Consider the following 111918-nt stretch of genomic DNA (forward strand, 5'->3'; position numbering starts at 1 on the left):
CCGGAGTGGACGAACCTCTGGTGTTCCGGTTGTCACGCCAGTGGCATTGCCGGGTAGCTATGTTCGGAATAGATAACCGCTGAAAGCATCTAAGCGGGAAACTAGCCTCAAGATGAGATCTCACTGGGACCTTGAGTCCCCTGAAGGGCCGTCGAAGACTACGACGTTGATAGGTTGGGTGTGTAAGCGCTGTGAGGCGTTGAGCTAACCAATACTAATTGCCCGTGAGGCTTGACCATATAACACCCAAGCAATTTGAGTCGAAAGGCCAGATTGCGGTGTGTGAAGACGAGATGAACCGAAAGTTCGACGCTCACAAAACACCGAAAGCTGTCACATACCCAATTTGCTGAAGCGAAGCCAACTGGCTACGACTCAGTACCCGAATTTCTTGACGACCATAGAGCATTGGAACCACCTGATCCCATCCCGAACTCAGTAGTGAAACGATGCATCGCCGATGGTAGTGTGGGGTTTCCCCATGTGAGAGTAGGTCATCGTCAAGATTAAATTCCGAAACCCCTGATTGCTAACGCAATCAGGGGTTTTGTTTTGGGCGGTCGAAAACCCAAACCGGTCCAAAGCTGCCGACAAATTTGCACAGTTATTTCTGAACCAGACCATTAGAATAGGCACCTAACCTTTTTTAGAGTTCGAGCCCTATCTATGCCCGATCCGGTTGATACCGTCGAGGTGTCGCAGTTACCACTTGAGGATCTGGTGGCATGCCATGAGTGCGACTTGCTGATGCGCAAACCCGCACTCGCCCTCGGTGAAAAAGCCCAATGCCCACGTTGCGGTTACGAGCTTTACGCTCACCGCCACAACGTGGTTGAGCGAAGCCTCGCTTTGGTGCTGGCTGCACTGTTGCTGTACATCCCCGCGAACTTTTTACCCATCATGCAGCTCAATCTTCTCGGGCAGTCTTCGCAGGACACCGTATGGAGCGGCGTGGTAGGTCTGTTCGATACCTGCATGCAAGGTGTCGCAGCCGTGGTGTTCCTGTGCAGCATGGGCATTCCCCTGCTCAAGCTGCTCTGCCAATTGGCGGTGTTGCTCAGTATCCGTTGGAACATCGGCCGCAGTTATGGGCTGTTGCTTTACCGCATTTACCATCACCTGAAGGATTGGGGAATGTTGGAGGTTTACCTGATGGGCGTGCTGGTCGCGATCGTCAAGCTCGCGGACATGGCCTCCATCACCATTGGCCTGGGGCTTGTCTGCTTCGTCAGCCTATTAGTGGTTCAAGTACTGCTGGAGGTGGTGATGTCGCCCCACCAGATCTGGCAAGCGCTTTCAGGAGAGGATGATCATGCGGGCGATTGATGCGGGCATTCTGATTTGTACCGAATGCCACGAGCTGAACAAGCAAGAGGCGGATACCGATGAGCAACTGTGCACCCGTTGCGGTGCGCTGATCCATGCGCGTCGCCCCAACAGCCTTGTGCGTACCTGGGCGTTGCTGATCACTGCAGCGATCCTGTATATCCCGGCCAATCTTTTGCCAATCATGACCATCAACTCTCTCGGCCAGGGTGATCCCAGTACGATCATGGCGGGCGTGATTCAGCTGGTGCAGCACGGAATGTTCCCCATCGCTGCGGTGGTGTTTATCGCCAGTATTCTGGTGCCGACGTTCAAGCTGGTGGGCATTGGCCTGTTGCTGTTCTCGGTGCAACGTCACCAACCGTTGTCCGCACAACAACGCATTATCATGTACCGCTTTATCGAATTCATTGGCCGCTGGTCCATGCTGGATATCTTCGTGATCGCCATCCTGGTGGCGGTTGTTAACTTTGGGCGACTTGCCAGTGTCGAGGCCAACCTTGGTGCTGCAGCGTTCGCCAGTGTGGTGATCTTGACGATGCTTGCCGCAGTAACTTTTGATCCCCGACTGATTTGGGATAACACGGAGTCGGACGACGACCATGAGTGATTTGCCTAAAGCTAAAACCCGCCCGGCCTCTAACTGGTCGGCCATTTGGGTGCTTCCCCTGATTGCGCTGATCATCGGCGGCTGGCTGGGATGGCGTGCCTATTCCCAACAGGGCATCGAGATCCAGGTGCGCTTTGAAAGTGGCGAGGGCATCCAGGTCAACAAAACCGAAGTGGTCTACAAAGGCATGACGGTGGGCAAGGTCAAAGCCTTGGCCCTGGATGACGAAGGCAGCAATCGCGGGGTGATCGCCACCATCGAGATGAACAAGGACGTCGAGCAATACCTCAAGACCAACACACGCTTCTGGCTGGTAAAGCCCAGCGTCAGCCTCGCCGGTATCACCGGCCTGGAAACCCTGGTCTCGGGTAACTACATTGCCGCCAGCCCTGGCGATGGCGAGCCCACGCGCAAATTCAAGGCGCTCTCCGAAGAGCCGCCGTTATCTGACGCCAAGCCTGGCCTGCACCTGACCCTTAAAGCCGATCGCCTCGGCTCACTGAACCGCGGCAGCCCGGTGTTCTACAAACAGATCCAGGTTGGCCAGGTCAAAAGCTACTTGCTGTCCGAGGACCAGAGCACCGTCGAGATCAAGGTCTACATCGAGCCGACTTACGCCAGCCTGGTGCGCAAACACACGCGTTTCTGGAACGCCAGCGGCATCAGCATCGACGCTAACCTGTCCGGCGTAAAAGTGCGTAGCGAATCGCTGTCCAGCATCGTCGCCGGCGGTATCGCGTTCGCCACCCCAGAAAATCGCAAGGACAGCCCGCCGACCGATCCGAGCCTGCCTTTCCGTCTTTATGAGGATTTCGACGCCGCCGCCGCCGGCATCAAGGTCAAGGTCAAGCTCACCGACTTCGAAGGCCTGCAGGCTGGGCGCACCCCGGTCATGTACAAGGGCATCCAGGTTGGTAGCCTGAAAACCCTGAAGATTGACCCGGACCTGTCCAGCGCCCATGCCGAGCTGACCCTCGACCCACTCGCCGAAGACTACCTGGTGCAAGACACGCAGTTCTGGGTGGTCAAGCCGTCCATCTCCCTGGCCGGCATCACCGGTCTGGAGGCGTTGGTAAAAGGTAACTACATTGCCATCCGTCCCGGTGACAAAGGTAGCGCACCGCAACGTGAGTACGTTGCCCGGGCCAAAGCACCTCCACTGGACTTACGCTCCCCCGGCCTGCACATGGTGCTCTTCACCGACAACCTAGGCTCCCTGGATGTGGGCAGCCCGATTCTCTACAAACAGGTCAAGGTCGGTTCGGTGCAGAGCTACCAGTTCTCGCGCAAGAACAAGCAACTGGTGATCGGCGTCCACATCGAGAAGGAATACGAAAACCTGGTCAACGGTTCAACGCGTTTCTGGAACGCCAGCGGCGTCACCTTGACTGGCGGCCTTACCGGCGGCATCCAGGTGAAGAGTGAATCCCTGGCCAGTCTGATGGCTGGCGGTATCGCCTTCGAAACCCCGGAACAGAATGTACCGTTGAAAAAACGTATCCCGCGTTTCCGCCTGTTTGCCGATCGCGACGCGGCCAACCAGCACGGGACCCTGGTGACCATCAAGGTTGATCGCGCCGACGGCCTGCGCCCCGGCACGCCCGTACGCTTCAAAGGCCTCGACGTGGGCAAGATCGAGAACGTCGACCTCAGCGCCGACATGCAGTCGGTACTGCTCAGCGCCCGGATCACCCAAGTGGCTGATCGCATCGCGCGCAGCGGCAGCCAGTTCTGGGTGGTCAAGCCTGAGCTGGGCCTGATGAAAACCGCAAACCTGGAGACTCTGGTCACCGGCCAATACATCGAAGTGCAGCCCGCCGTGAAAAACGCCGGGCCGCAAAAGAGCTTCGTCGCGTTGGACAAGCCACCAGAGGCTGTTCACCAGCAAGAAGGCCTGAGCCTGGTCCTCAGCGCCGCACGCCGTGGTTCGTTGAAGGAAGGCGTGCCCGTCACTTACCGTGAAGTCACTGTAGGCAAAGTCACCGGCTACGAATTGGGCCAGACCGCCGACCGGGTGCTGATCCACATTTTGATCGAACCTAAATACGCACCACTGGTGCGCAGTGGCAGCCGCTTCTGGAATAGCAGTGGGTTTGGTTTGGACTTCGGCTTGTTCAAGGGGGCGACGGTGCGCACGGAATCTCTGGAGACGTTGGTGGCCGGTGGTATCGCCTTTGCCACGCCGGATGGCGAGCGCATGGGCAATGCGGCGCGACCGCAGCAGACGTTCCCGTTGTTTGATAAGTTTGAGGATGAGTGGCTGACCTGGGCGCCTAAGATTCCATTGGGCAAGTAGACCGCGGCGCGGCCATCGCGGGCAAGCCCGGCTCCCACATTGGAATGCATAACTCCTGTGGGAGCCGGGCTTGCCCGCGATGAGGCCCCCACCATGACTGCAAAACCCCAGCCCATAAAAAAGGCCGCGATCCAAACAGATCGCGGCCTTTTGCATTTCAGCGTCTCCGATTAAACCTCATCCAACTCCGGCTCATCCGCCTGCACATTCACCGTCGCCTTCACCACATCATGACGACGGATGTACTTCCAGTCCGCCTCATCAATGTAGATACCATTCGGCCCGCTGCCGCCTTCCAGGTCGATCGCCACTTGGGCGGACACCTGCGGCTTCACACTGGCCAAAATCGGCACAAAGCCCAGCTGCAAACTGGTTTCCAGCAACGCCGCCTGGTTCTTCTCATCGATGTCCGCTGCCTCATCGAGGTAGTACGGTAAACGCACGCGCCCGGCCTGGTCACGGTCCATCAAGTGCAGCAACAAGTACATGTTGGTCAGCGCCTTGATGGTCATGGTGGTGCCGTTGGACGCCGCGCCGTCGATGTCGGTGTGAATCACCGGCTGGCCATGCACCTTGGTGATTTCAAATGCCAGCTCGAACAAGTCCTTGAGGCCCAACTGGTTATGGTTGGCGGCCACAAGACGGGCCAGGTATTCCTTGGCCTCTTCGTTCTTGTTGTCCTGTTCGGCGCTCTGGCTCAGGTCGAACACCGACAGGGTTTCGCCTTCTTCATACTGACCGGCACTGTGGATGATCTGGTCGATATGCTTGAGGGCTTCCTTGTTCGGTGCAAGCACGATACGGAAGCTTTGCAGGTTGGACACCTGACGCTTGTTGATCTCGCGGTTAAACAAGGCCAACTGGTGCTCAAGGCTGTCGTAGTCGCTGCGGATATTGCGCAAGGTCCGCGCAATATCGGTGACGGCTGCACGGCGCGCCTTGCCTAGGGTCAGGGCTTCATCGGTGCGGTGCGCATAAGCGTTGATCAGCAATTGCAGACGACGCTCTACGTCATCCTCGCTGTCGAACTTGGCCACGCCCTTGAGGCGCACCTGTGCATACAGCGCCTCAATCTGGCCATCAGCGCGCAGCAAACCTTGCCAGCTGTCCTGATAGTCATTGAGCAATGGCAACAGGTTGTCCATCGAGTCGTCGACCGGGTCCATGAACGGTGTGCCGAACGGCAAGTCGGCCGGCAACAACTGACGGCGGCGCAGGGCGTCATCCAGCGTGCGTTGCTTGGCTTCCATATCGCCGATCTGACGGCCGACCAGTTGCAGCTTGGCCGACAACTGCTGGACACGCTCGGTGAAGGCATCACTGGAGCGCTTCAACTCATCTTGCGCGGCTTCCATCTGCGCCAGGTTTTCGAGCTTCTCGCCTTCTTCCGCGCTCAGGGTTTGCGCGCGACGGAAGTCTTCCAGCGCCTTCTGCGCATCCAGCACTTGCTGGTACAGGGCTTCGGTCTGGGTCTTGCTCGCCGCACGGTCAGAGGCTACGGCCTGCTGCGTCTTGAGCTGCTTGAGTTCTTTTTCCAGGCGCTCTTTCTGGTCGCGCAACGCCGCGCGATCGGCCAGCGCCTGCAAGGCCGGTGGCTCAATATGGGAGATGTCGATCGACAGCCCCGGCACTTCAAATTTTTCACCCTTGAAGCCATCAAGGATCTGCTCCAGGGATTTAACCCACTGGCCATCCTCATCCAGCGTGATGCCATGCTCGCCCAGCGGCAAACTGAACAACGAACTGTTGAACAGGCGCATCAGACGCTCGACGTCCTGTTGTGAGAATTCTTCACGCAGTTTGGCGTAACTGTTGTTGTCGGCATGGTCGAGCTGTTGCTTGACCGACTTCAGGCGTTTCTCCAGGTCACGCAAGCGCTCATCCAGGTCCTCAGCGCTGAACTGACGGGATTGCGCCAGGGCGCCCGCCAATTCATCGTGGGCATCCTTGGCCGCCAACAGTTGCTGCTCCAGCACCTTGACGTCATCCACCAGCGCAAAGCGATGCTTAAGCACCGACAGCTCGCCCAACCAACGCTGGATGCCACTGATCTCGCGCTCCAGGCGCATCAGCTCCTGGGTACCGCCACGCTGATCGTTTTGCAGCGCGTCCTGCTCGTTACGGTAGTGCTCGGCCTGGATGGTCAGCTCTTCCTTGCGCGCACTGGCGTAGTCTGACCAGGTGCCGAGCAACGAATCCAGCAAGGGCGACAGGCGATGCAATTTGCCGCGCAATACATCGCGCAAGCGCACGCCATTGGCGAGCGCTTCAACCAACGGCCCGGCAGCCACCAGCGAGTTGTAGTCCTGCTCCATGCGCCTTACATCACGGAAGGCTTCTTCGCACGCAGCGATGTAGTCCACGCTGCCGGAACGCAGGCTGTGTTCGAACGCATCCAGGAACAATTGCTTGAGCTTGGCCGCGGTGATTTCGCGCATGTGCAGCAGGTTGATAAACAGCGCGCGGAAGGTCTTCAGGCTCTGTTCGCTGGTGGAACGCAGCGGAATCAGGGTCAGGTCCAGTGGGATTGACGTGTGGCCACCGACCAGCAAACGGCGCAGTTCATCCGGTTTGAGTTCGTAGGCTTTAAGGCCTTCGCGCTCAAGGTTGGTGAACAGCTCTTTTTGACGCAGGCAGGTGTCGTTCTTCTGGTAGTGGGCCAAGTCCAGCTTGCCGGCATAGGCAAAGAACTGGTGACCGAAACCACCGCCCGGGCCGCGCCCGACCACGCCGATTACGTGCGGGCCGTGGGGCAGCGAGACTTCCACGAGGATGTAGCTGGTGTCGGTGGCAAAGTAGAAGCGCCGCGATTGTTCCAGGGTGTACTTGCCGAAACTCATGTCCGACATACGCGCCAGGATCGGGAACTGCAAGGCGTTGATCGACGCAGATTTACCCAGGTTATTCGCGCCGTACACCGACAACGGTTCCTCCAGCGGGAACAAGCCCAGGCTGTAACCCGCGGTGTTCAATAGGGCGAAGCGGCGGATGCCGTAACGTTCCTTACTCATGCGTCGGTCTCCTGTTCTTCGGCAATGGCGCGGGCCAGGGCGTCTTCTTCGCTTTCTTCTGCGAAGTCGCTGAGGTCCAGCGGGTCATCGGTTTTCAGCAGTTTTTCATCGCTGTCTTCATCGATGATTACCGGCGCCGGCAATGGCAACACACTGTGCACGCTGGCGGCCAGGTCACGGTCCTGCTGCACGGACAGGCACACATCAAGGAAGCGGTGCATCGGCGGCAGGAAGCGATAGATGCCGTTGTCTTCGCTGGCAAAACCCAGTTGGGTCATGCGGCGCATGATCTTTTCTTCGAGCTCTTCCTGGGTCTGCACTTCGGCCTGGATAAACAGGTCGCGGTACTTTTCCAGCAACGACGGCAACTCATCGCGGCCCAGGCTGCCGCCATCGAGCACGGCGACCGGGTCGCGGCCCTGGTCGGCCAGGTGCTCGACGATGATGAAGGTGAACAGCGCCAGACGTTGCGCGGTCTTGTTGACCTGCGCCGCAGCCACGGCAGTGTCCGGCACGAAGTAATAGAAACCGCGTGTGTCACACACCAGCTCAAAGCCCAGGGCCTTGAACAGTGTGCGGTACTGGTCCTGGAAGTTCGACAGTTGTGCGTACAGCTCCGGGTCGCGGCGGCTGACGTGGTAACCCTTGAACAGCTCGCGAAAGATCGGTGCCAGTTGGGACAGTTCGGATAGATCAAGATGCATAAGGCGTGCTCGCAGAATTCTCGGTGGCATCGGTGCCAGCCGGGAGCAGGGCGAATGAGCGCAGGCTGACCTGGTGCTCGTGTGTGTGGTAGTCGCGGCGTTCCAGGCGTTCGCGCTTGAAGCGTTTTTCCCGCGAGAGCCGTGAGAACCAGTACAGCAATTCATCGGTGGCGCCGTCCGGTTCCTGCTCCAGCAGCCAGGTCATCAGGTCCGGCATCGGTAGCGCGTCTTCGCAGCGCTCGAGCATTTCCTTGACCGTGCGCGGCGCACGCTGGGCTTCGCCCTTGTGGGATTTGTGCGCCTTGGGGAAACGCGCCGGTTTCGGCTCGAAATTGGCCAGGGCATACACGTACGCTTCGACCTGGCTGGCACTGCCCAGGAAGGTACTTTGAGGCCGGGTAAACATCGGCATCGCCGCTTGCGGCACCGCGTCCAGGCCTTTACGGCGAATGGCCGACAAGGCCAGCGCCGCGCCACGCGTCACGGCGTTGTGGCGGCGCGCTTCTTCGCGCAGCGGCAGCAGCAGTTCGCGGGCATGGCGCAAGGTGAGCTGGGCGCTGGTTTGCATTTCGAGGATGCGCGCGTGAGTACGCAGCAGCATATCGTCGTCGACCAGATGGCCGAGGCGTTGCTGCTCGGTGAGCATGCGCAGCAGCACATTCTCGACCTTGCGCACGCCTTGCTCGAAGGCGCCGTCGGCGTTCACCAGTTGGATCATGGGTTCGACGTATTCGTCCCAGGTCGCCAGTACCTCGGCGTAACGCTGGCGCAACGGGATTTGCCGGTCGCTGGTCTTGGCGCGGTCGGCCACGGCCGCCAGGGCTTGTTCGTCGTTGGCGAGTTTTTTCAGCACGTCCCGCACACGCATATCCAGCAAGCGCAGTTGGCGGGCCAGGTCGTGGCCATCACGGATGTCAAAGGCGTCCTGGATGTAACCGGCCAGACGCTCAAGGTGGCGCAGGTAGGCTTCGATTTCCAGGCACAGGCCAAGCCGGTGCTCCTTGCGAAGATAGGCGAGGAAGTCGTGGATCTGTGCATTGAGCTCGAAACGGTTCGGGCTCTTGGCGACAGGCACCAGGATATCCAGGCGAATCCACACGTCCAACAGGCTGGTGATGTCCTGTGGCGTGCTGTCCAGTTGTTGGGCCGCCAGTTGTGCGCGCAGCTCGCCCAGGCTCAAGGTGCCTTGGTCGAAGTGTTCGCACAGTGGCTCAAGCAGGGCCCAGTGTTCGGCGAGGGCGCGCAAGACGCGCTTGGGTTCGATCATCGGAATGGCCGGCTGGTTGGCGAATAAAAGTCGCGATTGTACTGCATCAGGCGCGGGATTTATCCACAGCCGGTCAGTGCGCAGTGGGCGATTGTTACCGAACAGCGGTAGAATCCCCGCTCTTTAGTTATCCACAAGTGGCCGAGCTGTGCTTATCGAGTCCCGACGTCGCGCTTACTTGACTGCCATGCAGGTGGTCAACTGGCTGCCCCGCACCGAACTGCCGTTTGCCGCCCCATCGCGGCCCGAGCTGCTGCAGGCGCTTGAGCCTTATGAGGCGTTCGAGGTGTCGGGCGAGGAGGCTGCTGCGCCGGTGGCGGTGGTCAAACCCACGCCAGAGGCTCGCCCCGCTGTCGAACGCGTGAAAGTTGAAGTGCCGCGCCCGTCACCCGTGGCCAAGCCCGTGGCGGCCGAAACGCCAGCGCCGGTGGCCAAGGCAGCAGTGGTGCCACCGCCACGTTTCGCCCTGCAATTACTGCGGGCCGGGCGTTGCCTGCTGTTGGTGGAACTGCCCACCGGCGAACGTTTTCAGACCCGCGACCCGGCCTACATGCTGCTAAAAGACATGCTGCGCGCCGCCGGCCTGCCCGACAGCCCGCAAATCGTCGGCGACCCCGTGCGCTGGCCGCTGCTGGTGCGCGGCAACATGGACCAGGGCCCGGACGCTGCACGGGATTTTGTCCAGGGTTTTGTCTCGGCGCGCCTGGAAGACGAACCCTGCGTGTGCCTGTGGCTGATCGGCCTGCCCGCCGTGCGTTTTGCCGGTGAGGCGAATGCCGAAGCCTGGTATCGCGAGCTGCAGGTCGAAGGCCTGGGCTCGGTATGGGCCTTGCCGGGCCTGGAATTATTAATGGAAGAGCCACAGCGTAAGGCTGATGTCTGGCAAGCCATGCGCCGGCTGATGGCGCGCTGGAAAAGTACCGATGAGTGAAGCTTTATCGTTCCGCCCGATGACCGAGGCGGACCTCGACGCCGTACTGAAGATTGAATACGCGGCGTTCAGCCATCCCTGGACCCGTGGGATTTTTCTTGATGGGCTGGGCAAGTACCAGATCTGGCTGATGTTTGAAGGTGAGCAGCAGGTGGGCCACGGTGTGGTGCAGATCATCCTCGATGAAGCGCACTTGCTGAATATCACCGTCAAACCGGAAAACCAGGGCCGTGGCCTGGGGTTGGCGCTGCTGGAACACCTGATGTCGCGCGCTTATGCCGCCAGTGCGCGGGAGTGCTTCCTGGAAGTGCGCGACAGCAATACTGGCGCGTTTCGCTTGTATGAGCGCTACGGCTTCAACGAAATCGGCCGTCGCCGCGATTACTACCCGGCCGTGGGTGGGCGCGAGGATGCCGTCGTAATGGCTTGTACGCTGGTCGACTAAGGCATAAACCCGATGTGCAAGCCGGCCCCTGTGGGAGCTGGCTTGCCTGCGATAGCATCACCTCGGTCTGGCTGAAACACCGAGGCGCCTGCATCGCGGGCAAGCCCGGCTCCCACAGGGGAAGTATTCACAGGCTCAACTGTGTTGTGTCAGCGGTTACCGTCTATCGGGTCAATATCTGCCAATTCCGCCTCGTCCAGGCCATTGCCACCGCCAATCTCGTCCTCATCCACAATGCTCAGGTCATAATCCGCCGGATTATCCTCACCGGCCTCACGAGCATCCCGGGCGCCATCCTCATGGATCAGCGTTTCCGGGCTCATGTCATCATCCGTGGGCTCATGATCATCGGTCGAAGCCCCGGTCATGCCGGCTTCACGTACCCGTTCGTCGGGCATCAGGTGTTCGCGCTCGCGGCGCGGCAGCTCATCACCGATTTCTGCGGTCGGCTCTTGCTCGTCAAAATCCAGCTCGCGCATCTCGCCCATGCGGTCTTCGTTGTCATCAATCGGTTCGGGTTGGGTAGCGCCGTAGGGACGTCGTGATTCAGTCATGGCCAATCCTCATACTGTGGGGCTTATAGTGTGTGGACAGGCACGGCGCCCCAAAGATTCAAGCTAATTGCGCCCGGGCGTGACCCGGACGAGCGGTTGTCTGTCACAAAGCTGCGCATCATTCCTGAGGCTTTCCCTGATGAACGAACTACAAGACCTGCTTGATAACAACGAACGCTGGGCGGATGCGATCAAACAGGAAGATCCCGAATTCTTCGCCAAGCTCGCCCGCCAGCAAACCCCGGAATACCTGTGGATCGGCTGCTCCGACGCCCGTGTACCGGCCAACGAAATCGTCGGCATGCTGCCCGGCGACCTGTTTGTGCACCGCAACGTGGCCAACGTGGTGCTGCACACCGACCTCAATTGCCTGTCGGTGATCCAGTACGCGGTGGACGTGCTCAAGGTCAAACACATCCTCGTCACCGGCCACTACGGCTGCGGCGGCGTGCGCGCTTCGATGCAGGACCGCCAGTTCGGCCTGATCGACGGCTGGCTGCGCACTATTCGCGACCTTTATTACGAAAACCGCGAGGTGCTGGCCCAACTGTCCACCGAGGAGGAGCGGGTGGACCGCATGTGCGAGCTGAACGTGATTCAGCAAGTCGCCAACGTCGGCCACACCAGCATTGTGCAAAACGCCTGGCACCGCGGGCAGAGCCTGTCGATTCACGGCTGCATCTACGGCATCAAGGATGGCCGCTGGAAGAGCTTGAACACCACCATCAGTGGATTCGAGCAACTGCCGCCGCAATATCGCCTGCGCCCACTGGGCGAAGCCTAAGGCCGTTTGCGCACGCGCCAGTGGGTCATGAACGCCTGGCCTTCGGCGCTCAATGGCTCCTTGGCGCCGGTGATCCAGCCCCGGCAGTTCAGCTCGCCGCATTGGCAAGCGAACTGCCGGAACAGCGCATCTTCGGTGGTGGCGTAATCCATCGTCAGCAAGGTGCCGGGCGCAATGGGTTGCACGGTCCAGACTTCCAGGTACGTGGCATCGAAAAACACGTTCGGATTGCAGGAGTGCAACATCAGGCGACTGAACCACGGGTCATAGAGGTGGATGCGTGACGAGAGCTGCAAGGTGTGGGCACGTCGTTCGCTCAACGCATAGCCGGACACTCTGGCAATGCGCACGCGGCTGTCAAAGGCGACGCATGCTTTGAGCGCGGCGCCAATGCCATTGGCATCGTGTACGACCTGGAAGTGTTCACTCGAAGGGTAACCCTGTTCAACGAGCACCGTTTTGAAGGGGTAAAGGCAGTCACTCACAGCAGTTTTAGCCTTATCCATGGCTTGAGTTTTCATAACTCTCCTGGGCTAGGCTGCATCGACCTGCGATGGGGTCTGACTTCCAGTCTTGCAGCGGATGGGTGCCGTTCAAGACTCGCTGAAGTTGTAGGCGATTTCTACTGTCAGATCTGACAGTAGAAACCGGTTATATTTTGTACGATTTACAGTGCAGGGGCAGTAACAGCAGGGATTGGGGCGGCGTCTTTCAGCTGTTTCAACTGCGCCTTGATGGGCGGGGTGGCGCATTTGGCGTTGGCTTGCTCCGGGGTCAGGTTGCGCACCGAGGTGTAGAACAGCTCACAGGTCTGCTCCTTGCGCGTGACTTGCCAGGTGTTCATGCACGCCTTGAGCAACACATTCGGGTCACTGGCGGGTTTCTGGCCCATGCCGGCTTGCCAGCAGGCGGCGCTCAAATCTTGCCCCATCACTTTCAAACCGGCCTCATCGGCTTTTTGTTCATTGCCGTCATAGCTGGCCGGATCTGCCGCATACCAGATGTAACTCGGGTGGTTGGAGCCCAGTACCGACACGGTTTTACCGGCAACCGGGCTGATCTGCGCCAGCCCCAGCACGGCGACGGTTTGGCCGTACTGTTGTTTGATCCAGTTACGCACCGGTGCGCCGAATGCCACCATCGGCAATGAGCCGTTGGCGTGCAGGCTCAGCTCCTTGACCATGCGCGTCTGGTAGTCGGCAAAGTAGCTGTAGACGTTTTCCAGGTCCTTGCCCGCATTGGACGGCGCGGCGATCGGCGCAATATCGATGATGGTCTGGTAGGCCGGTGTTTCCGTGGCCGGGATGCCATTGTCCGTGAGCAAAGTGGCCCAGCGGTCAGTGGTAGCCGATTCCAGGTAATCCTGGGCCTGGGTCAGCGAGTAGTCGGGCGGGAAGTGCAGCAGTTCGATGCTCTTGCGGTTTTCCAGGGCCATGCCCAGCGGCAGGAACAAGTACCAGTTGTAGGCCCACTTGCCGTCGCTGTTAAGTTTGCTGGCGCCCTGGTAGGCCAGGTCGGCGGTGTTGAGCAGCGTGGTCAGGGGCTGGCCGTAATGCTCGGGCACGCCGCTGAAGGTGGCTGAAACCTGGCCGTCGTGGGTTTTCACACTGACCTTGGCACGGCTGTACCCGTCGCGCTGCAAGCTCTGGTTCAAATAGTGCTCGGCGGTCTGCTCCAGCGTCCATGGCCGAAAGCAGATTACGTTGCAGTTATTGGGGAAAGCGAACAGTTGGGTGACGCGTTGCGTGCTGCCCAGTGGTACTTCGATGTCGGCCTGTACGACCGCACTGGTCAGCAGTGCGGCCAGGGTGAAGGACAGCCTGGTCGGTTTAAACATAGTTGGTTCCTTGTCAGCGAAAGCCCGTCTGCGCGGGGTGAAAGCCCACTTGCACACAGTAGCGGTTGACCAGGAAAACCGCGTGCTAAATCGCCAGGCATGTCGCTATTGGATAAGAAAACCTACCGGTTGAACTGCAAGGCGTTGCTCAAATCGCCCATGGGCTTCTGGCCGCGGGCGATCATCGCGTCATCGCGCTGCTTGAGGCCGTCCAGTGTCTCCAGCTGGAACACGCGGGTGATCAGACGCAGGATCGACGCGGTGTCGTAAACCGTATGGTCCACCGTGCCTTTGCGTGCAAACGGCGACACCACCAGCGCCGGAACCCGCGTGCCCGGGCCCCAGCGATCGCCTTTGGGCGGTGCCACGTGGTCCCACCAGCCGCCGTTTTCATCGACAGTGACCACCACCACCATGTTTTTCCACTGCGGGCTTTCTTGCAGCACTTTCAAGGCGCGGGCGATATGGCGGTCGCCCGAGGCCACATCGGCGTAGCCGGCGTGCATGTTCAGGTTGCCCTGGGGCTTGTAGAACGTCACGGCGGGCAGCTTGCCGGCCTGGGCATCGGCGAAGAACTTGTTGGTGCCGGAATCATCGCCCAAACCGCCGTCACGCAAGCGTTTGTCGCGCTCAGCACGGTTTTGCGGGCCTTGTTGCTTGAAGTAGTTGAACGGCTGGTGGTGGTACTGGAAGTTCGGAATCTTCGGGATACCGCCCGAGTCCTTGAACTGGTCCAGCGTCGCTTGCCAGGCCCCGGCGTACCAGGCCCAATCGACGTTCTTTTTCGACAGTTTGTCGCCAATGTGTTCGTGGGTTTGCGGCACCAGCACGTTGGGCAGATCGGGCTTGGAATAGTCCGGGTTTTGAGGGTCGCGGATCCAGGTCGGCCAGTATGGCGGTGCCAGGGTGTTCACGCCGTAACCGTCCGGCGTCAAGGCGCTGGGGCCGAACTGCGGCGGGCCGGTCATGGCGCTGGCCGGCGACTTGTCCAGCGGCTTGAGGCGCGGGTCGGTGGGGTCATCGCTTTGCAGCGTGGCTATTTGCGCCTTGGCCACCGATTGTGCGGCATTCGGATAAAACGGCGCGGTGGCGCTGATCAGGTACTGGTGGTTGAGGAACGAGCCACCGAAAGCGCCCTGGAAGAAGTTGTCGCACAGCACAAACTCCTTGGCCACGTCCCACAGACGCAGGGAATATCGACTCTGGGCGTAGTACCCCATCACCAAGCCACCGGAATCGGCCCAGGCGACAAAGTTGTCGTTCTTGCCGCCGTTGATCTGCATCTGGTTCTGGTAGAACACATGCCACAAATCACGAGTGACCAGGCTCAAAGGCAGGTCCTCGGCATTCGGGCCTTTGAGGGCGAATGGCGCGTTGGGCAGGTTTTCCTGGAATTGCACTTCGCTGGGGTAAGTCACCCCGTCCACACTTTGCGGGCCGACTTGCAACACGCCGCCCCAGGCCGGTGGCAGGGTGCTAAGCAGGCTGCCATCACGGTCACGTTGCTGCACGTCGGCTGCGGAGAGCGCCGACAGTGGTTTCTCCACGCCAGGGAAGTCTGCGAACAGGTTATTGAAACTGCGGTTCTCGGCGTAGATCACCACGACTGTCTTCACCTGCTCGTGCAAGGCCTTGTCCAGCTCTTGCGGTGTAAGCGGCCGCACCTCTGGCTTGCCCGCAGGCTCGCTGGTATTGCCGCAAGCACTCAAGGTCGCACCAACCCCCAGCACCGCCGCGCCCCCGAGGAAACGCCGACGGCTGGTGTCCACGGCCGGTTGGGTTACGGAATCGGGAGAAGGGCGGTCTTCGTGCTCGTCACTCATTGTTGGGCGTTCCTGCTGGCTGATTGTTGCAAGATATTTCGCAGGACGGTAGCAATGCAATGTGACGGAACGAAGACAGCGGTTAGAAAGCTAAAGGGTGGTCACAGCAAGTGCAGTGCCAGTTGGCTGCCCGCGCGCAAGTACTCCACTTGAGCCGTCAGCGCATCCTTGACGATTGCCTCACCCGTGTCGGTCAGCTTGGCTTTTTTTGCATCGATGACCGTGGTTTGCAAAAGCTGCATGGCCACGTCCATCACTTTTTGGAAGGCTGTGACGTTATTGTGCAGGCCAAACTCATTGACGACGGCAGCCATACGCCGATCGGCATCGTCTCGCAGAGCCGTGTACTCGACGAACGACACGTGGTCGTCCTTGTAAATATCATTGATCAACTCTTCCAGTGATTTGGACAGGGGCGTCATCGGATTTTCCTTGGTGTTTGTGGGTGGTAATCCAAGGCAGGTTAATCAAAGGCGCGAGGGAGGGAAGTCAGAGGCTGTCACTGCAATAAGTGGGAAAGCCCGATACATCTGGCCAGGGAATTAGCAATGCAATGTGACGCAATGACGAGGTTGATGTAAGAAATCGGGCATGTATACACACACCCTGGCACTGCTAAACTGCGTCAATAATGGATGCCACCGAGGTGAACCGTGAAACCTTCAATCGCCCTTGATCTAAAACGGGCCGCCGTCAGAGAGGTGGTGGGGCGTTTCCGTATCTCAAATCCAAGGGTGTTTGGGTCTGTCTTGCTGGGTACCGATCAAGAAGGTAGCGACCTTGATCTGCTGGTAGATGCTCCGCCGGGGACCACGCTTTTTGATCTTGGTGGATTGCAGGTAGAGCTGGAGGATCTGCTCGGGGTCAATGTGGACCTGCTGACGCCTGGCGATTTACCACTGAAGTTTCGCGCAAAAGTGTTGGCTGAGGCACGCCCGGTATGACAGTAAATCGCCTCGGGGACTACTTGGATCACATAAGGCAAGCCACCGCTGATGCGATCACATTTGTTGACGGCTTGAACAAAGAAGAGTTTCTGGAAGACAGACGTACTCAACAAGCAGTTGTCATGAGTCTGATCATCATTGGTGAGGCATCAACAAAAATCATGGATCAGCATCCAGATTTCGCTGCGAGTCACCCGCAGATCCCTTGGCGTAGCATGCGCGGGATGCGCAACCGGATTGCCCACGGTTATTTCGATATCAACCTCGATGTGGTTTGGGACACGATCCAGGATGCGTTGCCTGATCTATTGCATCGCCTTCCTGTGGTTCCAGCCTGACTGCGCCTGTGCAACAAGCGCAGTCAGGGGCGTTTAAGGCATCACCGGCGGCAAATACTTCAACGTCGTCCCCAGCGCCCACAACAGAAACAACACCAGCGGCGTGTGCACCAGCAACTGCACAAATGAAAACCCGATCAGATCCCGTGCCTTCAGCCCCAGCACGCCCAGCAGCGGCAGCATATAAAACGGGTTGATCAAGTTCGGCAGTGCCTCAGCCGCGTTATAGATCTGCACCGCCCAGCCCAGGTGGTATTGCAGGTCATTGGCCACTTGCATCACGTAAGGCGCTTCAATAATCCACTTGCCACCGCCCGACGGGATAAAGAAGCCCAGCACCGCCGAGTACACGCCCATCAACAGCGCGTAAGTGTCGTGGGAGGCGATGGAGGTGAAGAACAACGAGATATGGTGCGCCAGGGTCTGGCCGTCACCGCCTTTCACCACGGTCATCAACGCGGCGATCGAGCCATACAACGGAAACTGGATCAGCACGCCCGTGGTGGTCGGCACGGCACGCGCCACCGCATCCAGGAAGCTGCGCGGACGCCAGTGCAGCAGCGCACCGACCATGATGAACAGGAAGTTATAGGTGTTAAGCCCCGAAATCGCGCTGATCGCAGGTTTGGTCGAGAACTCATGGAACAACCAGCCAGCCGCCAGCAAGGCCAGCAGGATGGTCAGCAGCGGGCTGTGTTCCAGCCATTCGCCCGGACGCGTCGGCGGTTGTGGTTTGGGCATATTGAAGGCCGGGTCGACACCACAGGCCTTGGCATCACGCGCACTATTGGGGCCGGGTGCGGTGGCATAGGCGATGATCAGCGACACCACGATCAGCGCCAGTAACAACACGCCCGATTGCCACAGGAAGATGGTCTCGGTGAACGGGATCATCCCGGTGATCGACAGGATCGACGGCGGCAAACTGGCCGGGTTGGCCTGCAACTGCGCCGCCGACGACGACAGCCCCAATGCCCACACGGCGCCCAAACCCAAATAAGCCGCAGCCCCGGCGGCGCGGTAATCCATGCGCAAATCCGTGCGACGGGCCAGGGCGCGTACCAGCAAACCGCCAAACACCAGGGACAAGCCCCAGTTGAGCAAAGAGGCGACCATGGAAATCAACGCGACCCACGCCACGGCCGAGCGGCCATTCTTGGGGATACGTGCCAGACGGTCGATCAGCTTCACGGCGGGCGGCGAACTGGCCACCACATACCCGCCGATCACCACAAAGGCCATCTGCATGGTGAACGGGATCAGGCTCCAGAACCCGTCACCAAAGGCCTTGGCGGCTTCGGTCGGCGCGGCACCCATGCCCAGGGTCGCCACGGCAACAATGATCACCGCCAGGGCGGCAAACACCCAGGAATCCGGAAACCAGCGTTCGGCGAAGTTGGAACAGCGCAGGGCAAATCGGGCATAGCGGCTTTCTTCGATAGCATCGGCCACGAGTCTTTCCTCTTGTATTTATTATGGGTGTTGGCAGTTTTACGGCATGTTCCGCTACGGGCATTGATATGGGAATGCAGTTATCTTCATCGATCCATGAGGAAAACAAATATATCTGTCGCGATTGCCATCACTGGGCGCAGCTCATAACCTGCACGCCATTTTGTTTGTCTGCCGAGCCTTTACATGACTGCCACCTTTTCCCCACGGGCGCAGCGTTTTTCCCCTTCCGACTACAAAACCCTGGGCCTGGCCGCCCTCGGCGGCGCGCTGGAAATCTACGACTTCATTATCTTCGTGTTCTTTGCGCTGACCCTCAGCCAATTGTTCTTCCCGCCGGAAATGCCCGAATGGCTGCGCCTGCTGCAAAGCTTCGGCATCTTCGTCACCGGTTACCTGGCGCGCCCGCTGGGCGGCATTCTGATGGCGCACTTCGCCGATCACCTGGGGCGCAAACGCGTGTTCAGCCTGAGCATTCTGATGATGGCCTTGCCGTGCCTGCTGATCGGGATCATGCCCACCTACGTGCAAATCGGTTATTTCGCCCCGCTGATTCTGTTGGCCCTGCGCGTGCTGCAAGGCGCCGCAGTGGGCGGCGAAGTGCCGAGTGCCTGGACCTTCGTCGCCGAACACGCACCGCGCCACCACCGAGGCTACGCGCTGGGCTTCCTGCAAGCGGGACTGACCTTCGGCTACCTGCTCGGCGCACTCACGGCCACCTTGCTGGCGCAAATCTTCACCCCCGCTGAAATCCTCGACTACGCCTGGCGCTTCCCGTTCCTGCTCGGCGGCGTGTTCGGTGTGATCGGCGTGTGGCTGCGCCGCTGGCTCAGCGAAACCCCGGTGTTCCTCGAAATGCAGGCTCGCCGCCAGGCCGCCGCTGAAATGCCGTTGCGCACCGTCCTGCGCGACCATCGCGCTGTATTGCTGCCGGCAATGATCCTCACCTGTGTCCTGACCTCGGCAGTCGTGGTGTTGGTGGTCATCACGCCCACCATGATGCAAAAAACCTTTGGCATGAGCCCCAGCCACACCTTCGCCCTAAGTGCGCTGGGGATCGTCTTCCTCAATATCGGCTGCGTACTCGCCGGTTTGCTGGTCGACCGCATCGGCGCCTGGCGCGCAGTGCTGGTCTACAGCCTGTTGCTGCCGGTGGGCATTGCGGTGCTGTATGCCAGCCTGATCAGTGGCGGCGTGTGGCTGGGCGCGGCGTATGCCGTGGCGGGCTTGAGTTGCGGCGTGGTGGGCGCGGTGCCGTCGGTGATGGTCGGCCTGTTCCCGGCGCAGGTGCGGGTGTCGGGGATTTCGTTTACCTACAACATTGCCTATGCGTTGTGGGCGAGTACAACGCCACTGTTGCTGATCGCGTTGATGCCGACCAGCCCGTGGATTTGCGTGGGGTATTGCGTGGTGATGGGCGCGGTGGGCGTGGCGAGTGTGGCGCTGTTTGGCAAGCGCCACCCAGTAAACGTTGTTACAAATGGCACCTGGGGCCATTAATTGACGGGTAGGGGAGGCGCTCCTATAGTCACGTCCATTCCTGACGAGCACATCTACCCCCCATGACTCAGACCGCCTATATCAACCCTGCAATCCTGTTCTGGTCTCGCCAGCGGGCGGGGCTGTCTGAGGCGCAGGTTGCAAAAGGCCTCATGGTCAAATTGGAAAGGCTGAAGGAGTGGGAAGGCGGCCAGAGCCTTCCCTCTTTTCACCAGGCACAAAAGTGGGCCGCCATTGTGCACGTCCCTTTCGGCTATCTTTTTCTCCGGGCTCCTCCTCCCGAGCATCTCCCTCTTCCAGACCTGCGGACCCTTGGTGGCGTTTTACCAGACAAGCCCAGCTTGAACCTGATGGACACAGTGAAAGACGTGCTCCGCAAGCAAGACTGGTACTTGGAATACTTGCAGGATCATGAGCGTTCACCTTTGCCCTTCGTGGGAAGCTTCACTAGCCGTTCGGCCATCAAAGATGTGGTTGCAGATATTCGTCGCGTACTTGGCGTCACGGATGCTTTTGCTCGAATGGGTTATGAAGACTATGTCAGAGCTTTGGTGAGTGGTGCAGAAGAGGCCGGGATTCTCGTCATGCGCAGTGGTGTTGCTTTGGGCAATACCCACAGGAAACTTGATGTCAGTGAGTTTCGAGGATTTGCGATCAGCAATCCTATGGCGCCTGTGGTTTTCATCAACAGCGCGGACGCGCCAACGGCACGCCTTTTTACTTTAATGCATGAACTGGCTCACATCTGGATTGGCAGCACGGGCGTGTCTGATGGCAGCAATCAAAGTGCCCGTCAGGAGGAAGCATTTTGCAACGCCGTGGCGGGAGAGTTTCTGGCGCCGGAAAATGTTTTTCGAGCGCATTGGGATTCGGATGTCCACTGGGAAGAAAACTTGGGGCCATTGGCTGGACGTTTTCGCGTCAGTACATTGGTGATTGCCCGTCGTGCCCGTGACCTTGGCTACATCAGTAATGATCAATACGGCACTTACTACCGTCGGATCTTGCAGGAGTATCGAGATAAAGAGGGTAGTGGAGGGGATTACTACCGCACAGCGGCTATCAGGAACAGTGCTCGGTTGAGCAAGGCCGTTCTCGCAGAAGCGCAGAGCGGGCGGATTTTGTTGCGAGACGCAGGAAAACTGTTGGGTGTGCAGCCAGCCAAGTTGAAAACTTATGGGATGAAGCTATCGGCATGAAGCATCTATTGGATTCGAATACGTTGATCGAGGCCAAGAACCGTTATTACGCGATGACCATTTGCCCAGGCTATTGGGCCTGGATACTGCAGCAGCATCAGGCGTTGGAAATTGCCAGTATTGTTCCGGTTCGTGACGAGTTAGCCAAAGGCAATGACGAGTTGACGCAGTGGGTAAAGGGCAATTCCAGCTTGTTTGAAGACTCGAACGATCAACAGACCCAAGCAGCCTTTGGGAATATCGTCTCAAGAATTGCTGAACAGGTATCGGTAATGAAGACTGGTGCGCTGGAGGAGTTTCTTGAGGGCGCAGATGCCTGGCTGATAGCCAAGGCTATGACGACAGGGGCGGTAGTTGTCACGCATGAGGTCTATAACCCTGACATCAAGCGCAAGTACACCATTCCTAATGTCTGCTCGCTGTTTGGCGTCCCCTATATGAACACCTTTGAATTGCTCGATAAACTCGACGCTCGTTTCGTGTTACATCACTGACAAAGTGAGGGGAAGAAGGCTTCCCCTCGATGTGGCGTCTTCAGGTCAAAAAGTGCCAGAGCAGCAGCGTACCGACCAGCCCGACCACCGAAACAATCGTCTGCAACACCGACCACACCCAAATCGTCTGCTTCAGCTGCAAACCAAAATACTCACGCACCATCCAGAACCCAGCATCGTTTACGTGGCAAAAGAACACCGAGCCCGCGCCAATCGCCAGTGCAACCAAGGAACTCTGGGTCGCGGCCAGCCCGGCCATCATCGGCGCGAGGATGCCCGCCGTAGTGGTGGTAGCAACTGTCGCCGAGCCGGTGGCCTGGCGCAGGGCCACGGCGATCAGCCAGGCCAGCAGCAGATACGGCATGTGCGCGCCTTCGGCGACCTTGCTGATGGTCTGGCTGACGCCGGCGTCCAGCAGGGTTTGCTTGAGGCCGCCGCCGGCGCCGATGGTCAGTAGTAACACGGCGATGGGCGCGAGGGCTTTGCGCAGGGTGTTGCCGACTTCGGCACGCGGCATGCCGGCGGCCCAGCCCAGGCAGATGACGGCAGCGATCACGGCCAGGCCGAGGGCAATCAGCGGTTCACCGAGGAACTTCAAGGTCAGGCCGACGGTGCTTTCGGGTGGCAACGCGACTTTGGCCAAGGTGCTGCCGAGCATTAAAATCACCGGCAACAAAATGATCAGCAGCGACACACCGAAGCTCGGCTGGCGTGGCGCCTTGGGCGGTGCGCTGAACAGCGCGCCGATGTCGGCCGGCTCATCCACGTGCAGGCGCTTGGACAGCCAGTTGCCATAGAGCGGGCCAGCGAGAATCACTGCCGGCACCGCCAGGCAGAAGCCCAGCAGCATGGTCAGGCCCAGGTCGGCGTGCAACGCGCCCACCGCAATCAACGGCCCCGGATGCGGTGGCATCAGGGCGTGCAGGGTGGTCATGCCCGCCAGCGCCGGGATGGCGATTTTCAGCAGTGGCTGGTTCGAACGCTTGGCCATCACGAAGATGATCGGCACCATCATCACCAGGCCGACTTCGAAGAACAGCGGCAACCCAATCACCATGGCCACCAGCGCCATCACCCACGGCAGTGACTTGCCTTTGCCCAACCCAAGCAAGGTGGTGGCGATGCGGTCGGCCGCGCCGGATTCGGCCATCAGCGCGCCGAGCATCGAGCCCAGGGCGATGATGATCCCGGCTTCACCGAGGATCGCCCCGGCGCCTTTGCTGAAGGCTTTGGCGACTTCTTCCGGCGGCAGCCCGGCGCCCACACCGGCGATGAACGTACCGATCAGGATCGACAGGAACGGCGGCAGTTTTGTGGCGCTGATCAACACAATGATGCTGGCGATGGCCAGCAGAACACAAAACATGAGGCGGGTGTCGTGAACCATCCACGCGGCAGTCGATAACTCCAAAACGGGACTCCTTATCGAACAGGTTGGCTAATTTGTTTCTTTTTGTTTCCTGCTCGAAAAGCATACCTGATAGAACTGCCGCAGCGCATGCATGGGCGATTTTGGTGCGCTCAATCTAACGATGAGCTGGCGGGCGAGTGACAAGTTTGCAAGGTATGCGCGGGAATTTGGCCTATAGCTCTATGATCAACGGACTACACACCACGAGGACATGCCATGAGCGCAGGACACAGCCACGCCCAAGTACGCGCCGGCCACGAACGCAAGTTATGGATGGCCCTGGGGCTGACCGGCAGCTTCATGATTGCCGAGGTTATTGGCGCTTTTGTCACCGGCAGCCTGGCGTTGTTGTCCGACGCCGCGCACATGATGACCGACGCCCTGGCCCTGGCGATTTCCCTGGTGGCCATTCAGGTCGCCAAGCGTGCGGCCGACCGCAAGCGCACTTTTGGTTATGCGCGTTTCGAAATCCTGGCGGCGGCCTTTAATGCGCTGCTGCTGTTCGCCGTGGCGTTTTACATCCTTTACGAGGCTTATCAACGACTGCAGGCGCCAGCCGAAATCCAGTCCACCGGCATGCTGGTGATTGCGGTGCTGGGGCTGATCGTCAACCTGATCTCCATGCGCCTGCTCAGTGCTGCCAGCGGTGAAAGCCTGAATGTGAAGGGCGCTTACCTGGAAGTCTGGAGCGACATGCTCGGTTCTATCGGCGTGATCATCGCGGCGGTGGTCATCATGTTTACCGGCTGGGGCTGGGTCGACTCCGTGGTGGCGGCGGCGATTGGTTTCTGGGTGTTGCCACGCACCTGGACGCTGCTCAAGGAAAGCATGAACGTACTGCTGCAAGGCGTGCCGGACGGCATGGATATCGATCAGGTTGAGCAGGCCATTCGCAGCGTGCCTGGAGTCAAGGACGTACACGACCTGCATATCTGGGCGCTGACCAGCGGCAAGAATGTGCTCAGCACGCATTTGGTCGCGGATCCGTCCCAAGGCACTGAGCAACAAATCCTCACAAGGGTGACGGAATTGCTGCACGAACAGTTCGATATTTCCCACGTCACCTTGCAGGTCGAAGGCGAAGGTTTTCATCACGACGACCCTGACGAGGTGCACGCTTGAGGCTGTGCCTTTCGGATTTGTAATCTTTGCTCCACCGCTCTGATAAGTCGCGAAAGCTACATTGCCCCCGCTGGTAAACCTCAGCGAATTCATGGGCGTGGAACTCTCGTTATGGCACTTTCGTTTAGAACATTTTTGGGGGGCGCAGCGTTGTGGGTAGCGGCGAACGCTGCCCAGGCGCAAACCCTGACTCTTGATTCAGCCCTGCAAACCGCCTTCGCCAACAACCCCGACCTGGCCGCCGCGCAATGGGAAATCGACATTGCCCAAGGCGGCCGCCAGCAGGCGGGCTTGATCCCCAACCCAGTGGCTTCCTGGGATGCCGAAGACACCCGCCGCAACTCGCGCACCACCACCATCAAACTCAGCCAGACCTTGGAGCTGGGCGGCAAACGCGGTGCGCGCATTGATGTGGCAACACGCGCTCAGGATGCCGCCGCGTTGACCCTTGAGCAGCGGCGCAATGGCCTGCGCGCCGATGTGATCGACAGCTACTACGGCGCCCTGCGTGCCCAGGAGCGCCTCGACCTGGCGCAACGCTCAATGGCCTTGGCCGAGCGCGGCCTGATGGTCGCCAATGGCCGCGTCAAAGCCGGCAAATCGTCGCCGGTAGAAGCCACTCGCGCCCAGGTGCAGTTGTCGGAGATCCGCCTGGAGCTCAACCGCGCACAGATCGGCCTCACGGATGCCTACCGCCGCCTCGCCGCCAGCACCGGCAGCGCCACCCCTGACTTCCAGGCGGTCGCCACGCAAAGCCAATCCGCACCACCGTTGCCGCCCTCGGCACAACTGCTGGCGCGCCTTGAGCAAACCACCGAGTTACGCCTGGCTGAACTGCAAATTCAGCAAAACGAGGCCAGCGTGGGCCTGGAAAAAGCCCAGCGAATTCCCGACCTCGACGTGTCGATCGGCAGCCAGTACGACGCCAGCGTGCGTGAACGTGTGAACGTGGTGGGTGTGTCCATGCCGATCCCGTTGTTCAACCGTAACCAGGGCAATGTGCTTGCCGCCAGCCGCCGCGCCGACCAGGCCCGCGACCTGCGTAACGCTGTCGAACTGCGCCTGCGCACCGAGACCCGCCAGGCCCTGGACCTGTGGCAAACCGCCGATACCGAAGTGCGCGCCTTCAACCAACAGATCCTGCCCGCCGCCCAAAGCGCGGTGGACAGCGCCACCCGTGGCTTCGAGATGGGCAAGTTCAACTTCCTCGACGTGCTCGACGCCCAGCGCACCTTGATCGCCGCACGCACCCAATACCTCACGGCGACCGCCCAGGCCACCGATGCCTGGGTGCGCATCGAACGAATTTACGGCGACCTCGCCCGGTTTTGATTTTTTCTGGAGTCCTCTATGAAACATAAACATGGCGTGGCGCTGGCCGTCGCCCTGGGCCTGATGCTGTCTGGCTTTGCCGTCGCCGATGAAGAAGAAGGCGCGCTTGAACTCACTGAACAGCAGATCCAGGCCGCCGGTATCCAACTCGCCCAGGCGCAACCGCGCTCGATCAGTACAGTGCTGACGCTGCCGGGGGAAGTGCGTTTCGACGAGGACCGTACCTCGCACATCGTCCCGCGTGCGGCCGGTGTGGTGGAGGCGGTGAAGGTCAACCTTGGCCAGTCGGTGAAGAAAGGCGAGCTGTTGGCGGTCATCTCCAGTCAGCAGATTTCCGACCAGCGCAGCGAGCTGGCGGCCAGCGAGCGCCGGGTCGAATTGGCGCGCACTACGTTCCAACGCGAGCGCCAATTGTGGAAAGACGAAATCTCCGCCGAACAGGATTACCTGCTGGCGCGTCAGACCTTGCAAGAGGCCGAAATCGCCCTGAACAATGCGCGCCAGAAGATGACTGCCCTCAGCGGCAGCGCGGTCCTGGTCGGCGGCAATCGTTATGAACTGCGTGCGCCGTTCGCCGGCGTAGTGGTGGAAAAACACCTCGGCGTCGGCGAGGTGGTCGGCGAGACCAGCAACGCCTTCACGCTCTCGGACCTGTCCCAGGTGTGGATCACCTTCGGTGTGTTTCCCAAGGATTTGAACAAGGTCCGGGTCGGCAAACCGGTGAAGGTCACCTCCACGGAAATGGGCACGCAGGTGCAGGGCGCCGTGGCCTATGTGGGCAACCTGCTTGGCGAGCAGACGCGTACCGCCACCGTGCGCGTGACCGTGCCCAACCCCGATGACGCCTGGCGCCCGGGCCTGTTTGTGACGGTGCAATTGGCCACCGATACCTACCAGGCCAAGGTCACCGTGCCAGAAACCGCGATCCAGACCGTCGAGGACAAACCCTCAGTGTTTGTGCGCACTGCGCAAGGCTTTATCACCCGTCACCTCGAACTCGGTGTGAGCGAAAACGGCTACGTCGAAGTGCGCCAGGGCCTTGAGGCCGGGGCGCAGGTGGCCACTGTCGGCAGCTTCATCCTCAAGTCCGAACTGGGTAAAGGCTCGGCCGAGCACGCCCATTGATCCTGCGAGTGATTCCCCATGTTTGAGCGCCTTATCCAATTCGCCATCGAGCAGCGCATCATTGTGCTGCTGGCGGTGCTGTTGATGGCCGGTGTCGGCATCGCCAGCTATCAGAAGTTGCCCATCGACGCGGTGCCTGACATTACCAACGTGCAGGTACAGATCAACTCGGCGGCGGCCGGTTTTTCGCCGCAGGAAACCGAGCAGCGCATTACCTTTCCGATTGAAACCGCCATGGCCGGGCTGCCGGGTTTGCAGCAGACGCGTTCGCTGTCGCGTTCGGGGTTGTCCCAGGTGACGGTGATTTTCAAAGACGGCACCGACCTGTTTTTCGCCCGGCAATTGGTCAATGAGCGCCTGCAAGTGGCACGCGGGCAACTGCCGTTGGGCATCGAAACCGCGATGGGGCCGATTTCCACCGGCCTTGGCGAAATTTTCCTGTGGACCGTCGAGGCCGAAGACGGCGCGCGCAAGGACGACGGCACGCCCTACACGCCGACCGACCTGCGCGTGATCCAGGACTGGATCATCAAGCCGCAACTGCGCAATGTGCCGGGCGTGGCCGAGATCAACACCATCGGTGGTTTCGCCAAGGAATACCAGATAGCCCCGGACCCCAAGCGCCTGGCGGCCTACAACCTGACCTTGGGTGATCTGGTCACGGCGCTGGAGCGCAACAATGCCAACGTCGGCGCCGGTTACATCGAGCGCAGTGGCGAGCAATTGCTGATCCGTGCGCCGGGTCAGGTGGCGTCGATTGATGATATAGCCAACATTGTGATCACCAGCTCGGATGGCACGCCGATCCGCGTGCGCAATGTGGCGCAAGTCGAAATCGGCCGCGAGCTGCGCACCGGCGCGGCCACCGAAAACGGCCGTGAAGTGGTGCTGGGCACGGTGTTCATGTTGATCGGCGAAAACAGCCGCACCGTGTCCCAGGCGGTGGCGAAGAAACTCGAGGAAATCAACCGTTCGCTGCCCGCCGGTGTGGTCGCCGTGACGGTCTACGACCGCACCAACCTGGTGGAAAAAGCCATCGCCACGGTGAAGAAAAACCTCTTCGAAGGCGCGCTGTTGGTGGTCGCGGTGTTGTTTCTGTTCCTGGGCAATATCCGCGCGGCGCTGATCACGGCGATGGTGATTCCGCTGGCAATGTTGTTCACCTTTACCGGCATGTTCACCAACAAAGTCAGCGCCAACCTGATGAGCCTCGGCGCGCTGGACTTCGGCATTATCGTCGACGGCGCGGTGGTGATCGTCGAAAACGCGATCCGCCGTCTGGCCCATGCGCAGCAGCGACATGGGCGGTTATTGACGCGCAGCGAGCGCCTGCATGAAGTGTTCGCGGCGGCCAAGGAAGCACGGCGTGCGCTGATCTTCGGGCAGTTGATCATCATGGTGGTTTACCTGCCGATTTTCGCCCTCACTGGCGTGGCCGGGAAGATGTTCCATCCCATGGCGTTTACCGTGGTGATTGCGCTGCTGGGCGCGATGATTCTGTCGGTGACGTTCGTGCCCGCCGCGATTGCGCTGTTCGTGACCGGCAAGGTCAAGGAAGAAGAAAACCTGGTGATGCGCACTGCGCGTCGGGTCTATGCGCCGGTGCTGGATTGGGTCATGACGCGCCGTTCATTGGTGTTCGGTTTGGCGGTGTTGACCATCGTCGCCTCGGGCGCGGTAGCGAGTCGCATGGGCAGCGAGTTTATCCCCAGCCTCAGTGAAGGCGACTTCGCCCAACAGGCTTTGCGCGTACCCGGCACCAGCCTGTCGCAATCGGTGCAGATGCAGCAGCAGCTGGAAAAAATACTGATCGCCCAAGTGCCGGAAATCGAGCGCGTGTTTGCGCGCACGGGCACGGCGGAAATCGCTTCCGACCCGATGCCGCCGAACATTTCCGACAGCTACGTGATGCTTAAACCGAAGGACCAATGGCCAGACCCGAAGAAGTCCCGCGAGGCGCTGATTGCCGATATCCAGCGCGCCAGTGCGATTGTGCCGGGCAGTGCGTATGAACTGTCGCAACCGATTCAGCTGCGGTTCAACGAGCTGATTTCCGGGGTGCGCAGCGATGTGGCGGTGAAAGTATTTGGCGATGACATGGCGGTGCTCAACAAGACCGCCGGGGAAATCGCCGAGACCTTGCAAAAGCTTGATGGTGCCTCGGAGGTGAAGGTGGAGCAGACCTCCGGCCTGCCGGTGCTGACGATCAATATCGACCGTGACAAGGCCGCACGTTTTGGCCTGAACGTGGGTGATGTGCAGGACACCATTGCCGTGGCCGTGGGTGGACGCCAGGCCGGTACGTTGTACGAAGGCGACCGGCGTTTTGACATGGTGGTGCGGTTATCCGACGCGTTGCGCACCGATATCGAAGGCTTGTCGCGGCTGTTGATTCCGGTGCCGGCGTTGGCCGGGAGTGCGGCGGGGCAGTTGGGATTTATTGCGTTGTCTCAGGTCGCCAGCCTGGACCTGGTGCTCGGCCCGAACCAGATCAGCCGCGAGAATGGCAAGCGTCTGGTAATTGTCAGCGCCAACGTGCGCGGGCGTGATATCGGCTCGTTTGTCGAAGAGGCCGAGACGGCCATCAGCACCCAGGTGAAGGTGCCCGCCGGTTACTGGACCACCTGGGGCGGCCAGTTCGAACAGTTGAAGGAAGCCTCCGAGCGTTTGCGCATCGTGGTGCCGGTGGCGTTGCTGCTGGTGTTCGGGTTGCTGTTTATGATGTTCAACAACCTCAAGGACGGCTTACTGGTGTTTACCGGGATTCCGTTCGCCTTGACCGGTGGCATCATGGCGTTGTGGCTGCGCGATATTCCGCTATCGATCTCGGCAGGCGTGGGCTTTATCGCGTTGTCCGGTGTGGCGGTGCTGAACGGCCTGGTGATGATTGCCTTTATCCGCAACCTGCGTGAAGAAGGCCGCTCGTTAGCGCTGGCGGTCAACGAAGGCGCGCTGACGCGCTTGCGCCCAGTGTTGATGACGGCGCTGGTAGCGTCACTTGGATTTATCCCCATGGCACTCGCCACCGGCACCGGCGCCGAAGTGCAGCGGCCGCTGGCGACGGTGGTGATCGGCGGAATTATTTCCTCTACGTTGCTGACCTTGCTGGTGCTGCCGGCGCTGTACCAATGGGCGCATCGCAAGGAGGAATGATGCGTATGAGCTGAGCGGGCTTGGTAATGAAATCACCAAAGCTCCCACAGGGGATCGGCTTTGTTGCTGCGGTTTCGGTTTGCAGGGCCATCGTGTCGAACGCAGATTCCACCAGCAACAAAGCTCAACTGTGGGAGCTGTCGAGCCCCAGCGAGGCTGCGAAGGCGGCGGTACAGGCGAGATATAAGGTGCCTGACCCACCGCTTTCGCAGCCTCGCTAAAGCTCGACAGCTCCCACAGGGGATCGGCTTTGTTGCTTGGGTCTTGGTCAGCAGGGCCATCGTGTCGAACGCAGATTTTGCCAGCGACAAAGCTCAAATGTGGGAGCTGTCGAGCCCCAGCGAGGCTGCGAAGACGGCGGCATAGGCGACATATAAGTTGCCTGACCCACCGCTTTCGCAGCCTCCCTAAAGCTCGACAGCTCCCACAGGGGATCGGCTTTGTTGCTTGGGTCTTGGTCAGCAGGGCCATCGTGTCGAACGCAGATTCCACCAGCAACAAAGTTCAAATGTGGGAGCTGTCGAGCCCCAGCGAGGCTGCGAAGGCGGCGGCACAGGCGATATATAAGGTGCCTGACCCACCGCTTTCGCAGCCTCGCTAAAGCTCGACAGCTCCCACAGTGGATCGGCTTTGTTGCTTAGGTCTTGGTCAGCAGGGCCATCGCGTCGAACACAGATTTTGCCAGCGACAAAGTTCAAATGTGTGAGCTGTCGAGCCCCAGCGAGGCTGCGAAGGCGGCGGCACAGGCGATATATAGGGTGCCTGACCCACCGCGTTCGCAGCCTTGCTAAAGCTCGACAGCTCCCACAGGGGATCGGCTTTGGTTTGAAGTCCGCATTCCCTATTCAGGCAATACCCGAGGAAACACCAGGCGAAACAAGGTAAAGCCACCGGGCAGGCTGCGCACATCAACCTGCCCCTGGTGCAGGGCCATGATTGATTGCACGATGGCCAGGCCCAGCCCGGTGCCGCCTTCGGTACGGGCGCGGCTGCTGTCGACGCGGTAGAAACGTTCGAACAGGTGCGGCAGGTGCTGCGCCTCAATCCCCGGGCCGGGGTTGCTGACCGACAGCGCAACCTGATTGCCATAGGCCTCCACCAGCATTGAAATATGCGACTGCGCCGGGCTGTGGCGAATGGCATTGGACAGCAGGTTGGACAGGGCACGTTGAATCATCAGGCGATCGCCCTGTACCTGGGCATCGCCGCTGAGGGTCAGGGTCAGTTGTTTGTCTTCGGCACTCAAGGCGAATAAATCCATCACTCGATGGGCCTCTTCTGCCAGCGACACTTGGGTAAATGAGCCTCGCGCGGCTGGATGGCTGACCTGGGCCAGAAACAGCATGTCGGAGACGATGCGCGCCAGGCGTTCGAGCTCTTCGGTGTTGGACTCCAGCACTGCTTTGTATTCCTCCGGTGGCCGCTGGCGGGACAGCGTCACCTGGGCCTTGCCCATCAGGTTGGTCAGTGGCGCGCGCATTTCGTGGGCAAGGTCATCGGAGAACTGCGACAGCTGTTGCACGCCCGCGTCCAGGCGGTCGAGCATCACGTTGAAGCCATGGGCCAGTTCGCCCAGTTCCTGGGGCAGGTTGTCGATGGATAAACGGTGGGTCAGGTCCTGGGTGGTGACCTTGGCCGCCACATGACTGAACTGCTTCAGTGGAGCGAGCCCGCGTTGCACCAGCCACCAGGCGCCCATGCCGATCAGGATCAGCAGCATCGGCAAGGCAATCAACGTGGCGCGCAGGTAGGCACTGAGCAACGCCTGGTCGTCCATGCGGTCCAGCGACAGCAGTACGCGCACCCGTTCGCCATTGGCCAGACGCATCAGGCTGGAGGCGCTGAGCACCTGGTTGCCATTGCTGTCGGCCCAATTGAGGTAGCCGAGGGTTTCCCTGGGCGTGAAGTCCGTCAACAAAGGCTCCTGGGGCTTGGCGCCGATGCTCAGCAAGACGCTTTCATCCGGTGCGGTGCCGACGATGGTCAGGTAGAAGTTGTCGTGGCCGATCACCAGGTCCATCAATGAGTGCGGGCGGGCGCGGATGCGGTTGGCATCCAGGCCTTGGGCCAGGCTGTGCTGGATCTGCTCCATCTTGCTTTCCAGGTTCTTGCGCGCCAGCTTTTCCAACTCGTGGGTCAGGGCCACGTACGCCAGGGTCGCCAGCAACAACACCAGGCCTGCGCCCATCAGGCTGACCGTCAAGCCGAGGCGCATCGACAAACTCCCGGTTCTCATCCACGTGCCTCCAGCACATAACCCACGCCGCGAATGGTGTGGATCAGTTTCACTTCGCTCTGGTCATCGACCTTGGCCCGCAGGCGGCTGATGGAGACTTCCACCACATTGGTGTCGCAGTCGAAATTCATGTCCCACACCAGCGAAATAATCTGCGTGCGGGTCAGTACTTCGCCGGTCTGGCGCATCAGCACCTGCAGCAGCGCAAACTCCTTGGTGGTCAGGTCGATACGCCGGGTGCCGCGATAGGCGCGATGGCGACGCGGGTCCAGTTCCAGGTCCAAAACGCGGAACACGTCCGGCTGGGGGATATGCTCACTGCGCCGCAACAGGGTACGCACCCGCGCCAGCAGCTCGGGAAACTCGAAGGGTTTGACCAGGTAATCATCGGCGCCCATGTCCAGGCCCTTGATCTTGTCGGCCAGGCGGCCACGGGCAGTCAGCATCATCACCCGTTGTGTGCCATTGCGGCGCAATTGCTCCAGCACTTCCCAGCCATCCTTGCCCGGCAGGTTGACGTCGAGGATGACCAGCTCATAGGCGTGCTGCCCGGCCAGGTGCAGGCCGTCGATGCCATTGGACGCGCAGTCCACCACATAGCCGCTTTCATTCAGGCCCTGTTGCAGGTAGTCGGCGGTTTTTTGCTCGTCCTCAACCACAAGGATACGCATGGGGGGTTACCTTTTACTGAGGGATAAGGGCTCCATTTCCTTATGGAATCAGGTGTTTTTGGAGTAGGAAAAGTCTGAACCGTGAAGTAGCTTCAGGGTCAACTGCGACCATTGGTCGCTGCTAAACCTGCCCGCAAAAAAAAACGCCCCGAGGGGCGTTAAAAATTCATCTCTTTCCAAAGGAGCTACAAAAAAGCTTCTAGAGACGAATGTTGCTCGGTGCAAATAAGTTGATGCGAGTATAGGAACTTCAACTTAACGGGAAGCTGAGCTCAATATTACAGTTTTGATACCTGGCTATTTGTGAACAGATGTTAGTTAACGGCAAACGAATGTAAGGGCTCACAGTGCAACCAGTGGATACTCGGCAATCAAGCGAACTTCCTCCAGGTCTGACTCGAACGCACTGGAGCGCACCGTGGCCTGGCGTAAACGCAAGGACAAATCCTTGAGGCTGCCACTTTGCACCACGTACTTGGCCTCGATATCCCGCTCCCATCGGCGTTGATCGGTCAGCGGGTTACCGGCTGCATCGCGGCGCATGTACACCGCGTTGGCATTGCTGTAGTCGGCGCCAGTGCCTTTGGCGTAGCGGGTCATGAATGAGAGGCCGGGAATGCCGAAGGCCTGCATGTCGAGGTCGTAGCGGGCCATCCATGAGCGCTCCTTGGGCGAGTTGAAGTCGCTGTACTGGATCGAGTTATTGAGGAAGATCGAGTCCGACTGGCGCAGGTAGTCGAAGTCGTCATTGCCATTGTTGCGCTGGTGCGAGAGGGCCAGGCTGTGGGCGCCGACCTTGACCCCGAGCCTGGCGCTCCAGATGTTGTTGTTGAATTCGCCCAGCAGTTTTTTGCCTTCGTCCACGGCCTTGTAATAGTTCACGTCACCGAACAAGGACACGTTTTCACTCAATGGGTAACTGGCGTTGGTGCCGACGTAGTACTGGTCCCAGGCGTCCTTCAGGCGGCTGCTGTACGCACTGACACTGAGGTGTTTGTTCACCGCGTATTCGCCGCCGAAATAGCCGATCCAGGGCGAGTCGACCTTACCTGCATAGAAGGTCGCAAAGCCCTTGTTCATGCCGCTTTCACTCGGCTGGCTCATGCCGCTCAAGCGCCCGCCTTGCAGGCTCAGGCCCTCAAAGCTGGTGTTGTGAGCGGTGACGCCGCGAAAGCTTTCCGGCAACAGGCGCGAATCGCCAGCGGCCACCACCGGCGTGGCGGGGAACACATCGCCAGCTTTTATCACCGTATCCAGCACCCGTAGTTTCGCCGCGCCGCCGAATTTGCTGTAGCTGCTTTCGGGGTGGTTGTCGCTGTCTACCGGCAGCACGCCGAACGACCCCTTGCCGCCGCTGCGACCGGTGCCCGAGTCGAGCTTGAGGCCGTACATGACGAACGCATCCAGGCCGAAGCCAACGGTGCCTTGGGTAAACCCGGATTCGAATTTGCCGATCAAGCCCTGCGCCAGGGCTTCAGAGTAACCGTTGCCGGTAGGGCTGGACTGGCCCTTGCGGTCATCGCGGTTGAAGTAAAACGTGCGCGCCAGCACGTTCACGCTGCTGCCTTCGATAAAACCGTCGGGCTTGTCCTCTAAGGCCACGGCCGCCAGGGGCAGTGCGGCGAGCAAGGAAAAGGGAAGGATATGGTTAGTAATGCGCATGGTTCGCTCCTGGGTAGTGGCAGTTTTCAGCTTCTTATAGAGGCGGGCGTTCTTATTGATCTGGCCCGGGCCGATAGTTGCAAACCGTGGATAACGAACTCATGGCGTGAACATTACAATTCTGGAAACTCACGGCCACCTAACAAATAAGTAATGTTTTGGTGAACATTGCGTCAGGGTTGGTTGATTAATCTCGTCACTGAACTTTTCTGACGAGGAACTAATGATGAACGCTTATAAAGTTGCCCTGGGTGTATTGGTCGCGGTCCTGTCTTTTGGCGCGTTGGCCGAAGGCGGCGGGGACCGCACCTTTGCCCTGATGATGGAGCGCAATGAAAAAGCCATGGCTGCTTACGCCGAAAAGAAGGGCAAGCCCGCACCCGAGGTGCAGGCCTACCGCTATGGCATGAAGCTGGACATTGAGAGGGTGGTCAACGTAACGCCGCCGATCCGCTCCTGCGAAGCGGTGCCGTCACGCATGACCTATGAAGACTCCACCGGCAAGCTCAATACCCTGGAATACCAAGTGATGGGTGTGTGTCGAAACAACGGCGGTTAATGGATCCAAAAAAAGACAGCTGGCTGCGGCGAAAAAAACGCTTCAGAAAACGCCCGCAGCGCCGATGCAGGTCAGATACACCTCACCCAATGCCATCGGTGCCTCATGTTCAATACCCGCCTGAAGCAAGAGCTGTCTGCTCTTCGCGAAGAATTGTCGAGCTTGCAGCAGGTCAAGGAGAGCCTGGAAAGTGAAATGCTGTGCCTGACGCTGGATGCCGACGGCCGGGTGGAGTGGGCCAATGCCAACTTCCTGCAAGAACTGATTTACCAGGCCAGCAACATCGTGGGGCGTCTCATTGATGAGCTGGTGCCGCCGCATGTGCGCCAGGACGAATTCCAGCTGCGCTTTAAAAATGCCCTGGTGCGCGGCGAACACTTCGCCGGCACCGTGCGCCTGATGCGTGGCAACGGCAAGGAAGCGTGGCTGCGCTCGATTGTGCAGCCGGTGCGCAACTCGGAGGGGCGCATCAAGCATTTTTCGATTTACTCAAGCGACCTCACCCGCACCATCGAGGCGTCGCGCGAGCATGAAAACCTGATTACCGCGCTGGTGCGTTCCACGGCGGTGATCGAATTCGACCTCGACGGGCATGTACTTACGGCCAACGATCGCTTTCTCGCCGGCATGGGTTACAGCCTGGCGCAGATCCAGGGCAAACATCACCGCATGTTCTGCGAACCGCAGGAGTACAACAGTGGCGAATACCAACAGTTCTGGAAGCGCCTGAACGCCGGTGAATTTGTTGCGGCACGCTTCAAACGGGTCGACAGTCATGGCCGCACGGTTTGGCTGGAAGCCACGTACAACCCGGTGCTGGACGCCAATGACCGCCTGTACAAAGTGGTCAAGTTCGCCACGGTGATTACCGATCAGGTCAATCAGGAACAAGCCGTGGCCGAGGCTGCCAATATCGCCTACAGCACCTCGCTGCAAACCGACAACAGCGCCCAGCGCGGCACCACCGTGGTAACCCAGGCGGTGGATGTGATGCGTGATCTGGCCAAGCATATGCAACAGGCCGGTGACGGCATCGAGGCGCTGAATGCCCAATCCCAAGTGATCGGCACTATCGTCAAGACCATCAGCGGTATCGCCGAACAGACCAACCTGCTGGCGCTCAACGCAGCCATTGAAGCGGCACGTGCCGGTGAACAGGGCCGTGGCTTTGCGGTGGTGGCCGATGAGGTACGTCAGTTGGCCTCGCGTACCAGCAAAGCCACGGAAGAGATTGTCGGCGTAGTCCGCCAGAACCAGGACATGGCCCGCGATGCAGTGACCTTGATGAACGATGGCCGCCTGCAGGCCGAACAAGGCCTGGCCCTGGCGGCCGAGGCGGGCACGGTGATCGTGGAGATCCAGGACGGTGCGCAAAAAGTCGTCAGCGCGGTGGGCCAGTTCGCCAATCAGCTGTCGAGCTGACCCGTAGGGCGTGTGCTTGAGGTATCGTAGGTTTTTTCTTGCTTGAAGAGCCGACCCTCCATGAGCCCGACCCACCGTCGCCCCGTTCCGCTGTCCAAGGCCTACCGCTTGCTCAACCACGGCCCGACTGTGCTGGTCAGCGCAGCCCACGATGGCAAACGCAACATCATGGCCGCCGCCTGGGCGATGCCGCTGGATTTTGAACCGCCCAAAGTCGCCGTGGTGTTGGACAAGTCCACCTGGACCCGGCAACTGCTGGAAGGCGCCGGCACGTTTGTGTTGCAAGTACCCTGTGTGGCGCAGGCCGATCTGGTGCAGACGGTCGGCAATACCAGCGGTTCCGAGACCGACAAGTTCGCCGCCTACGGCCTGCACACCTTCAGTGGCGAGCACACCCAGGCGCCGCTGCTGGAAGGCTGCGTGGCCTGGCTGGAGTGCCGCTTGCTGCCCGAGCCGCACAACCAGCAGACCTACGACCTGTTCCTCGGCGAAGTGATCGGCGCCTATGCCGACGAGCGCGTGTTCAGCGACGGGCATTGGCACTTCGAAGGGCATGACGAATTGCGCACCTTGCACCATATCGCCGGCGGAAATTTCCTCAGCATCGGTGCGCCGGTTGTCGGGCGCGAGCTGTAAGCCACGGCTGCAGCGTGCTGCAGGCCGGGTGAGTGTTTTTGCCGGCGACCCCGCATTGTGGGAGCTGGCTTGCCTGCGATAGCGTGTGTCAGGCACTCAATATATTGACTGATGCACCGCAATCGCAGGCAAGCCAGCTCCCACAGGTTTAATCGCATTTCAGGTGGGCCAATCAGCGCCCTAGCATCTTCACCCATCGCGACGGCGGCATGCCGTAGGTGCTGCGAAATTGCCGGGTCATATGGCTCTGGTCGGTGAAACCTGCGGTCAGCGCCGCGTCCACCAGCGATTGGCCCTGGGCCAGCAAGCTGCGCACCAAGTCCAGCCGGCGCATGGTCAGGTAGCGGTAGGGGCTGGTGCCGAACAACAAACGAAAATCTCGCGACAGCGCCCAGCGATCGCGACCGCAGTGGTCGGCCATTTCATCCAGGGTGATGCTGCGGCCCAGGGCGCTGTGGATAAACTCGCGGGCGCGCTCGGCAGCCACATAATCGAACGACTTGCGGCTGATGATCGCGCCGGATGCCGCGTTCAGCGCGTGTGCCAGGTCGAACAGGGCGTCCTGTTCCTGCATCGGGTCAACCGGGCAGTCGAGGTTTTGCAGCAACACTTCGCTGGCGCGGAAAAGGCGTGGGTCAGTCGACAAACCGTTGTGGATAAACGGCAGTGGCCGACCACCGAGAATCTGCTGGATCAGCGCCGGCTCCACATAAATCATCCGGTACTTGAACCCCTCCACGCTGCTGGCGCGGCCGTCATGGGATTCATCGGGGTGAATCACCATGGTCCTGCCCGGCAGGCTATGGGTCATGCAGCCACGGTAGTGGTAGCTTTGCACGCCAAACAAGGTGCGGCCGATGGCGTAGGTGTCGTGGCGATGCGGGTCAAACGCAAAGCCTGCAAAGTACGCCTCGATACGGTCCAGGCCGCTGGCGTGCGGGGCGCGGTGCAGCCAGTCGAGGGTGGAAGTGGGTTGGCCCATGATGACTTGTCACATGTAGAGGTGGAAACACGTTAACCGAGTCTGCATCGGTTGTCTGCCGAGGTCTTGTACGATTGTGCAGGCGTTGGGCGAGGCCTATGATCCGGGTTCGTGTACTGCGCTGACGGAGCTGCCCATGGACGTTATCAACCCTGCCTATGTGGCCCCGCTGGTCTCGCTGGCGCTGCTGTGGACAGTCGCTGTCGTAACGCCTGGGCCGAACTTTTTCAACACCGCGCAGTTGGCTGCCAGCTGCTCCAGGCGCCATGGCGTTGTGGCGTCGGCGGGTGTAGCCAGCGGCACGATCATTTGGGGCTTGGCGGGCGGCTTGGGCATCAAGTCGCTGTTTACCGCCGCGCCGATGCTCTACCTGGCATTCAAGATCATCGGCGGTTGCTACCTGATCTACCTTGGGCTCAAGTTGTTCAAACGCTCGGCTCCGGCTGCGGGCCAGACGGTTCTGCCCGACGCACCGCGCCGCTCATTGTTCTCTGCCTGGCGGTTCGGGTTACTGGGCAACTTGTCCAACCCCAAGGCTGCGCTGTTCGTCGCGACGGCCTTTGCCTCGACCATGCCGCCATCTCCTTCGCCCGCGCTGCTTACCCTGGCCGTCATCACCATGGCCACCTTGTCGTTCAGTTGGTATTCCAGTGTTGCCCTGGTGTTTTCCAGCGAGCGCATGGCCAGCCTTTACGCGCGTTCACGCAAATGGCTCGACCGCTTCGCCGGTGGTTGCTACCTGCTGTTCGGCGCACATCTGGTAGCGAATCGCTGACCGCTCATGGTAAGAAGCCTTACTTTCAACAGTGAGGCCGGGTCATGAGCAAGGTGCGTGTAGGTATTATTTTTGGTGGCCGTTCGGCCGAGCACGAAGTCTCGTTGCAGTCGGCGCGCAATATCGTCGATGCGCTGGACCGTTCGCGCTTTGAGCCGGTCTTGATCGGCATCGACAAGGCCGGCCACTGGCACCTCAACGACACGTCGAACTTTCTGATCAACCAGGAAAACCCGGCGCTCATCGCTCTTAACCAATCCAACCGTGAACTTGCAGTGGTGCCGGGCAAGGCCAACCAGCAAGTGGTGGAAACCTCCGGTCAGGGCCTGCTGGAACATATCGACGTGATCTTCCCCATCGTCCACGGCACCCTCGGCGAAGACGGCTGCCTGCAAGGCCTGCTGCGCATGGCCGACCTGCCTTTCGTCGGCTCCGACGTGCTGGGTTCGGCGGTCTGCATGGACAAAGACATCAGCAAGCGTCTGCTGCGCGATGCCGGTATTGCTGTCACACCGTTTATCACCCTGACTCGCCGCAACGCGGCGCGTACCTCGTTTGAAGCGGCTGTGAACAAGCTCGGTTTGCCGATGTTCGTCAAACCCGCCAACCAGGGTTCTTCGGTGGGTGTGAGTAAGGTTGGCAACGAGGCCGAGTACCACGCCGCTGTTGAACTGGCCTTGGGCTTCGATGAAAAAGTGCTGGTGGAGTCCGCGGTCCAGGGCCGTGAAATCGAATGCGCCGTATTGGGCAACGACAACCCCATCGCCAGTGGCTGTGGCGAGATTGTGGTGAGCAACGGCTTCTATTCCTACGACAGCAAATACATCGACGGCCAGGCGGCCCAAGTGGTGGTGCCGGCCGATATCAGCGTCGAAGCCCGCGAGCGTATTCGCCACCTCGCCATTGAGGCGTTTGAGGTGCTGGGCTGCGCCGGCCTGGCGCGGGTTGATGTGTTCCTCACCGATGACGGTGAAGTGCTGATCAACGAGATCAACTCACTGCCAGGCTTCACACGTATCAGCATGTACCCGAAGCTGTGGCAGGCGGCGGGGATGAGTTACAGCGAGCTGGTGAGCCGGTTGATCGAGCTGGCGCTGGAGCGGCATGCCGGGCGTAAGGGGCTTAAGATCAGCCGATGAAATGACTCGAGTAACATGTGGCCTCTGTGGCGAGGGAGCTTGCTCCCGTTGGGGCGCGAAGCGGCCCCAAAACCAGACAGCATGGTTCTACCCTGAAATAACGTAGTGGCTAAATCGGGGCTGCTGCGCAGCCCAACGCGGGGCAAGCCCGCTCGCCACAAAAGCGCCCTTGGCACTGATCAGGGGTTGCGAGCAATCCACGAATAGATCAACGTCTTCGCTTCTTCAGGGTGATGCGTGCGCCTGCGATAGCTGGCGAAAGTGGAGGATGTGCAATACGTACACACTTCACTGACTTCGATCTGCTCACGCTTAAGCCCTGCTGCTAACAGCAACATTACCCCGAAGCCGCTCAAATCAAACCAGGCACTTCCCGTTTGCCTGGCATAGGGCGGGGCAATTTCGGGGGGCAGCAATGGCGCCGGTTGTACGAAGCTCCACGGTGCCCGGTCGTCAGGCCACAGATGGCCTTGATCCGCCTGAAACTGCGCAATAAAGTCCTCGCTCACTTCATAGCAGCACGGTTTGATTGACGGCCCGATTGCCACCTGCAACTGCTCCACGGCGATGCCTTTGTCGGCAAATTGCTGCACGGCATTGGCGATGATCCCGCCTTGCAACCCCTTCCAACCGCCATGCACCGCTGCGACCGTCGCACCGTCTTCAGCCGCGATAAGAATGGGCAGGCAATCGGCTGTGATCACCGCAATCGGCTGATGCTCGCGCGTGAACACGCCATCCGCCGCCACGCTGTTGGTTGCCAACTGCGCCTGCCATTCAATCACCGTCGCGCTGTGTACCTGCTTGCAGATGAACACTGCGTCCGGGCGCTGCGGGTCATTGATCGAGCAAAAACCATGGTCGACGCCGCCAAGGGCGCCGAGGTTATCGGCCTGTTGCACAGCACGCTCTCCGTTCGTAGAACATTCAGTCACCGACCGCTTCGCCTTCACGCCGAGGGTCGGCGCCGCCGCTCAGGGTTACCTTGCCTTGAGCATCGCGCGTGCGAACAATGGCCTGGATGCCGCTGGTCATATCGATTTCGCTCAACGCGTGGCCCTTGTCACGCAGCGCTTGTTTCAACGCAGGGCTGAACAGGCCGGCCTCCAACTCGGTCGCGCCGTTGCGGCTACCAAAGTTGGGCAGGCTGATGGCGGCTTGCGGGTCGAGGTTCCAGTCGAGCATTGCCACCAGGGATTTGCTCACGTATTCGATGATTTGCGAACCGCCCGGTGAACCCACCGTCGCCAGCAGCTCGCCGCTCTTGCGGTCGAACACCAGGGTAGGCGCCATGGCTGAGCGAGGGCGCTTGCCGGGTTCGACGCGGTTGGCCACGGGCTGGCCGTTTTCTTCAGGGAGAAACGAAAAGTCGGTCATCTGGTTGTTGAGCAAAAAGCCCTGAACCATCACGTGGGAGCCGAACGCCGCTTCTACCGTGGTGGTCATCGACACCGCGCCGCCCTGGTCATCCACTGCCACCACTTGCGAGGTGGAGATGCGCAGCGGCGAGCGGTCCGGCGCGTAGGCCACCTGGATGCCCGCTGGTGTGCCCGGCTTGGCAATGCCCATGCTGCGTTCGCCAATCAATGTGGCGCGCTGTGCCAGGTAGTTGGGGGCGACAAGGCCCGCGACCGGTACTGGGGTGAAGTCCGAGTCGGCCACATACAGCGCACGGTCGGCAAACGCCAGGCGGCCGGCTTCGGCGATCAGGTGTACGGCTTCGGGCACAGGCTCAAGGCCGGCAGGCGATGCACTCTTCACCGGTTTCATCGGCGCGATGGCCAGGCGCGGGTCACGGGCCTCCACTGCCTGCAAGGTGCCGAGGATCTGTGCGACGGCTATCCCGCCCGACGACGGCGGCGGCATGCCGCACACCCGGTATTGCTTGTAGTCGGTGCACAACGGCGTGCGTTCCTTGGCGGTGTAGCCCTTAAGGTCAGCCTGCGAGAGGCTGCCCGCATTGCGATTGCCCTGGACCTTGCGCGCGATTTCATCGGCAATCGGCCCGTGGTACAGCGCGTCTGGGCCTTCCTTGGCGATGCGCTTGAACACAGCAGCCAGCGCCGGGTTTTTCAACAGTGTGCCGGTGGCTTTAGGCGAGCCATCGGCGTTCAGAAAGTAAGCCGCCATTTCCGGCGACTGGGGAATGTAGCGGTCGGCCGCAATCAGTGCGTGCAAGCGTGGGGAAATCGCGAAGCCTTGCTCCGACAGCCTGATCGCCGGTTCAAACAACTTGGACCATTGCAGGTGCCCGGTCTTTTGATGCGCCATCTGCAGTGCCCGCAAGACGCCCGGAGTGCCGACCGAACGCCCGCCAATCTGCGCTTCGGGAAACGCCATCGGCGTGCCGTCGGCCTTCAGGAACAAGCGCTCAGTCGCGCCGGCGGGTGCCGTTTCACGGCCGTCATAGGCGTGTACGTTCTTGCCGTCCCACAGCATGATGAACGCGCCGCCGCCGATGCCGGAAGACTGCGGTTCCACCAGGGTCAGCACCGCCTGCATCGCTATCGCGGCGTCAATCGCCGAACCTCCCTGGCGCAACATCTCCCGCCCGGCTTCGGCCGCCAGCGGGTTGGCGGCGGCGGCCATATGGCGTTCGGCGTGGCGGGTGGTGAGGTCGGTGCGGTAACCCGAGCCCAGTTCCGGTGCCGGAGGCTGTTCGTTGACAGGTGTGTGGCAGCCGGCCAGCACCAGGGCTGCGGCAACCATCGACAGTTGACGGCGGGAAATCGTGAACACGCGCTGAACTCCGTTCATTTTGAGAATGATCTGTTGTCCTTGGGCAATCCCTTTTACAGGTAAATCGTGCCTTGCAGGTAGAGTGCTGCATGGCCTGAGATGATCACGCGGTCACCTTTGAGTTCACACCGCAGTTGCCCACGGCGCCTGCCGCCCTGTTCGGCGCTCAACTGCGACTTGCCCAGGCGCTCGGCCCAGAACGGTGCCAGCGAGGTGTGTGCCGAGCCGGTGACCGGGTCTTCATTGACGCCCACATTCGGGCCAAACCAACGGGAAACAAAATCAAAGCGCGTGCTTTTGGCCGTCACTGCTATCCCGCGTTTGGGCAGGCCCTTGAGGCGTGCAAAATCTGGCGTGAGTGCCGCGACCTGGGCTTCGTCATCAACGACAACGATATAGTCATCAGTGGCATACACCTCGGCGTGTTCGAGCCCCAGCGCGCTCAACATGCCGGCTGGCGGCTCGCAACGCTCGGGCTGTTTGGTCGGAAAGTCCATTGCCAGTTCGTCGCCATTGCGCGTCACGCGAAGCTCACCGCTGCGGGTGGCAAAACGCAAGATCTCAGGGGGATTCGGGAGTTTGTGAATCAGCACCCAGGCAGCGGCCAACGTCGCATGGCCACACAGGTCCACTTCGACTTCGGGGGTGAGCCAGCGCAGCTCATACACCTCGCCACGAGGCACGAAAAATGCGGTTTCGGAAAGGTTGTTTTCGGCGGCGATGTGGTGCAGCTGCTCTGTGGGCAACCACTCGGTCAGCGGGCAGACGGCCGCCGGATTACCACCGAAGACCTGTTGGCTGAACGCGTCGACTTGATAGATATCCAGTTTCATCACAGGTGCTCCATGTAGGGAGGCAGGACACTAGCAGTGGGTTGCGTGGAGCGTCAAAGTACAGATCCTCAGTTTTTTTGCGCGCATGTGTCCTGGTCAGCCCAGGCGCAACACCATCGCCCCGACGGCAATAATGCCGGCGGCAATGATGCGAGCCTGCGTTAGATGCTCTTTGAGCACCCACGCCGAAATCACTACGCCGAACAGGATCGAGGTCTCACGCAAGGCCGAAACCGTCGCTATGGGCGCGTGTGTCATCGCCCACAACGCCAGGCCGTATGACGCCACAGTGCCTGCGCCCCCGACGGCGCCAAGCTGCCAGTTACGGGCGACGTAGCGACAGAACGCTGCACGCCGCGCGGCTAAGGCCCACGCGGCGAGCGGGATGCCGGTCAGCAAAAATATCCACAGTGTGTAAGCCGTCGGTGCGCCGGATTTGCGCACGCCAAGGCCATCAATCAGCGTATAGCCGGCTATCACCAAGGCGTTTATCAGCGCGAGCACCAGCCCTTTTTTATGACCGGCCGAGGGCGCTGCGGCCATGCTCAAGATACCCAGGCAGATCACCCCAATGCCAAGCCAGGCAAACGCCGAGAGTGGCTCGTGCAACACCAGCACACTCACCAACGCCACCAGCAGCGGCGCAGTGCCACGCATGATCGGATAGGTCTGGCTCATGTCGGCAATGCGGTAGGTCGAGGCCACCAGTACGAAATACAACACCTGCAAAACCACCGATGCGCCGATGAAGGGCCAGCTTTCTCTGGCCGGTAGCGCCAGAAACGGGATGGCCGCCAGCGCAATCAATGAAGCGGCGGATGCAATCATGCAGGTGGTCAGCAGCTTGTCGACGCCGCCTTTGACCACCGCATTCCACGTGGCGTGAAGGGCGGCGCCCAGCAGGATGATTGCGAATACGCTCAGGCTCATGCGTCACCGTTCGTGGGGTTGATCAGCGACGTCAATACATGGTCCACCCACACGCCATTGATCTTCAGGTAGGCCCGCGCGTGCCCCTCACGCTCAAAGCCCAACCGCTCAAGCAGGCGTGCGCTGCGTTGGTTTTCTGGCCTGTAGTTGGCCATGATACGGTGCAGTTTCATCTCTGCGAACACATAGTCAATCGCGGCGCTCAGCGCTTGGCGCATCAACCCTTGGCCTTGGGCCGTCTCATCAAGGGCGTAGCCCAGATGGCAGGCCTCGAATGCGCCGCGCACGATGTTGCTGAAGTTGCAGCTGCCGATTATCCGGTCGTCGCGCAGTATCAGCAGATGCAAGGCTTCGCCGCTGGTGGTTTTCTCGGCCATGGCTTCGAGGCGCTGGGTAATGGCGCCGAGTTCGAAGAAGTCATCATCGCGAGTCGGTTCCCAGGGTTGAAGGTAGGCGCGGTTTTGCACCAGGTGCGTTTGCAAGTCTTGAGCGTGACGAGGGTGAGCTGCGTGCAGTGTCAGCCGTTCGGTGGTGATGCCATGGGTGGGGAAGAGGGGGTTCACGTATCGCCTCCTTGTGGTTGGGGGCGAGTATGCCTGAGGGCTTTTCTGCAGGCATAAAAAAACGGCCTACCTTTCGGTAAGCCGTTTTTAGTACTTGGTGGCTACGCAGGGACTTGAACCCCGGACCCCAGCATTATGAATGCTATGCTCTAACCAACTGAGCTACGTAGCCAAGTGGCGCGCATTATTCGCGTAGAACGCATATGCGTCAAGCGTTTATTTTAAAAATTTATCTACGCTTTCAACTGTTTAAACAGAATAAGGCCAAACGGCGACGAGTGGTGTGGCGGATACGGGTATTTCAGCCACGAAGATCCCACATGGGTTTTGCGGTGTTCTGCTGACGGTATTCAACGCGTGGTCGCAAGGGTGTGGCGCTGTAAACACTTTGACGATGATCCCCAAGGTGCCATTCGGCGCGGCTTGTGATCCTGTTCTGCGCACGGTAAAGCGTCATTCGGTTGGGCAGATATCCCTGCCGCCCAACGCTTGCCCCCCAGGGCTTGCTTACGGATGCTGCGGTGTGTGGGTGACGCGCTTCAGGTGTTCGCGCGCCCGTGACAGACGTGAGCGAACGGTACCGATGGGGATGTCCAGCACGTCGGCGGTGTCCTGGTAACTGCCATCGGTTTCCAGGGAGGCATATAACGTCTTGCGCATCTCAGCCGGCAAATGATCGATGGCGTTCAAGGTTTTTTCCAGCCGGCGGTTGACCTCGAATTCCCAATCCAGATTCTTGTTTTCTTCCTGGCCGTGCCACAGCGATTCATCGAACTCGCAATGCACCGGTTTGGCATACAGGCGCCGGAAATGGTTGCGGACCAGGTTCTGCGCAATGCCGCACATCCAGGTACTGAGGGTAGCCTGGCCACTGAACCGCTCTCTGTTACGCCATGCCTCCAGGTAGGTCAGTTGCAGGATGTCGTCGGCGTCTTCGGGATTGAGTACGCGTTTATGAATAAAACGCCGGAGTTTTTTTTGCTGGTCGTCCGTCAGTTGGAGCATGAATTGAGGCGAGTCGCCAACGAGCTGCGCTAAAGCTTCAATAGGAATATTCACGATTTTTTCCTCAGGGTAGACGCTATCGAAATAATTTCGACGGGAACCCCTTTAGCACTGGCTGTGCCAAACAAAAAAATCTTATAACTTGCTGATTTATATATATAAATAAATTGAAATAGTGTGATTTTGCGCAGGTACTTGCAAAACGATTGGCGGCTTTGTGCAGGTATTTTCAAAGCGGGGAGTGTGGGTGGTTTTTATGGAACCGTATGGCACCGGGTTGCCACATAGAGACACAAACTCCCTGTCCTGGCATGCCCATGAAAGTCGAATTCAACCCCGATCTGCACAGAATCCAGCGCTTGGACCCATCCGTTTCAGAGAAGGTCGCCACGACCCCATCGCAGGATGCCGCGCCAGGTTTTGATGCGCTCGCGGGCATCTTCAGCCAGGAAGCTGCGGCCCATGGCACTGCGTTGACCCGACGTGCCATTGGGGGGCCTGTCACGCCGGTCGAGCAGCTCGCGCAGTTGTATGATCGACTGGGCCATCCCGCCCAGAAAAGCCTGGCAAAGATGGTCATCGTGGCCAGGCAGTATCTGGAGCGCCAGCTTAGTCTCGAAAAATTGGTGGACCTCACGGGTGGAGACCCTGCACGTACCTATGTCGTGCTTCGTCAGCTTACGGCGCAGGCCGAGGCGCAGGTGCGCCAGACCCAATCCGCGTTGACGCGTGATGCGCAAGTCAAGAGCGAGGCAGCGCTGGCTCGGGCAGCGCTGGCGAGGCTGGAGATTCAGTACAAGAGGGAAATACAGGCGGGCCTTAATATTGCCCTGGCGTTGCAGTCAGGCAGTGACGATCCGGCGCAATGCCAGGCGATACGTACGCTCTACTACGCCAATGTGGTCGTGCGCCAATCCCTGGCCAGCATGATGCAGGCGCTTTTGAAAGAGTACGGTGGCGAGCAGTTTACGGTCGGGCTCAACCTCATGCGCCGGGCCCTGGCGGATGATATTGCGGCGTACGTCTCATCGATTCCCACCGCCAAATTGCGCACGCTTTTGTTGGGGTTACAGAGCTGCGGTCAATTGGGCGGGGTACTGTCCAATTGCCAGGACCTGGTTCAGCGTCTGAACGTTGAGCACGACGCCGTTGACCTGTTGCAGCGTCTGTTGGGTTATGCCGGCAATGGCATAGCCCCCTCCGAGGTTCAACTGCTGGCGGATGAATTGGCTGGGGATGCGGCGGCCCGCCAACTGGCCTCTCTCAATGCGCTCTATCCCGTGATCAAAGGTTTGCCTGCGGCCTTATGGCGCGACTCGCGGGGGCGCGAGGAGGCTTTGCATAACTTCCTGCTGGTGATGGATGAGTTCACGCGCCTGGAGAAGGGCCAGATTGAGCCGAGGGCGTTGATGTGACGGTGCTGGCGTTTATCAACCACTGGCTGCTCAAGGTTGCGCAACGTGCTGAAGTCCTTGGTGCTGTGGTGGTACTGGCCATCGTCTTTATTTTCATCGTGCCGCTGCCGACCTGGCTGGTGGACATCCTCATTGCGCTCAATATCTGTATTGCCTGCTTGTTGATCGTGCTGGCGTTGTACTTGCCCGGGCCTTTGGCGTTTTCGTCATTCCCCTCGATTCTGCTGTTGACCACGATGTTTCGCCTGGCACTGTCTATCGCGACCACGCGTCTGATCCTGCTGGAGCAGGACGCCGGCGACATCGTCGAGGCGTTCGGCAACTTTGTGGTCGGTGGCAACCTGGCGGTAGGGTTGGTGATCTTCATGATCCTCACCCTGGTCAACTTCCTGGTCATCACCAAGGGCTCGGAGCGGGTTGCCGAAGTGGCCGCACGCTTCAGCCTGGACGCGATGCCCGGCAAGCAGATGTCCATCGACAGCGACTTGCGTGCGGGACTGATCGACGGCAATCAGGCGCGGGACAAGCGTGACCAGTTGTCCCGCGAGAGTCAGTTGTTCGGGGCCATGGACGGCGCCATGAAGTTCGTCAAGGGTGACGCTGTTGCAGGCCTTGTGATCGTGCTGATCAACCTGTTGGGCGGTTTTTCCACGGGTATGTTCCAGCATGGTATGAGCGCCAGCGAATCCATTGCGTTGTATTCGGTGCTGACCATCGGTGATGGTTTGATTGCGCAAATCCCTGCGCTGCTGATCTCGCTGACGGCGGGCATGATCATCACCCGCGCCGCACCGGATGGGCGCCGGGGCGTGACTAACATGGGCGCAGAAATTGCCCGTCAGATGACCAGCGAACCCAAGAGCTGGATGATTGCGTCAGTGGGCATGCTCGCGTTTGCGGCGTTGCCCGGCATGCCGACCCTGGTATTTATTCTTATCTCACTGATGACCGGCTCCCTGGGCTATTACCTTGCGCGCCAACGTCAACGGCAAGAGGCGCCCGAGGCCGAGGCCACGCAGGCCGTGCGCCCGGAAGAAAACGGTGACGAGGACTTGCGCGGGTTTGACCCGTCGCGCCCCTATCTCTTGCAATTTTCTCCCGTCTTGCGCGGAACGCCTGAGGTGATCGAGCTGGTTCATGGCCTTCGTCAGACGCGTAATGCACTCGTTGCGAATATCGGGCTCACGCTGCCGCCGTTTGAAGTCGAACTCAACGACTCGTTGGCGGACGACGAAATGCGCTTCTGCGTACACGAGGTGCCGATGATCAAGGCCTCGGTTGTCACCAATGTGGCCGTAGAGCGTAAAGCCTTGGCACAGCTGCCTGAGCACGCAATACCAGGCCTGGCTGAACGCGATGAGCAAGATTGGGTGTGGTTGGCGCAGGATGATCCTTTGCTCGATGACCCCCTGCTGGAGCGCTTCAGTGCGACGAGCTTGATCGTCGAACGCATGAAGCAAGCGATGATGCTGTCCGGCCCCCAGTTTCTGGGAATCCAGGAGAGTAAGTCGATCCTCAGTTGGCTTGAACATAACCAGCCGGAATTGGTACAGGAGCTGCAGCGAATCATGCCGCTGTCGCGTTTCTCGGCAGTCCTGCAACGCCTGGCAGGCGAAGGCGTACCGCTGCGTGCTGTGAGGCTGATCGTCGAGTCGCTGATTGAATACGGCCAGCATGAGCGAGAGCCGGACGCGTTGGCGGACTACGCGCGCATTGCGCTTAAAGCGCAGATTTTTCACCAATACAGTGAGGCCGACGGCCTGCATGCCTGGTTGCTGTCCCCACAGACCGAAAACGTGCTGCGCGAATCGCTGCGCCAGACCCAGACCGGGGTGTTTTTCGCCCTTGATAATGACAGCAGCGCTTCACTGATCAACCTGCTCAACCAAGCCTTCGTGGCCCGGCCAAAAAGCAAAAGCGTGATGTTGGTTGCACAGGATTTACGCAGCCCTTTGCGCACTCTTTTGCTTGAAGAATTCAACCATGTACCTGTGATGTCTTTTGCCGAATTGGGGAGCACCTCAAAGGTAAAAGTGTTGGGGCGTTTTGACCTCGGTCAGACTGACCTGATGCGTGGTACTGCGGCATGAGAAGTGCGCCAGTTTCTGCACAGGAGAGCGCTCAATGATGTTTGAGCTGCGTGTTCTCGATGGCCTGCACCAAGGGGCTGCGCTGCCGCTGTTTGGTGAACAGTGGAGCATCGGTGCTCATGCAGAGGCTGACTTGGTGCTCAGCGATCCGGGGATCGCCGAGCAGCATGCGTTGTTGCGGCTGGTCGGATCCAGTTGGTCGGTGCAGGCCCAGGCAGGGCTGTTGCAGGATGCGAAAGAGCAGGTAGTGGCACAGATCACGAATCTGGCGCTGGGCGAACAGTTTGGCGTGGGCGCCATACGGTTGTATGTCGCCGTGGCGGATCAGCCCTGGCCCGAAGCACCCGCCCCGGCCACACCGGCCAAGGTTTCGGCCAAGGTGACGGCCAGGAAAACGTCCCCGCCGTTGACGTTGTCGTCGTTGGGACACTCGCAGCAAAAGCGCCTGATCAGTGTGGTGCTGGTGGTTGCCGTCATCCTCATGGTGGTGGGTATTGCCTCCACGGGTGAGCGTGATCCCCAGGCCTCGTTGATGCCGGCAGTGCCCCACAGAGTCGAGCTGGCCTCGCCATTCGAGGTGCGCCAACAGTTGCTGAATATGCTCAGTGAGCGTGATTTGAGCCAGCGGGTCAGTTTGCAGGTCATCAATGGCCAGGTTGCACTCAACGGCGATGTTTCCGAGGAGGATCTGGCGTTGGTGACGCGCATGCTCGACCGCTTTGGTGAGCAGTTCGACAGCGTTGTACCGGTGATCAGCCGGGTGCGTGCGCGTAACAATGAGTTGCCGTTCAAGATCGTTCAGATTATCGGAGGGGCGAACGGTCACGTTGTGCTGGAGGACGGAACCCGACTGTTTGTGGGGGACCAAGTGGACGACTTGCGCCTGGTGATGATTGACAACAGCAAGGTGGTTTTCGAAGGCGCGCAGCGTTATGAGGTGCGCTGGTGATTAAGGATTTGCAGGCGCGTCTCGACACTTGGCAGCGGCACCAGACCCAGACGTTGGCAGGTTTTGCTCCGGTGACAATGCGCGGGCGCGTGCAGCGTGTGAACGGCATGTTACTGCAATGTCGGCTGCCTCAGGCACGTATAGGCGACTTGTGCCAGGTGGAAAAACAAGGCGATTACATGCTCGCCGAAATTATTGGTTTCGACCAGCAGGATGCCGTGCTCAGTGCGCTGGGTAACCTGGAAGGTGTGCGTGTGGGGGCCAGCGTAGAGCGCCTGGGCATATCCCATCAGGTACAGGTCAGCGAGAAGCTGCTGGGCCAGGTACTGGATGGATTTGGGCGGCCAATTACCGGCGAAGGCGCCAGCGCTTTTGCACTGGTCGACTCACCGGATACCAGCGCTGTGTTGTGCGAAGCGCCTTTGCCCACCGATAGGCCGCGAATCAACCGCGCGCTGGCCACCGGCGTGCGTTCGATCGATGGGCTGTTGACGCTGGGGGAGGGGCAGCGTGTCGGCCTGTTTGCCGGGGCCGGCTGCGGCAAGACCACATTGCTGGCGGAGATAGCCCGCAACGTTGAGTGTGACGTGATTGTGTTCGGCCTGATCGGCGAGCGAGGCCGAGAGCTGCGCGAGTTTCTTGATCATGAACTCGATGATCAACTGCGCGCCAAAGCGGTGTTGGTGTGTGCCACCTCTGATCGTTCGAGCATGGAGCGGGCACGCGCAGCCTTCACGGCGACAGCCTTGGCCGAAGGCTTCCGAAGCAAGGGCAAGCGCGTGCTGCTTTTGATCGATTCCCTCACACGGTTCGCCAGGGCCCAGCGAGAAATTGGCCTCGCCGCCGGCGAGCCTCTGGGCCGTGGTGGCCTGCCACCTTCGGTATACAGCCTGCTGCCGCGGTTGGTCGAGCGTGCCGGGTTGACGCGCGAAGGCGTGATCACGGCGATCTACACAGTGCTGATCGAGCAGGACTCCATGAGCGACCCGGTGGCCGATGAAGTTCGCTCGCTGCTCGACGGCCATATCGTGCTGTCTCGCAAGCTGGCCGAGCGTGGGCACTATCCGGCGGTGGACGTATTGGCCAGCCTTTCGAGGATCTTGAGCAACGTCGCCGAGCCTGGGGATATCCAGGCTGGCACGGCGTTACGTCGGCTGTTGTCGGCGTACCAGCAGATCGAGCTGATGCTCAAGCTGGGCGAGTACCAGCCGGGTAGCGATGTATTGACCGACTTGGCGGTAGACAGTCGCAGCGCAGTGGACAGTTTTCTGCGCCAGGACTTGCGTGAACCCTCGCCAATGGCGGAAACACTGGAGCAACTCAAGGAGCTGACGGCCTATGTCCCATTCTGACGTGTCGATGGCTGAAATCGAGACCCTGCGGCGCCTGCGCCGTCATCGGGCCGATCGCGCTGAGCGTGCATTGCGTGAGGCCAAGCGAGCACGGCAAACCCTGCAGGCACATATCCAGGATGCCCAGCAAACCCTTGAGCAAACCCGCCAGGAGGAGGCTCGGCAAAGTGCGCAGTTGCTCAGCCAGCATCAGGGCCAGGTGCTGACGCTCAAAGCGCTGAAGACCTGGGGGTTACAAGAACGCTCATTGTCGGCAAGCACCCTGCGGGACGAAGGCCAGGTGCAAGCACTGCGAGCGCAGCACACGGAAAAGGAAATAGAGGTTGGCAGTGCCCAGAAGTACGCCACGGTGTGTTTGCGCCAGGTGGAAAAACTTCAGGAACTGTCCAAATTGCTCGCTCAGGAATCGATATGAAACAGGTTTCAAATGCCGCTCCTGAGCAGCGACGCATGCGCGAACTCCGGGAGGAGCGCGAACCCTCCGTGGCGGCCTACGTTCCCGTGGAGCAAGGGCGACTGTTTGCTTATCTGCTTGCAGGCGGTGCTGCAGAGAAACGTTTCGGACATTCGCGCATGGACATCAAGGCCTCAGTCGAGGCAGCCAGGGCCGATATGTTGGTCGAACAATTGGTGGCGCCTATACAGGCCGGTGGGCACTGGCCGCTGCAGTTTGTGCTGTGCATGCCGCGCCTGGGGCGGGTTAACGCACTTGTACACCGTGAGCAGAACACCTGGGCCATTGAGCTGGACGCAGAGGAAGAGGCAACCAACCGTTGGCTGCGTGGCGTGCGGCAGCAATGCCAGGAACGATGCACGCAAGCCTTGGGGCAGCCGGTCAAGTTCTACCTGCCAGGTACCCGTTCATGATGAAGGTGCCCTTTTTGACATTGCCGGTGGTCAAGCACAGCACGGTCGCTGCGCGCCGCAAGCTGGGGCGCGGGCTGCGCTTGCCGTTTAAGGTTGCCGGGCAAGAGGGTGAACTGCTCATTGAACCCGGGCGTGCCCCTGTTGGCGGCGAGGCGTTGTGCTTCGAAACCGCCCTCGGTGTATTGGCACTCGCTGAGGCGGGGCCGCTGTTGAGCCTGCTGGGCGAATGCCCTGTGCCATTGGCCAAGGCAGGCAACGATCCACATTCTTGGTTCTGGCCGCTGTTTGAGCAGCACCTCAGTCCCCAAGTCAAAGCGCTGTTTGGCTATATGCGATTGCTGGTGACAGCGCGTCCCGCAGGTTTCGGCTGCAGGTTGAGCGTGACGTTGGGGGCCTCTCGGGTCGTAGGTTATGTGTGGCTGGCTCACCAGAGCTTTCTAGCGTTGTGCGATGCCGCACCTTGGCGCTCTATCGCTGCGCCGATGCCGGCGTCGTTCAAGCTGGCTATTGCCGTGCCCCTTGGGCGCGTGCAGTTACCGCTGGCACAAGTGCGCAACCTGCGGGCTGGTGATGTGTTGGTGCTTGAGCAGGCTTTTTTTCAACCCCAGGGCAATGGCTACGTGCAGGTAGGCAGGCAGCGCCTTCATGGCTGCATTGACGATGACACCGGGCCGCTGTGCCTGACCCTGACTTCTATAGAGGACACGAGTGTGGATGAGGACTTTTCAGCAGCCTATTACGCTGAGCCGGAAGACGAACCAGTGATGGAGGTGTTCGGGCATGAACCGTTCGATGAGCTGAGCATGTCGCTGAGCGTGCGTTGCGGTGTGCTGAACCTGACCCTGGGCGAACTGCGCAACCTGGTTGAGGGTTCAGTATTGGGTATTACCGGTTATGCGCCGGGAATGGCCGGCCTGTACTACGGTGATCGGCCGATCGGCCAGGGGCAGTTGGTGGAAGTGGATGGGCGCTTGGGCCTGCAAGTGACGCGAGTGGTTTTTTCTCGATGAGTATTCAGGGCATAGATCCCTTCGTACTTGCGCTGTTCCTGGGGGCATTGTCGCTGATGCCCATGCTGCTGATCGTGTGTACGGCGTTCTTGAAGATTGTCATTGTGCTGATGATCACCCGCAACGCTATCGGCGTGCAGCAAGTGCCTCCCAGCATGGCTATCAATGGCATCGCGCTGGCGGCGACGCTGTTTATCATGGCGCCTGTGGGTTACGAGATCGCCGAGAGCGTCAAGGTTTCGCCGCTGGATTTGAGCAGTGTGCAGATGGCCCTGCACACCGGCGGTGAGGCAATCAAACCCTTGCGTGCATTCATGCTGCGCAATATTGACCCGGATGTGTTGACGCACTTGCTGGAAAACACCGGGCGCCTGTGGCCGGCAGCCATGGCGCAGGAAGTCCAGCGAGAAGACCTGATTCTGTTGGTGCCTGCCTTTGTGCTGTCGCAATTGCAGGCGGGGTTCGAGATCGGCTTCCTCATCTACATTCCGTTCATTGTGATCGACCTGATTGTCTCCAATTTGCTACTGGCATTGGGCATGCAAATGGTCTCGCCGATGACCATTTCCTTGCCGCTCAAACTGTTGTTGTTCGTGATGGTTTCCGGGTGGTCACGGCTGCTCGACAGCCTCTTCTTTTCTTATCTCTGAGTGGCGTATGGAACCGATCGTGCTGTTCAAGCAGGGCATGCTGCTGGTCGTGGTGTTGTCGGCACCGCCGTTGATTGTGGCGGTGGTGGTCGGCGTATTGACCTCCCTTGTACAGGCGCTGATGCAGGTACAGGACCAGACCTTGCCGTTTGGCATAAAGCTGGTGGCAGTGGGTGTCACGCTGGTCATGACGGGGCGTTGGATCGGTGTGGAGTTGATTCAGCTGATCAATCTGACATTCGACATGATCTCTCGCTCTGCGCTGAACTGAGGTCTTGCCTGTGCTGCAGTATCTTGATTACCTGCCCAGCCTGTTGATTGGCATGGCGCGAATCTACCCTTGTGCCTTTCTGGTCGCGGCGTTTTGTTTTCAACATATCCGCGGGATGCCGCGCCACGCCATTGTGGCAGTACTGGCACTGCTGCCTGCACCGGGTATATATGCCACCTTCGCCGACCAGGAATTCTCTACGCTGATGCTCAGCGCGTTGGTGCTCAAGGAGGCGGCCCTGGGGACCTTGCTGGGCGTATTACTGTCGATGCCGTTCTGGATGTTCGAGGCGGTGGGGGCGCTGCTGGATAACCAGCGGGGAGCCTTGGCGGGTGGCCAGCTCAACCCTTCGCTTGGCCCGGATGCCACACCCATCGGGCATCTGTTCAAGGAGCTGGCGATTTTTTTGTTGATGGCCACCCTGGGGCTTGGAGCACTGACGCAGGTGATCTGGGACAGCTACTCGGTCTGGCCGCCTACCGTTTGGTTTCCACTTCCGCACGCCAATGGGTTTGGCGTGTTTCTCAACCTGCTCGGCGACACGTTCACCCACATGATGCTCTACGCCGCACCTTTTATCGCGGTGCTGCTGTTGTTGGAGTTTGGCGTTGCCCTGTTAGGACTTTATAGCCCGCAGTTGCAGGTGAGTACGCTGGCCCCACCGGTCAAGTGCCTGGCGGGTATTGGTATTTTGCTGTTGTATTTTGAACTGTTGCAGGACCTGATCGTCGGCCGCTTAAGCCTGCTGGGCGAGCTCAAGCACGCCCTGGGGCTGATGTTCAAGGTGGCGATGCCATGAGTGATTCCGGTGAGAAAAAACACCCGGCCAGTGCCAAGAAACTGCGTGATCAACGCAAGAAAGGCCAGGTTGCCCAAAGCCAGGATGTCGGCAAGCTTCTGGTGCTGACAGCCATCAGCGAGATCGCGCTATGGACCGCTGACCGCAGCCTGCAGCGGTTTCAGGAAATGATGCTGCTGCCGATATCCCGCATCAGCCGACCCTTTGTGTCAGCCTTGGAAGAGGTGCTGCTCGACGCCATGGTGGTGTTTTTTTCCTTTGCGTTGCTGATGGCTTCAGTGGCAATCGCCGTCAAGCTGCTCAGTAGCTGGATGCAGTTCGGCTTGCTGTTCGCGCCGGAAATCCTGAAGTTGGATTTCAAGCGCCTCAACCCCCTTAATCAGCTCAAACAGATGTTCTCCGCCCAGTCGCTGATGAACCTGTTGATGGGGGTTGCCAAGGCGGTGTTGTTAGGCGTGGTGTTGTATGCGGTGATCGGTCCTTCCCTTGGGGCCTTGATCAACTTGGCCAACAGCGACCTGTCCAGTTACATCCTGGCGCTGATTGATCTGTTTCGTTACCTGTTGCATGTGTGCCTGGGCCTGTTGCTGGTGTTGGCACTTCTCGACCTGACGCTGCAGAAGCACTTCTTTGCCAAGCGCATGCGCATGACCCAGGTCGAGGTGGTCAAGGAATACAAGGACATGGAAGGTGACCCCCATGTGAAGGGCCAGCGACGGTCGCTGGCGCAGCAATTGGCTCAGGAGGAGCCAAAGGTCAAGTTGCCCAAGCTGGAAGAGTCCGACATGTTGGTCGTCAACCCGACGCACTTTGCCGTCGCGTTGTATTACCGCCCCGGCAAGACACCGCTGCCGTTGCTGGTGGACAAAGGCACGGATGCCGACGCGCGTGCACTGATCAAAAGGGCTAAAGCGGCTGACGTGCCGGTCATTCAGTGTGTATGGCTGGCCCGCACGCTCTACACCAATAAGCTCGGCGCCAGTATCCCTCGTGAAACCCTGCAGGCTGTCGCGCTGATCTACCGCACCTTGCGTGAGTTGGATGATGAAGCCAAGCGCGAAACCCTGGAGTTGCCTGAGTTGGAGCAACGCTGATCAACGCGTGGCGCGGGCATCCAATGCATCAAGGTTGGCCAGTGAAAGCAAGCGGCTGACGGCACTATCAAGCGCGTTGTGGTGCGTAGGCAGCGAGCGCCAGATGACCAGGGTCCCTTGGGCGTCGAGATAGACAAAGCAACCGTCGTACCTCACTGCTTGTTCAAAACGTCGCTCCAGTGCCCGCTGCACCTGCCCGGCTTGCAATGCTTCGCGCGCGATGTGCAAGGCTAACCCCGGGCGGGTGCCGGCTTGCAGCGTACACAGGTGGATACCTGGGAGGAGTTGCAGGTGGGCGGCAACGCCTCTGCGCACGTCGGCCAAAAAAACCTGACGATGCAATGCATCGTCAGGCTGTGTCGTGAGGCTCATCGTTCCAGGGAAATGGTCTGGTAGTCTGCCCGCTCCCCAGAGGGGCCGGAGTCTACGCGCATCTCTGGTGGCCACCAGACCACCATTTTGTCACTGCTCGATTGCGGGCGCGTGCAGGAGTCGCCCTTGCAGGTTGGCGTACAGCCGGCGGCGATCATTGCTGCGCCGATCAGGATAATACTCAAGAGTCCGTGCTTCATGGCGTGGTCTTCAAGGGGGCGGTGAGAAGGGAAGGGCGGGGTACGCCGATGTGTTCATCTTTCACAACGGGCCGCATGGCGATAAACACTTCAGCTTCTTCACCCGGTTTAAGCCAGGCGCGTGGCCAGACACTGACCGCCAGCGTTTGTGAGTTGCTGCATTCTTTTTCATCGATGCGCACGTTGCGTTTGATCTGGTTGCGCACGACCACCACCGCCACATTGAACTGCGCGCCGGTATACCACTGGCTGCGCTCGCTGTTGAGCGCCAACAGATCGCGCGTGGCGCACAACGTGTCCAGTTGCAGGGGCATTGGCCCTGCCTTGAAACCGTCTGGGACTTCGCCGCTGACCAGGTGCGCCAGGGTGCTGGTGATATCGCTTCGGTTTATGGGCGGCAGATGGGCGGCTTGCCGGCGCGCCAGAGGCTTGAGGGCAGCCTGCAATTGGGCCTGGTCCTCCTGGGGCAAGTAACGCGAAGGGTCAGATTGGTCGCCGATGACCCGTGGGGTGAGGATGAACAGTCGCTCGCGTCGACTGTTCTGTCGTTCAGTCGAGGAGAACAATGCCTTGCCCAGCAAAGGAATATCGCCCAGGAGCGGTACTTTGCTTTGTTTGTCCTTGTTGTCTGTGACATGGAAACCACCGACCACCAATGAGCGCTTTTCCGCCATTACCGCCTGGGTGCTCACCTTGCCACGGCGAACATCGAGGTCATCGGGCTGTAGGTTGAGTTCGTCGAAGTTACCGTCTTCAATATCCACCACCAAATGGATCTGGTGGCCACCACGGCTGGTGATCACCCGTGGTACCACCTGAAAGCTGGTGCCGACGGTCACGGGTAAAATGGTTGCGTAGTCTCTGCCGGCCTTCAGGTATCGCGTGCGGTTGAAATCGATGACCGCCGGCTGGTTCTCCAGGGTGAGCACGGAAGGGTTGGAGACCAGGGTTGCCAGCCCTTGGGACTCCAGGGCACGTATGTGAGCGTAGAAGCGCCCGGGGTTGCCAATCGACAACTGAGAAGTCGTGCCCGGTGCCACGTTGACGCCGCCGCGCCAGCGGCTGTTTTGAAAGCCCCATTCAACCCCGAACTCTTGCAACTTTGTGCGTTCGATGTCGAGGATGATGGCGTCTATCTCCACCAGCTTGCGTGCAACGTCGAGTTGGGTGATCAACTCGCGGTACATCGTTTGGCGCTCAGGCAGGTCGTAGATCAGAATCGCGTTATTACGCACGTCGGCTTCGACCCGGATTCGGCTGGTTGCGCGTGGGGCGCGAGGGCCGAGTGAGGCGCCCGTCGACAGCCCTCCTGCATTCGTGGGGTTGGCGAGCATCTGCTCCAGCAGAGGGTTGTTCAACCGCGGGACGTTGGGCGTAATCAGGGCCGACGGTGAAGAAGCGCCGGAAGATTGGGTGGCGTTGGCAACTGTGGAGGTGGAGCGCGGCTCCAGTAACCCACGCAGCACGCTGGCCACGCCCGCGATGGTCAGCTTCTCTCCGCGATAATCGATGATCCGGTCCGCCGCGTTGGCGTACTTGAGCGGGTAAGTCAGCACGCTCTGTTTTTCATCCGGAGATCTGCGTTGGCTGCTGAACTGTTTGATCTGCTCGATATAGCGTTTAGGACCGGAGACGAGTACAACGCCATCATCCGGCAATTCACCCCAGCCAAATCGGCTGTCGAGCAGGCCGATATCGGTCAGGGCCTTTTTAAGGTCTGCGATCGTTTCCGACGAAACTTCCAGCCGCGCAGACTCTTGCTGATCCAGCGTGCTGATGTACAGGGTGTTGTTATACAGGTACCACTGGAAGCGGTGTTCGACCCCCAGCCTGTCGAGCATGGACTGGGGAGTATTAGCGCGTATTTTGCCATTGACCACGCCCTCCAGCAGGCCCTCGATTTGCAGTTGGGTGCCGAAGGTCTGGGCGAAGTCTTCGAGCACTTCGCGTACAGGCTTGTACTGGGTTTCGTAGGCATACGCCGTGTTTTTCCATTCCGCTGGAATGGCAGCAAGGGGGCTTTGCAGAGGTATCAACAGGCACATCAGAACTATTGGAATACGCCAGTCGGCGTGTTTGAAACGCGCACAGGGCGAGCTGATAGACAAGCGTAAACGCTTGTAAATGAGGGTGTTCATATAGGATTCTCTAGTTAATAAAACTGCGCACGCAGTGGAGTTGGCCCACATTTTTTGGGCGTTCTGGCCAGCCGCTTGGCCGTGGAACGCCAGGTGTCGCGCTGATTGAGAAGGGATTCGAGTTGGTTAAACAGAACGGCCTGATGGTCTTCCTGCGTGACGCATTGAAGTAGCCAGAGCTGCCCCGTGGAGGGCTCGACTGAAAGCGCTCCCTGAAAGTACGCCAGGCTTGCTCCACCCAGTTGTAGCCAGGTTTCCATTGTTGTTTGTGCGTGCTTTGGCTGATGGGTAAGTTGAGCGCTGAGCAAAAAACACTGCGGGTAACGACGCAGGGTTATGGCGTCGTCGCCCTCCAGCAGCGTGATTTCTTGCTCTGCCCCCGCCAGCCACTGAGTGAGCCGCGCGCTGAAACACTCAGGTCCCATTGAAAATGATTTTTCCCATCTCGGCTCGGTGGCCGAGAACCGCTCCGGCGGCAGTCGTCTGTAGCATCAAGTTTTGTTTCAGCCTGAAGTGTTCACCCAGCAGTGATGAAAACTCTTTCGAGGTTATTTCATCAGGGATGCCCTGACCGAGTTGTTCGAACTGCCGGTTGTTTTTGCTTAAATCCCTGAAGATTTGCCCGCCCTCGCGTGCGTCGAGTTTCATATGCTGATCTCCGTTGAACGTGTATTTTTTATGTGGTTTGCCTTTGGGATCCGTTCCACGATTTTTTAAATATCTGGATAAAAAATGCAGCAGGCCGGTTGAGAAGTTAATCCTCTGAAACAAAGTCTGTGTGAGACACCAACAGGGCATTGATCGAAGAGGCCCAGTCGATACGAAAGCTGCCTTCCTCTGCCTCCAGGATCAACATCTGTGGCTGAACAGACTCGTCACACAGCAGGCGCCAGGGCGCTTCGGTATGTTGATCCAGCCAATGTTCCACATCCGCCTGATCCTGCGGGTTGCAGACCAACTTTGCGCGGATCGCCGGGGCCTGGGCTGCGAGCATTTGCTTGAGCATGGCAGACACCCGTTGAGTGGGCGTTGTGTCCTCGAGCAAGCTGCGAATGGCACTGTGGGTGACCGATGTGGCGATGCGTTCGATGCTGTCGAGGACCGCTTGCTGCTGCGTGTGCCACAGATGCAATTGGCGATTGGCGCGTTGCCAGAACTCATGTTGAGCCTGCAGCAGCAATTGGTCGCGTTGCACATAGGTCTGGCGCAGGATTTCATCTGCCTGAACCTGGGCACTGTTTAACAATTCGGTGTCGCGGGCGCAGTCCGCCAACGTTTCCAAGGGAATCAGCGAGCAGGTCCGTGAAGGAAGCGGCTTGCGTAGCTCAATCGTGCGTTTGCACAGCATCGTCCTGGGCCTCCTCGGCGAAGGAAAACACCGGCTCGTTGTTTGACGCGCCGGTGCGCCATATTGCGGCCTTCCAAATAGTTTCAAGCTTGTCGTGGGCATCGATCAGTCGAGGGTTCTTCTCTAGGGCGAGCACCCGATGGCGGTCAAAGCTCAACCGCAGCCGCTGCCACACAGGGGGTTCTACCCAGGCGCGTAGATAGTGCAGGGGGTCTTCAGTGTTGATTTGCAGGGTGTTGGGCAGCAGTGCCTTGGAAAGGCGTACGCACCAGAGTTGCAGGTCTTGGCTCAATGGCGTGCGGTTCTTGATCTGGTAAACACCGCCGACCAGCGCGAGGATGAGGTCTCTGCGTTGTTCAGGTTCAAGTACCAACTGCAACAGTGCTGGAGACGGTTCGACAGGCAGGCATGGGTCAATTCCCAACGCCGTTGCCATTGCCGCGTGCTGGCTCTGGCAGAGTGTTTTCGAATAGGGCAATGAAGGGACGAAAGGCGGCCAGTCATGGGGCGAATCGAGCCATGGGCAGGCCCACCACTTGGCCCAACTGAGGCTGTCATGCGTCATTCGTGTTCGGCTCGGCTTGTTGGGCGCCGCGCGCCTTTTTCACCCAGAACCCCGCTGCAGCGCACCCCACAAACAGGACGATAAAGAACAATGTCACCATGGTCTGCCAAAAAGCGAGGTCACCGGGCTTAATCAGAAACGGCCCGAAGTAGGCGAGTTGCTGCTTTTCCTTGTAGGCGGTAGCCGGTACGAAGATCACGGTCAGTTTTTGCGGGTTTGCAACGGCTGTTGTCATGCCCGGTATGCTACTGGCGACCATCCGCCGAATGCGCGGCAGCAAGCTGTCGGGTTCCAGCCGTGGATCATGCTTGATGAAGACCGATGCCGAGGCCGGCTGTACCGGCTCTCCCGGTGCGACCCGCTCGGGCAGTACCACGTGTACCCTGGCGACAAGAACCCCATCGATATTGGACAAGGTCGCTTCCAGCTCCTGAGACAAGGCATAGATATAGCGCGCCCGTTCCTCAAGCGGTGTCGAGATGACACCTTCCTTGCGAAACACGTCGCCCAGCGTAGAGCGCGCAGTCTTTGGTAACCCGGCGGCGGCAAGCGTGTGGACCGCGGCAGCAATATCATCTGTGCGCACGCGAACGACCACGCCGTCTTTCTCCAGCTGTTTTTGTGCCCGAATGTGCTTGTCTGCCAATTCAGCGATTACCTCATTGGCTTCCTGCTCGGATAACTTGCGGTGCAGTTCGACGCTTTCACCGCATCCGCTCAGCACCGATAAGAGGGTCAGCCATAAGAGAATAAAGCGGCAGCGGCGCATGGTTCACCTATTGCAGGTTAGTGGTTTTCTCAACAAACGAAGTGCAGTGTTTTATTACCTTGACGCCGATGTTGAGGATTTCTTTTGATTCAATAATGGTCTGTGTGGCGTCCGCCATTTTCAGCTCGTTTTGGGTCTTGGTATATTCACGCAGGAGCTTGGGGATTTTTTCGTTGTTGGATTTCAACCGCTCTGATTGGCTCACCAGCGACCGACTGTTTCCTGGGGCGGAGGGGGCCGACGGATAGGGATTGTTCTGCTCCAGTGCTGCACTGAAGAAATGCGCGTCGTGGGCGCTATCACTGCTTTTTTCGACGGGAAACACAGGGGCACCTGAATAGGTTTCCCGCTCTTTTTCAAGCGTTGTGCGCATATAAACCTCCCTCAGGAAAATAGACAGGCTTTCTCTATTTAATACACTAGAGAAAGCCTGTGTTGCTTATTGTACTTTGTTAATTACCTGGCTCCACTTGCTGGCAATCGAAGCATCTTTATCCAGCTTTGCCATCTCGAGCGTTTCTTTGTTTTTTTCCTCAGTGAGCGTTTTCATTTGATCAAAAAGTTGTTTGCTGGTAATGCTGCCACCGCTGCCGACTGGAGATGTCATGGTTTCACCTTTGGGTTGTCTATCGGATAGTTGAGTATTCGTCATGAGGCATTCGATTAATCGTGCTACATCGTTATTTGATAATCGATGCTCGTACACTGAGTGGCGATGCCTCTGGAAACAGTTCCATCGGCCTATTTCTACTTGTTTCAGCGTTTATTGCACTTCCTGAGCGTGCAAACACGCGTTGAGTGAAACACCCAGTTGCTTCATTCGGTAGTAGAGCGTGCGCTTGGCAACCCCCAGTTCCAACGCCACACAATCCACGCTGTAAGTGTGACGATGTAAAGACTCTTCAATGAGCGTTTTCTCAATACGCTGCAGACGGTCTTTCAGGCCCAGTTCCAGCGGTTCTGCATTCGATGCCGATAAAGGCGGCAGCCCAAGGACAAAACGCTTGGCCGTGGAGCGTAGTTCGCGGACATTGCCCGGCCACGTATGACACAACAACTGCTGGAGCAGTTCGGTTGGGGGGTGAGGGGCTGTGCAGTTGAAGTGCTCCGCCTCTTGTTTAATCATCTCCAGAAACAACGGTACGATACGCTCACGTCGGTCACGCAGCGGCTGCAGCTTGATGTTAATAACGTTCAGGCGAAAATACAGGTCCCGCCTGAAGCTGCCTTGCTCGACCATGTCATGCAGTGATTGTTGAGCGGACGCGATGACGCGCATGTCGACGGGGATGAAGCGTGTTGAGCCCAGCCGTTCAACCCCTCGTGATTCGAGCATACGCAATAGCTTGGCCTGCAGCGAAAGCGGCATGCTGTCGATTTCATCCAAATACAACGTACCCAGGTGAGCCGCCTCGATAAACCCTGCGCGTGATTGTACAGCCCCGGTATAAGCACCACTGTTGACACCGAATAATTGGCTTTCGGCGAGGCTCTCCGGAATGGCGGCGCAATTGACCGCAACAAAGTTACCTCGACGGCCGGACAGGCGATGTATTCGTTGTGCCAGGGTATCTTTGCCAGTGCCGGTTTCCCCCAGCAACAAGATGTCAACATTCAGTGTCGCGGTGCTATTGATCGTGTTCTCAATATCCGAGCCTTCAATGAATGGCGTATCGGTTTCGCTTTCTTTTTGATCGGCGGCCGACATCGGGTGGGTGCTCCACTAGCGTGATTGTTTACGATTAAAAGGCTGTGATTTAGACGGTGTTTGGGCAGAGCGTAAAGTATAAGATTTATCATCGAGTATGCAGGTAAGAGTAAGCCAGGCTTGCGTAGGAAAAGTCATTAACTTGTCGCTTAACGTCACTCGAGGTTGTTGGGCTGTTTTTGTTACGACAAATAGGAAACGTCTTAAGGTTTCAAATAGATAAGAGGATAGCTATTGTCGAAATACAAACAACCGCCCACAAAAAAGCCGATGCAGTGCATCGGCTTTTTTGTGGGCGGCAAAACCGCGATGGCGCTTAGACGTTGAAACGGAAGTGCATCACGTCGCCATCCTTGACGATGTACTCTTTGCCTTCCAGGCGCCATTTACCGGCTTCCTTGGTACCGGCTTCACCCTTGTACTGGATGAAGTCGTTGTAGGCGATGACTTCGGCGCGAATAAAGCCTTTTTCGAAGTCGGTGTGGATCACGCCGGCGGCCTGTGGTGCAGTGGCACCGACCTTGACGGTCCAGGCGCGGACTTCTTCAACACCGGCGGTGAAGTAGGTCTGCAGGTTGAGCATTTCGTAGCCGGCGCGGATCACGCGGTTCAGGCCAGGCTCTTCCAGGCCCAGGGCCTCGAGGAACATGTCTTTTTCTTCGCCGTCATCGAGCTCGGCGATTTCCGCTTCGATCTTGTTGCACACCGGCACCACGATAGCGCCTTCTTCGTCGGCGATGGCCTTGACCACATCCAGCAAAGGGTTGTTCTCGAAGCCGTCTTCGGCAACGTTGGCGATGTACATCACAGGCTTGGTGGTCAGCAGGTGGAAGCCTTTGATCACGGCTTTCTCGTCGACACCCATGTTCTTCATCAGGCTGCGTGCCGGCTTGCCTTCGGTGAAGTGTGCGATCAGTTGTTCCAGCAGGCCTTTCTGAACCACTGCGTCCTTGTCACCGCCCTTGGCGTTACGCGCGACTTTCTGCAGTTGCTTTTCGCAGCTGTCGAGGTCGGCGAAGATCAGTTCCAGGTCGATGATCTCGATGTCGCGTTTCGGGTCAACGCTGTTGGAGACGTGAATCACGTTCTCGTCTTCAAAGCAGCGGACCACGTGGGCGATGGCATCGGTTTCACGGATGTTGGCCAAAAACTTGTTGCCCAGGCCCTCACCTTTCGACGCGCCGGCTACCAGGCCCGCGATGTCGACGAACTCCATGGTGGTCGGCAGGATACGCTTGGGATTGACGATCGCCGCCAACGCGTCCAGGCGCGGGTCTGGCATCGGCACGATACCGCTGTTGGGTTCGATGGTGCAGAAGGGGAAGTTCTCCGCCGCAATACCGGACTTGGTCAGGGCGTTGAACAGGGTGGATTTGCCGACGTTGGGCAGGCCGACGATGCCGCAATTGAATCCCATGGTGTTTCCCCTCGGTAAGAGTCAGGCCTTCTGGCTGTGCAGGTTTTTCATCGCGCGGTTCCATTCACCGGCGAAGATATCCGGCAGCACGCCGAGGGCAAAGTCGATGCTGGCATCGAGTTTTTCCTGTTCGGCGCGTGGCGCACGACCCAGGACGAAATTTGAAACCATACTGGCAACGCCTGGGTGGCCAATGCCGAGCCGCAGACGGTAAAAATTATTCTGATTACCCAACTGCGCAATGATGTCGCGCAGGCCATTGTGGCCGCCATGCCCGCCGCCTAACTTGAGTTTGGCAACGCCGGGTGGCAGGTCCAGTTCGTCATGGGCCACCAGGATTTCTTCGGGTTTGATCCGGAAGAAGCCCGCAAGCGCCGCGACAGCCTGGCCGCTGCGGTTCATGTAGGTGGTAGGAATCAGCAGACGAACATCCTGACCCTGGTGCGAGAAGCGCCCGGTCAGGCCAAAATATTTGCGATCGGCCACAAGGTTCACACCTTGTGCGTGGGCGATACGCTCAACAAAAAGGGCCCCCGCGTTATGCCGGGTCTGTTCGTATTCGGCGCCTGGATTTCCCAGGCCAACGATCAGTTTAATGGCAGTCACGACAGGGGCCCTTCCTTTGGAGTTGTGGATAACATCGCCGCAACCTGTGTGCGGCGAAAGCGGTCAACAAAAGATCATTTACTCAAGAGTAAACGCCGCGTTATCGCCCGCTTTCTCGCTACGTTCCGGTCCGCGATGTTTCCTCAAGCTCCGACATTACAGAGTGAATTACTCTGCAGCGCCTTCTTCAGCTTCTGGTGCAACGCGTGGAGCGTGAACGTTTGCAACAGCTTTGTCATCACCGTGAGCCAGTGCAACAAACTCAACGCCTTTAGGGGCTTTGAGGTCGGACAGGTGAACGATGTCGCCGATTTCCAGAGCCGACAGGTCGACTTCGATGAACTCAGGCAGGTCTTTCGGCAGGCAGGTCACTTCGATCTCGGCAACAACGTGCGAAACTTCGCCGCCTTTCTTGACCGGAGCTTCTTCACCAACAAAGTGCACAGGCACGATAGCGGTCAGTTTCTGACCGGCTACTACGCGTACGAAGTCAGCGTGCAGCACGTGGCCTTTGGCTGGGTGACGTTGCAGGGCCTTGATGATGACGTTCTGCTTCTTGCCACCAACATTCAGCTCGATGATGTGGCTGTAGGCCGCATCGTTTTCGAGCAGTTTGGCGATTTCTTTGGCCAGCATGCTGATGGATTCAGGGGCTTTGTCGCCACCGTAAACTACAGCTGGAACCAGGCTTGCGAGACGACGCAGGCGGCGGCTCGCACCTTTCCCCAGGTCGGAACGCGCTTCAGCATTCAGAGTAAAATCGTTCATGTTGTATCTCCAAAATAACCACATTCGCCCCAGCGTTTGCGACCAGCGCTAAAGGCGATATGGGCAAAAAAGCCCCGCCCCAACAGAATGCTGGGGCGGGGCGCTTTTCGTCAGTGGGATGTTTCGTAAGGTTTGACCCTTATCGGAACATCGCGCTGATCGATTCTTCGTTGCTGATGCGGCGAACCGCTTCGGCAACTACCGGTGCGATATCCAGTTGACGGATACGCGAACAGGCTTGAGCTGCTGCGGACAACGGGATGGTGTTAGTCACCACCAGTTCGTCCAGCATGGAGTTCTCGATGTTCTCGATCGCTCGGCCCGACAGCACAGGGTGTGTGCAGTAGGCGAAGACTTTTGCTGCACCGTGCTCTTTCAAGGCTTTCGCCGCGTGGCACAGGGTGCCGGCGGTGTCGACCATGTCATCAACCAGAATACAGGTACGCCCTTCGACATCACCGATGATATGCATCACTTCAGAGTGATTGGCTTTCTCACGGCGTTTGTCGATGATCCCGAGGTCCACGCCCAGGGATTTGGCAACAGCCCGTGCACGCACGACGCCACCAATGTCCGGGGACACGATCATCAGGTTTTCAAAGCGCTGGTCTTCAATGTCATCCACCAATACTGGGGAGCCGTAGATGTTATCTACCGGAATATCGAAGAACCCCTGGATTTGGTCAGCGTGCAGGTCAACCGTGAGAACACGGTCGATGCCTACCACGGTCAGCATGTCAGCAACGACTTTCGCGCTGATAGCCACACGTGCGGAACGCGGACGGCGATCCTGACGGGCATAACCAAAGTAAGGGATTACAGCTGTGATTCGAGTCGCTGAGGAGCGGCGGAAGGCATCAGCCATCACGACGAGTTCCATCAGGTTATCGTTGGTCGGAGCGCAGGTCGGCTGAATAATGAAAACATCTTTACCGCGGACGTTTTCATTGATCTCGGCTGTAATTTCGCCGTCGGAGAATTTACCGACAGAGATGTCACCGAGAGGGATATGCAGCTGACGTACGACACGTCGAGCCAGATCGGGGTTGGCGTTCCCCGTAAAGACCATCATCTTGGACACGCGCAGTACCTAGAGGCTGAGGGTAACCTGGATGAGTATTAGAAAATGGCAGGGGCGGCTGGATTCGAACCAACGCATGGCAGGATCAAAACCTGCTGCCTTACCGCTTGGCGACGCCCCTGTATCTGTTGCAACGAGTACCCAGTACTCGGTTCCTTTTAGAGCAGACTTTGCAGCTTGCGATGCAACATCGAAACGTTGCTTCCCTTTGCTACAAACCCTGTAAGGGTCTCTGTAAGAAGGGCCGAGACTTTATCAGCTTCAGCTTTGCTTGGGAAGCCCCCAAACACACAACTTCCAGTTCCGGTTAATTTTGCTTCGGTAAATTTACCTAACAAATTCAAAGCGTTACGTACCTCTGGATAACGCCTTGCTACAACCGGTAAGCAGTCATTTCGACTGTTTCCCTTGGGAACGGGGCGCACTTTAATGGGAGGAGAGTTACGTGTCAACAGTGGATCTGAAAAAATTTCTGCTGTACTTACAGATACTTGCGGAACAAGCACAACATACCAAGGCTCTTCGGGGTATTCCGGGGTGAGTTTCTCCCCGACGCCTTCGGCAAAAGCCGCGTGCCCACGCACGAAAACCGGCACGTCGGCGCCCAGTGTCAGGCCCAGCGTGGCCAGGCGATCGTGGTCCCAGCCCAGTTGCCACAAGTGATTCAAACCGAGCAGCGTGGTCGCGGCATTTGAGCTGCCGCCACCGATGCCGCCGCCCATGGGCAAAATTTTATCGATCCAGATGTCGATGCCGAGTGAGCAACCGGATTGCGCCTGAAGTTTTTTCGCGGCCCTGACGATCAGATTGCTGTCGTGGGGCACGCCTTCGAATTCGGTGTGCAGCTGGATCACGCCATCGTCGCGCACGGCGAAGGTGAGTTCATCGCCGTAATCGAGAAACTGAAACAGCGTCTGCAACTCGTGGTAGCCGTCTTCACGGCGACCCAGAATGTGCAGCATCAAATTGAGTTTGGCCGGGGAGGGCAGTGTCAAGGTGGTGGCGGTCACGTTATTGCCCCAGCTTGCGCGGTTGCCATTCCTTGATCACCAGCGTGACGTCAAGGTCGGTGCCATGCAGTTTGATGCGCTCGGGCAGCCAGTAGGCGCCCTGTTGCACGTAGCTGAGGTATTCAACCTGCCAGCCATCCTGCTCAAGCGTGGCCAGGCGGCTGTCGCCGTTGAGGCTCAGCCTGCTTTTGCTGTCCGGCGCAGGCAGGCCGCGTACCCACCACACAAGGTGCGAAACGGGGAGCTTCCAGCCAATCTGTTGTTCCAGCAGTTCTTCCGGCGTGGCTGCCTCATAGCGGCCTTGATTGGCCACTTCCAGGCTCACTTGCCCTGGCCGGCCGGTCAGGCGCGCAGCACCGCGGCCAAGTGGCCCGGACAAACGGATATCGTAATAGTCCTGGCGCTGCAGCCAGAACAACGTGCCGCTGCCGGAATCTTTCGGCGCGCGAACCCCGACCTTGCCGTCGATCTGCCAGCCGTCGATGCTGCTGAGCTGCTCTTTGTGCTGTTTCCATTGCGCCGGGTTGCCCTGGCCTTCAACGGATTCACGACTGCCGATGCCCGCGCAACCGGCGAGCAGGGCGATGAAACTGAAAACAATAACGTGGCGCAAAAACATAAGCTTAAAGGGTCTCGGATCCGGTCAGGCGCTTGATGGTGCCGCGCAGGATGGGGCTTTCGGGTTGTTCCTTGAGGAATTTTTCCCAGATTTGTCGCGCTTCGCGCTGTTTGCCATTGGCCCACAGCACTTCACCCAGGTGGGCTGCCACCTCTTGGTCAGGGAAACGTTCGAGTGCCTGGCGCAGCAGGCGTTCGGCTTCGTCCAGATTGCCCAGGCGGTAATTCACCCAACCCAGGCTGTCGAGCACGGCCGGGTCTTCCGGGTTGAGCTTGTGGGCTTGTTCGATCAGCACCTTGGCTTCGGCGTAACGCGTGGTGCGGTCCGACAGGGTGTAGCCCAGGGCATTGAGCGCCATGGCATTGTCCGGGTCGCGCTTGATGATCAGGCGCAGGTCTTTTTCCATCTGCGCCAGGTCATTGCGTTTTTCCGCCTGCATGGCGCGGGTGTACAGCAGGTTCAAATCGTCGGGGTATTGCAGCAAGGCTTGTTGCAGCAATTTCCAGGCGCGTTCGCCCTGCTTGTTGGCCGACAGTGTTTCGGCCTGGATCAGGTACAGCTGGATCGCATAGTCCGGTTCGGCATCACGTGCCGCCGCCAGGCGTTTTTCCGCTTCGTCGGCGCGGCCGTTGCTCATCAGGATATCGGCCTGACGCAGCTGGGCCGGCAGGTAATCGTTGCCGGGGCCGACCTGGGCGTACTCAAGCAGCGCAGCCTGCGGGTCGTTGCGTTCTTCCGCGATGCGGCCGAGGTTCAGGTGCGCCGAATCCACATGGCTTTCGCGCTCGATCAGCTCCTCCAGATAACCCTTGGCCTCGTCCCAGGCCTTGGCTTCCAGGCAGACCAGTGCCAGGGAGTAACGCAGCTCGTCGTCGTCGGGGTATTGCTGGACCAGGTTGGCGAACTGCACTTTGGCGTCTTCCATGCGGTCTTGCTCCACCAGCATTCGCGCATAGGTCAGCAGCAAGCGCTTGTCGCCCGGGTATTTCTTGATGCTTTTTTCCAGCAGTGGAATCGCTTCCTTGCCGCGATTAAGGTTCTGCAGCAAGCGTGCGCGCAGCAGAATCGGGGCGATCTCGCCGTCTTCCGGCGGGTTCTGCTCCAGCAGCTTGAGGGCGGCATCGGATTCATCATCCTGCTGCAGCAGCAAGGCTTTGCCGAAAATCAGTTGGCTGTTTTTCGGATGCTTTTGCAGCAGGCGGTCAAAACTCTTCATCAAGCCATTGCGCGTGTCCTGGTCAGTGTCGGCAGCCGACAGCGCGAGGAAGTCGAAATGCGTGTCGCCCTTGCCCTGCAGGACTTTCTCCATATACACCATGGAGTCGTCATAGCGCCCGGCGCGTGCCAGTTGCACGGCCGCCGCACGTTGCGCTTCCAGGTCTTGCGGAGCGTTTTTCGCCCAGATCAGCGAAGTATCCAGCGCGGCCTGGTCAGCGCCCAGGTATTCGGCGATGCGAAACGCACGCTCCGAAATGCCCGGGTCCTGGGTGTTGATGGCCTGGGTCACATAGTTATCCAGGGCAATATCGAAACGATTGCGCTGGCCGGCGAGTTCCGCGGTCAGCAGGCTGTAGATCGTTTCTTCATTGAACGAGGAGTAAACCTTGGGCTTTTCAGGGGCTGGGGCGCTGTCTTCGACCGGCGGCGTACCGTCCGGCGACACGGGTGCCAAGGCCTGGCAGCCGCTGAGGAAGACAAAAGCAAGGAGCAACGCGGAAGATCTATTCATATAGGAAGAGGACGACTAACCTGCGGTCGGATCATCATGACACAAGCCTTCGGCCAAACATAACCGAGTCTCAGTGGGCGCCTTTATAGGCACAAGCTACTAGGACAATAGACGACGGTGGTTGTTCTGGATCTATCGAAGTAGGACAATTGTCGGCTTCCCGACATCATCAGCGATATTGAATGGCCTTCCTCGCACTCGGTATTAACCACAAGACTGCAACCGTAGACGTGCGCGAGCGCGTGGCGTTTACGCCAGAGCAGTTGGTTGAGGCCTTGCAGCAGCTCTGCCGGCTCACCGACAGCCGCGAAGCTGCGATCCTTTCGACCTGCAATCGCAGCGAGCTTTATATAGAGCAGGAACATCTCTCAGCGGATGTGGTGCTGCGCTGGCTGGCCGATTATCACCATTTGGATCTCGAGGACCTGCGCGCCAGTGCATATGTGCACGAAGAGGATGCGGCAGTTCGTCACATGATGCGCGTCGCCGCAGGGCTCGACTCGCTGGTGTTGGGCGAGCCGCAGATCCTCGGCCAGATGAAATCCGCCTACGCCGTGGCCCGCGAGGCTGGCACCGTCGGCCCGTTGCTTGGCCGTTTGTTCCAGGCTACGTTCAATTCGGCCAAGCAGGTGCGCACCGACACCGCCATCGGTGAAAACCCGGTGTCCGTCGCGTTCGCCGCCGTGAGCCTGGCCAAACAGATTTTCAGTGACTTGCAGCGCAGCCAGGCGCTGTTGATCGGCGCCGGTGAAACCATCACCTTGGTCGCTCGCCACCTGCATGACCTGGGCGTCAAGCGTATCGTGGTCGCCAACCGCACCCTGGAGCGCGCGAGCATCCTGGCCGAGCAGTTTGGCGCCCACGCGGTGTTGCTCTCGGACATCCCGGCCGAGCTGGTGCGCAGCGATATCGTCATCAGCTCCACCGCCAGCCAGTTGCCGATCCTGGGCAAAGGCGCGGTCGAGAGCGCGCTGAAGCTGCGCAAGCACAAACCGATCTTCATGGTGGATATCGCTGTTCCCCGTGATATCGAGCCTGAAGTCGGCGAGTTGGACGACGTTTACCTCTATAGCGTCGATGATCTGCACGAAGTGGTCGCCGAAAACCTCAAGAGTCGCCAGGGCGCAGCCCAGGCCGCCGAGGAAATGGTCAGCACCGGCGCCGAAGACTTTATGGTGCGCCTGCGTGAGCTGGCGGCGGTCGACGTGCTTAAGGCGTATCGTCAGCAGGGTGAACGCCTGCGCGATGAAGAATTGATCAAGGCCCAGCGCTTGCTGGCCAACGGCAGCAGCGCCGAAGAAGTGCTGATGCAATTGGCACGTGGCCTGACCAACAAATTGCTCCACGCCCCCAGCGTTCAGTTGAAAAAGCTTACCGCCGAAGGCCGCCTCGATGCGCTGGCCATGGCCCAGGAACTCTTTGCCCTCGGTGAGGGCGCGTCAGATAGCTCTTCGGATAAAAAACCGCAATGAAAGCGTCACTGCTCAATAAACTGGACGTGCTCCAGGACCGTTTCGAAGAACTGACCGCCTTGCTCGGCGATGGCGAGGTCATCTCCGATCAGACCAAGTTCCGCGCCTATTCCAAGGAATACGCCGAAGTTGAGCCGATTGTGGCCACCTATAAAAGCCTGATGAAAGTGCAGGCCGACCTCGAAGGCGCCCAGGCGCTGCTCAAGGACAGCGACCCGGACATGCGTGAAATGGCCGTGGAAGAAGTCCGCGAAGCCAAAGAGAAGCTGGCCGAGTTGGAAGGCGACCTGCAACGCATGCTGCTGCCCAAAGACCCGAACGACGGGCGCAACGTGTTCCTCGAAATCCGCGCCGGCACCGGTGGCGACGAGGCGGCAATCTTCTCCGGCGACCTGTTCCGCATGTACTCGCGCTACGCCGAGCGACGTGGCTGGCGGGTCGAGATTTTGTCCGAGAATGAGGGTGAGCACGGCGGCTATAAAGAAGTCATCGCCCGGGTCGAAGGTGACAACGTCTACGGCAAGCTTAAATTCGAGTCCGGCGCGCACCGCGTGCAGCGGGTTCCGGCGACTGAATCCCAGGGCCGTATCCACACCTCGGCGTGCACCGTGGCCGTGTTGCCCGAGCCGGACGAGCAGGAAGCCATTGAGATCAACCCGGCGGACTTGCGTGTCGACACCTACCGTTCGTCGGGCGCCGGTGGTCAGCACGTGAACAAGACCGACTCGGCGATCCGGATCACCCACTTGCCGTCGGGCATCGTGGTCGAATGCCAGGAAGAGCGTTCCCAGCACAAAAACCGTGCGCGGGCCATGTCCTGGCTGTCGGCCAAGCTCAACGACCAGCAGACCAGCGCCGCCGCCAACGCGATTGCCAGCGAGCGCAAGCTGCTGGTGGGCTCGGGCGACCGCTCCGAACGCATCCGCACCTACAACTTCGCCCAAGGCCGGGTCACCGACCACCGGGTCAACCTCACGCTTTACTCCCTCGACGAAATTCTCGCCGGCGGCGTTGATGCGGTGATCGAGCCTTTGCTGGCCGAATACCAGGCCGATCAATTGGCGGCGATAGGTGAATAAATGACCATTATTGCCAGCCTCCTGCGCGCCGCTGACCTGCCTGACTCGCCCACCGCGCGTCTGGATGTGGAACTGTTACTGGCCGCTGCCTTGGGCAAATCGCGCAGCTACTTGCACACCTGGCCGGAAAAAATCGTCAGCAGCGAAGATGCGCTGACCTTTGCCGATTACCTGCAGCGTCGCCGCACGGGTGAGCCGGTGGCCTACATCCTCGGTCAGCAGGGTTTCTGGAAGCTCGACCTGGAGGTCGCGCCGCACACGCTGATCCCGCGCCCGGAAACCGAGCTGCTGGTGGAAGCCGCCCTTGAATTGTTGCCGGCCACGCCTGCCAAGGTCCTCGACCTGGGCACCGGCAGCGGCGCGATCGCCCTGGCCCTGGCCAGCGAACGCCCGGCCTGGCAGGTCACTGCCGTTGACCGTGTGCTCGAAGCCGTAGCCCTGGCCGAACGCAACCGCCAGCGCCTGCACCTGAAGAACGCCACGGTGTTGAACAGCCATTGGTTCAGCGCGCTGCAAGGCCAGCGCTTCGAATTGATCATCAGCAACCCGCCTTACATTGCCGATAATGATCCGCACCTGGTGGCAGGCGATGTGCGCTTTGAACCGGCCAGCGCCTTGGTGGCGGGCCATGATGGGCTGGACGATCTGCGGTTGATCATCGCTCAGGCCCCAGCCCACTTGAATACCGGTGGCTGGCTGCTGCTCGAACACGGTTACGACCAAGCTGCGGCGGTACGTGATTTGTTGTCGGGTGAGGGCTTTGAAGAGGTCCACAGCCGCATCGACCTCGGCGGCCACGAACGCATCACGTTGGGGCGCCGCCCGTGCTGACCGACCAGGAGCTGTTGCGCTATAGCCGACAGATTCTGTTGCAACATGTCGACATCGAAGGCCAGCTGCGTCTTAAAAACGGCCATGCGCTGATTGTCGGCCTCGGCGGCTTGGGTGCGCCAGTCGCGTTGTACCTGGCCGCTGCCGGCGTGGGCGAGTTGCACCTGGCAGACTTCGACACTGTCGACCTGACCAACCTGCAACGCCAGATCATCCACGACACCGACAGCGTCGGGCAGGCCAAGGTCGATTCGGCCATGCGTCGCCTGGCCGGCATCAACCCCGAAATTACGTTGGTCGCCCATCGCACTGCGCTGGATGCCGATTCACTCGCCGCCGCAGTGGCCGCGGTAGACGTGGTGCTCGATTGCAGCGACAACTTCGCCACCCGTGAAGCCGTCAACGCCGCTTGTGTTGCGGCTGGAAAACCATTGGTCAGCGGTGCGGCCATTCGCCTGGAAGGGCAATTGTCAGTGTTCGACCCGCGCCGCGACGAAAGCCCGTGCTACCACTGTTTATATGGGCACGGCAGCGACACCGAGCTGACCTGCAGCGAAGCCGGTGTGGTCGGTCCGTTGGTCGGGCTGGTCGGTAGCCTGCAAGCACTGGAAGCGCTGAAGTTGCTGGCAGGCTTTGGTGAACCCTTGGTGGGGCGCTTGCTACTGATCGACGCCTTGACCACGCGTTTTCGCGAACTGCGCGTCAAGCGCGACCCCGGCTGCAGCGTTTGCGGGACGGCCCATGGTTAAGGACGCGCCCATCGGTGTGTTCGATTCCGGCGTCGGCGGCCTGTCGGTGCTGGATGAAATCCAGCAGTTGTTGCCCCATGAGTCACTGCTGTACGTGGCTGATGGCGGGCATATCCCCTACGGTGAAAAATCCCCGGCGTTCATTCTTGAGCGTAGCCGTTTGGTCGCCGAGTTTTTTCGTGAACAAGGCGCCAAAGCCTTTGTGATTGCCTGCAACACCGCAACCGTCGCCGCCGTGGCTGATTTGCGCCAGGACTATCCCGACTGGCCTTTGGTGGGTATGGAGCCGGCGGTCAAGCCAGCCGCCGCTGCCACCCGCAGTGGCGTGGTCGGCGTGCTCGCCACCACCGGCACATTGCAAAGTGCCAAGTTCGCAGCATTACTCGACCGCTTTGCCACCGACGTGCGGGTGATTACCCAGCCGTGCCCGGGCCTGGTGGAGTTGATCGAAACCGGTGACCTCAACAGCACCGCGCTGCGCCAGCTGTTGCAGGGCTATGTCGACCCGCTGCTGAGCGCCGGTTGTGACACCATCATCCTCGGCTGTACCCATTACCCCTTCCTCAAGCCGCTTCTGGCACAGATGCTTCCCCCTAGCATCATCCTGATCGACACCGGCGCTGCCGTGGCGCGTCAGCTCAAGCGTCTGTTGGGCGAACGTAACCTGCTGTCGCCCGGCAAGCCTGAGCCAGCGCAGTTCTGGACCAGCGGCGACGTCGATCACCTAAGAAATATCCTACCGACACTCTGGAAATCTCCCGGTGTTGTGCGTAATTTTGGCTTGTGAAAAATTCGTGAAACATCGCGGTTAGAAGCTGAACTTCTGGCATCGCGCAAGCTTCTATAGCGTTAGCCTGTACAAAACCATACGACTTCGATCTCAAAGGATGTGCTCTTATGAAGCGCTTGTTCTGTTTGGCTGCGATTGCGGCCGCTGTGGTGGGACACTCAGTTTCGGCCCAGGCCGCCGGCCTGGAATTTGGGGTGGGGGGCACCAGCGATTCGACCATGACCTATCGATTGGGGCTGACGTCGGATTGGGATAAAAGCTGGTGGCAGAGTGATACGGGCCGACTGACCGGCTATTGGAGCGGCGCTTACACCTACTGGGATGGCGACAAACGCGCGAGTGTCAGCAGCCTGTCGTTCTCGCCGGTGTTTGTGTACGAGTTTGCCGGGGAGAAGGTCAAGCCCTATATAGAAGCCGGGATCGGTGTCGCGGTGTTTTCACGTACACGGGTTGAAGACAACAACATCGGCCAGGCCTTCCAGTTCGAAGACCGACTGGGCTTTGGTTTGCGCTTTGCCGGTGGGCATGAAGTGGGCATTCGCGCCACGCACTATTCCAATGCGGGCATCAGCAGCAATAACGACGGGGTAGAAAGCTACTCGTTGCACTACACCTACCCGTTGTAACTCTCAAGCCTGCGCAAAACCATGTGGGAGCTGGCTTGCCTGCGATGCAGACACCTCGGTTTATCAGTTACACCGAAGTGATGCTATCGCAGGCAAGCCAGCTCCCACATTTTATATCCACCACATTTTGGCTCAGCGATACGCCGTCGCAATGCCCTGGCGCTCTTCCAGGCACTCCGGCGCACCCATCTCGAATTCCCGACAGATCAACGGCCGCCGCTCGTAGATCGTGCACATCATCGTGTCCCGATCCAGCGCCGCGCACCAGCCGTCATCCAGGCGCAGCATCACTTCACCGCCCCAGTCGTCGGTATCGATATAGCGTTGCGGCACACCCGTGTCGGTAATCAGCATGACTTCCAGCTGGCAGCAGCAGGCCGCGCACGTCGAGCAGGTGACGGCGGGTTCGGAGATTTGAGTGTGGGGGATGTTGGTCATAGGCGCGCAGTGTAAGGCAAGCGCGCTGGGTGCGCATGAATGCTCTGACGGACGTCAGTGGCCAAGCTGTCGCGCCACCCAGTGCATGACGGGGAACAGGATCGCCCAAAGCAGCGCCAGGCCGATCAGCGTTAGCGTTGTGTCGTAGCCGAAACGCACACCGGCCAATTGGCTGCCGGCGTAGTAAGACAACGGCCCGCCCACCGCACCCAGCAGGCTGGCGCGCCACCAGGGTTGTGCGCTCCAGGCCAGGCAATGGCGCAGCGTAGTCGCGAGCAGTGCCCATAGCATGATTAGCCAGAAGGGAATCAGCGGCCCTGGAAAACCGAAGTTAAACACGCCAAAGGTGCGCAACGAGGTATCGACCACGGTGCCCAAAAGGGTCACGGCCAGGAGCACTTGGCCGTCTTCAGACCATGAGCTTGTCCACAGCAGGTGGATGACCAGCACACCAGCGCCCACCCATAACCAGCGGGTGTCACCGCCCAGCACACAGGCAAACCAACCGCACTGGAACAGCACGGCATTGGCCAGCGTTTTAAGCACTGAAACGCCCGAGCAACGGCGGGTTGATCGCCGCAGGCTTGGCCAGCAGCAACTGCGCGGTACCGATCGTTCGCTCCATAAACCCACCTTCGCAGTAGCACAAGTAGAATTCCCACAGGCGCAGGAAGTATTCATCGTAGCCCAACTCGGCAAGGCGGCCATGGGCGCGACGGAAGTTCTCATGCCACAGGCGCAAGGTGCGCGCGTAGTGCAAGCCGAAGTCTTCCATGTGCAGCAGGTTCATGTCGGTGTCGCGGCTGACGATCTGCAACATGTTCTGCACGGATGGCAGGGCGCCACCGGGGAAAATATAGCGCTGGATAAAGTCGACGCTGTTCTTGGCCTGCTCAAAACGCTGCTCACGAATGGTGATGGCTTGCAGCAGCATCAGGCCGTCGCTTTTGAGCAGGTGCGCGCATTGCTTGAAGTAGGTGGGCAGGAAGCGATGGCCGACCGCTTCGATCATCTCGATGGACACCAGCTTGTCGTACTGACCGGTCAGGTCGCGATAATCTTGCAGCAGCAGCTTCACCTGATCCTTGAGGCCCAAGGCCTCGATGCGTTTTTCGGTGTAGGCAAACTGTTCTTTGGACAAGGTCGTGGTGGTGACCTTGCAGCCATAGTGCTGCGCCGCATACAACGCCATGCTGCCCCAGCCGGTGCCGATTTCGAGCAAATGGTCAGTGGGTTTGAGCGCAAGCTTCTGGCAGATGCGTTCCAGTTTGTTCAGTTGCGCCTGCTCCAGGCTGTCGTCGGGCGTCAGGAACTGCGCCGCCGAATACATCATGGTCGGGTCGAGGAATTCCTCGAACAGGTCGTTGCCCAGGTCATAGTGGGCGGCGATATTTTTCTGCGAGCCCTTGCGGGTGTTGCGGTTAAGCCAGTGCAGGCCTTGGGTGAACGGTCGCGCCAAGCGCGCCAGGCCGCCTTCCATTGCGTCAAGCACATCAAGGTTGCTGACCATCACACGCACCACGGCGGTGAGGTCCGGGCTGCTCCAGTAACCGTGGATAAACGCCTCGCCGGCGCCGATCGAACCATTGGCGGCCACCAAGCCCCAGACCGCCGAATCGTGGATCTGGATTTCGCCCAACAGATGCGCTTCGCGTGCGCCGAACACCTGGCGTTCACCCTCTTCAATCACTACCAACTGGCCGTGGCGCAGTTGGCTGAGCTGGCGCAGTACACCTTTGCGCAACAGCGCACTGGTCACGCCGTTGACGTTCAGGCGGTTGGTCTTGACCGATAAGCTAGGGGATTTCATGGCGGCGATCCTTGGTATACCCGACTGCGGTGCGAGAGGCGCCATCGGCGGCCTGATGGGAAAAAATCGGTGTGCGTTTGAGCAACAGGCGCATGGCTTGCCAGTAAATCGCCAGGCAGGTCTTGGCGGTCATCCACGGGAAGCGCCACAGGTAACGATGCAGGCTGGCGCGGGTCAGCGTTTCTTTTTGCAGGCTCAAGGTGGCGTCGAAGACTTTTTGCGTGCCCTGCCAGTCGGCCATGTGCACACCAAGCCTGTCGGCCGGCGGGCTGAAACTCATGCGATATTCCAGGTCGCGGGGTAAAAACGGCGACACATGGAACGCCTTGGCCACGGCGAAGTGCTGGTGTTCCTCGGCGCCGAGCGCCTGGGCCGGCAGCACATAGTGGTAACGCTCGCGCCACGGGGTGTTGGTTACTTCACACAGGATCGCGGCCAGTTGCCCGTCGGCCTCGAAGCAGTAGAAGAAACTCACCGGGTTAAAAGCCAGGCCCCAACTGCGGGCCTGGGTCAGTAGGCAGATAACGCCCCGGGGCTCGCGCCCCAGTGCCTTGCCGACTTCCTGGCGCACGGCATCGCTCAAGCTCATGCCGTGACGCGTGAATTCACGCAGGTAGTCCTGCTGGCGAAAGCCGAAGGGCGCCAGGCGGCTGTTGCCGGCCAGGGGTGATAGGCCGAGCACTTCGTCTTGTTCGCTCAAGTCCAGGTACAGCAGGCCGATGCGGTAGCGAAAGGCGTGGGCCTTGGGCGCAAACCGGCGATGGGCGATCCAGCCGCTGTACAGGGCGCTGTTCATAGGGTTTCGCCAAAGGCCTGGGCCACGCGTAATGCGCTGCTCACGCCGTCTTCATGAAAACCGTTGGCCCAGTAGGCGCCGCAGTAAAAGGTGTGCCGCGCGCCGTGCAATTCTTCCCAGCGGTTTTGTGCGGCCACTGCCGCCAGGCTGTATTGCGGATGCGCATAGGTGTAGCGCGCGAGGATCTTCAGCGGGTTGATCATCAGCGTCTGGTTGAGGCTGACGCAAAAGGTGGTGTCGCTGTGGATGCCTTGCAGGATGTTCATGTCGTAAGTGACGGCCGCCTGGGTTTGCGCGCTGCCGCTCAGGCGATAATTCCAGCTGGCCCAGGCCAGTTTGCGATCGGGCAGCAGGCGCGTGTCGGTGTGCAGCACCACGTCATTGTCGGCGTAGGGCAGGGCACCAAGAATGTCCTGCTCAGCCTGGCTCGGGTCGGCCAGCAACGCCAGGGCCTGGTCGCTGTGACAGGCGAACACCACGCGGTCAAAGGTCTCGCTGCCGGCAAGGCTGTGGATAACCACGCCGTCGCCTGTGCGTTCGACTTTATCCACAGGGCAGTTCAGGCGGATCTGCTCGCGAAAACTGCGGGTCAAAGGTTCGATATAACTGCTGGAACCACCTTCGATCACGCACCATTGCGGCCGATTGTTCACCGATAGCAACCCGTGGTTCTTGAAGAACCGCACAAAGAACTGCAACGGAAAACCGAGCATGTCCGCCAGCGACATCGACCAGATCGCCGCGCCCATCGGCACGATGTAATGGCGGATAAAGCGTGGGCCATAACCCCCGGCCTCGAGGTAGTCGCCCAGGGTCATATCGGCACTGATGCGTTGCTCTTGCAGGTCCAGCGGTGCCTGGCGATTAAAGCGCAGAATGTCGCGCAACATGCCCCAGAATCCCGGCGAGAGAATATTGCGGCGCTGGGCAAACAGGCTGTTGAGGTTATTACCGTTGTACTCGAAACCTGCGTTCTGGTCGCGAACCGAAAAGCTCATTTCGGTGGGCTTGAAGGTCACGCCAATCTGCCCGAGCAGACGGATGAAATTAGGGTAGGTCCAGTCGTTGAACACGATAAAACCGGTGTCCACGGCATAGGGTTTACCTTTGACCGTGACGTTGACCGTGTGAGTGTGCCCGCCAATGCGCTCGCCCGCCTCAAACAGCGTGATGTCGTGGCGCCGGCTGAGCAGGTAAGCGCTGGTCAGCCCGGCGATACCGCTGCCGATGATGGCGATCTTCACAGGTCGTCCTTCTTCGGTGGCGGGCTGCGCAGCATGCGTTTGCCGATAATCAGTTGCGCGCGGTTGGGCAGCTTCGACAGTGGCCACAAGGTGGCGATAAACATCGCGGGGAAGGCGATTTCCAGCGGGCGCTTTTCCAATTTGGCGAAGATATGCCGCGCAGCCTTTTCGGCGGACCAGCTCAGCGGCATCGGGAAATCATTGCGTTCGGTCAGCGGGGTGTCGACAAAGCCCGGGCTGATCACCGTGACGTCGATGTTCTCCGGCGACAGGCTGATGCGCAGCGATTCGAACAGGTAACGCAGCCCGGCCTTGGACGCGCCATAGGCTTCGGCGCGCGGCATTGGCAGGTAGGTCACGGCGCTCGCAACGCCCACCAGATGTGGGGTGAGCCCTTTGCGCAACAGCGGCAGCGCAGCTTCGATGCAATAGCTGCTGGCAAGCAGGTTGGTGCGCACCACGTGCTCGACGATGGAGGAATCGAATTGCCGGGCGTCGACATACTCACAGGTGCCGGCGTTGAGGATCACCGTATCCAATGAACCCCAGACCTCGCCGATGTGTTCGCCGATCTCGCGCACGGTCTGGCTGTTGGTCAGGTCGCCGGCTACCACCAGCACTTGGCCTGGATAACGCTGGGCGAACGCTTCCAGCGGGCCTTTGCTGCGCGAGCTGAGCGCCACATGCGCGCCACTGTTGAGCAGTTCGACGGCCAGTGCGGCACCGATGCCACTGCTGGCGCCGGTCAACCAATAACGGCGGGGCGGTACAAGGCTCATCCCATTCTCCTTTTTAGCCAACTGACCACACGGCCGACTACCGGTAAGTGTTCATAGAGCAACGCGCCCGCATCGAAATAATCGCGATGGCGGTAGACCTTGTCGCGCCACATCAGGTGCGAGCAACCTTCCACCCGGATTACCTTGCCATTGGCCAGGCGCGGGTGGCAAAAACTCATTTTCCAGCGCAGGTAGCCTTCACCTTCGGCGACCTGGTCGAAGCCATGGAAGTCAAAACGCAACTGGCTGATATTGCCGTACATCTCGGCGAAGTAGCCGCGCAAAGCGGGCAGCCCATGCACTTCGTGCAGCGGATCGGTGAAGGCAATGTCCTGGCTGTACAAGCTGTCGAGCAGGTGCAGGTTGTGCTTGTCCAGCGTGGTAAAGGCTTGGGCGAACCGGTGCAGGAAGTCACTCATGTTCGGCGACCTCCTGGCGTGAAGGCAGGTTGCGGAAGGCGGCGAGGGCGCGCTCGCGGGATTTTTTCAGGTCGACAATCGAGCGTGGGTAATCTGCCGCGCCGAACAGGCCACCGGCGGCTTCGGGGTTGTGCACTTCTTTTTTGTTCAGCGCCGCCAACTCTGGCAGCCAGTGCTTGATGAACACCCCTTCGCTGTCGAACTTTTCCGACTGGCTCAACGGGCTGAAAATCCGGAAGTACGGTGCCGCGTCGGTGCCGGTGGACGAACTCCACTGCCAGCCGCCGTTGTTGGCGGCCAGGTCGCCGTCGATCAAGTGGCGCATAAAGAAGCGCTCGCCTTCGCGCCAGTCGATCAGCAGGTTCTTGGTCAAAAACATCGCCACCACCATGCGCAGGCGATTGTGCATCCAACCGGTTTCCAGCAGTTGGCGCATGGCTGCGTCAATGATCGGCAGGCCGGTGCGCGCTTGCTGCCAGGCGGCCAAGTCCTTGGGCGCATCGCGCCAGGCCAGTGCCTCGGTTTCGGGGCGGAACGCACGGTGGCGTGAGACCCGTGGGTAACCGACCAGAATGTGTTTATAGAACTCGCGCCACAGCAACTCGTTGATCCAGGTGATGGCGCCGATATCGCCGCTTTCGAACTCGCCCTGGTTGGTTTGCAGGGCGGCGTGCAGGCACTGGCGCGGCGAAACCACACCGGCGGCGAGGTAGGCCGAGAGCTGGCTGGTGCCGGGTTTGGCCGGGAAGTCGCGTTCGTCTTTGTAGTAGCTGATCTGTTGGTCGGCGAAGGCGTCAAGGCGACGCCGGGCTTCTTCTTCACCGGCGGGCCAGAAAGCGCGCAAGGTCTCGCTGGGCGGCGCGAAACCGTCGACCTGATCCGGGATGGCGTCGCTGTGCACATCCTGCGGTGCCTGTTGTTGCGGCGTGGCCACCAGGCGCGGCAAGGCGCTGTGCAGGCGGCTGTAGCAGACCTTGCGGAACTGACTGAACACCTGAAAGTAAGTGCCGGTTTTGGTCAGCACGCTGCCGGGTTGGAAAAACAGTTGGTCGAGGTAGCTGTGGAACGTCACACCGTCAGCCTCCAGGGCGTTGGCCACGGCCACATCGCGACGGCTCTCGTGGATGCCGTATTCCTCGTTGACGTGCACCGACTCCACTGACAGTTCCCGGCACAGTTTGCCCAGCACGGCGGGCGCCTGGTCCCAGGTGTCGGCGGTGCGAATCAGCAAGGGAATGTTCAGTTCGCCAAGGGCCTGGCTCAGGTGCTTGAGGTTACGCAGCCAGAAATCGACTTTGCAGGGTGCATCATCATGGGCCAGCCATTGCTGCGGTGTGATCAGGTACACGGCGGCAACCGGGCCGCGCTGGCAGGCGGCGGCGAGGGCGGTGTTGTCGTGTAGGCGCAAGTCGGTGCGCAGCCAGATCAAATGCATTTAGACAATTCCACGCTGGATCAGTAACTGGTGGGCTGACAAGGGGTCTTCGGCCACGAACAATTCAGGAGTGTCACGGGTTAATACGGCTAACTCGTCCTGGTGGATGCATACCGTTGGTCCGGCAATCAAAATTGGGCAACTGATGCCGCCCAACAGTTTGCCGAGTGCCGACAAGTGGAGGGCTTTGCTTGAGTACAGCAGCACCGCACGCGGTTGCAGGTGTTCCACGGCCAGGGCCAGTTCGCCGGTCGGCAAAGGCCAATCAAAAACCTCCACGGGGCAGTCGGCGCTGCTGGCCAGCCAGGCGCTAAGCCACAGGTGTGGCTCCAGGGGCACGTCTGACTGGTTGACCAGCAGCAACGGCGCGCCCTGGAGCTGGCGGTTGTTGTGGTAAATACGCGCGCCGAACTTGCTGCGCAGCCAGGACAGAAAAAACACTCGCTCCATTTGCGCGCCGAACTGGCCCTGCCAGCGTTGCTCCAGCGCGTTGAGCAGCGGCAGCATCAATTGCTCACACAAGGTGCGCGGCGGGTACAGCGCCATGGCCTGGTTGAACAGGTCGTCGACCCGGCGTTCGGCCAATTCGCTGATTGCGGTGAGCAGTTTATGACGCAGCACATGCCATTCATTTTCGACGCTGTCGGGGCTGGCCTGGGCGGAATCGATCAAGCCTTTGACCTGGCTGACCGGCACACCACGGTTGAGCCAGGTCAGAATGGTGTGGATGCGTTGTACATGTTCGGCGCTGAACAGCCGATGGCCCTTGGGCGTGCGCTGGGGCACGATCAGGCCATAACGGCGCTCCCAGGCGCGCAGGGTCACGGCGTTGACGCCGGTCTGGCGCGCCACTTCGCGAATCGGCAGCCAGCCGTCTTCGATGGCTTGGGCGATGTCTTCGACAGGGTCGTCTTGCAGGGCAGGTGTCATGGTCTAGATCGCATTACGCAGGCTGAGGTTTTCCGGGTGCGGCTGCAGGTACGCCTGCTGCGCGATGTAGCGGTCCGGGTGTTGGCGAAAGTGATGTTTGAGCAAGGTCAGCGGCACCACCAGCGGCACGATGCCGGTGCGGTATTGGCCGATGACGGTTTGCATTTCCTGCTTGTCCTCGGCGCTGATGGCTTGTTTGAGGTAGCCGCTGATGTGTTGCAGCACATTGGTGTGGGTGCCGCGTGTGGCGCACTTTTTCAGGCCGGTCATCAACTCGCTGAAATAGCCGGCGGCCAGTTCATCCAGGTTGATGCTCTTGCCCATGCTGCCCAGCAGGTGGCCAAGGCTTTTGTAATGCACAGGGCTGTGGGCCATCAGCAGGTATTTGTAGCGCGCGTGGAACGCCAAAAGGCGGTGACGGGTGATGCCCTCAGCCAGCAATTCTTGCCAGCTGGCGTACACGAACACGCGGGTGAGGAAGTTCTCGCGCAGCACCGGGTCATTCAACCGGCCGTCTTCTTCCACCGGCAGGTTGGGGTGGCGTGCGCAAAACGCCTGGGCATAAATGCCGCGCCCGCCGCCATCAACGGGCGTGCCGTTGTCGCGGTAGACCTTGACCCGCTCCAGCCCGCACGACGGCGACTTCTGCATGAAGATGTAGCCGCACAGGTCTGTGTGTTCCACAGCCATCTGCTGGCCGTAATCATCCAATGGCTGCGTCACATTGAGGTCACGGTGCACGGTGCCGACCGCCTGCGGGTGGGCAGGGTCGCCCACCAGGCGAATCGGTTCGCGGGGGATGCCCAGGCCGATCGCCACTTCGGGGCACAACGGCACGAAGTCGAAATAGTCGGCGAGCGTTTGGCTGCACAGCAGGGATTGTTTGTGTCCGCCGTTAAAGCGCACGTTTTCGCCGAGCAGGCAGGCACTGATGGCGATCTTCGGTTTTGCGCTGCTGGACATGCTCAACCCTCTGCGAAATTCCTATACAGATTTATAACTCTGTACAACTAAATCTCATCATAGGTTTGATGCTGTACAAGTCAAATTATTTGTATAAGTATTTTCAGCGCCCGCTATTTCCAACCCATGCGCCAGTCTTCGGCATTTTGCAGGGTTTGCCACGGGAGGCGTTCGGCGCGGCGGGTCATGACCGCTTGCAGCTCGATTTCGAGCACGGTGCCTTCGTCATCACGGAACAGTTCGGTGACGAGGAAGTGTTTTTCCTTGTTGCGCGGGCGTGCTGCTGTCCACTTCGACAACAGCAATTTCGTCGGGTTGAGACGGTTCATTGCAGGTGTTCGATCAGGCGGCGTGCGGCCTCCTGGCCGCTGAGCCACGCGCCTTCGACCCGCCCGGACAGGCACCAGTCACCACACACATACAAGCCCAGGTCGGCGTCGGCCAGCACGCCAAATTCATGCCGCTCCGACGGCCTGGCGTAGAGCCAGCGATGGGCCAGGCTAAAGGACGGTGCGGGCATGGCGCTGTGCAGCAGTTCGGCGAAGGCACCGTGCAGGTGTTCGATTACCGCCTCTTTGGGCAAGTCGAGATTGGCCTTGCTCCAGGCGCTGGTGGCATGCAACACCCAGGTGTCGAGGGTGGCGTCACGCCCGGGTTTACTGCGGTTGCGCGCCAGCCAGTCGAGCGGGCTGTCTTGCACAAAGCAGCCTTGCATCGGCGTATCCAGCGGCGTGTCAAAGGCCAGCGCGACGGCCCAGGTGGGGTCCATCTTCACCCCGGCGGCCGCACTTGCAAGCTTGGGCGCAGCGGCCAGCAGGGCGGTGGCCTGGGGCGCCGGCGTGGCAATGACTACGTGGCTGAACGGGCCATGATTGCCGCCGTCGGCGTCCAGCAGGTTCCAGTGCTGCTTGCCTTGGAACACTTCGGTGATGCGGCAACCGAACTCAACCGGCAAGTCGTCAAGCAGTGCGCGGGTAATAGCGCTCATGCGCGGCGTGCCGACCCAGCGGATCTGCTCGTCGGGGGAGGGCGTGAGCTGGCCGGACTTGAAGTTGTACAGCTGCGGTTTCCACTGTTCGGCCCAGCCGTTGCTTTGCCAGCGCTGTACTTCGTTGACGAAGCGCCGGTCGCGGGCCGTGAAGTATTGTGCGCCCATGTCCAACGCGCCGGCATCGCTGCGCTTGCTGGACATGCGGCCACCACTGCCACGGCTTTTATCGAAGAGTTGTACAACGTGCCCCGCGTCTCGTAACGCTCGGGCGGCGGAAAGACCGGCGATGCCGGTGCCGATGATCGCGATGGGAACAGTCATTGGGGGCCTCGTTTTACCTTTGGGTACAGACTACGCCGACACCCATAGCTGTACAATATTGTTTTTTGGTATAAGTTTTGGCGTACCTGTTCTAACGGCGTGACCTAAGGTTAAGGGTGAGGGGTTAAGAAGGAGGCCTGAACCGGCCTCTGAAACCAACGTAACGCCCACTTACAAAAGATCCATGCTTATAAAATAGACTAGCGATGGGCGGCAAACGTTACATGAGGAGAAACCCATGCATATTTTGCTGACCGGCGGTACGGGCTTGATCGGTCGCCAACTCTGTCTGCACTGGCTTGCCCAAGGGCATCGCCTGACCGTGTGGAGCCGCGAGCCGGATACCGTGGCCAAATGGTGCGGTGCCGAGGTGCTCGGTGTTGGCCGCTTGCAAGACGTGATCGGCACGGTGGATGCGGTGGTCAACCTGGCGGGCGCGCCGATTGCCGATCGCCCATGGACCAAAAAGCGCAAGGCATTGCTGTGGAGCAGCCGCATCGGCCACACCGAAACCTTGCTGGCTTGGATGCAAGGCCTGGCGCAAAAGCCGGCGGTGTTGATTTCCGGCTCTGCAGTGGGCTGGTATGGCGACGGCGGCGAGCGCGAACTGACCGAAGCCAGTGGCCCGGTGCAGGATGATTTCCCCAGCCAACTGTGCATCGCCTGGGAAGAAACCGCGTTGCGCGCCGAAGCCTTCGGCACCCGCGTGGTGCTGGTGCGCACTGGCCTGGTGTTGGCGGCCAAGGGCGGCTTTTTGTCGCGCCTGCTGCTGCCGTTCAAACTGGGGCTGGGCGGGCCGATCGGCAATGGTCGGCAGTGGATGCCGTGGGTCCATATCAAAGATCAAATCGCCCTGATTGATTTTCTTCTGCACAACGGCGACGCCAGCGGTCCTTATAATGCCTGCGCGCCACACCCGGTACGTAATCGCGAGTTTGCCAACACCCTGGGCCAGGTGCTGCACCGCCCAGCGTTCATGCCGATGCCGGCGTTTGCCTTGAAGGTCGGTCTGGGCGAGTTGTCCGGGTTGTTGCTGGGCGGGCAGAAGGCCGTCCCCGAACGGTTGCTGGCCGCCGGTTTCACTTTTCAGTTCACTGAGTTGCACGCGGCACTGGAAGACTTGTCCAGCCGCCTCTAGCCATAGGATGTTGCATGACGGATCACGCGTTGTTACTGGTCAACCTGGGTTCACCGGCGTCCACTTCGGTGGCCGATGTGCGCAGCTACCTTAATCAGTTCCTGATGGACCCTTATGTGATCGACCTGCCGTGGCCGGTGCGGCGCTTGCTGGTGTCGCTGATCCTGATCAAGCGCCCTGAGCAATCGGCGCATGCCTACGCCTCGATCTGGTGGGAAGAGGGTTCGCCGCTTGTGGTCCTGAGCCGTCGCTTGCAAGCGCAAATGACCCAGCAGTGGACCCACGGCCCGGTGGAGCTGGCGATGCGCTACGGCGAGCCGTCGCTTGAAACCACCCTCACGCGCCTTGCGGCTCAAGGCATTCAAAAAGTCACCCTGGCGCCGTTGTATCCGCAGTTCGCTGACAGCACCGTGACCACGGTGATCGAAGAAGCCAAGCGTGTAGTCCGCGACAAGAAGCTCAACGTGCAGTTTTCTATCTTGCAGCCGTTCTACGATCAGCCGGAATACCTCGACGCCTTGGTCGCCAGCGCCCGGCCGTACGTGGCACAGGAATTCGATCACTTGTTGCTGAGCTTCCATGGGTTGCCTGAGCGCCATCTGAAAAAACTCGACCCCACAGGCCAGCATTGCTTCAAGGATGCTGACTGCTGCAAGAACGCTTCGCCCGAGGTGCTTGCCACCTGCTACCGCGCCCAGTGCTTCAGCGTGGCGCGCGACTTTGCCGCGCGCATGGGCTTGCCGGAGGGCAAGTGGTCGGTGGCGTTCCAGTCACGGCTGGGCCGTGCCAAGTGGATCGAACCCTACACCGAGGCCCGCCTGGAGACCTTGGCCCAGCAAGGCGTGAAAAAGCTGCTGGTGATGTGCCCGGCGTTTGTCGCCGATTGCATCGAGACCCTGGAGGAGATTGGTGATCGCGGGCTGGAGCAGTTCCGCGAGGCAGGGGGCGAGGAGTTGGTGTTGGTGCCGTGCTTGAACGATGAGCCGCAGTGGGCGGTGGCGCTTAATACGCTGTGCGAGCGGGCGCCAGTAGCGCTGTAGTCCGAGTGTCGAAACGATAGAGATCAACTGTGGGAGCCGGGCTTGCCCGCGATGGCGGTTTGTCAGTCGACATATTGGGTGACTGATAGGCCGCCATCGCGGGCAAGCCCGCTCCCACAGTGTTTTTCAGGGTTTATTCGTGATGCGGTTCACCGAGGAAGGTCAACGAAGTAAACAGTCCGCGGGTGGCCACGTCGGCGTTGTCCTTGAGCGGAATCTCCACCTGCGCGGCAATCACATTCAACCCTTCATTACGCACCAGCACCTGGGCGCGGCCGTTCTTGTCGGTCTCAGTGCTCAAGGTGTTCGGCGCATTGCGATAATCGCCCACCAGCTTGATCCCCGCCGCCGGTTTGCCGTCCAGCAGCACCCGCACCGGCAGTGACTTGCCTGGCCCTACGGTCAGCGGGTCGACTTCCGGCAGGATCAGCAGCTTGATCTGATCCAGTTTGGGCAGCTTCGCCCCCGGCTGGTAAATCGCCAGGCTGTACTTGAAGGTCTGGGTCGACTCAATCGCGCCTGGCACTTGGCTACGGCCCTGGTTGATCCACTTCTTGTCCGGCGTCTGCGACCACATCCCGTTATCCAACGCCACGGCTAAAACGGCGGGCGATTTGAGTGGCTTGAGGCGTGCGTGGTCGGCCAGGCGCTCCACGGTGACCGGGATCATTTTGCCGCTGGCGTCATACGCCCAGGCGCCGCTGATTTTCTGCGCCTTGAAGGCATTGTCTTCGGCGCCGTGGCCGTAGATCACTTCGATATTGCCGCGCCGTTGTTCGGTCCACAGGCCGTGGGCCGAGACTTGGCTGGCAAACAGCAGGCCGATCACGGCCAGGGATTTGAAGGCTTGCATGGGGCATCCTTTTACAGGTTAAGGGTCAGGCTGACGGTGAAGTTGCGCGGCTCGCCGGGAGTGACCCAGTAATTGCTGTAGGAGCGCTCGTAGTACTTTTCGTCGAATAGGTTGTTGAGGTTCAGGCCCACCGTGACGCTATCGCTGGCTTTGTAATGCGCCAGCAGGTCGACGGTGTGGTAGGCGGGCAGTTCGAACTGGCTGCCGGCCTCGCCGGAGCGATCACCGACGTAGGTGAACGCCGCGCCCAGGTCCGAGCCGCGCAGCGCGCCATTCTGGAATTCATACACACCCAGCAGACTGCCGCTGCGCTTGGCTACGCCCAGAATCCGGCTGCCGGTGGGGATGGATTTGTCGCCCTTGGTCACTTCGGCGTCGATATAGGCAAAGGCGCCGATCACGCGTACCGCGTCCGTCACTTGCCCGCTCAGTTGCAGGTCAAAGCCCTGGCTGCGCGCCTTGCCTATGGCGCGGCTGTTGTTGAGGGTGGCCGGGTCCTGGGTCAGAACATTTTCTTTTTCGATATGGAAGGCGGCGAGCGTGGTGCTCAAACGGTCGTCGAACAGCTCGCTCTTGATCCCCACTTCATAGCCCACGCCTTCTTCGGGCTTGAAGGATTTGCCGCCGGCATCCACACCGTTGTTGGGTTTGAACGAGGTTGACGCGTTGGCGAACACCCCGACTTGCGGCGTTAGCTGATAGAGCAGACCGGCGCGTTGAGTCAGGGCGTCGTGGGTATGCCGGCTCTTGGCGTGGTTGCGGGTGAAGTCGTCGGTGCGTTGTTCGACATGCTCGAAGCGCGCACCGAGCATGCCGCGCAGGCGGTCGGTGAAGATGATCTGGTCTTGCAGGTTCAGCGCCTGGCTTTTCGTCTGTTCGAAGACGTCGGTGCCGGTGCGTGCGCCGTTGGGTTTGGTCTGGCCGTAGATCGGGTTATAGATGTCGATGGGGTAGAGGCTGCCGGCAACCGCCGACACGCGTTCCTTCTTGCGGTAGTCCTCGTATTCGCCGCCGATCAACAGTTCGTGCTGCCAGCTGCCGATGTCGAACTGGCCGCGCAGTTCCAGCTGGGTGATGCTGTCGTGCCAACCGGTGGAGCGTTCGCGCAGGCGGCGGTTAACGGTATGGCCGTTGGCATTCAGCGCACGACTTTCCGAGGCGTCACCCCACAGGCTGCCCTGTTTGTAGTGGCTGGCCAGGCGCAGTTTCCAGGCGTCATTAAGGTGATGTTCCAACGCGGCCTGGATGCGATTGTTGTGGTTGCGGATATTGCCGTCGTTGGGTTCGCCGAGGAAGGTCGAGCGGGACATGCCATGGTTGGCGACGATGCCCCGGTCGAAGGTGGAGCTGTGGCGCACGAACTCGCTTTCTACGAGAAGGCTGGTGTCGGGGTCCAACTGCCAACTGAATGATGGCGCGACGAACACGCGCTGGGCGTCGACGTGATCGCGGAAGCTGTGGTTGTCTTCCACGGCCAGGTTGACCCGCGACAGCACGCGGCCTTCGCTGTCCAGCGGGGTGTTCACATCCAGTGCGGTGCGATAGCGGTCCCAGCTGCCGGCACTGGTTTGCACGGTGGTAAAGGCTTCGGGCTGCGGCTTCTTGGTGACAATGTTCACGGTGCCGCCCGGATCGCCACGGCCGTACAGGCTGGCTGCGGGACCTTTGAGCACTTCAATGCGCTCGATGTTGGCCGCGTCCGGGGTGCTCGGGTAGCCACGGTTGGCGCTGAAACCGTCCTGGTAGAACTCCGACGTGGTGAAGCCGCGCACGCTGTACTCGTAAAGCGTCAGGCCGCCGAAGTTGTTTTGCTTGGACACGCCGCCGGCAAACTCCAGAGCACGTTCCACGCTGGTGCTGCCCAGGTCCTTGAGCACCGTGGCAGGAATCACGCTGATTGATTGTGGGATGTCGCGCAGATCGGTGTCAGTTTTGGTCGCGCTGGCGGAACGGGTGGCGCGGTAGCCTTTGACGGGGCCGGTGGCGGATTCATAGGCGTCGGAGGTGACGCTGATGGTGTCCAGTTCGACAGTGTTGTCATCGGCGTAGGCGGGGTCCAGCAGCAAACCCAAGGCCAGGCCAGCAACGGGGGCGAATCTTTGAGACGGCATGATAGAGCGTTCCAATAGCGATATTGAAACAATATAACATGACCATTGAGAATGGATTTCTTTTGAAATATTCGGTAACAGGAGCCCGCGAACGGGCTCCCGTAGCCGTTATTCCTCTTCTTTCACCGGGGCGGGTGGCGGGCGCAGGCCGATCTCTGCCGACAGCTTGATCTCTTTGCCGTTGCGCATTACCAGGATCGACACCTTATCGGTCGGCTTGATCCGCGCCACCTGGTTCATCGACTTGCGGCCATCACCGGCCGGTTCCCCGTCGATGCTCAGGATCACATCGCCCAACTGCAGGCCGGCTTTCTGCGCCGGGCCGTCGCGGAAGATCCCGGCCACCACGATGCCCGGGCGCCCGGTCAAGCCGAACGACTCGGCCAGTTCCTTGGTCAACGGCTGTACTTCGATGCCCAGCCAGCCACGGATTACCTGGCCGTGCTCGATGATCGACTTCATCACTTCCATTGCCAGCTTCACCGGGATCGCAAAGCCGATGCCCTGGGAACCGCCGGACTTGGAGAAAATCGCCGTGTTGATACCGGTCAGGTTGCCATTGGCATCCACCAATGCGCCGCCAGAGTTCCCCGGATTGATCGCCGCGTCAGTCTGGATAAAGTCTTCGTAGCTGTTGAGCCCCAACTGGTTACGCCCGGTGGCGCTGATGATGCCCATGGTCACGGTCTGGCCGACGCCGAACGGGTTGCCGATGGCCAGCGCGACATCACCGACGCGCAGCCCTTCGGAGCGGCCGATGGTGATCGAGGGCAGGCTCTTGAGGTCGATCTTCAGCACCGCAAGGTCGGTTTCCGGGTCGCTGCCGACCACGCGGGCCAGGGTTTCACGGCCGTCGCGCAGGGCCACTACAATCTGGTCGGCGCCGGTGGTCACGTGGTTGTTGGTGAGGATGTAACCTTCCGGGCTCATGATCACCCCGGAACCGAGGCTGGATTCCATCCGGCGCTGCTTGGGCCCGTTGTCGCCGAAATAGCGGCGAAACTGCGGGTCTTCAAACAACGGATGCGCCGGTTTATTGATGACCTTGGTGGTGTACAGGTTGACCACAGCAGGCGCGGCGATGACCACCGCGTCGGCGTAGGTGACCGGGCCTTGCACCACCGAGCTGCTTTGTGGGGCCTGTTGCAGGTTCACATCAAGGCTGGGTAAGCCCACCCATTGGGGATAACGCTGAATAATCAGCATCGCGATCAGCACGCCAGCCAACAATGGCCATCCAAAAAAACGCAGTGCCTTGAGCATCAAGTAAGTCCTGACAGGTTGCAGGGGGCGGGATAGCGCCCATAATGTCGCGCATTATACGAGGCTGCGAGCGCCTCGGAACGGGATATTTAGGAGTCTTTTATGGCTGTCCCCCTTAGCACCCTGGTCGAGGAAGCGGACCGCTACCTTGGCAGCGCAAAAATTGCCGATTATTGCCCCAATGGCTTGCAGGTCGAGGGGCGCCCGCAGGTGATGCGCATTGTCAGCGGCGTCACGGCCAGCCAAGCGTTGCTGGACGCCGCCGTCGAAGCCCAGGCCGACCTGGTGCTGGTGCACCATGGTTATTTCTGGAAGGGCGAAAACCCGTGCATCACCGGCATGAAGCAACGCCGCCTGAAAACCCTGCTCAAGCACGACATCAGCCTGCTGGCCTACCACCTGCCGCTGGACCTGCACCCGGAGGTGGGCAACAACGTGCAACTCGCCCGTCAGCTGGACATCACCGTCGAAGGCCCGCTGGACCCCAGCAACCCGAAAATCGTCGGCCTGGTCGGCTCCCTGGCCGAACCCTTGTCGCCGCGTGATTTTGCCCGACGCGTGCAGGATGTAATGGGTCGCGAGCCACTGCTGATCGAAGGCAGCGAGATGATCCGCCGGGTGGGTTGGTGCACGGGCGGCGGCCAAGGCTACATTGATGATGCTATTGCCGCAGGCGTTGACTTGTATCTGAGTGGCGAAGCGTCCGAACAAACATTCCACAGCGCGCGGGAAAACGACGTCAGCTTTATTGCAGCGGGCCATCACGCTACTGAGCGTTATGGCGTGCAGGCGTTGGGCGATTACCTGGCGCGGCGCTTTGCCCTGGAACATCTGTTCATCGATTGCCCCAACCCAATCTAAGGAACACCAAGGATCAAATGTGGGAGCTGGCTTGCCTGCGATTGCATCACCTCGGTTTGCCTGAATGACTGAGGTGCCTGTAGAGCAGACAAGCCAGCTACCACAAGCCAAACTGAGGGGCATATTCATATACCGTTTCGATCTAGCTGGCTCCCTGAATAGAAGAAGGTGCTGTGCTAGCATGCCCCGCTCGAACACGGCCCGCTGGCCGTCCATAAGATCGTTTTTCCGTGAGTAGCCATGGTCGACAAACTGACGCATCTGAAACAGCTGGAGGCGGAAAGCATCCACATCATCCGCGAGGTCGCCGCCGAGTTCGACAACCCGGTGATGCTCTACTCGATCGGTAAAGACTCCGCCGTGATGCTGCATCTGGCGCGCAAGGCCTTCTTCCCGGGCAAATTGCCGTTCCCGGTGATGCACGTCGACACCCGCTGGAAATTCCAGGAGATGTACAAGTTCCGCGACAAAATGGTCGAAGAACTGGGCCTGGACCTGATCACCCACGTCAACCCTGATGGTGTGGCGCAGGGCATCAACCCGTTCACCCACGGCAGCGCCAAGCACACCGACATCATGAAGACCGAAGGCCTCAAGCAGGCCTTGGACAAGCATGGTTTCGACGCAGCCTTCGGCGGTGCCCGTCGCGATGAAGAGAAGTCCCGCGCCAAAGAGCGTGTGTACTCGTTCCGTGACAGCAAACACCGCTGGGACCCGAAGAACCAGCGCCCGGAGCTGTGGAACGTCTACAACGGCAACGTCAACAAAGGCGAGTCGATCCGTGTGTTCCCGCTGTCCAACTGGACCGAGCTGGACATCTGGCAGTACATCTACCTCGAAGGCATCCCGATTGTGCCGCTGTACTTCGCCGCCGAGCGCGACGTGATCGAGAAGAACGGCACGTTGATCATGATCGACGACGACCGCATCCTCGAGCACTTGTCCGACGAAGACAAAGCCCGAATCGTCAAAAAGAAAGTACGTTTCCGTACCCTTGGCTGCTACCCGTTGACGGGCGCGGTGGAGTCCGAAGCCGAGACGCTGACGGACATCATTCAGGAAATGCTCCTGACGCGAACTTCCGAGCGCCAGGGCCGGGTCATCGACCACGATGGCGCAGGCTCGATGGAAGATAAAAAACGTCAGGGTTATTTCTAAGGGGCTGTCACCAATGTCGCATCAATCTGATTTGATCAGCGAGGACATCCTCGCCTACCTGGGCCAGCACGAGCGCAAAGAGATGTTGCGCTTCCTGACCTGCGGCAACGTCGACGACGGCAAGAGCACCCTGATCGGGCGCCTGCTGCACGACTCCAAGATGATCTACGAAGATCACCTGGAAGCCATTACCCGTGATTCGAAAAAATCCGGCACCACGGGCGATGATATCGACCTGGCCTTGCTGGTTGACGGCCTGCAGGCCGAGCGTGAACAGGGCATCACCATTGATGTTGCCTACCGCTACTTCTCCACCGCCAAGCGCAAATTCATCATCGCCGATACCCCCGGCCATGAGCAGTACACCCGCAACATGGCCACCGGTGCGTCCACCTGTGACCTGGCGATCATTCTGATCGACGCCCGCTACGGCGTGCAGACCCAGACCCGCCGCCACAGCTATATCGCCTCGTTACTGGGCATCAAGCACATCGTGATTGCCGTCAACAAGATGGACATCAATGGCTTTGACCAAAGCGTGTTCGAGTCGATCAAGGCCGATTACCTGAAGTTTGCCGAGGGCATTGCGTTCAAGCCGAGCACCATGGCGTTCGTACCGATGTCGGCGCTCAAGGGCGACAACGTGGTGAACAAGAGCGAGCGTTCGCCCTGGTACACCGGCCAGTCGTTGATGGAGATTCTTGAAACCGTCGAGATCGCCAACGACCGCAACTACACCGACCTGCGTTTCCCGGTGCAGTACGTCAATCGTCCGAACCTGAACTTCCGTGGTTTCGCCGGCACCCTCGCCAGCGGCATCGTGCACAAGGGCGATGAAGTCGTGGTGCTGCCGTCGGGCAAGAGCAGCCGCGTCAAATCCATCGTCACCTTCGAGGGTGAGCTGGAACACGCAGGCCCAGGCCAGGCCGTGACCCTGACCATGGAAGACGAGATCGACATCTCCCGTGGCGACCTGTTGGTGCATGCCGACAACGTGCCGCAAGTCACCGACGCTTTCGACGCCATGCTGGTGTGGATGGCCGAAGAGCCGATGTTGCCGGGCAAGAAATACGACATCAAGCGCGCCACCAGCTACGTGCCGGGTTCGATCACCAGCATCGTGCACCGCGTGGACGTGAACACCCTGGCCGAAGGCCCGGCAAGTTCGCTGCAACTGAACGAGATTGGCCGGGTCAAGGTCAGCCTCGACGCCGCCATTGCGTTGGATGGCTATGACAGCAACCGCACCACCGGTGCGTTTATCGTCATCGACCGTTTGACCAACGGTACTGTGGCTGCGGGCATGATTATTGCGCCGCCGGTGGGCCATGGTGGCGCTGCGCAACACGGCCGCCTTGCTCATGTAGCCACCGAAGAGCGCGCCCAACGCTTCGGCCAGCAACCGGCTACCGTGTTGTTCAGCGGCCTGTCCGGCGCCGGCAAAAGCACCTTGGCCTACGCGGTTGAGCGCAAGCTGTTTGACATGGGCCGTGCGGTATTCGTACTGGATGGCCAGAACCTGCGCCTCGACTTGAACAAGGGCTTGCCGCAGGACCGCGTCGGGCGTACCGAAAACTGGCGCCGTGCTGCTCACGTGGCGCGTCAGTTCAACGAAGCCGGCCTGCTGACCCTGGCCGCGTTTGTTGCCCCGGATGCCGAAGGCCGTGAACAGGCCAAGGCGTTAATCGGCAGCGACCGCTTGCTCACCGTCTACGTGCAGGCCTCGCCGCTGGTGTGCGCCGAGCGTGATCCGCAAGGCCTGTACGCGGCGGGCGGGGACAACATCCCAGGCGAGTCCTTCCCGTACGACGTGCCGTTGAATGCCGACTTGGTGATCGACACCCAGGCCACGTCGCTGGAAGACAGCGTCAAGCAAGTGCTGGAGCTGTTGCGCCAGCGCGGCGCGATCTAAACCTCGCCGCCACAAAAAAGCCCGCCACCGATCATTCGGTGGCGGGCTTTTTACTTTCTCAAGGTCTGGCGCGGTCACTGTGGGAGCTGGCTTGCCTGCGATAGCGGTGGGTCAGCAACATACCCATCAACTGACAGTCAGCTATCGCAGGCAAGCCAGCCCACATTAGATTGCATTCACAGGTCGGTCAGTGGCGGCCTGGGTATTCCGTGTGAAGCTTATCCAGCAGCGCATCCTTGTCTTCCCACAACCGGTTGATCCACCCCTGGAACGCCAACCGATACTCCCCATCCTGCTCATAATTCTTGCCGATAAACCCGGCTGGAATCTGCACTTCCTCAAAGTGCACCACCACGTCTTTCACATTCCCGCACAACAAATCCCAATACCCTGGACGCCCGGCCGGGTAGTGGATGGTCACGTTCACCAATGACTTGAGCTGCTCGCCCATGGCATCCAGCACAAACGCAATGCCACCGGCCTTGGGCTTGAGCAGGTAACGGAACGGCGATTTCTGCTGTGCGTGCTTGCCCGGCGTATACCGCGTGCCTTCGGCAAAGTTGAAAATACCCACCGGGTTGTCGCGAAACTTCGCGCAGGTCTTGCGCGTGGTTTCCAGGTCTTTGCCTTTCTTCTCCGGGTGCTTCTCCAAGTAAGCCTTGGTGTAGCGCTTCATAAACGGGAAGCCCAGCGCCCACCATGCCAGGCCAATCACCGGCACCCAGATCAGTTCCTGCTTGAGGAAGAACTTCAGCGGCCGAATCCGGCGATTGAGCACGTATTGCAGCACCATGATGTCGACCCAGCTCTGGTGGTTACTGGTCACCAGATACGAGTGCTGGTAGTCCAGGCCTTCAAGGCCAGTCAGGTGCCAGCGTGTGCGTCGCACCAGGTTCATCCAGCCCTTGTTGTTGGTCACCCAGGCTTCGTGGGTGTGGTTCATCAGCCATTCGCTGAAGCGTTTGGCAAATGGCAGCGCCTTGAACAGCGCGACAACAAACAGGAACGAACACAGCAGGATCGTGTTCAGCGCCAACAACAAGGACGCGATTACCCCGCGTACGGCGGCAGGTAGAAAATCCAGCATTTAGATATCCATAGGTCGGTTGGCGGCTTGAATCGCCGTCAGGGCGATGGTGTACACGATGTCGTCCACTTGTGCACCGCGCGGCAGGTCGTTCACCGGTTTGCGCAAGCCTTGCAGCATGGGGCCCAGGCTTACGCAGTCGGCGCTGCGCTGCACGGCCTTGTGCGTGGTGTTGCCGGTGTTCAGGTCCGGGAACACAAACACCGTGGCTTTACCGGCGACCTGGCTGTTGGGCGCCAACTGCCTTGCCACGGTTTCATTGGCCGCGGCATCGTATTGCAATGGGCCGTCGATCAGCAGCGAGCTTTGCTGTTCGTGGGCGAGCAAGGTGGCTTCGCGGACTTTCTCCACTTCTTCGCCGCTGGCCGAATCACCGCTGGAATAGCTGATCATCGCCACCCGTGGCGTAATGCCGAAGGCAGCGGCGGAGTCGGCACTTTGCAGGGCGATTTCCGCCAGTTCCACGGCGCTTGGGTGCGGGTTCATCACGCAGTCGCCGTACACCAGCACCTGCTCGGGGAACAGCATAAAGAACACCGACGACACCAAGGTGCAGCCCGGCGCCGTTTTAATCAGCTGCAGGGCAGGGCGGATGGTGTTGGCGGTGGAGTGAATAACCCCGGAAACCAGGCCGTCCACTTCATCCAGCGCGAGCATCATGGTGGCGATCACCACCGTATCTTCCAATTGTTGCTCGGCCATCGGCGCGTTGAGGCTCTTGCTCTTGCGCAGTGCGACCATTGGCTCGACATAGCGCTGGCGAATCAGGTCCGGGTCGAGAATCTCCAGGCCTTCGGGCAATTCGATGCCGTGGGCGCGGGCGACGGCTTCCACGTCGGCAGGTTTGGCCAGCAGCACGCAGCGCGCAATGCCCCGGGCCTGGCAGATGGCGGCGGCCTGCACGGTCAACGGCTCGCTGCCCTCGGGCAACACGATGCGTTTGTTGGCGGCCTGGGCGCGCTGGATCAACTGATAGCGGAACACCGCGGGCGACAGGCGCATTTCCCGTGGCGTGCCGCAGCGTTGGTGCAGCCAGCGTGCATCGAGGTGGCTGGCGACGAAATCGGTGATGATCTCCGCGCGCTCGCGGTCATCAATCGGGATTTCTTTGTTCAGGCTGTTGAGCTGGTTGGCCGTGTCGTAGGAACCGGTGCTCACGGAAAGGACTGGCAGCCCGGCCTGGAAGGCGCCACGGCACAGGTCCATGATGCGCGGGTCGGGCAGGGTGTCGCTGGTCAGCAACAGGCCGGCCAAGGGGACGCCGTTGATCGCGGCGAGGCTGACGGCCAGGATGATGTCGTCACGGTCGCCCGGCGTTACCACCAGCACGCCCGGCTTTAGCAGCTCCACGGTGTTACGCATGGTGCGCGCGCAAATGATGATCTTGGTCATGCGCCGGGTTTCGTAGTCGCCGGCGTTGAGGATCTGTGCGCCCATCAGGTCGGCCACGTCGCGGGTGCGCGGGGCGTTGAGTTCGGGCTGGTAAGGGATGCACCCGAGCAGGCGGAAATCGCCGCTACGCAACAGGGGCGAGTGCTCCTTGAGGCGCGCCGAGAAGGCTTCCATGCTTTCGTCGGTGCGCACCTTGTTGAGGATCACGCCCAGCACTTTCGGGTCTTTGGGGCCGCCGAACAGTTGGGCCTGCAATTCCACGCGGCCCGATAGCTCGGTGAGCACTTCGTTTTCCGGCGCCGACACCAGGATCACTTCCGCGTCGAGGCTCTTGGCCAGGTGCAGGTTGACCCGCGCCGCATAGCTGGCGCTGCGGGTCGGCACCATGCCTTCGACGATCAGCACGTCTTTGCCCACGGCGGCTTGCTGGTACAGGGTGATGATTTCTTCGAGCAGCTCGTCGAGCTGGCCGTCGCCGAGCATGCGTTCCACATGGGCCAGGCCCAAGGGTTGTGGTGGCTTAAGGCCGTGGGTGCGCGCGACCAGTTCGGTGGAGCGCTCGGGGCCGGTGTCACCCGGATGTGGCTGGGCAATCGGTTTGAAGAAGCCGACTTTCAGCCCGGCCCGCTCAAGGGTGCGCACCAGCCCAAGGCTGATGGAGGTCAGACCCACACCAAAATCGGTGGGCGCGATAAAAAAAGTCTGCATGCGAATTCTCTGGAGGTGCATGGCTTCGGTGGCGCTCTATGGCTGAGCGCCTACCGGGAATCAGGCACCAAGGTTATCGTTATTCAGGCGCTTGCGCACACCAGCCGCACGTAAAGGGTTGGCCTATTTTTTCAAGACGTTGCGCGGTATCGAGTACCCAGGCGCGCGACTGCCATGGCGGCTGGTGGCGCAGGTGCTGGGTGTGGCCGCAAGACAGCTCGGCCACCCAATGGTTGTCCTCATCCTGATGGAAACCGATGATGAAGGATGCCGTTGATCGGTTCCGTCTGTCCGGGTTCTGTTCGCTTTCGGGCAAATCCTTGTTTAGACTTGTCCGTTCTTCATTCTTATGCAAAAGGTCTCGCCCCATGACGATCGCCGCTAACAAGGCTGTCTCCATCGACTATACCCTGACCAACGACGCTGGTGAGGTCATCGACAGCTCCGCCGGCGGCGCGCCGCTGGTCTACCTGCAAGGTGCAGGTAACATCATCCCGGGCCTGGAGAAGGCTCTGGAAGGCAAGAACGTCGGTGACGAACTGACTGTCGCCGTAGAACCTGAAGATGCTTACGGCGAATACTCCGCCGAACTGGTCAGCACCCTGAGCCGCAGCATGTTCGAAGGCGTTGATGAGCTGGAAGTGGGCATGCAGTTCCACGCATCCGCTCCGGACGGCCAGATGCAGATCGTCACCATCCGCGATCTGGACGGCGACGACGTGACTGTCGACGGCAACCACCCTCTGGCTGGTCAGCGCCTGAACTTCCAAGTGAAGATCGTTGCCATCCGCGACGCCTCCCAGGAAGAAGTGGCCCACGGCCACGTCCACGGTGAAGGCGGTCATCACCATTGATTGTGGTTTGATCAATAGGTAGCAAAAACGCCCCGACTGGTTCGGGGCGTTTTTTTTGCGCCCGAAAATACACTGCAGTTCAAGTGTGGGAGCGGGCTTGCCCGCGATGAGGGCGTGTCAGCCGCCTTATACATCACTGACCCACCGCAATCGCGGGCAAGCCCGCTCCCACATTTTTGATCTTATCGCGCACAAACAAAAATGCCCCGGACCTTTCGGTTCGGGGCATTTCTTAACTGTTACGTAACCTGAGTTACACGGCAGTTGTTACCACTTAGGCTGCTGCAGCGACGTTCAGAGCCTTGATGTGGCCATTCAGGCGGCTCTTATGACGAGCGACTTTGTTCTTGTGGATGATGCCTTTATCGGCCATACGGTCGATAACAGGCACAGCCATGTGGGAGCGGGCTTGCCCGCGATGGGGGCGTGTCAGCTGGCCTGTTCACCACTGACCCACCGCAATCGCGGGCAAGCCCGCTCCCACATTTTGATCCGTGCGCCCAAGTTATTGGGCACAAACAAAAATGCCCCGGACCTTTCGGTTCGGGGCATTTCTTAACTGTTACGTAACCTGAGTTACGTGGCAGTTGTTACCACTTAGGCTGCTGCAGCGACGTTCAGAGCCTTGATGTGGCCATTCAGGCGGCTCTTATGACGAGCGGCTTTGTTCTTGTGGATGATGCCTTTATCGGCCATACGGTCGATAACAGGCACAGCCAGAACGTAAGCAGCTTGAGCTTTTTCAGCGTCTTTGGTGTCGATGGCTTTAACTACATTCTTGATGTAGGTACGAACCATGGAACGCAGGCTGGCGTTGTGGCTGCGACGCTTCTCAGCCTGTTTTGCACGTTTTTTGGCGGAAGGTGTGTTGGCCACCGTCGAGCTCCTCGAAAGACTTTTTAGGAAATAGCAAACAAAATAGGCCGCGAATCATGCCGATGACTTGATGGGTTGTCAAGGGCGGCTGATGCGAACTGCTGAGTGGTCGATCTGAAGAGGCGGGTGATTTATTTCCGGCGCTTGACCTGTAAACTCGCGAGCTTTGGCTCTGTGCTGTTGCAGGCGCGCAGTATCGCATAAGTGGGCGCTTTGTTCGCCTGCTCTTTATCTAAAGGCGCAAACTCTTTCAATGAATCTGCTCAAATCGTTGGCTGCCGTCAGCTCTATCACGATGATCTCCCGGGTTTTAGGGTTTGTGCGTGACACCCTGCTGGCGCGCATTTTCGGCGCCAGCATGGCCACGGATGCGTTCTTTATTGCCTTTAAACTGCCCAACCTGTTGCGGCGGATCTTCGCCGAGGGCGCATTCTCCCAGGCTTTCGTGCCGATCCTGGCCGAATACAAAACCCAGCAGGGTGAAGAGGCGACCCGTACCTTTATTGCCTATGTCTCGGGCTTGCTGACCCTGGTACTGATGCTGGTAACCCTCGTCGGCATGCTTGCCGCGCCCTGGGTGATCTGGGCCACGGCCCCCGGTTTTGCCAATACCCCGGAAAAATTCGCGCTGACCACTGACCTGTTGCGGGTGACCTTTCCTTATATATTGCTGATCTCGCTGTCATCCCTGGCCGGGGCGATCCTCAATACCTGGAACCGTTTCTCGGTGCCGGCCTTCGTGCCGACGTTGCTGAACGTCAGCATGATTATTTTTGCGCTGTTCCTGACGCCGTACTTCGACCCGCCGGTTATGGCCCTGGGCTGGGCGGTGCTGGCCGGCGGCCTGGCGCAGTTGCTTTACCAACTGCCGCACCTGAAAAAAATCGGCATGCTCGTGCTGCCGCGGCTGAACCTCAAGGACACCGGCGTATGGCGCGTGATGCGCAATATGCTGCCGGCGATCCTGGGCGTGTCGGTGAGCCAGATTTCCCTGATCATCAACACTGCGTTCGCATCCTTGCTGGTGTCCGGTTCGGTCTCCTGGATGTACTACGCCGATCGCTTGATGGAGTTGCCGTCCGGCGTACTGGGTGTAGCCTTGGGCACAATCTTGCTGCCGACGCTGTCGCGCACCTATGCCAGCAAGGACCGCCAGGAGTACTCGCGCATCCTCGACTGGGGCCTGCGCCTGTGCTTTATGCTGGTGTTGCCGTGTTCCCTGGCCCTGGGCATTCTGGCTGAGCCGTTGACCGTGTCACTGTTCCAATACGGCCAGTTCAGCGCGTTTGACGCGTCAATGACCCAGCGCGCACTGGTCGCCTACTCCGTCGGTCTGCTCGGCATTATCGTGATCAAAGTGCTGGCGCCGGGCTTCTACGCCCAGCAAAACATCCGCACGCCGGTCAAGATCGCAATCTTCACCCTGATCGTCACGCAACTGCTCAACCTGGTGTTTATCGGCCCGTTGGCCCATGCCGGCCTGGCCCTGGCCATCAGCGCGGGTGCCTGCATCAACGCGGGCCTGCTGTTTTATCAACTGCGCAAGCAGCAGATGTATCAGCCGCAGCCGGGCTGGGGCCTGTTTGCCCTCAAGCTGCTGGTGGCGGTGGCGATGATGTCGGCGGTGTTGTTGGGCCTGATGCACTTCATGCCCGCCTGGGATCAAGGCCATATGCTTGAACGCTTCATGCGCCTGGGTGTTCTGGTCGTGGCAGGTGTGGTGGTGTACTTCGGGATGTTGCTGTTGCAAGGCTTCCGTCTGCGTGATTTCAATCGAAAGTCGCTTGGCTAGAGACTTTGCCGTGATAAAACGGTTGTTTTATCGATTCGATCCATTTGGCCTGCGCTGTTGCCTGTCGTCCGGGGCCGGGTGTGGTTATAATCGACCACTTTATGAGCAAGAAGCGCGTTATGCAGCTGGTTCGAGGTCTCCACAACCTGCGCCCCGAGCATCGGGGCTGCGTCGCCACTATTGGCAACTTTGACGGTGTTCACCGTGGCCACCAGGCTATCCTGGGCCGGCTGCGTGAACGTGCGGTCGAGTTGGGCGTGCCCAGCTGCGTGGTGATTTTTGAGCCACAGCCGCGGGAATACTTTACCCCCGAGACGGCTCCGGCGCGCTTGGCCCGCCTGCGCGACAAGCTGCAACTGCTGGCTGAAGAGGGCGTGGACCGTGTGCTGTGCCTGGCCTTCAATCAGCGTTTGCAAAGCCTCAGCGCCGCCGAGTTCGTTGACCGTATCCTGGTAGATGGCCTGGGCGTGCAGCACCTGGAGGTCGGCGACGACTTCCGTTTCGGCTGCGACCGCGTCGGCGATTTCGACTTCCTGCAACACGCTGGTGTGAATCAAGGTTTTACCGTCGAAGCCGCGCAAACCGTCGAACTGGACGGCCTGCGCGTGAGCAGTACCCAGGTGCGTAACGCACTGGCGGCTGCCGACTTCGCCTTGGCCGAGCGTTTGCTCGGTCGCCCGTTCCGCATTGCCGGGCGGGTATTGCACGGTCAGAAGCTGGCGCGCCAACTGGGTACGCCAACCGCCAACGTGCAGCTCAAACGTCGTCGTGTGCCACTCACCGGGGTTTACCTGGTGAGTGTCGACATCGACGGCCAATCGTGGCCGGGAGTCGCCAACATAGGCGTCAGGCCCACGGTTGCAGGTGATGGCAAGGCCCACCTGGAAGTTCACCTTTTGGATTTTGCCGGTGATTTGTATGACCGGCGTTTAACGGTGGTTTTCCACCAGAAGCTGCGTGAAGAGCAGCGTTTCGCCTCCCTTGAGGCGTTGAAAACGGCGATCAATGCGGATGTCGCCGCCGCCCGTGCACTAGCCGCACCTAGCGCCCATCGCTAACCGAAGAGCCTTAAATGACCGACTATAAAGCCACGCTAAACCTTCCGGACACCGCCTTCCCAATGAAGGCCGGCCTGCCACAGCGCGAACCGCAGATCCTGCAGCGCTGGGACAGTATTGGCCTGTACGGAAAGTTGCGCGAAATTGGCAAGGATCGTCCGAAGTTCGTCCTGCACGACGGCCCTCCTTATGCCAACGGCACGATTCACATCGGTCATGCGCTGAACAAAATTCTCAAGGACATGATCCTGCGTTCGAAAACCCTGTCGGGCTTCGACGCGCCTTATGTTCCGGGCTGGGACTGCCACGGCCTGCCGATCGAACACAAAGTCGAAGTGACCTACGGCAAGAACCTGGGCGCGGATAAAACCCGCGAACTGTGCCGTGCCTACGCCACCGAGCAGATCGAAGGGCAGAAGTCCGAATTCATCCGCCTGGGCGTGCTGGGCGAGTGGGACAACCCGTACAAGACCATGAACTTCAAGAACGAGGCCGGTGAAATCCGTGCCTTGGCTGAAATCGTCAAAGGCGGTTTCGTGTTCAAGGGCCTCAAGCCCGTGAACTGGTGCTTCGACTGCGGTTCGGCCCTGGCTGAAGCGGAAGTCGAGTACGAAGACAAGAAGTCCTCGACCATCGACGTGGCCTTCCCGATCGCCGACGACGACAAGCTGGCCCAAGCCTTTGGCCTGTCGAGCCTGCCAAAGCCTGCAGCCATCGTGATCTGGACCACCACCCCGTGGACCATCCCGGCCAACCAGGCGCTGAACGTGCACCCGGAATTCACCTACGCCCTGGTGGACGTCGGTGATCGCCTGCTGGTGCTGGCCGAAGAAATGGTCGAGGCCTGCCTGGCGCGCTACGAGCTGCAAGGTTCGGTCATCGCCACCACCACCGGCACTGCGCTGGAACTGATCAATTTCCGTCACCCGTTCTATGACCGTCTGTCGCCGGTGTACCTGGCTGACTACGTGGAGCTGGGTTCGGGTACTGGTGTGGTTCACTCCGCGCCGGCCTACGGCGTTGATGACTTTGTGACCTGCAAAGCCTACGGCATGGTCAACGATGACATCCTCAACCCGGTGCAGAGCAATGGCGTGTACGCGCCGTCGCTGGAGTTCTTTGGCGGCCAGTTCATCTTCAAGGCCAACGAGCCGATAATCGACAAACTGCGTGAAGTCGGTTCGCTGCTGCACACCGAAACCATCAAGCACAGCTACATGCACTGCTGGCGTCACAAGACCCCGCTGATCTACCGCGCTACCGCGCAGTGGTTTATCGGCATGGACAAAGAGCCGACCAGCGGCGACACCCTGCGTGTGCGCTCGCTCAAAGCCATCGAAGACACCAAGTTCGTCCCGGCCTGGGGCCAGGCGCGCCTGCACTCGATGATCGCCAACCGCCCGGACTGGTGCATCTCCCGCCAGCGCAACTGGGGCGTGCCGATTCCGTTCTTCCTGAACAAGGAAAGCGGCGAGCTGCACCCACGTACCGTTGAACTGATGGAAGCAGTGGCGCTGCGCGTTGAGCAGGAAGGCATCGAAGCCTGGTTCAAGCTGGACGCCGCCGAACTGCTGGGCGACGAAGCGCCGCTGTACGACAAGATCAGCGACACCCTCGACGTGTGGTTCGACTCGGGTACCACCCACTGGCACGTGCTGCGCGGTTCGCACCCGATGGGTCACGCCACCGGCCCGCGTGCCGACCTGTACCTGGAAGGCTCGGACCAACACCGTGGCTGGTTCCACTCGTCGTTGCTGACCGGCTGCGCCATCGACAACCACGCGCCGTACCGCGAACTGCTGACCCACGGCTTCACCGTCGACGAGACGGGCCGCAAGATGTCCAAGTCGCTGAAAAACGTGATCGAGCCGAAAAAGATCAACGACACCCTGGGCGCCGATATCATGCGTCTGTGGGTCGCCTCGACCGATTACTCGGGCGAAATCGCCGTGTCGGACCAGATCCTGGCCCGTAGCGCCGATGCCTACCGCCGTATCCGTAATACCGCACGCTTCCTGCTGTCGAACCTGACCGGTTTCAACCCGGCCACCGACATCCTGCCGGCCGAGGACATGCTCGCCCTGGACCGTTGGGCCGTGGACCGTACGCTGTTGCTGCAGCGCGAGTTGCAGGAACACTACGGCGAATACCGTTTCTGGAACGTGTACTCCAAGATCCACAACTTCTGCGTGCAGGAGCTGGGTGGTTTCTACCTCGATATCATCAAGGACCGCCAGTACACCACCGGCGCCAACAGCAAGGCGCGCCGCTCGGCGCAGACCGCGCTGTACCACATCTCTGAAGCGCTGGTGCGCTGGATCGCACCGATCCTGGCCTTCACCGCTGACGAATTGTGGGAATACCTGCCGGGCGAGCGTAACGAATCGGTGATGCTCAACACCTGGTACGAAGGCCTGACCGAATTGCCGGCCAACTTCGAACTGGGCCGCGAGTACTGGGAAGGCGTGATGGCCGTCAAGGTTGCGGTGAACAAGGAGCTGGAAGTTCAGCGCGCGGCCAAGGCCGTCGGTGGCAACCTGCAAGCCGAAGTCACCCTGTTTGCCGAGGAAGGCCTGACCGCCGACCTGGCCAAGCTGAGCAACGAACTGCGCTTCGTACTGATCACCTCGACCGCGAGCCTGGCACCGTTTGCCCAGGCACCTGCGGACGCAGTGGCCACCGAAGTGCCGGGCCTCAAGCTCAAAGTGGTCAAGTCGGCCTTTCCTAAGTGCGCCCGTTGCTGGCACTGCCGTGAAGACGTCGGCGTGAACCCAGAGCATCCGGAAATCTGCGGTCGTTGCGTCGACAACATCAGCGGTGCTGGCGAGGTTCGCCACTATGCCTAATGCTTCCAGTCGTTTCGGACGTCTGGGTTTGCTCGTGCTGAGCGTGCTGGTCCTGGTCATTGACCAGGTCAGCAAGGCTCATTTCGAAGGCTCCCTGCAGATGTTCCAGCAGATTGTGGTCATTCCTGACTACTTCAGCTGGACCCTGGCCTACAACACCGGTGCTGCCTTCAGCTTCCTGGCGGACAGCGGCGGCTGGCAGCGCTGGCTGTTTGCCTTGATCGCGGTGGTTGTCAGCGCTGTGCTGGTGGTCTGGCTCAAGCGTCTGGGCCGTGATGATACCTGGCTCGCCATTGCCCTGGCCTTGGTGCTGGGCGGCGCGCTGGGCAACCTGTACGACCGCATTGCCCTGGGCCATGTGATCGACTTTATTCTGGTGCATTGGCAGAACCGCTGGTACTTCCCGGCGTTCAACTTTGCCGACAGCGCCATCACCGTCGGTGCAATCATGCTGGCGTTGGACATGTTCAAAAGCAAGAAAACCGGAGAGACCGTCAATGACTGATCAGGTATTGGCTGAGCAACGCATCGGCCAGAACACGGAAGTCACTTTGCATTTCGCACTGCGCCTGGAGAATGGCGACACGGTCGACAGCACGTTCGACAAAGCCCCGGCGACCTTCAAAGTCGGTGATGGCAACCTGCTGCCGGGTTTTGAAGCGGCACTGTTCGGTTTCAAGGCCGGCGACAAGCGCACCTTGCAGATCCTGCCGGAAAACGCCTTTGGCCAGCCCAACCCGCAAAACGTGCAGATCATCCCGCGCTCGCAGTTCCAGGACATGGACCTGTCGGAAGGCCTGTTGGTGATCTTCAACGATGCGGCGAACACCGAGCTGCCCGGCGTGGTTAAAACCTTCGATGACGCGCAAGTGACCATCGACTTCAACCACCCGTTGGCCGGTAAAACCTTGACGTTTGACGTTGAAATCATCGACGTTAAAGCGCTCTGACTGACGAAACCGGCGCTTATGGGGCCGGCTTGTGTGGGAGCTGGCTTGCCTGCGATAGCATCACCTCGGTGTACCTGATACACCCGGTCGTTTGCATCGCGGGCAAGCCCGGTTCCCACAGGGGCTTACTCCTGTAGAGTTGAGTTGATCCAATTTCTTGCCCTGCAAGACACGAGGCACAGCATGCAAATCAAACTCGCCAACCCCCGTGGCTTCTGCGCCGGTGTGGACCGGGCGATCGAAATCGTCAATCGCGCCCTGGAAGTGTTCGGGCCGCCGATTTACGTGCGCCATGAAGTCGTCCACAACAAATTCGTGGTTGAAGACCTGCGCGCACGCGGGGCTATCTTTGTCGAAGAACTCGACCAGGTGCCGGACGACGTTATCGTCATCTTCAGCGCCCACGGCGTGTCCCAGGCAGTACGTACCGAAGCGGCGGGCCGTGGCCTCAAGGTGTTTGACGCCACCTGCCCGCTGGTGACCAAGGTGCATATCGAAGTCGCGCGCTATAGCCGCGACGGCCGTGAATGCATCCTGATCGGCCACGCCGGTCACCCGGAAGTCGAAGGCACCATGGGGCAGTACGACGCCAGTAATGGCGGCGCCATCTACTTGGTAGAAGACGAAAAAGACGTGGCCGAGTTGCAGGTTCAAAACCCTGATCGCCTGGCCTTCGTGACGCAAACCACCCTGTCGATGGACGACACCAGCCGTGTGATCGATGCCCTGCGCACGCGTTTCCCGGCAATTGGCGGCCCACGCAAGGATGACATCTGCTACGCCACGCAAAACCGCCAGGACGCGGTCAAGCAACTGGCCGACGAATGCGATGTGGTTCTGGTGGTCGGCAGCCCCAACAGCTCCAACTCCAACCGCTTGCGCGAACTGGCTGAACGCATGGCCACGCCGGCCTACCTGATCGATGGCGCTGAAGACATGCAGCGCAGTTGGTTCGACGGCGTTGAGCGTATTGGCATCACCGCAGGGGCTTCCGCTCCAGAAGTGCTGGTGCGCGGTGTGATCCAGCAACTGCAGGCCTGGGGCGCCACCGGCGCGGATGAATTGGCCGGTCGCGAAGAGAACATCACGTTCTCCATGCCCAAAGAGCTGCGGGTTCGTTCGCTGCTCTGAGTGCCACGGTGCCGGAGCCGCACAGCGCCTGCTCGGTGGCCTCACTGCGCAGGCTGATGCGCCCGCTGGGCGCCAGCACCACTTGATAGAGGCTCTGTACCGGGTCGGTGCCGCAGATGTGCACCGTACCGGCGCGGAAGCCACCTCCCGCAAACACCGGCTCACCCAGCCCGCTGAAGCGTACCTGGCTCTTGACTGGCCCATTGCCCGCCATCAGCACGCGCCCATTGCCCTGCCGTTCCAGCAGTATAGGGTTGTCGGTACCCGGCTCGCCGCGCCCGCTTGTATCCACGATGATTTGCCATCCTCGGCTCCAATCGTTCTCCAGCGCCTGAATGATCACTGCGCGATTGCGGGTGATTGCCTCAGTGCGCGCCAACCGCAGGCCTTCGGCAAGTGAGTGTGCCGCGCTGCGTTGCTGCTGCGACGCAAGCAACCCCTTGAAGGCGGGCACTGCCACGGTCACCAGGATGCCGCCCAGTAACAGGCCGAACAGAAGTTCGATCAGGGTGAAACCGCGTTGTTGCATAGTCTGTCCCTCCATGGGCAAGGGTAAAAATGGGTTTGGAGACCTAGGTATAGCGCCCGGCGGCGGGGCTGAATGATGGCCTTTATGTCCAAAGTATTTCCCTTTGTTCCGATAGCAGCGCGAGCCAAAAACCGGCGCTAGTCTTGGGTCTCACAGCAGCATTGCGCTGCTTTTTTCAGCCTTCGACACGGATGACGACGGTAATGCTTGCCTGCCCGAACAGACTTTTTCCCTGCGCGCTGCCTCGACAGCAAACCGGCATGACCTTGATCGAAGTGCTGGTGGCGGTGCTGATTCTCGCCGTCGGGTTGCTGGGCGCCGCAGTGACCCAGCTCAATGCACTCAAGTACACCGACAGCTCAAGGATGACCAGCCAGGCCAGTTTCATTGCCTACGATATGCTCGACCGAATCCGCGCCAACTCAGGTGCCGACTATGCATGGGGGTTCGCGCAAACCGCCCCCGTCCTTAGCGCGACGGCCAGCGTGCGGGACCTGGACCTGCATGACTTCGAAGCCAATATCATCGGCTTCGCCGGCGAGGACGCCAAAGGCTCGGTGGTGATCAGCAGTGGCGAGGTAACCGTGAGCATCAGTTGGGATGATGCCCGTGGGGCGAATACGCCCGGGGCGCGGGAAACCTTCATCCTCACCAGCCGCATTACCAGCGACCCGCAGGCGCCTCAATGAGAAGCTTTGTCCGTGGCTTCAGCCTGGTGGAGTTGTTGCTCGCGCTGGCTATCGGGTTGCTGCTGGTGCTGGGTGTCAGCCAGGTGACGATCAGCGCTCGCGCGACTCAAGCCAGCCAACAGGCCGCCATGCTGCTGCAGGATGACGCGCGGTTTGTGCTGGGCAAGATGATCCGGGATATCCGCCAGGCGGGCATGTTCGGCTGCCTGGCGACAGCCTCTATCGACAACGCACCGTCAGCCTTTGATCAACCTGTGGGTTGGCATTCTGCAGGCAGTTCCTGGTCGCTGACGCTGGTCACCGCCGATGTCGCAGGTGAGGGCGGCACGCCTGACTGGACGGTGCTCTCTGACTGCCTCGGCACGGCCCAAGCCTACGCGGGGAATTCACCGCCACCGATGCCAGGGCAGATCCGCTTTGCGCTGCGCCAACTCACCTACACCTATGAAACTGGGCAATTGAAGGTCAGTACGCCTGCGGCGCCGGCCAAGGCGGTGCTGTTGGACAACGTGCAGGCCTTCGACATCAGTTTCGGCGTGGCGGGCAAACCAGGTTCGCCTCAGGTAGCGCGCTATGACGCCAGCCCGGCGGATGAATCGCTGATCCGCAGCGTACGCCTGCGCATGACGCTGCAAGACCCGACCGGGCGCGTGAAAGATCAGGCCTACAGCGTCGTCGCAGCCCTGCGAAACCGGTTGGGGTAGGGCAGCATGTTCAATCATCAACGCTTTTATGCAGGGCAAGCCGGCATGGTTTTACTGATCAGCCTGGTGTTTCTGCTGGTGCTGTCACTGATCGGCCTGGCATCGATGCAAGGGGCGGTGTCCCAACAAAAGATTACCGGCAGCGTATGGCATCGAAACCAGTCATTCCAAAGCGCCGAAAGTGGCCTGCGGTTGGGTGAGTCGGTGATCCGGCGGGCAGGCGCGACACTGCCGGTGTGTCGGGCAATCAATTCCTGTGCGCCGCCGGTCGAGTCGTCGCAGGTGATAGAGGCAGGCACAAACCCCGTGTCAGCAGTCACTTGGGTTGCCCTGAAGGGCGGCCTGTATGGCGTGCAATCCCTGGGAGTGGGCGTGGGGATGGCGGGTTTGCCTGCCGAAACACCGGCCGCGTTGTACCGCGTGACGGCGGTTGGGAGCAGTGGCCAAGTGCGCACGGTGCTGGAGGCGGTCTATGCACAGGCAGAGGGCGGTCTGAGCGTTCATCGGGTGCTATGGCGACAACTTCACTAGTAAGGAGCGTATCAATGGGCAAGGATTGCCAAGGTTTTACCCTGATCGAGTTACTGGGCGCGGTCGCGATCATCGCGTTTTTGGCCGGGATTGCTTACCCCGCGTATACCGGGCAGGTGAAA

The 111918-nt window shown here is 59.8% G+C and carries 110 protein-coding genes, 2 tRNA genes, 2 rRNA genes and 3 pseudogenes (1 of these 117 only partly in view); 56 read left to right on the forward strand and 61 right to left on the reverse strand.

The window, feature by feature from the left end; genetic code table 11:
• The 5 genes from HBO41_RS14660 to HBO41_RS14680 all read left to right on the forward strand — a co-directional run.
• Positions 1-239: ribosomal RNA gene (locus HBO41_RS14660) — 23S ribosomal RNA — on the forward strand; the annotation flags it as partial.
• Between the two features lie 151 nt (positions 240-390).
• Positions 391-506, forward strand: a 5S ribosomal RNA gene (gene rrf, locus HBO41_RS14665).
• A gap of 160 nt (positions 507-666) precedes the next feature.
• A complete protein-coding gene (locus HBO41_RS14670) occupies positions 667-1326 on the forward strand; it encodes a paraquat-inducible protein A (RefSeq protein WP_169986764.1) in 660 nt (219 codons plus the stop codon).
• On the forward strand, positions 1313-1936 hold the full coding sequence (locus tag HBO41_RS14675) for a paraquat-inducible protein A (RefSeq protein ID WP_017134539.1): 624 nt from the start codon (positions 1313-1315) through the stop codon (positions 1934-1936). The genes HBO41_RS14670 and HBO41_RS14675 overlap by 14 nt, the downstream gene beginning before the upstream one ends.
• Positions 1929-4232 (forward strand): PqiB family protein, encoded by a 2304-nt coding sequence (locus HBO41_RS14680; protein WP_017134538.1) that lies wholly within the window; start codon positions 1929-1931, stop codon positions 4230-4232. The genes HBO41_RS14675 and HBO41_RS14680 overlap by 8 nt, the downstream gene beginning before the upstream one ends.
• Positions 4233-4402: 170 nt before the next feature.
• Here the strand turns inward: HBO41_RS14680 and mksF are convergent, their stop codons facing one another.
• From mksF to mksB, 3 genes are read right to left on the reverse strand one after another with little or no spacing between them, the layout of a single operon-like run.
• Positions 4403-7243 carry an Mks condensin complex protein MksF gene (gene mksF, locus HBO41_RS14685; RefSeq protein WP_056859191.1) on the reverse strand — a complete coding sequence of 947 codons (2841 nt, stop codon included), beginning with the start codon at positions 7241-7243 and terminating at the stop codon, positions 4403-4405.
• Positions 7240-7947, reverse strand: a complete 708-nt coding sequence (gene mksE, locus HBO41_RS14690; protein ID WP_017134536.1) for an Mks condensin complex protein MksE — start codon at positions 7945-7947, stop codon at positions 7240-7242. Before mksE ends, mksF begins: the two co-directional genes overlap by 4 nt.
• On the reverse strand, positions 7937-9214 hold the full coding sequence (mksB, locus tag HBO41_RS14695; RefSeq protein ID WP_017134535.1) for an Mks condensin complex protein MksB: 1278 nt from the start codon (positions 9212-9214) through the stop codon (positions 7937-7939). The genes mksE and mksB overlap by 11 nt, the downstream gene beginning before the upstream one ends.
• Before the next feature lie 187 nt (positions 9215-9401).
• Here mksB and HBO41_RS14700 point away from each other — a divergent pair, with 187 nt between their 5' ends.
• Entirely contained in the window at positions 9402-10145 is a 744-nt protein-coding gene (locus HBO41_RS14700) for a hypothetical protein (RefSeq protein WP_026013484.1), read from the forward strand.
• On the forward strand, positions 10138-10590 hold the full coding sequence (gene rimI, locus HBO41_RS14705; protein ID WP_005784514.1) for a ribosomal protein S18-alanine N-acetyltransferase: 453 nt from the start codon (positions 10138-10140) through the stop codon (positions 10588-10590). The genes HBO41_RS14700 and rimI overlap by 8 nt, the downstream gene beginning before the upstream one ends.
• A 149-nt stretch (positions 10591-10739) precedes the next feature.
• Here rimI and HBO41_RS14710 read toward each other — a convergent pair whose 3' ends face one another.
• Positions 10740-11144, reverse strand: coding sequence for a hypothetical protein (locus HBO41_RS14710; RefSeq protein WP_017134533.1), 405 nt, complete (start codon positions 11142-11144; stop codon positions 10740-10742).
• Between the two features lie 139 nt (positions 11145-11283).
• Here HBO41_RS14710 and can point away from each other — a divergent pair, with 139 nt between their 5' ends.
• Positions 11284-11928, forward strand: coding sequence for a carbonate dehydratase (gene can / locus HBO41_RS14715; RefSeq protein ID WP_099549196.1), 645 nt, complete (start codon positions 11284-11286; stop codon positions 11926-11928).
• Here the strand turns inward: can and HBO41_RS14720 are convergent.
• The 4 genes from HBO41_RS14720 to HBO41_RS14735 all read right to left on the reverse strand — a co-directional run bounded on the left by HBO41_RS14720 (position 11925) and on the right by HBO41_RS14735 (position 16010).
• Positions 11925-12449, reverse strand: coding sequence for an SET domain-containing protein-lysine N-methyltransferase (locus HBO41_RS14720; protein WP_169986767.1), 525 nt, complete (start codon positions 12447-12449; stop codon positions 11925-11927). The two genes, can and HBO41_RS14720, sit on opposite strands and share 4 nt — an antisense overlap.
• 146 nt (positions 12450-12595) lie before the next feature.
• Positions 12596-13765 (reverse strand): hypothetical protein, encoded by a 1170-nt coding sequence (locus tag HBO41_RS14725; protein ID WP_169986769.1) that lies wholly within the window; start codon positions 13763-13765, stop codon positions 12596-12598.
• 122 nt (positions 13766-13887) lie between these two features.
• Positions 13888-15588, reverse strand: coding sequence for an acid phosphatase (gene acpA / locus HBO41_RS14730; protein WP_017134529.1), 1701 nt, complete (start codon positions 15586-15588; stop codon positions 13888-13890).
• A 101-nt stretch (positions 15589-15689) separates the two neighbouring features.
• Positions 15690-16010, reverse strand: a complete 321-nt coding sequence (locus tag HBO41_RS14735; RefSeq protein ID WP_017134528.1) for a hypothetical protein — start codon at positions 16008-16010, stop codon at positions 15690-15692.
• Between the two features lie 231 nt (positions 16011-16241).
• Between HBO41_RS14735 and HBO41_RS14740 the strand changes: the two genes are divergently transcribed.
• Both HBO41_RS14740 and HBO41_RS14745 read left to right on the forward strand, forming a co-directional pair.
• Positions 16242-16532, forward strand: coding sequence for a nucleotidyltransferase family protein (locus HBO41_RS14740; RefSeq protein ID WP_017134527.1), 291 nt, complete (start codon positions 16242-16244; stop codon positions 16530-16532).
• Positions 16529-16873, forward strand: a complete 345-nt coding sequence (locus tag HBO41_RS14745; RefSeq protein ID WP_169986771.1) for a DUF86 domain-containing protein — start codon at positions 16529-16531, stop codon at positions 16871-16873. The genes HBO41_RS14740 and HBO41_RS14745 overlap by 4 nt, the downstream gene beginning before the upstream one ends.
• Before the next feature lie 33 nt (positions 16874-16906).
• Here the strand turns inward: HBO41_RS14745 and HBO41_RS14750 are convergent, their stop codons facing one another.
• Positions 16907-18325: a short-chain fatty acid transporter gene (locus tag HBO41_RS14750; RefSeq protein ID WP_074854380.1), complete on the reverse strand. Its 1419-nt coding sequence runs from the start codon at positions 18323-18325 to the stop codon at positions 16907-16909.
• A 186-nt stretch (positions 18326-18511) separates the two neighbouring features.
• Here HBO41_RS14750 and HBO41_RS14755 point away from each other — a divergent pair, with 186 nt between their 5' ends.
• The 3 genes from HBO41_RS14755 (at position 18512) to HBO41_RS14765 (ending at position 21518) form a co-directional block, all read left to right on the forward strand.
• Positions 18512-19825: an MFS transporter gene (locus HBO41_RS14755; protein WP_169986773.1), complete on the forward strand. Its 1314-nt coding sequence runs from the start codon at positions 18512-18514 to the stop codon at positions 19823-19825.
• 62 nt (positions 19826-19887) lie between these two features.
• Complete coding sequence (locus HBO41_RS14760) at positions 19888-21024, forward strand: XRE family transcriptional regulator (RefSeq protein WP_169986775.1); 1137 nt, start codon at positions 19888-19890, stop codon at positions 21022-21024.
• A complete protein-coding gene (locus HBO41_RS14765; RefSeq protein ID WP_169986777.1) occupies positions 21021-21518 on the forward strand; it encodes a DUF4411 family protein in 498 nt (165 codons plus the stop codon). The genes HBO41_RS14760 and HBO41_RS14765 overlap by 4 nt, the downstream gene beginning before the upstream one ends.
• A gap of 40 nt (positions 21519-21558) precedes the next feature.
• Here HBO41_RS14765 and HBO41_RS14770 read toward each other — a convergent pair whose 3' ends face one another.
• Positions 21559-22929, reverse strand: a complete 1371-nt coding sequence (locus HBO41_RS14770; protein WP_017134523.1) for a gluconate:H+ symporter — start codon at positions 22927-22929, stop codon at positions 21559-21561.
• Positions 22930-23145: 216 nt separating this feature from the next.
• Between HBO41_RS14770 and HBO41_RS14775 the strand changes: the two genes are divergently transcribed.
• The 4 genes from HBO41_RS14775 to HBO41_RS14790 all read left to right on the forward strand — a co-directional run bounded on the left by HBO41_RS14775 (position 23146) and on the right by HBO41_RS14790 (position 29661).
• Positions 23146-24051 carry a cation diffusion facilitator family transporter gene (locus tag HBO41_RS14775; protein ID WP_017134522.1) on the forward strand — a complete coding sequence of 302 codons (906 nt, stop codon included), beginning with the start codon at positions 23146-23148 and terminating at the stop codon, positions 24049-24051.
• A 111-nt stretch (positions 24052-24162) separates the two neighbouring features.
• The gene (locus HBO41_RS14780; RefSeq protein WP_138450296.1) at positions 24163-25383 is read left to right on the forward strand and encodes a TolC family protein; all 1221 of its coding nucleotides are present in this window, start codon (positions 24163-24165) and stop codon (positions 25381-25383) included.
• Positions 25384-25401: 18 nt separating this feature from the next.
• Positions 25402-26508 (forward strand): efflux RND transporter periplasmic adaptor subunit, encoded by a 1107-nt coding sequence (locus tag HBO41_RS14785; RefSeq protein WP_169986780.1) that lies wholly within the window; start codon positions 25402-25404, stop codon positions 26506-26508.
• 18 nt (positions 26509-26526) lie between these two features.
• Positions 26527-29661 carry a CusA/CzcA family heavy metal efflux RND transporter gene (locus tag HBO41_RS14790; RefSeq protein WP_169986782.1) on the forward strand — a complete coding sequence of 1045 codons (3135 nt, stop codon included), beginning with the start codon at positions 26527-26529 and terminating at the stop codon, positions 29659-29661.
• An 841-nt stretch (positions 29662-30502) separates the two neighbouring features.
• Here the strand turns inward: HBO41_RS14790 and HBO41_RS14795 are convergent.
• The 3 genes from HBO41_RS14795 to HBO41_RS14805 form a co-directional block, all read right to left on the reverse strand.
• A complete protein-coding gene (locus HBO41_RS14795) occupies positions 30503-31897 on the reverse strand; it encodes a heavy metal sensor histidine kinase (protein ID WP_099549205.1) in 1395 nt (464 codons plus the stop codon).
• Positions 31894-32568: a heavy metal response regulator transcription factor gene (locus HBO41_RS14800; RefSeq protein ID WP_017137677.1), complete on the reverse strand. Its 675-nt coding sequence runs from the start codon at positions 32566-32568 to the stop codon at positions 31894-31896. The genes HBO41_RS14795 and HBO41_RS14800 overlap by 4 nt, the downstream gene beginning before the upstream one ends.
• A 342-nt stretch (positions 32569-32910) precedes the next feature.
• Positions 32911-34230 carry an OprD family porin gene (locus HBO41_RS14805; RefSeq protein ID WP_169986784.1) on the reverse strand — a complete coding sequence of 440 codons (1320 nt, stop codon included), beginning with the start codon at positions 34228-34230 and terminating at the stop codon, positions 32911-32913.
• Positions 34231-34456: 226 nt separating this feature from the next.
• Between HBO41_RS14805 and HBO41_RS14810 the strand changes: the two genes are divergently transcribed.
• From HBO41_RS14810 to HBO41_RS14820, 4 genes and pseudogenes are all read left to right on the forward strand, one after another.
• A complete protein-coding gene (locus HBO41_RS14810) occupies positions 34457-34789 on the forward strand; it encodes a DUF2790 domain-containing protein (protein ID WP_017137675.1) in 333 nt (110 codons plus the stop codon).
• 195 nt (positions 34790-34984) lie between these two features.
• Positions 34985-35671: pseudogene (locus tag HBO41_RS29855) on the forward strand (PAS domain-containing protein); the annotation flags it as partial.
• Between the two features lie 108 nt (positions 35672-35779).
• Positions 35780-36211, forward strand: a pseudogene (locus HBO41_RS29860) (methyl-accepting chemotaxis protein); the annotation flags it as partial.
• Positions 36212-36271: 60 nt separating this feature from the next.
• Positions 36272-36847: a flavin reductase family protein gene (locus tag HBO41_RS14820; RefSeq protein WP_169986786.1), complete on the forward strand. Its 576-nt coding sequence runs from the start codon at positions 36272-36274 to the stop codon at positions 36845-36847.
• Between the two features lie 172 nt (positions 36848-37019).
• Here HBO41_RS14820 and HBO41_RS14825 read toward each other — a convergent pair whose 3' ends face one another.
• The gene (locus HBO41_RS14825; protein ID WP_017137672.1) at positions 37020-37829 is read right to left on the reverse strand and encodes an AraC family transcriptional regulator; all 810 of its coding nucleotides are present in this window, start codon (positions 37827-37829) and stop codon (positions 37020-37022) included.
• 136 nt (positions 37830-37965) lie between these two features.
• On the opposite strand from HBO41_RS14825, the gene HBO41_RS14830 reads away from it, so the two are divergent.
• The gene (locus tag HBO41_RS14830; protein WP_017137671.1) at positions 37966-38604 is read left to right on the forward strand and encodes a LysE family translocator; all 639 of its coding nucleotides are present in this window, start codon (positions 37966-37968) and stop codon (positions 38602-38604) included.
• A 44-nt stretch (positions 38605-38648) separates the two neighbouring features.
• A complete protein-coding gene (ddlA, locus tag HBO41_RS14835) occupies positions 38649-39743 on the forward strand; it encodes a D-alanine--D-alanine ligase (protein ID WP_099549207.1) in 1095 nt (364 codons plus the stop codon).
• 179 nt (positions 39744-39922) lie between these two features.
• On the opposite strand, the gene pgeF is transcribed toward ddlA, so the two are convergent.
• From pgeF to HBO41_RS14870, 7 genes are all read right to left on the reverse strand, one after another.
• Entirely contained in the window at positions 39923-40645 is a 723-nt protein-coding gene (pgeF, locus tag HBO41_RS14840; protein ID WP_017137669.1) for a peptidoglycan editing factor PgeF, read from the reverse strand.
• 25 nt (positions 40646-40670) lie between these two features.
• On the reverse strand, positions 40671-42500 hold the full coding sequence (gene ggt / locus HBO41_RS14845) for a gamma-glutamyltransferase (RefSeq protein ID WP_169986788.1): 1830 nt from the start codon (positions 42498-42500) through the stop codon (positions 40671-40673).
• Between the two features lie 35 nt (positions 42501-42535).
• The gene (locus tag HBO41_RS14850) at positions 42536-43315 is read right to left on the reverse strand and encodes a PhzF family phenazine biosynthesis protein (protein ID WP_099549209.1); all 780 of its coding nucleotides are present in this window, start codon (positions 43313-43315) and stop codon (positions 42536-42538) included.
• A 96-nt stretch (positions 43316-43411) separates the two neighbouring features.
• On the reverse strand, positions 43412-44245 hold the full coding sequence (locus HBO41_RS14855; RefSeq protein ID WP_169986790.1) for an EamA family transporter: 834 nt from the start codon (positions 44243-44245) through the stop codon (positions 43412-43414).
• On the reverse strand, positions 44242-44808 hold the full coding sequence (gene rimJ / locus HBO41_RS14860) for a ribosomal protein S5-alanine N-acetyltransferase (RefSeq protein WP_169986792.1): 567 nt from the start codon (positions 44806-44808) through the stop codon (positions 44242-44244). Before rimJ ends, HBO41_RS14855 begins: the two co-directional genes overlap by 4 nt.
• Before the next feature lie 95 nt (positions 44809-44903).
• Positions 44904-44980, reverse strand: a tRNA-Met gene (locus HBO41_RS14865).
• Between the two features lie 335 nt (positions 44981-45315).
• Positions 45316-45867: an RNA polymerase sigma factor gene (locus HBO41_RS14870; protein WP_017137665.1), complete on the reverse strand. Its 552-nt coding sequence runs from the start codon at positions 45865-45867 to the stop codon at positions 45316-45318.
• Between the two features lie 263 nt (positions 45868-46130).
• On the opposite strand from HBO41_RS14870, the gene HBO41_RS14875 reads away from it, so the two are divergent.
• From HBO41_RS14875 to sctU, 11 genes are read left to right on the forward strand one after another with little or no spacing between them, the layout of a single operon-like run.
• Positions 46131-47228, forward strand: coding sequence for a TyeA family type III secretion system gatekeeper subunit (locus HBO41_RS14875; RefSeq protein WP_026013748.1), 1098 nt, complete (start codon positions 46131-46133; stop codon positions 47226-47228).
• Positions 47225-49318, forward strand: coding sequence for a type III secretion system export apparatus subunit SctV (gene sctV / locus HBO41_RS14880; RefSeq protein WP_169986794.1), 2094 nt, complete (start codon positions 47225-47227; stop codon positions 49316-49318). The genes HBO41_RS14875 and sctV overlap by 4 nt, the downstream gene beginning before the upstream one ends.
• A 37-nt stretch (positions 49319-49355) precedes the next feature.
• Positions 49356-50267, forward strand: a complete 912-nt coding sequence (locus tag HBO41_RS14885) for an FHA domain-containing protein (RefSeq protein ID WP_026013747.1) — start codon at positions 49356-49358, stop codon at positions 50265-50267.
• Positions 50264-51619 (forward strand): FliI/YscN family ATPase, encoded by a 1356-nt coding sequence (locus tag HBO41_RS14890; protein ID WP_017137661.1) that lies wholly within the window; start codon positions 50264-50266, stop codon positions 51617-51619. The genes HBO41_RS14885 and HBO41_RS14890 overlap by 4 nt, the downstream gene beginning before the upstream one ends.
• Positions 51606-52034: a type III secretion system stalk subunit SctO gene (gene sctO, locus HBO41_RS14895; RefSeq protein WP_169986796.1), complete on the forward strand. Its 429-nt coding sequence runs from the start codon at positions 51606-51608 to the stop codon at positions 52032-52034. Before HBO41_RS14890 ends, sctO begins: the two co-directional genes overlap by 14 nt.
• Positions 52031-52486 (forward strand): type III secretion system HrpP C-terminal domain-containing protein, encoded by a 456-nt coding sequence (locus HBO41_RS14900; RefSeq protein ID WP_169986798.1) that lies wholly within the window; start codon positions 52031-52033, stop codon positions 52484-52486. Before sctO ends, HBO41_RS14900 begins: the two co-directional genes overlap by 4 nt.
• A complete protein-coding gene (locus tag HBO41_RS14905) occupies positions 52486-53496 on the forward strand; it encodes a FliM/FliN family flagellar motor switch protein (protein WP_169986979.1) in 1011 nt (336 codons plus the stop codon). The genes HBO41_RS14900 and HBO41_RS14905 overlap by 1 nt, the downstream gene beginning before the upstream one ends.
• On the forward strand, positions 53493-54146 hold the full coding sequence (gene sctR / locus HBO41_RS14910; protein ID WP_017137657.1) for a type III secretion system export apparatus subunit SctR: 654 nt from the start codon (positions 53493-53495) through the stop codon (positions 54144-54146). Before HBO41_RS14905 ends, sctR begins: the two co-directional genes overlap by 4 nt.
• 7 nt (positions 54147-54153) lie before the next feature.
• A complete protein-coding gene (gene sctS / locus HBO41_RS14915) occupies positions 54154-54417 on the forward strand; it encodes a type III secretion system export apparatus subunit SctS (protein ID WP_099549214.1) in 264 nt (87 codons plus the stop codon).
• A 10-nt stretch (positions 54418-54427) separates the two neighbouring features.
• Complete coding sequence (gene sctT, locus HBO41_RS14920) at positions 54428-55216, forward strand: type III secretion system export apparatus subunit SctT (protein WP_169986800.1); 789 nt, start codon at positions 54428-54430, stop codon at positions 55214-55216.
• Positions 55213-56310, forward strand: a complete 1098-nt coding sequence (gene sctU / locus HBO41_RS14925; protein ID WP_169986802.1) for a type III secretion system export apparatus subunit SctU — start codon at positions 55213-55215, stop codon at positions 56308-56310. Before sctT ends, sctU begins: the two co-directional genes overlap by 4 nt.
• Here sctU and HBO41_RS14930 read toward each other — a convergent pair whose 3' ends face one another.
• From HBO41_RS14930 to HBO41_RS15020, 19 genes are all read right to left on the reverse strand, one after another.
• Positions 56311-56682, reverse strand: coding sequence for a hypothetical protein (locus HBO41_RS14930; protein WP_017137654.1), 372 nt, complete (start codon positions 56680-56682; stop codon positions 56311-56313).
• Positions 56679-56882, reverse strand: a complete 204-nt coding sequence (gene hrpT, locus HBO41_RS14935) for an HrpT family type III secretion system protein (RefSeq protein ID WP_017137653.1) — start codon at positions 56880-56882, stop codon at positions 56679-56681. The genes HBO41_RS14930 and hrpT overlap by 4 nt, the downstream gene beginning before the upstream one ends.
• A complete protein-coding gene (gene sctC / locus HBO41_RS14940; RefSeq protein WP_017137652.1) occupies positions 56879-59020 on the reverse strand; it encodes a type III secretion system outer membrane ring subunit SctC in 2142 nt (713 codons plus the stop codon). Before sctC ends, hrpT begins: the two co-directional genes overlap by 4 nt.
• A 14-nt stretch (positions 59021-59034) precedes the next feature.
• The gene (locus HBO41_RS14945; RefSeq protein ID WP_169986804.1) at positions 59035-59445 is read right to left on the reverse strand and encodes a type III secretion protein; all 411 of its coding nucleotides are present in this window, start codon (positions 59443-59445) and stop codon (positions 59035-59037) included.
• On the reverse strand, positions 59435-59668 hold the full coding sequence (locus tag HBO41_RS14950) for a hypothetical protein (RefSeq protein WP_099549219.1): 234 nt from the start codon (positions 59666-59668) through the stop codon (positions 59435-59437). Before HBO41_RS14950 ends, HBO41_RS14945 begins: the two co-directional genes overlap by 11 nt.
• A 106-nt stretch (positions 59669-59774) precedes the next feature.
• Positions 59775-60368, reverse strand: coding sequence for a type III secretion system stator protein SctL (gene sctL / locus HBO41_RS14955; protein WP_138453481.1), 594 nt, complete (start codon positions 60366-60368; stop codon positions 59775-59777).
• The gene (locus HBO41_RS14960) at positions 60346-60804 is read right to left on the reverse strand and encodes a type III secretion protein (RefSeq protein ID WP_177033724.1); all 459 of its coding nucleotides are present in this window, start codon (positions 60802-60804) and stop codon (positions 60346-60348) included. The genes sctL and HBO41_RS14960 overlap by 23 nt, the downstream gene beginning before the upstream one ends.
• A 118-nt stretch (positions 60805-60922) precedes the next feature.
• Entirely contained in the window at positions 60923-61702 is a 780-nt protein-coding gene (gene sctJ, locus HBO41_RS14965) for a type III secretion system inner membrane ring lipoprotein SctJ (protein WP_169986806.1), read from the reverse strand.
• Positions 61703-61709: 7 nt separating this feature from the next.
• Positions 61710-62075, reverse strand: a complete 366-nt coding sequence (locus tag HBO41_RS14970; protein WP_099549220.1) for a hypothetical protein — start codon at positions 62073-62075, stop codon at positions 61710-61712.
• Positions 62076-62141: 66 nt separating this feature from the next.
• On the reverse strand, positions 62142-62309 hold the full coding sequence (locus HBO41_RS14975) for a hypothetical protein (RefSeq protein ID WP_169986808.1): 168 nt from the start codon (positions 62307-62309) through the stop codon (positions 62142-62144).
• Between the two features lie 156 nt (positions 62310-62465).
• Complete coding sequence (locus HBO41_RS14980; protein ID WP_017137644.1) at positions 62466-63410, reverse strand: sigma 54-interacting transcriptional regulator; 945 nt, start codon at positions 63408-63410, stop codon at positions 62466-62468.
• Between the two features lie 316 nt (positions 63411-63726).
• Positions 63727-64827: a redox-regulated ATPase YchF gene (gene ychF, locus HBO41_RS14985; RefSeq protein WP_017137643.1), complete on the reverse strand. Its 1101-nt coding sequence runs from the start codon at positions 64825-64827 to the stop codon at positions 63727-63729.
• A gap of 21 nt (positions 64828-64848) precedes the next feature.
• Entirely contained in the window at positions 64849-65433 is a 585-nt protein-coding gene (gene pth, locus HBO41_RS14990; RefSeq protein WP_010213318.1) for an aminoacyl-tRNA hydrolase, read from the reverse strand.
• 168 nt (positions 65434-65601) lie between these two features.
• Positions 65602-66201: a 50S ribosomal protein L25/general stress protein Ctc gene (locus HBO41_RS14995; protein ID WP_017137642.1), complete on the reverse strand. Its 600-nt coding sequence runs from the start codon at positions 66199-66201 to the stop codon at positions 65602-65604.
• Between the two features lie 139 nt (positions 66202-66340).
• On the reverse strand, positions 66341-67282 hold the full coding sequence (locus HBO41_RS15000) for a ribose-phosphate pyrophosphokinase (RefSeq protein ID WP_003208392.1): 942 nt from the start codon (positions 67280-67282) through the stop codon (positions 66341-66343).
• A 46-nt stretch (positions 67283-67328) separates the two neighbouring features.
• Positions 67329-67403: transfer RNA gene (locus HBO41_RS15005), tRNA-Gln, on the reverse strand.
• Positions 67404-67440: 37 nt separating this feature from the next.
• Positions 67441-68244 carry a 4-(cytidine 5'-diphospho)-2-C-methyl-D-erythritol kinase gene (gene ispE, locus HBO41_RS15010; protein WP_178110933.1) on the reverse strand — a complete coding sequence of 268 codons (804 nt, stop codon included), beginning with the start codon at positions 68242-68244 and terminating at the stop codon, positions 67441-67443.
• Between the two features lie 49 nt (positions 68245-68293).
• Entirely contained in the window at positions 68294-68911 is a 618-nt protein-coding gene (gene lolB, locus HBO41_RS15015; RefSeq protein WP_017137640.1) for a lipoprotein insertase outer membrane protein LolB, read from the reverse strand.
• Between the two features lie 4 nt (positions 68912-68915).
• The gene (locus tag HBO41_RS15020) at positions 68916-70640 is read right to left on the reverse strand and encodes a tetratricopeptide repeat protein (protein ID WP_169986810.1); all 1725 of its coding nucleotides are present in this window, start codon (positions 70638-70640) and stop codon (positions 68916-68918) included.
• A gap of 182 nt (positions 70641-70822) precedes the next feature.
• Here HBO41_RS15020 and hemA point away from each other — a divergent pair, with 182 nt between their 5' ends.
• The 6 genes from hemA to HBO41_RS15050 all read left to right on the forward strand — a co-directional run bounded on the left by hemA (position 70823) and on the right by HBO41_RS15050 (position 76187).
• Positions 70823-72112: a glutamyl-tRNA reductase gene (gene hemA / locus HBO41_RS15025; protein ID WP_017137638.1), complete on the forward strand. Its 1290-nt coding sequence runs from the start codon at positions 70823-70825 to the stop codon at positions 72110-72112.
• On the forward strand, positions 72109-73191 hold the full coding sequence (prfA, locus tag HBO41_RS15030; protein ID WP_099549221.1) for a peptide chain release factor 1: 1083 nt from the start codon (positions 72109-72111) through the stop codon (positions 73189-73191). Before hemA ends, prfA begins: the two co-directional genes overlap by 4 nt.
• Positions 73192-74022: a peptide chain release factor N(5)-glutamine methyltransferase gene (prmC, locus tag HBO41_RS15035; RefSeq protein WP_099549222.1), complete on the forward strand. Its 831-nt coding sequence runs from the start codon at positions 73192-73194 to the stop codon at positions 74020-74022. It begins immediately after the preceding gene.
• Positions 74016-74771 carry a molybdopterin-synthase adenylyltransferase MoeB gene (locus HBO41_RS15040; RefSeq protein ID WP_099549223.1) on the forward strand — a complete coding sequence of 252 codons (756 nt, stop codon included), beginning with the start codon at positions 74016-74018 and terminating at the stop codon, positions 74769-74771. The genes prmC and HBO41_RS15040 overlap by 7 nt, the downstream gene beginning before the upstream one ends.
• The gene (murI, locus tag HBO41_RS15045) at positions 74764-75558 is read left to right on the forward strand and encodes a glutamate racemase (protein ID WP_169986812.1); all 795 of its coding nucleotides are present in this window, start codon (positions 74764-74766) and stop codon (positions 75556-75558) included. The genes HBO41_RS15040 and murI overlap by 8 nt, the downstream gene beginning before the upstream one ends.
• 110 nt (positions 75559-75668) lie before the next feature.
• Complete coding sequence (locus HBO41_RS15050) at positions 75669-76187, forward strand: acyloxyacyl hydrolase (protein ID WP_017137633.1); 519 nt, start codon at positions 75669-75671, stop codon at positions 76185-76187.
• A 132-nt stretch (positions 76188-76319) separates the two neighbouring features.
• Here HBO41_RS15050 and HBO41_RS15055 read toward each other — a convergent pair whose 3' ends face one another.
• The 12 genes from HBO41_RS15055 to HBO41_RS15110 all read right to left on the reverse strand — a co-directional run bounded on the left by HBO41_RS15055 (position 76320) and on the right by HBO41_RS15110 (position 86313).
• On the reverse strand, positions 76320-76625 hold the full coding sequence (locus tag HBO41_RS15055; protein WP_169986814.1) for a YkgJ family cysteine cluster protein: 306 nt from the start codon (positions 76623-76625) through the stop codon (positions 76320-76322).
• Positions 76626-76679: 54 nt separating this feature from the next.
• The gene (locus HBO41_RS15060; protein WP_169986817.1) at positions 76680-77171 is read right to left on the reverse strand and encodes a DUF2878 domain-containing protein; all 492 of its coding nucleotides are present in this window, start codon (positions 77169-77171) and stop codon (positions 76680-76682) included.
• Entirely contained in the window at positions 77164-78435 is a 1272-nt protein-coding gene (locus tag HBO41_RS15065; RefSeq protein WP_099549226.1) for a cyclopropane-fatty-acyl-phospholipid synthase family protein, read from the reverse strand. The genes HBO41_RS15060 and HBO41_RS15065 overlap by 8 nt, the downstream gene beginning before the upstream one ends.
• Complete coding sequence (locus tag HBO41_RS15070) at positions 78422-79231, reverse strand: DUF1365 domain-containing protein (protein ID WP_017137629.1); 810 nt, start codon at positions 79229-79231, stop codon at positions 78422-78424. The genes HBO41_RS15065 and HBO41_RS15070 overlap by 14 nt, the downstream gene beginning before the upstream one ends.
• Entirely contained in the window at positions 79228-80475 is a 1248-nt protein-coding gene (locus HBO41_RS15075; RefSeq protein WP_169986820.1) for an FAD-dependent oxidoreductase, read from the reverse strand. Before HBO41_RS15075 ends, HBO41_RS15070 begins: the two co-directional genes overlap by 4 nt.
• Entirely contained in the window at positions 80472-81254 is a 783-nt protein-coding gene (locus HBO41_RS15080) for an SDR family oxidoreductase (RefSeq protein ID WP_056859124.1), read from the reverse strand. Before HBO41_RS15080 ends, HBO41_RS15075 begins: the two co-directional genes overlap by 4 nt.
• Positions 81251-81673, reverse strand: coding sequence for a nuclear transport factor 2 family protein (locus tag HBO41_RS15085; protein WP_169986822.1), 423 nt, complete (start codon positions 81671-81673; stop codon positions 81251-81253). The genes HBO41_RS15080 and HBO41_RS15085 overlap by 4 nt, the downstream gene beginning before the upstream one ends.
• A complete protein-coding gene (gene phrB / locus HBO41_RS15090; protein ID WP_017137625.1) occupies positions 81666-83108 on the reverse strand; it encodes a deoxyribodipyrimidine photo-lyase in 1443 nt (480 codons plus the stop codon). The genes HBO41_RS15085 and phrB overlap by 8 nt, the downstream gene beginning before the upstream one ends.
• Entirely contained in the window at positions 83109-84038 is a 930-nt protein-coding gene (locus HBO41_RS15095) for a MerR family transcriptional regulator (RefSeq protein WP_017137624.1), read from the reverse strand.
• 3 nt (positions 84039-84041) lie between these two features.
• Positions 84042-85001 carry a DUF523 and DUF1722 domain-containing protein gene (locus tag HBO41_RS15100; RefSeq protein ID WP_169986824.1) on the reverse strand — a complete coding sequence of 320 codons (960 nt, stop codon included), beginning with the start codon at positions 84999-85001 and terminating at the stop codon, positions 84042-84044.
• Between the two features lie 113 nt (positions 85002-85114).
• Positions 85115-85330, reverse strand: a complete 216-nt coding sequence (locus HBO41_RS15105) for a TIGR02450 family Trp-rich protein (protein WP_017137622.1) — start codon at positions 85328-85330, stop codon at positions 85115-85117.
• Positions 85327-86313, reverse strand: a complete 987-nt coding sequence (locus HBO41_RS15110) for an NAD(P)/FAD-dependent oxidoreductase (protein ID WP_017137621.1) — start codon at positions 86311-86313, stop codon at positions 85327-85329. The genes HBO41_RS15105 and HBO41_RS15110 overlap by 4 nt, the downstream gene beginning before the upstream one ends.
• A 238-nt stretch (positions 86314-86551) precedes the next feature.
• On the opposite strand from HBO41_RS15110, the gene HBO41_RS15115 reads away from it, so the two are divergent.
• Positions 86552-87451 (forward strand): TIGR01777 family oxidoreductase, encoded by a 900-nt coding sequence (locus tag HBO41_RS15115; protein ID WP_169986827.1) that lies wholly within the window; start codon positions 86552-86554, stop codon positions 87449-87451.
• A gap of 14 nt (positions 87452-87465) precedes the next feature.
• A complete protein-coding gene (gene hemH, locus HBO41_RS15120; protein WP_138451169.1) occupies positions 87466-88491 on the forward strand; it encodes a ferrochelatase in 1026 nt (341 codons plus the stop codon).
• Between the two features lie 133 nt (positions 88492-88624).
• Here hemH and HBO41_RS15125 read toward each other — a convergent pair whose 3' ends face one another.
• From HBO41_RS15125 to algW, 3 genes are all read right to left on the reverse strand, one after another.
• Entirely contained in the window at positions 88625-89344 is a 720-nt protein-coding gene (locus HBO41_RS15125; protein ID WP_169986829.1) for a DUF4198 domain-containing protein, read from the reverse strand.
• An 11-nt stretch (positions 89345-89355) separates the two neighbouring features.
• Positions 89356-91455 carry a TonB-dependent siderophore receptor gene (locus tag HBO41_RS15130; RefSeq protein ID WP_099549232.1) on the reverse strand — a complete coding sequence of 700 codons (2100 nt, stop codon included), beginning with the start codon at positions 91453-91455 and terminating at the stop codon, positions 89356-89358.
• 108 nt (positions 91456-91563) lie between these two features.
• Entirely contained in the window at positions 91564-92718 is a 1155-nt protein-coding gene (algW, locus tag HBO41_RS15135) for a Do family serine endopeptidase AlgW (RefSeq protein WP_017137616.1), read from the reverse strand.
• A gap of 102 nt (positions 92719-92820) precedes the next feature.
• Between algW and HBO41_RS15140 the strand changes: the two genes are divergently transcribed.
• From HBO41_RS15140 to cysN, 3 genes are all read left to right on the forward strand, one after another.
• On the forward strand, positions 92821-93579 hold the full coding sequence (locus tag HBO41_RS15140; protein WP_169986831.1) for a Nif3-like dinuclear metal center hexameric protein: 759 nt from the start codon (positions 92821-92823) through the stop codon (positions 93577-93579).
• A gap of 240 nt (positions 93580-93819) precedes the next feature.
• Positions 93820-94737 carry a sulfate adenylyltransferase subunit CysD gene (gene cysD / locus HBO41_RS15145; protein ID WP_017137614.1) on the forward strand — a complete coding sequence of 306 codons (918 nt, stop codon included), beginning with the start codon at positions 93820-93822 and terminating at the stop codon, positions 94735-94737.
• Positions 94738-94750: 13 nt separating this feature from the next.
• Positions 94751-96649, forward strand: coding sequence for a sulfate adenylyltransferase subunit CysN (gene cysN, locus HBO41_RS15150; protein ID WP_169986834.1), 1899 nt, complete (start codon positions 94751-94753; stop codon positions 96647-96649).
• A 187-nt stretch (positions 96650-96836) separates the two neighbouring features.
• Here the strand turns inward: cysN and HBO41_RS15155 are convergent, their stop codons facing one another.
• From HBO41_RS15155 to HBO41_RS15165, 3 genes are all read right to left on the reverse strand, one after another.
• Positions 96837-97736, reverse strand: a complete 900-nt coding sequence (locus tag HBO41_RS15155) for an acyltransferase (protein WP_169986836.1) — start codon at positions 97734-97736, stop codon at positions 96837-96839.
• The gene (pta, locus tag HBO41_RS15160) at positions 97737-99836 is read right to left on the reverse strand and encodes a phosphate acetyltransferase (RefSeq protein ID WP_056859109.1); all 2100 of its coding nucleotides are present in this window, start codon (positions 99834-99836) and stop codon (positions 97737-97739) included.
• A 79-nt stretch (positions 99837-99915) separates the two neighbouring features.
• Positions 99916-100206 carry a DUF3565 domain-containing protein gene (locus HBO41_RS15165; RefSeq protein ID WP_017137610.1) on the reverse strand — a complete coding sequence of 97 codons (291 nt, stop codon included), beginning with the start codon at positions 100204-100206 and terminating at the stop codon, positions 99916-99918.
• On the opposite strand from HBO41_RS15165, the gene HBO41_RS15170 reads away from it, so the two are divergent.
• Positions 100205-100690 carry a peptidylprolyl isomerase gene (locus HBO41_RS15170; RefSeq protein WP_003188398.1) on the forward strand — a complete coding sequence of 162 codons (486 nt, stop codon included), beginning with the start codon at positions 100205-100207 and terminating at the stop codon, positions 100688-100690. The two genes, HBO41_RS15165 and HBO41_RS15170, sit on opposite strands and share 2 nt — an antisense overlap.
• A 274-nt stretch (positions 100691-100964) precedes the next feature.
• Here HBO41_RS15170 and rpsT (HBO41_RS15175) read toward each other — a convergent pair.
• Both rpsT (HBO41_RS15175) and rpsT (HBO41_RS15180) read right to left on the reverse strand, forming a co-directional pair.
• Positions 100965-101093 (reverse strand): annotated as a pseudogene (gene rpsT, locus HBO41_RS15175) (30S ribosomal protein S20); the annotation flags it as partial.
• A gap of 194 nt (positions 101094-101287) precedes the next feature.
• Positions 101288-101566 (reverse strand): 30S ribosomal protein S20, encoded by a 279-nt coding sequence (gene rpsT, locus HBO41_RS15180; RefSeq protein WP_003171647.1) that lies wholly within the window; start codon positions 101564-101566, stop codon positions 101288-101290.
• Between the two features lie 253 nt (positions 101567-101819).
• Here rpsT (HBO41_RS15180) and murJ point away from each other — a divergent pair, with 253 nt between their 5' ends.
• The 6 genes from murJ (at position 101820) to ispH (ending at position 109343) form a co-directional block, all read left to right on the forward strand.
• A complete protein-coding gene (gene murJ, locus HBO41_RS15185) occupies positions 101820-103358 on the forward strand; it encodes a murein biosynthesis integral membrane protein MurJ (protein ID WP_056859107.1) in 1539 nt (512 codons plus the stop codon).
• Positions 103359-103477: 119 nt separating this feature from the next.
• Complete coding sequence (gene ribF / locus HBO41_RS15190; protein ID WP_016971190.1) at positions 103478-104416, forward strand: bifunctional riboflavin kinase/FAD synthetase; 939 nt, start codon at positions 103478-103480, stop codon at positions 104414-104416.
• A gap of 14 nt (positions 104417-104430) precedes the next feature.
• Positions 104431-107262, forward strand: coding sequence for an isoleucine--tRNA ligase (gene ileS / locus HBO41_RS15195; protein WP_017137608.1), 2832 nt, complete (start codon positions 104431-104433; stop codon positions 107260-107262).
• Positions 107255-107767, forward strand: a complete 513-nt coding sequence (lspA, locus tag HBO41_RS15200) for a signal peptidase II (RefSeq protein WP_017137607.1) — start codon at positions 107255-107257, stop codon at positions 107765-107767. The genes ileS and lspA overlap by 8 nt, the downstream gene beginning before the upstream one ends.
• A 7-nt stretch (positions 107768-107774) precedes the next feature.
• The gene (gene fkpB, locus HBO41_RS15205; protein ID WP_010213263.1) at positions 107775-108212 is read left to right on the forward strand and encodes an FKBP-type peptidyl-prolyl cis-trans isomerase; all 438 of its coding nucleotides are present in this window, start codon (positions 107775-107777) and stop codon (positions 108210-108212) included.
• 183 nt (positions 108213-108395) lie between these two features.
• Positions 108396-109343, forward strand: a complete 948-nt coding sequence (ispH, locus tag HBO41_RS15210; protein WP_017137605.1) for a 4-hydroxy-3-methylbut-2-enyl diphosphate reductase — start codon at positions 108396-108398, stop codon at positions 109341-109343.
• On the opposite strand, the gene HBO41_RS15215 is transcribed toward ispH, so the two are convergent.
• Complete coding sequence (locus HBO41_RS15215; protein WP_138451313.1) at positions 109297-109872, reverse strand: GspH/FimT family protein; 576 nt, start codon at positions 109870-109872, stop codon at positions 109297-109299. The genes ispH and HBO41_RS15215 overlap by 47 nt on opposite strands.
• A gap of 203 nt (positions 109873-110075) precedes the next feature.
• Here HBO41_RS15215 and pilV point away from each other — a divergent pair, with 203 nt between their 5' ends.
• The 4 genes in view from pilV to HBO41_RS15235 are tightly spaced (at most 14 nt apart) and all read left to right on the forward strand, a layout consistent with a single transcriptional unit that may run on beyond the window.
• On the forward strand, positions 110076-110561 hold the full coding sequence (pilV, locus tag HBO41_RS15220) for a type IV pilus modification protein PilV (RefSeq protein ID WP_169986838.1): 486 nt from the start codon (positions 110076-110078) through the stop codon (positions 110559-110561).
• Entirely contained in the window at positions 110558-111265 is a 708-nt protein-coding gene (locus HBO41_RS15225; protein ID WP_017137602.1) for a PilW family protein, read from the forward strand. Before pilV ends, HBO41_RS15225 begins: the two co-directional genes overlap by 4 nt.
• A gap of 6 nt (positions 111266-111271) precedes the next feature.
• Positions 111272-111796, forward strand: coding sequence for a PilX N-terminal domain-containing pilus assembly protein (locus HBO41_RS15230; RefSeq protein ID WP_138451309.1), 525 nt, complete (start codon positions 111272-111274; stop codon positions 111794-111796).
• 14 nt (positions 111797-111810) lie between these two features.
• Positions 111811-111918, forward strand: partial view of a type IV pilin protein gene (locus HBO41_RS15235; RefSeq protein WP_017137600.1) — the beginning only. The gene runs 294 nt beyond the window's last position; only the first 108 of its 402 coding nucleotides appear in the window; the start codon lies at positions 111811-111813; the stop codon falls past the right edge of the window.

Origin of the sequence: Pseudomonas sp. WS 5146 (assembly GCF_012985495.1) — a bacterium.
GTDB lineage: Bacteria > Pseudomonadota > Gammaproteobacteria > Pseudomonadales > Pseudomonadaceae > Aquipseudomonas > Aquipseudomonas edaphica.

What these genes read in the sequence shown, in the direction of transcription:
- HBO41_RS14670 (WP_169986764.1), top strand. Translation starts at nt 667, where the DNA reads ATGCCCGATCCGGTTGATACCGTCGAGGTGTCGCAGTTACCACTTGAG.
- HBO41_RS14675 (WP_017134539.1), top strand. Translation starts at nt 1,313, where the DNA reads ATGCGGGCGATTGATGCGGGCATTCTGATTTGTACCGAATGCCACGAG.
- HBO41_RS14680 (WP_017134538.1), top strand. Translation starts at nt 1,929, where the DNA reads ATGAGTGATTTGCCTAAAGCTAAAACCCGCCCGGCCTCTAACTGGTCG.
- mksF (WP_056859191.1), bottom strand. Translation starts at nt 7,243, where the DNA reads ATGAGTAAGGAACGTTACGGCATCCGCCGCTTCGCCCTATTGAACACC.
- mksE (WP_017134536.1), bottom strand. Translation starts at nt 7,947, where the DNA reads ATGCATCTTGATCTATCCGAACTGTCCCAACTGGCACCGATCTTTCGC.
- mksB (WP_017134535.1), bottom strand. Translation starts at nt 9,214, where the DNA reads ATGATCGAACCCAAGCGCGTCTTGCGCGCCCTCGCCGAACACTGGGCC.
- HBO41_RS14700 (WP_026013484.1), top strand. Translation starts at nt 9,402, where the DNA reads ATGCAGGTGGTCAACTGGCTGCCCCGCACCGAACTGCCGTTTGCCGCC.
- rimI (WP_005784514.1), top strand. Translation starts at nt 10,138, where the DNA reads ATGAGTGAAGCTTTATCGTTCCGCCCGATGACCGAGGCGGACCTCGAC.
- HBO41_RS14710 (WP_017134533.1), bottom strand. Translation starts at nt 11,144, where the DNA reads ATGACTGAATCACGACGTCCCTACGGCGCTACCCAACCCGAACCGATT.
- can (WP_099549196.1), top strand. Translation starts at nt 11,284, where the DNA reads ATGAACGAACTACAAGACCTGCTTGATAACAACGAACGCTGGGCGGAT.
- HBO41_RS14720 (WP_169986767.1), bottom strand. Translation starts at nt 12,449, where the DNA reads ATGAAAACTCAAGCCATGGATAAGGCTAAAACTGCTGTGAGTGACTGC.
- HBO41_RS14725 (WP_169986769.1), bottom strand. Translation starts at nt 13,765, where the DNA reads ATGTTTAAACCGACCAGGCTGTCCTTCACCCTGGCCGCACTGCTGACC.
- acpA (WP_017134529.1), bottom strand. Translation starts at nt 15,588, where the DNA reads ATGAGTGACGAGCACGAAGACCGCCCTTCTCCCGATTCCGTAACCCAA.
- HBO41_RS14735 (WP_017134528.1), bottom strand. Translation starts at nt 16,010, where the DNA reads ATGACGCCCCTGTCCAAATCACTGGAAGAGTTGATCAATGATATTTAC.
- HBO41_RS14745 (WP_169986771.1), top strand. Translation starts at nt 16,529, where the DNA reads ATGACAGTAAATCGCCTCGGGGACTACTTGGATCACATAAGGCAAGCC.
- HBO41_RS14755 (WP_169986773.1), top strand. Translation starts at nt 18,512, where the DNA reads ATGACTGCCACCTTTTCCCCACGGGCGCAGCGTTTTTCCCCTTCCGAC.
- HBO41_RS14760 (WP_169986775.1), top strand. Translation starts at nt 19,888, where the DNA reads ATGACTCAGACCGCCTATATCAACCCTGCAATCCTGTTCTGGTCTCGC.
- HBO41_RS14765 (WP_169986777.1), top strand. Translation starts at nt 21,021, where the DNA reads ATGAAGCATCTATTGGATTCGAATACGTTGATCGAGGCCAAGAACCGT.
- HBO41_RS14775 (WP_017134522.1), top strand. Translation starts at nt 23,146, where the DNA reads ATGAGCGCAGGACACAGCCACGCCCAAGTACGCGCCGGCCACGAACGC.
- HBO41_RS14780 (WP_138450296.1), top strand. Translation starts at nt 24,163, where the DNA reads ATGGCACTTTCGTTTAGAACATTTTTGGGGGGCGCAGCGTTGTGGGTA.
- HBO41_RS14785 (WP_169986780.1), top strand. Translation starts at nt 25,402, where the DNA reads ATGAAACATAAACATGGCGTGGCGCTGGCCGTCGCCCTGGGCCTGATG.
- HBO41_RS14790 (WP_169986782.1), top strand. Translation starts at nt 26,527, where the DNA reads ATGTTTGAGCGCCTTATCCAATTCGCCATCGAGCAGCGCATCATTGTG.
- HBO41_RS14795 (WP_099549205.1), bottom strand. Translation starts at nt 31,897, where the DNA reads ATGAGAACCGGGAGTTTGTCGATGCGCCTCGGCTTGACGGTCAGCCTG.
- HBO41_RS14800 (WP_017137677.1), bottom strand. Translation starts at nt 32,568, where the DNA reads ATGCGTATCCTTGTGGTTGAGGACGAGCAAAAAACCGCCGACTACCTG.
- HBO41_RS14805 (WP_169986784.1), bottom strand. Translation starts at nt 34,230, where the DNA reads ATGCGCATTACTAACCATATCCTTCCCTTTTCCTTGCTCGCCGCACTG.
- HBO41_RS14810 (WP_017137675.1), top strand. Translation starts at nt 34,457, where the DNA reads ATGAACGCTTATAAAGTTGCCCTGGGTGTATTGGTCGCGGTCCTGTCT.
- HBO41_RS14820 (WP_169986786.1), top strand. Translation starts at nt 36,272, where the DNA reads ATGAGCCCGACCCACCGTCGCCCCGTTCCGCTGTCCAAGGCCTACCGC.
- HBO41_RS14825 (WP_017137672.1), bottom strand. Translation starts at nt 37,829, where the DNA reads ATGGGCCAACCCACTTCCACCCTCGACTGGCTGCACCGCGCCCCGCAC.
- HBO41_RS14830 (WP_017137671.1), top strand. Translation starts at nt 37,966, where the DNA reads ATGGACGTTATCAACCCTGCCTATGTGGCCCCGCTGGTCTCGCTGGCG.
- ddlA (WP_099549207.1), top strand. Translation starts at nt 38,649, where the DNA reads ATGAGCAAGGTGCGTGTAGGTATTATTTTTGGTGGCCGTTCGGCCGAG.
- ggt (WP_169986788.1), bottom strand. Translation starts at nt 42,500, where the DNA reads ATGAACGGAGTTCAGCGCGTGTTCACGATTTCCCGCCGTCAACTGTCG.
- HBO41_RS14850 (WP_099549209.1), bottom strand. Translation starts at nt 43,315, where the DNA reads ATGAAACTGGATATCTATCAAGTCGACGCGTTCAGCCAACAGGTCTTC.
- HBO41_RS14855 (WP_169986790.1), bottom strand. Translation starts at nt 44,245, where the DNA reads ATGAGCCTGAGCGTATTCGCAATCATCCTGCTGGGCGCCGCCCTTCAC.
- HBO41_RS14875 (WP_026013748.1), top strand. Translation starts at nt 46,131, where the DNA reads ATGAAAGTCGAATTCAACCCCGATCTGCACAGAATCCAGCGCTTGGAC.
- HBO41_RS14885 (WP_026013747.1), top strand. Translation starts at nt 49,356, where the DNA reads ATGTTTGAGCTGCGTGTTCTCGATGGCCTGCACCAAGGGGCTGCGCTG.
- sctO (WP_169986796.1), top strand. Translation starts at nt 51,606, where the DNA reads ATGTCCCATTCTGACGTGTCGATGGCTGAAATCGAGACCCTGCGGCGC.
- HBO41_RS14900 (WP_169986798.1), top strand. Translation starts at nt 52,031, where the DNA reads ATGAAACAGGTTTCAAATGCCGCTCCTGAGCAGCGACGCATGCGCGAA.
- HBO41_RS14905 (WP_169986979.1), top strand. Translation starts at nt 52,486, where the DNA reads ATGAAGGTGCCCTTTTTGACATTGCCGGTGGTCAAGCACAGCACGGTC.
- sctR (WP_017137657.1), top strand. Translation starts at nt 53,493, where the DNA reads ATGAGTATTCAGGGCATAGATCCCTTCGTACTTGCGCTGTTCCTGGGG.
- sctS (WP_099549214.1), top strand. Translation starts at nt 54,154, where the DNA reads ATGGAACCGATCGTGCTGTTCAAGCAGGGCATGCTGCTGGTCGTGGTG.
- sctU (WP_169986802.1), top strand. Translation starts at nt 55,213, where the DNA reads ATGAGTGATTCCGGTGAGAAAAAACACCCGGCCAGTGCCAAGAAACTG.
- HBO41_RS14930 (WP_017137654.1), bottom strand. Translation starts at nt 56,682, where the DNA reads ATGAGCCTCACGACACAGCCTGACGATGCATTGCATCGTCAGGTTTTT.
- hrpT (WP_017137653.1), bottom strand. Translation starts at nt 56,882, where the DNA reads ATGAAGCACGGACTCTTGAGTATTATCCTGATCGGCGCAGCAATGATC.
- sctC (WP_017137652.1), bottom strand. Translation starts at nt 59,020, where the DNA reads ATGAACACCCTCATTTACAAGCGTTTACGCTTGTCTATCAGCTCGCCC.
- HBO41_RS14945 (WP_169986804.1), bottom strand. Translation starts at nt 59,445, where the DNA reads ATGGGACCTGAGTGTTTCAGCGCGCGGCTCACTCAGTGGCTGGCGGGG.
- HBO41_RS14950 (WP_099549219.1), bottom strand. Translation starts at nt 59,668, where the DNA reads ATGAAACTCGACGCACGCGAGGGCGGGCAAATCTTCAGGGATTTAAGC.
- sctL (WP_138453481.1), bottom strand. Translation starts at nt 60,368, where the DNA reads ATGCTGTGCAAACGCACGATTGAGCTACGCAAGCCGCTTCCTTCACGG.
- HBO41_RS14960 (WP_177033724.1), bottom strand. Translation starts at nt 60,804, where the DNA reads ATGGCAACGGCGTTGGGAATTGACCCATGCCTGCCTGTCGAACCGTCT.
- sctJ (WP_169986806.1), bottom strand. Translation starts at nt 61,702, where the DNA reads ATGCGCCGCTGCCGCTTTATTCTCTTATGGCTGACCCTCTTATCGGTG.
- HBO41_RS14970 (WP_099549220.1), bottom strand. Translation starts at nt 62,075, where the DNA reads ATGCGCACAACGCTTGAAAAAGAGCGGGAAACCTATTCAGGTGCCCCT.
- HBO41_RS14975 (WP_169986808.1), bottom strand. Translation starts at nt 62,309, where the DNA reads ATGACATCTCCAGTCGGCAGCGGTGGCAGCATTACCAGCAAACAACTT.
- HBO41_RS14980 (WP_017137644.1), bottom strand. Translation starts at nt 63,410, where the DNA reads ATGTCGGCCGCCGATCAAAAAGAAAGCGAAACCGATACGCCATTCATT.
- ychF (WP_017137643.1), bottom strand. Translation starts at nt 64,827, where the DNA reads ATGGGATTCAATTGCGGCATCGTCGGCCTGCCCAACGTCGGCAAATCC.
- HBO41_RS14995 (WP_017137642.1), bottom strand. Translation starts at nt 66,201, where the DNA reads ATGAACGATTTTACTCTGAATGCTGAAGCGCGTTCCGACCTGGGGAAA.
- ispE (WP_178110933.1), bottom strand. Translation starts at nt 68,244, where the DNA reads ATGCTGCACATTCTGGGTCGCCGTGAAGACGGCTACCACGAGTTGCAG.
- lolB (WP_017137640.1), bottom strand. Translation starts at nt 68,911, where the DNA reads ATGTTTTTGCGCCACGTTATTGTTTTCAGTTTCATCGCCCTGCTCGCC.
- HBO41_RS15020 (WP_169986810.1), bottom strand. Translation starts at nt 70,640, where the DNA reads ATGAATAGATCTTCCGCGTTGCTCCTTGCTTTTGTCTTCCTCAGCGGC.
- hemA (WP_017137638.1), top strand. Translation starts at nt 70,823, where the DNA reads ATGGCCTTCCTCGCACTCGGTATTAACCACAAGACTGCAACCGTAGAC.
- prfA (WP_099549221.1), top strand. Translation starts at nt 72,109, where the DNA reads ATGAAAGCGTCACTGCTCAATAAACTGGACGTGCTCCAGGACCGTTTC.
- prmC (WP_099549222.1), top strand. Translation starts at nt 73,192, where the DNA reads ATGACCATTATTGCCAGCCTCCTGCGCGCCGCTGACCTGCCTGACTCG.
- murI (WP_169986812.1), top strand. Translation starts at nt 74,764, where the DNA reads ATGGTTAAGGACGCGCCCATCGGTGTGTTCGATTCCGGCGTCGGCGGC.
- HBO41_RS15050 (WP_017137633.1), top strand. Translation starts at nt 75,669, where the DNA reads ATGAAGCGCTTGTTCTGTTTGGCTGCGATTGCGGCCGCTGTGGTGGGA.
- HBO41_RS15055 (WP_169986814.1), bottom strand. Translation starts at nt 76,625, where the DNA reads ATGACCAACATCCCCCACACTCAAATCTCCGAACCCGCCGTCACCTGC.
- HBO41_RS15065 (WP_099549226.1), bottom strand. Translation starts at nt 78,435, where the DNA reads ATGAAATCCCCTAGCTTATCGGTCAAGACCAACCGCCTGAACGTCAAC.
- HBO41_RS15070 (WP_017137629.1), bottom strand. Translation starts at nt 79,231, where the DNA reads ATGAACAGCGCCCTGTACAGCGGCTGGATCGCCCATCGCCGGTTTGCG.
- HBO41_RS15080 (WP_056859124.1), bottom strand. Translation starts at nt 81,254, where the DNA reads ATGAGCCTTGTACCGCCCCGCCGTTATTGGTTGACCGGCGCCAGCAGT.
- HBO41_RS15085 (WP_169986822.1), bottom strand. Translation starts at nt 81,673, where the DNA reads ATGAGTGACTTCCTGCACCGGTTCGCCCAAGCCTTTACCACGCTGGAC.
- phrB (WP_017137625.1), bottom strand. Translation starts at nt 83,108, where the DNA reads ATGCATTTGATCTGGCTGCGCACCGACTTGCGCCTACACGACAACACC.
- HBO41_RS15095 (WP_017137624.1), bottom strand. Translation starts at nt 84,038, where the DNA reads ATGACACCTGCCCTGCAAGACGACCCTGTCGAAGACATCGCCCAAGCC.
- HBO41_RS15100 (WP_169986824.1), bottom strand. Translation starts at nt 85,001, where the DNA reads ATGTCCAGCAGCGCAAAACCGAAGATCGCCATCAGTGCCTGCCTGCTC.
- HBO41_RS15105 (WP_017137622.1), bottom strand. Translation starts at nt 85,330, where the DNA reads ATGAACCGTCTCAACCCGACGAAATTGCTGTTGTCGAAGTGGACAGCA.
- HBO41_RS15110 (WP_017137621.1), bottom strand. Translation starts at nt 86,313, where the DNA reads ATGACTGTTCCCATCGCGATCATCGGCACCGGCATCGCCGGTCTTTCC.
- HBO41_RS15115 (WP_169986827.1), top strand. Translation starts at nt 86,552, where the DNA reads ATGCATATTTTGCTGACCGGCGGTACGGGCTTGATCGGTCGCCAACTC.
- hemH (WP_138451169.1), top strand. Translation starts at nt 87,466, where the DNA reads ATGACGGATCACGCGTTGTTACTGGTCAACCTGGGTTCACCGGCGTCC.
- HBO41_RS15125 (WP_169986829.1), bottom strand. Translation starts at nt 89,344, where the DNA reads ATGCAAGCCTTCAAATCCCTGGCCGTGATCGGCCTGCTGTTTGCCAGC.
- HBO41_RS15130 (WP_099549232.1), bottom strand. Translation starts at nt 91,455, where the DNA reads ATGCCGTCTCAAAGATTCGCCCCCGTTGCTGGCCTGGCCTTGGGTTTG.
- algW (WP_017137616.1), bottom strand. Translation starts at nt 92,718, where the DNA reads ATGCTCAAGGCACTGCGTTTTTTTGGATGGCCATTGTTGGCTGGCGTG.
- HBO41_RS15140 (WP_169986831.1), top strand. Translation starts at nt 92,821, where the DNA reads ATGGCTGTCCCCCTTAGCACCCTGGTCGAGGAAGCGGACCGCTACCTT.
- cysD (WP_017137614.1), top strand. Translation starts at nt 93,820, where the DNA reads ATGGTCGACAAACTGACGCATCTGAAACAGCTGGAGGCGGAAAGCATC.
- cysN (WP_169986834.1), top strand. Translation starts at nt 94,751, where the DNA reads ATGTCGCATCAATCTGATTTGATCAGCGAGGACATCCTCGCCTACCTG.
- HBO41_RS15155 (WP_169986836.1), bottom strand. Translation starts at nt 97,736, where the DNA reads ATGCTGGATTTTCTACCTGCCGCCGTACGCGGGGTAATCGCGTCCTTG.
- pta (WP_056859109.1), bottom strand. Translation starts at nt 99,836, where the DNA reads ATGCAGACTTTTTTTATCGCGCCCACCGATTTTGGTGTGGGTCTGACC.
- HBO41_RS15170 (WP_003188398.1), top strand. Translation starts at nt 100,205, where the DNA reads ATGACGATCGCCGCTAACAAGGCTGTCTCCATCGACTATACCCTGACC.
- HBO41_RS15165 (WP_017137610.1), bottom strand. Translation starts at nt 100,206, where the DNA reads ATGGGGCGAGACCTTTTGCATAAGAATGAAGAACGGACAAGTCTAAAC.
- murJ (WP_056859107.1), top strand. Translation starts at nt 101,820, where the DNA reads ATGAATCTGCTCAAATCGTTGGCTGCCGTCAGCTCTATCACGATGATC.
- ribF (WP_016971190.1), top strand. Translation starts at nt 103,478, where the DNA reads ATGCAGCTGGTTCGAGGTCTCCACAACCTGCGCCCCGAGCATCGGGGC.
- ileS (WP_017137608.1), top strand. Translation starts at nt 104,431, where the DNA reads ATGACCGACTATAAAGCCACGCTAAACCTTCCGGACACCGCCTTCCCA.
- lspA (WP_017137607.1), top strand. Translation starts at nt 107,255, where the DNA reads ATGCCTAATGCTTCCAGTCGTTTCGGACGTCTGGGTTTGCTCGTGCTG.
- ispH (WP_017137605.1), top strand. Translation starts at nt 108,396, where the DNA reads ATGCAAATCAAACTCGCCAACCCCCGTGGCTTCTGCGCCGGTGTGGAC.
- HBO41_RS15215 (WP_138451313.1), bottom strand. Translation starts at nt 109,872, where the DNA reads ATGCAACAACGCGGTTTCACCCTGATCGAACTTCTGTTCGGCCTGTTA.
- pilV (WP_169986838.1), top strand. Translation starts at nt 110,076, where the DNA reads ATGCTTGCCTGCCCGAACAGACTTTTTCCCTGCGCGCTGCCTCGACAG.
- HBO41_RS15225 (WP_017137602.1), top strand. Translation starts at nt 110,558, where the DNA reads ATGAGAAGCTTTGTCCGTGGCTTCAGCCTGGTGGAGTTGTTGCTCGCG.
- HBO41_RS15230 (WP_138451309.1), top strand. Translation starts at nt 111,272, where the DNA reads ATGTTCAATCATCAACGCTTTTATGCAGGGCAAGCCGGCATGGTTTTA.